Here is a 115343-nt window from a genome sequence, read left to right as displayed (position 1 = left end):
AAAGGGCAAAGCGGCAAGAACGTGAATCAGTTTCATAGAATCCTCCTTCTATTTAGGATTGAGGTGTACAAGCCTAAGCGTACTGAAAATGATGTCGCAGATATCGCAGCACATGTCATTTTTTGGAGTGAAAGGCTGTGGTTCGAATTATAAATAAATTTATTTTGTTTGTATAGTGTGAATTGTCTGAAATTAATGCTCTGAATCGCCCGAAGAGGGAACGGGCAGTATGATTCAAAAGGCTCAGAGTCTGTCTGGGGCAAATAGATAGTATGTTAATAATTCGCTGACCTGCTCACGGATTCGCGGATTAAAATAGCGATGGTTTTCTTCATAACCGTCGATGACAAATGTATAGAGTGTAAAGGCCTCATCGCGTTCCGTCTCGCGGATTGCAATTTTTCTTTTCCTCAGTTCTTTTCTGACCTCCATCAAATCCTTTTGTGCTATTTTTAATGATTCGCTGATAAGCTGTTTATAAGGATGCTTCAATTTTAATGTGCTTTCTTCAATTCCGGCGAGATCACGGTTAAAAATCGTAATGGCCATGGGCAAAAAGAGAGCCCGTTCAATTAAATCGTATATTTCCTCCTGCAGATTTGGCATATTGACTCCTTCTTTCTAAGGGAACGTTTGTTCTATTTGTATTCTATATCGGCTGGTGAAATGTTTCAAGACAGAAAAAATCACCAAAACTTTTTAGTTTTCTGCTGATAATGTGTAGAATAAGGATAGACAAACCCGGTAAGGAGTATAAATGTTGGAGCATTTTTTATCCTATTTGACACAAGAACATTTAACTGAATTATTTCAAAGCTATAGGGCTTTCGGTCCGCTCATTGCTGTGCTGCTGCCTTTAATTGAAGCATTTCTCCCGTTTTTGCCGCTGATCGTGTTTGTGGTGGCGAATACGAACTCGTTTGGCTTGTGGGAAGGATTCATCCTATCCTGGGCGGGATCAACTGCTGGTTCCATTCTCGTCTTTTTGATTGTCCGTCAATACGGACAGAGAAAATTGCTTGGATTTATCCGCAGTCATCCGTCTGTCAGAAAGCTGATGTTATGGGTGGAAAGACACGGCTTCGGTCCCATGTTTCTTCTGCTTTGTTTTCCATTTACACCGTCAGCCGCGGTGAATGTTGTTGCCGGTTTGTCAAGGATCGGAACGCGGCCGTTTATTTTGGCGGCAGCCTCGGGGAAGCTTGTCATGATTTTTATGATCAGCTTCATCGGATATGATCTGCACGCGCTGATTACACAGCCGATTCGAACGGTCATCGCCGTATTGGTGATCACTGTCTTATGGTATGTCGGCAAAAAGGTGGAGCGGTATCTGCATGTAAGAGCCAGTCAGCGTGAGCATGATGGAGGGAGACAGTAACATGAAAAAACGGTTTTGGTTTCTTGCCGGTGTAGTGTCCGTTGTTCTCGCCATTCAGGTTAAAAATGCTGTCTTTATTGATTACAAGGTAGAAGGCGTCAGTATGAACCCGACCTTCCAGGAAGGAAACGAATTGTTGGTCAATAAATTTTCGCATCGATTTAAAACCATCCATCGCTTTGACATCGTCCTTTTTAAAGGCCCTGATCATAAAGTGCTGATTAAACGGGTAATCGGCTTGCCCGGTGAAACGATCAAATATAAAGATGATCAGCTGTATGTGAACGGAAAGCAGGTTGCTGAGCCATTTTTGAAGCATTTGAAATCTGTTTCTGCCGGCAGCCATGTAACGGGTGATTTTTCTTTGAAAGATGTGACGGGAACAAGCAAGGTGCCGAAAGGAAAATATTTTGTCGTTGGAGATAATCGCATATACAGCTTCGACAGCCGGCATTTTGGTCCGATAAGAGAAAAAAATATTGTCGGTGTGATTTCTGATGCCGAATAAAAAGACGCTAATTGAAGAGGCGTCTTTTTGTATGCCGTTTGGAAAAATGTGTTGAAGAAAAATTTGTAAGGAGATATAATCAAAATTGTTACCTATGTAACAAAATTTATATATTTTTTGATTAGAGGGCCGTTTTTATTGGTTTTTGTTCGTTTTTCATGAAACAAAAGGAGTGGTGAATGATGATGAAATATGAAGCAGTGATTATAGGAGGAGGGCCGGTCGGATTTATGCTGGCTTCTGAGCTTGCGATGGCCGGAGTGGGAACATGTGTGATTGAACGGCTTGAAAAACCTGTTCCGCATTCCAAGGCATTGACGCTGCATCCCCGAACGCTGGAGCTCCTTGAGATGAGAGGGATTTTAGAGCGGTTCGTATCCAAGGGAAGCAAGATACCTTCCGGACATTTTTCAATGCTGGATACCCGTCTGGATTTTTCAGGCTTGGATACGAGCTGTCCTTACACGCTTTTGCTCCCGCAGTCAAAAACAGAAAAGCTTCTTGAAGATCATGCACGAAGCCTGGGAACAGAGGTGTTTCGGGGTGCCGAGGCGCTGGCGGTTACGCAAAACGGGGAAGCGGTCCAAACGATTTTTAAGGATCGGGACGGCAGTGTACGGACGATCACAAGCAAGTTTGCCGTTGGGGCAGATGGCGCCGGAAGTACCGTCCGGAAACAGGCAAAAATTGAGTTTCCGGGAACAGACAGCACTGTCACCGCTGCGCTTGGGGATGTGGTGCTCCTTTCTCCGCCGCCGTCAGGCGTGCTGTCCCTTTGCACAAAAGAGGGCGGTGTTATGATTGTTCCGTTATCTCCAGACCGATACCGTGTCGTTGTGATCAGCCCTTATCGCACGCAAACGCCGAAAGATGTGCCTGTGACTGAGGAAGAGCTGAAAGCTGACCTCCTGCGAATTTGCGGAACTGACTTTGGTTTAAGCAACCCTTCGTGGATGTCGCGGTTCGGGAACGCCGCGCGCCAAGCGAAACGGTATCGGGACGGCAGAATCTTTCTTGCGGGTGATGCCGCGCATATTCATTTTCCGGCGGGCGGGCAAGGACTGAATGTCGGTCTTCAGGATGCAATGAACCTTGGGTGGAAACTGGCGGCGGCCATCAAAGGCTCTGCGCCTTCATGGCTTTTGGACAGCTACCATGACGAGCGGCATCCGGCAGCGGAAGGGCTCCTCAGAAACACGGAGGCACAGACAAAGCTGATCGATTTCACTCAAGCAGGCCTCCATTTGCGAAGCATGATGTCGGAGCTGCTGGCCTTCCCTGATGTGAATCGATATGTAGCAGGGCAAATTTCTGCACTCGATGTCAGATATGAAGCTGATCGTACCATGCCGCCGAATCGTTTGAACGGGGCACGGCTCCCTGACATGAAGCTGATTCTTTCCGACGGCAGTTCGGAATGGCTGTACAGCTTTTTCCAAAACGGGTCATTCGTTTTGCTGTCATTGAGGCAGGAAGCTGATGAGCATATCGAAGTGAAAGGCTTACGTACGGTAACCGCCTCGCTTGCAGAACCGAATGAAAAGTTGCGGGATGTGCATACCATATTGGTTCGTCCCGATGGACATGTAGCCTGGGCGGTGGATGCATCAGCGCCCGATTGTGCCGAGGTGATTCAAAAAGGGATCAGCCGCTGGTTTTCCGTCACCAGCCGAATATAATTCAATTCGATTGTTTCATCTGTAACAAAACGGTATGATAGAAGAAACAATCGAATGAAAAAGGATGGAAAACCCGATGAACACAGATCATACGAAACGCAATCTTTTTGAATTGTATGCGGAGCTCATTCATCAGCAGGAGAAATGGGAGGGGCTTATTAAAGCCTTTTTATCTGACGAATTGGGGAAGCTGGATGTAGAGCACGGGAGTAAATCTCAATTGACGATGACAGAAATTCATGTTCTATCCTGTGTCGGGGACAATGAACCAATTAATGTCACGTCGATAGCAGAAAAAATGAATACGACAAAAGCGACTGTATCACGCATCAGCACAAAATTGCTCGGCGCAGGATTCCTTCACAGAACACAGCTCAGCGATAATAAAAAGGAGGTCTACTTCCGATTGACGCCTGCTGGAAAAAAGCTGCACAGTTTGCACAAATATTATCATCAGAAGGCTGAACAGCGTTTTCTGTCATTTTTTGACCGCTATACCGAGGAAGAGATTCTTTTTGCGGAACGGCTGTTTCGGGATCTGGTGACAAAATGGTATCCGTCGTCAGAAGAAATTGAAGGGGGGCTTCCTAGCATTTTTAAATAAAAAACACGCACTGCGGTGCGTGTTTTTCGCTTTGTTTCTATCTTTTTCAAGGCTGTAACGTAAATCAGATTTCCTCTTGAAGAATGAAATTCAAGATGTTCAGGAATTTGCACTGCTTATACGATATGTCTATTAGTATCTTTATTTTATACGTTTTCTACTGTGTTTTTGATGCTTTGTTTTCAAGTGAAATAGGGTCTTCTGTTTTAGTTCTCCTAATCTTTACAGAAATACCTACTAGAATGACCGCCATAGTTGTAAATATTCCCATGGTTAATAAGATCGTATCCTGGTTTAAACTCCATCCAATTAAGAAAGAGATGATCGCTCCTCCGAAACTTGCCGAGGCAATAAATAAACTTGTAACTTCGTCAACGTACTTCTGAATAATGATTGATGCTAGTGTTAAAGCAATGGGAAATATCCCCGCTATACTTAGGCCAATCAAAAATGTACCACTCAATTGAAGTATTGGGTTACTTATATAAGAGAAGGCAATCAACAAAACAATTAAACAACTACAGCTAAAAAGAAGGTATTTGGAAAAATCAAGCCTTCTACTTACGAAACCAATCAATATTCTTCCTATGATGATCCCTACCCAGAAAAAGGAGACACTTATAAGACTAATTTGTTCATTGTCTTGGTTTATCATGATTGAAGGTAAAAAGTTGGCAAAATTTGTTTCGATTCCAGCATATAGGAAAGCAAAAAATACAAAAAAGCCTAATTGCTTTGATTTTTTTCTATCTCCTATAAAGTATTGAAATGCTCCTCCATCTGAAAAGGTCACTTGTTGGTTGGCATTCTTAGCGTACTTTCGGTTCTTGGACAAGAAAATTAACCACCCTACAAATAGGACGAATAAAAAGGTGAATATACAGTAATACGGTAAAAACCAGTTATTGATATCTATGAAGGAATTAATTAATAATGGGAAAGATAAAGCGCCTAATCCAAAGAGAACTTCCAGCTTACTCATTTTTTCTGCATTACTTTCGAAATTAGCAATAACAAACGAACCAACTGTCGTTTCTAATGTGCCTGCCCCATATCCTAAGAGAAAAGCCATTACAATAATATAATACCAATCCTTGGTTAGAAAAAAGATACTTAACGCTACAAGCATTATTGTCAAAGCTAAAGTAAGTGTCCTAAAATGACTGTATTTCTTAATCATTAACGGTGCGATTAATACTCCGCTCAGAAATCCGGTAAACTGAAAGAAGATTATGACCGAAATATCATCTGTTGTCTTGTTAAAAGCCTCTAATAGAAATGGTGTCAAACTCCCTGTTGATATATGGATAATACCTACTGTAAAAAAGAAAGCATATCCAAATAAATATGTCCCTCTTAACATTCATTACACCCCTATATGAAAAAGCAGGAAAGTAAATTCCTGCTTTTTTAGTAACTTCTCTCTTTGAAATACTAGTTGACTGCTGAAACAGACCTTGGTTGAGAGTTGCTGTCTTTCTCAAAGAACATTTCTAACACTTCCTGAGATCTAAAACCATCACTAAAAGAAGGGATCTCAACCCAATCATTCTGAGTTGATGCAATCCAATTGATTAACTCGCTTCTAAAAGAATCAGCCCATCCATAAAACTCGTTTGGCGGATCGTTTAATAGGCTTTGCGGTACTGGGCAGTCTACCACGTTCAAGCCATCTATGAGCTTGTAAACGTGAGGATTACCTGTGTGGTATTTAAACTCTTTTTTGTGTCCAACTACCTCAATGCTAAAACCACAGTCTTCAGGTACAGAACATTTTGATGTGATGATATTTACAAATACCTTGTTCTTCAGCTGGCCATAAATTTCTGCATAGTCATCTACAAGTACCTGTTTATCCTCTTTTGTTTTTACATTTGTGTTCATCTTTGCCCTTACTGATTCTGTGATGAAATCACTCTCGAACAAATACCATACCATGTCAATAAGGTGAATACCCAGATCCCCCAATGACCCGCTGGTTTTCTTACTATTAGCGTCATCTCTCCAAGTAAACTTCTTACGTCTAAGTGCACTATTTTTCTTGAAGTGTACTTTTATGGACAGTATGTTACCTAGTTCATTATTGATAATTAAGCTTTTTAAGATATTTACGTAAGATAAATATCTATAATTAAATCCCATACTGGCTCTTACGCTCAACCTTTCAGCGGTATCTTTCATTATGCTTGCTTCTTCAAGAGAAATAGCCATAGGCTTTTCACACAATACATGCTTATGTTTTCCTAATGCTTGCAAAGCATATTCTTTATGGCAAAAGTTTGGTGATGCTACAATTAAACCTTCTGAGGCATCAATTAGTTCATCTGCGTTTTCAAATGACTTCCCGCCGAAAGTTTTCACAAAGCTTTCCGCATTTTGTTGATTTATGTCATATACCCCTACTAACTCTGCATTTTTTATTGTAGATAAAGCAGTTGCATGCGCTCTTGCAATACCACCTGCACCTATGATTCCTATCTTCTTCATTTTTATTTCCTCCTCATGATCCAATTAATTTTTTTAAGGTATTAGTAATTCCTTTTGAGTACTCACTATCAGTTATAAGGTTGTGCAAGTTTTTGGCTTCCTGTGTTGCATTTTTTAGCAGATATCCATTCCCTACTGTCTGTAACATACGAACATCATTTCCACTATCCCCAAATGCGATAGCTCTTTCGGTATTTAGGTTGTATTTCTCTAACATAAACGTTACAATTTCATTCTTTCCTGTCCCTGTGGGGATAAAATCTACATCATAGCTGTCTTCTGGATCGCCTGCTAAGGGATTACACCGATTTATATTTACTGAAACGCCATATTCCTCGCAGATTTTTTCAATTGCTAATAGGTTTTTCTTGTCGTTTATTTCATCTTGTTCCTGATAGTAGAAGTTATGCTTATACCGTGACTTTCCTAATTGAGTTTGAGGATTCAAAAGAATGTTATGATTTTCATGTAGCTGTTTCACAAGTTTTTCAACCTTTTCTTTACTAAACCCTTCATTAATGCGACTGTTCCACTTGTTATCTTGCTGACCGAAGTTATGCTCTGAAAAGTACGTAATTTCAGTTCCAAGATCACTAGCTATAAAATGCGGAAAATATCTAAATTTTCCTCTTCCCATTTTATCGAGAATAGATTCTATACTGCTCCCAGTAACCCATCCGATTATTAGCTTCCCATCTTTACTTTTTTGTTCTAGATAGTCTTCGAGTTCATAGATGTCTTGTTGCTTTTGTTCGTCGATTGTATGCGGAAAATACGTTTCATCAAAATCACAAAAAACAATATACTGAGGATGTTCAACCGTGGATAACGTTTTATACTCCGATTTCTTGCTTAATAACATGAAACAGTCCCTCCATTACTCTGTCTTGTTCTTCTAAAGTAAATGACGGATATAAAGGCAAATGCAGTACCTGACTATGAGCCTTTTCCGTATGAACCAATTGGAGTCCTGCATACTTGTCCTGTACTAAAGGAGTTTTTTGCATATGAGACAGTATTGGATAATATACATCTGTTTGAACACCAAAATCTTCATTTAATTTAGTCATGATATCTGCCCGATCTTCTGTTCTTACCTTAATAGGAAACAGATGCCATACATGATCTTCACTTAATTCTGGTAATTCAATATAGCCTTTATTCTGCAACTCTGCTAATTGGGTAATGTATCTATCCGCCAAGAACAATCTTTTGAAGTTGTTTAATGAAAGGTACTTCATTCTCTCTAAACCAATTGCTGCCTGTAAATTGTCCATTTTTGAATTAAATCCAAAATTGATGACTTTCTTATTTTTTACATTTACTTCAAAACCGTGATAACTAAATTGAATGCATTTTTTAGCGAGTTCTTCATTATCAGTTGCTATTGCCCCAGCCTTGCCACATACACCAAAATTCTTATAGGGATTAAAACTTAATGTAGTGATGTCTGCATACTTTCCTAAGTCTGTCAGTCCAATTCCTTGGCAGGCATCTTCAATTACTTTCAATTTATAACGATTTGCGATTTGACGAATATGCTGCATGTCTGAATGTTTTCCGTATAAATGCACAGGTAGAATAAACTTTGTATAAGGAGTTATTGCTTCTTCAATTTTGTCAGGATCGATGCAGAATGTTTGTGGGTTAATATCTACATAGATAGGAACGCCTCCCAAAGCTAACACAGCATTTTCAGTAGCTGAAAAGCTATTAGCCGGCATGATAACTTCATCCCCTGGGTTTAATCCTAAAGCCAATAAACCTATCATAATAGCATCGGTTCCACTGCTGGTTGCAATTACATACCTTTTATGTAAATATGTAGATAAAACTTTTTCGAATTGCTCTAAATAGGAACCACTCGTAAATTTTCCAGTTGGCAAAACTTCAGTTAATGTATTTAAGATATCTTCCACTTCATCATTGGTTATTAATCTGTCTACAGGCAAAAAAGGGACTTTACTGATTTCACGATTTTTTTGATAGTTGAAAAGATCATGTTCAATATCTATCTTTTCTTTTAATACTTGTTTCCACCGCTCGTTTACAATACTGTCTTCAATAACAAGTTCTTTTCCTTGTACGTCACCTTTTAAGTGTTTTAATAGTGACATGTTTTCTTTGCTTTTACCTGAAATCTTAACCTGTTTTTGCATGAACAGTACCTCCAATGATTTTATAATCTAAAAATTTATTACAAATTTATCCTAGTTTCTGAAATCGGTAACATGTCAACAACTTTTTTAAGGAAGGGAAAATATGCCTACAATTGATGAAATAGCAAAATTATGCAATGTGTCTAAAACCACAGTGTCAAGAGTATTGAATAATCATCCTTATGTGTCGAAAGAAAAAAGAGATATGATCTTAAAGGCTATTAACGAACTTGACTACACTCCCAATTATTTAGCTCGGAATTTTAGGAGAAATAAGACACAAACGATAGCTTTATCGGTTCCGAGTATCGACCATCCATTTTTTGCTCAATTAATAAAAGGGGTCTCTCATGAAGCACTGTTTAAGAATTACAAGGTAATTGTATTTCAGACCTTTTATGACAAACAGACGGAGCTAGAATTACTAGAGTTATTGAAGCATAAAGAAGTGGATGGCATTATTCTTGGGACTTTAGAAAATGAATGGGATCAGATATCCCCTTTCTTAAAGTATGGTCCTATCTTATTATGTAATGAATATCATCACTCAGCGGACATCACGATAATTGGGTATGATGAATTTGAAGCCGCATACATGGGGGTAGTACATTTAATTGAAAGAGGGCATGATAAAATTGGGTTTTGTTTTGATACTCCATATAGCGAAGCTCAATGTCAGAGGAAAGAGGGTTACTTGAAAGCTTTACAAGATTACAATTTACATCATAGAAGCGAATGGATATTCGGCGAAATGTTTAATATCGAGGATGGCTTTCGTGTTTTTCATAAGATAAAGGATCTAAAGGACAGACCCTCAGCAATATTTACAGGAAATGATCAAGTCGCCGCAGGGATTATTAAACAGGCGATGAAAAATGGCTTTAAAGTTCCAGAAGACTTAGCTGTAATTGGTTTTGACAACCAATTGATCTGCCAAGTCGTTACTCCGACCATAACAACAATTGATATCCCCGTAATAGAATTAGGCCAACAGGCTGTGTTGAAAATCATCGAGTCCATTTCGGGTAATGCCACTTTAAACAGAAGAATTATTAAACTGCCAACAAAGCTTATTATAAGAGAATCAACGTAACGATAGATTTCCCTTTATCATTTTATATCTTTATATAAGAAAAAGAGGTTATTCATTTTAACCTCTTTTTCAATCGTAAGTCGTCAATTATTTCTTTCATTTCACCCTCTGGCAGCACTCACTTCAAACCTGATCCATTAACAACGAAATATCCGCTTATATTTCCCCATCTCGATGGTTTGCGAATTAAAAGTTCTTGAACCTTTTTTTCAACTAGGCACTACTGCCGCTGATTGAGCTCTTTTTGTCTTTTTTTTCACCATGAAGATGGTGAAGCAGACGATAAAACGGCGGCAGCAGGGCAATAACCAGAATGACGCGAATGACCTGAACCGCAACGACAAAGGTGGAATCAGCGTGTAAGGTAACTGACGTCGTCGCCATCTCTGCAATCCCGCCGGGCGCAAATGCCAGAACAGAAGTGATGAGCGAAATTCCTGTCAGCTCGGAAACGATCACGGCGCTCAAAAACATTGCTGCGATTAAACCGACGGACGAGACAAACCCGACGATGATAATACGGGTGACGCCGGCAAACATGCTTTTGTACATCTTAGAGCCGATCGTTGCCCCGAGAAATACTTGTGATACATGGTTAGCTTGTGACGGCCACCATGCCGTCATGTCGTGCCCTGTCACCGCAGCTCCGCCAACATGTACAATTGCTACACCGAGCATGCTGCCGAGCAGCCATGGAGCTGGAAATTTTAAAAATTTCGCAGCTTTGCAAGCTCCCCAGGCAGCGAGAATAAGAATGACGGTCCACAAAACGGGAGCGAGCCTAAAATCTGTCGTTGCAGAAGAAATCGTCTCTGCTGCGGCACTTGCGGTACGATCTTGTTTTGTATAGATCAGAATGACTAAAAACGGAATGGAAAGCACCACGAGCAGCACACGCATCATTTGAACGAGGCTGACTATAGCGGTATTGGCGCCTACTTCCTGTGCGATGCTCGGCATGGCTGAAAGCCCGCCGGGAGCGGTGCCGACAAAGCTAGTCATCATATCCGTTTTGCTGAAACGCCAAAGCACATATCCTGACAGCATGGCCAGCAGGATAGACAATATCAGCATAACGCCGACTGAAAACCAATGGTCTTTGAGAACAGAGAGAACGGATAAATTCAGCTTTTGGCCCAATTCGATGCCGAGGATCATCTGCCCGAGGGCGAGCCATCGTCGGTTAATTCCTTTTTGGTCTGGTGCCATCATCAGCCATGCCGGCCGTATCATGGCGAGGCAGCAGGCGACAATCAGTGTTCCGATCATCCATCCAATTGATATTCCGGTTAATGAAAGAATAAACCCCCCGGCTGCACTGATTGCGATAAACCATAGATCTTTGAGGAGATTTTCGTCTTTCTTCAATGTAAAACCCTTCTTCCTTTTTCACGTAACACTCCAATTGTTCACGTAGTGAATGTATTTATTACTATAGTATATTTTTGTTGATAAAGAAATTATGAATTATTTTCTATAAGCGATTCACTTTTCTTATGACCTTGTGTTCGAGCTTTTCTATTGTGTAAGTCAGAGATAAACCCGCTGTCAGCAGACACACGGCAAGAGCGTAAAAAATCACTTCTCCGCCAAATGATGTCAGGATCAGCCCGCCTGCCAGCGGTCCGATTGAGCGGGATATATCCCAATGCAGACCATAGACAGCATAAAACCGGCCCAGCAAATGAGGCGGCGCCAATTTTGATATGAAGGTCTGGATGTGGGTTAGCCCGATGCTTTCGCCAACCGTCATCACCGCTGCCGTCACTAAAAGCATTGTCAGGGAGGTTGAGCATGCAAAACCGGCAGCCGCAAGGGTGTAGCAAATATAAGTAATGAAGAGGATCGTTTTCATTGAAAGCTTTTCGGTCCCTTTGACAAGAGGTACTTGGAGAACACAGCTGAATAAAGCTTTTGCTGCTGAATAGATGGTCAGCATGGACAGATAATCAGAAAACATGTTTTTGCTGAACAGTCTGTATGTTGTTTCTGTTTGTGCATATAACATGCTGATGGGGAGAGAGAGCAGCAAAAGAAGCAGGACAGGCCTGTATATTGTAAAGCTCGCGGACATTTTCGGGGTAACAGCTGGGTGTAGCGGCTTTGTCTCAGGCAGTTTCAGTGCAGCGATCAGAAAGTAGATAAACAATGCTGCAGCATCTAATGCGAATATCCACACGGGGTTATGATTGTACAGCAGCATCCCCACTAGCGGTCCTGCCGTCAGACCCGTCGAATAGATCGCATTGATGACCGCAAACACTTCCGAACGTCTGCTTTCCGGCGTGCTTTCAGCGATTTGGGCGCGGGAAGCGGGAATGTACAACGATCTTCCGATGCCATTCATGACATAGAGAATAGCGAAAACATACGCATGCTCAGCAAATACAAACCCTGTCATTGCCGCTGATTGAAGAAGCAATGCGGTCAAAATCGCTGTGCGCCGCCCAAGCCGGTCCGTCACCCGTCCTGCAGCGAGCGTCAGGAAAATATCAGCAAATGGCTGAAGGCTGATGATCAGCATTGGCATCATGATACTGCCGTTTAATTGTTCATGCAGATACAGCACCATAAAAGGTCCCATCATTGCACCTGTCAGGCTTGTCAGCAATTCGCCGAAAAAGCGGAGCCGAACGGGAGCGGTATATCTCGATTTTATAGAGTGAAAACTGGTCAACATGTGATCGCCGCCTTTCGCTGTTTGATATAGTAGTAGTGTATAGAAGGGGCGGCGGCCCAAAAAGTGAAGAAAAGAAGAGATAAAAGTTCCCCTTTTGTCGGGAGGTGCGGGGATTGAAGCTGATAGAGCACTACGTGGCGCTTGTAAAAACAGGCTGCGCCGAGTATGGGCAAATGAACGAAATGACGCTCACTGAGATTGCCGACTGTTTATTTTGTACAGAAAGAAATGCAAAGCTCATTTTACATAAGCTGGAGAACAGCAATTGGATTATCCGGGAAAGCGGGGCGGGGCGCGGCCGCAAATCTAAAATCGCGTTTCTTCGGAGGCCTGAGGAACTGCTTCTTCAAACTGCAAAGGAATATACCATGTCAGGAAAGCTTAAAAAGGCAAAGGAGCTGCTTCAGCAGTATCAGTCCGCGTTTCCAGGGCTTCAAAACGAATATAACATGTGGCTATCAGAGGTATTCGGATTTGTGACGGAGACAGGCGAGAATGGGGCGAAGGATGTCCTGCGGCTGTTCATCACGCCTGAATCTGTCAGCAGTTTGGATCCATGCCAAATATTTTTGCGGTCTGAGGGCCATTTCGTCAAACAGATATTTGATACACTCTTCACGTTTGATTCGGATATGCAGGAGCCGAAGCCTCATTTGGTTCATGGATGGGAAGAGGTCGGAAAAAAACAATGGAGATTTTTTCTTCGAAAAGGTGTGTTATTTCATAATGGACAGCCGCTGACATCGCGGGACGTTGCGTTTACATTTCAGCGCTTTTTGGAACTGGCTGACAACCCGTATAAATGGCTTCTGCACGGAGTGAAACAAGTCTTAGAAAAGGGCCCTTATTGTGTGGAGCTCATACTCGATAAGCCGAATGCGCTTTTGCCGTATGCTCTTTGTGATGAACGGCTGTCCATACTGCCGGCAGAACAGGGCGGCGGGAAAAATGGACAGGGCCTTTTCAGATGAATCAGCAACATAGCGGGATGCTTGTGCTTGAAGCCAATGAGCGCTACTTCAAGGGACGCCCCTATTTGGATCGCGTTGAGTTTGTGTTTTCTGAGCAAGCCGGAGAGATGAACGGTTTTACCATTCAAGAAAAACAAACATGTCCTGAGCAGCAAACTGTCTTTGATGAGCGGCATGTTCAGTATTTGTCGCTTAATCTGAAAAAGAAGGGGCCTCTTCAGCACCGAAGCTTTAGAAAAGCGCTCCGGCTGCTGATTTCCTCTGAACGGCTCGTTCGTGAAGCGGGAGGGCACCGAAGAATTCCGGTTACGTCCTTTTTGCATCCGAGTCCTTTTGAGTGGGAGGGCGTTTCGCCATCTGAATTGTTGAAAAAAAGCGGATACGAGGGCGAAACAATCGTGCTTTATACCTTTTCGGAAACGGATCATCGTGAGGACGCCGAATGGATTCAAAATATTTGCGCCCAGCACGGTATCAGGCTTACACTTCAATTCTGTGATGCTGCTGATCTGCGACGGCCGGAAATCGTGCAGATGGCGGATATCATTCATGACAGTGCGACGTTTTATCAAGACAGCGAGTTTGGTTTTCTGCATTTGCTGCTGTCGGAGAACAGTTTCTTGTATCAGCATCTATCTGAAAAGCTGACACAGATTTGCTCAGGAATGACAGAGCGGATGTTTTCCATGCCTGACCGCTGTTCGAGAATCAACATCCTGCGTGACATTGACCGGCAGATGATACAGGAGCTGAACGCGATCCCGCTGTATCAAAATGTGCTCCAGGTGACATCAAGTAAAAATGTAAAAGGCCTGGTGCTTGATGAAGAGGGATGGATTGATTTGTACTCCGTATGGCTGTCCAAATAAAAAGAGGGTTCTTTTTTGAACCCTCTTTTTTACGCTGCCATGCTGCGGCATTGTTCAGCACAGGTGAAGCAGGCTTTCGCACATGCTTGGCAATGATCATGATCGTGCTTTCCGCATTCAGTGCCGCATGCTTCACAAATATCGGCGCAAAGTGCACAAATTTCTTTCATAAACGGGCTGTCCGTTTGCATGGCTTTGACCGCCAGCGCGCAAATATCCGCGCATTCCCTGTCAAGCCGGATGCATCCGCTGAGATGATGCTGCACGCTTTCTTCCAAGCATTTAGTGAAACAATGATTGCAAGCCTTCATGCAATCGATGCAAGCCTCAATACAAGCCTCAGAATATTGCTCCATGGTTGATTCCCCCTGTATGACAGTATATGGTTTTATGTTTCACGGCTGCATTTGAAAAAAACAGGGGAGTGTGTTTTTAGCTAAGGGGATATGTACATATACCCTGAATGGGTATATCTAACGTTCCATCAGATAGTATAGGAACCAGACAGCGTGATTTTGTTCATCACGTGCTGCGCGCGTAAAGACGCCTTTCGCTTTTAAGTTTGACGTTTCCTCGGCCGCACGCAAGTAAAAGTCGACGGTTTCTTGTTCATCTTTAAAAGCGGCGTCCAGTCCTCTTGTGAAATTGTCCGGGCATTCTTCCGTTTGTTTCGGCATGATGTGTTTGCCGGTAATTGAACCATACAGTGTGGAAAATTCACGGAGGTGGCGAATCTCGTCACGCCTGATTTCTTCAATCTGTTTTCTGACCTCATCGCTGTGGGCGAGTTCGGCAAGCTTGCGGTAGCATTGAATAGCACTGAATTCTCCGTTGATGGCCTTCTGCAAATTCCGAATCAAAACAGGATCTTCCCGGTATGGCACCGGATAGGGATAGTAGCTGTAATGCAAGGGGATTCAACTCCATTCTTAGGAATTGGGCTTCTGTAAAAGTATATGTTGGGCAGGGAGAGATGTGCGGAGATAATCAGCTTTTTATATGTGAAAAGGCCGTTTTTACCAATAGATCAGATTGGTCATTTTCGTCAACATTCGATAAAATATAGAGAGATAAAAAGAGAGGGGTCTTCTAATTTGGGAGCAGAGTTTTTAGTAGGCAGGTCCGGGAGTGGAAAAACGAAGCTGATCATCAACAGCATTCAGGATGAATTGCGCCGGGCTCCATTCGGGAAGCCGATCATTTTTCTAGTCCCGGATCAAATGACGTTTTTAATGGAATACGAGCTTGCTAAAACGCCAGATATGGGCGGGATGATACGCGCTCAAGTGTTCAGTTTTTCACGATTGGCCTGGCGCGTCCTCCAGCATACGGGAGGAATGAGCAGGCCGTTTCTGACGAGCACCGGCGTACAAATGCTCCTGCGGAAGCTCATTGAGGAGCATAAACAGGAGTTCAAAGTCTATCAAAAAGCGAGTGACAAAAGCGGGTTTACCGCACAGGTTGAGCGGATGCTGACAGAGTTTAAGCGCTATTGTCTGGAACCGGAGGATATCCGCCGGATGGCGGAAAGCGGAACGGCTTCCGAGTATCGCGGAGAACGTGTTTTATCTGAAAAGCTCCATGACTTATCAATTCTGTATCAGCAAATGGAAAAAAGCCTCGCAGATCAATATCTTCACTCTGAGGATTATTTGACATTGCTGGCAGAGCATATCCCGCTTGCGGAAGATATAAAAGGCGCCCATATCTATGTGGATGGCTTTTATCAGTTTACCCCGCAGGAATTCAGGGTGTTGGAGCAGCTTATGGTTCATGCGGAGCATATCACGTTTTCGCTCACAGCGGACAAGCCGTCATATGAGCGGGAGCCGCATGAACTGGAATTGTTCAGAATGACGGGGAAAACCTATTACCGCCTGCATCAGAAGGCGAAGGAACTGAATTTGGACATTACGTATAAAGAGCTGAGCGGGACTGAGCGGCATACAAAGACGCCGGAATTGGCGCATCTAGAGGCACAGTATGAAGCGCGTCCGGCCATTCCATACGCAGAAAAACAAGAAGCCCTTACTGTGATGCAGGCCGCAAACAGACGAGCTGAGCTGGAAGGCATTGCTCGGGAAATTCACGCCCTAGTCAGAGAGAAGGGATATCGCTATAAGGATGTAGCAATTCTTGCGCGCCAGCCGGAAGACTACAAGGATATGGTGAAGGAAGTTTTCGCAGATTACGAGATTCCTTATTTCATTGACGGAAAAGCATCTATGCTGAACCATCCGTTAATTGAATTTATCCGGTCGAGCCTTGATGTTCTGAAAGGGAATTGGCGTTATGAAGCGGTGTTTCGCTGCGTGAAAACCGAACTGCTATTCCCGCTCAATGAACCGAAGGCCAAAGTGAGAGAACAGGTCGATCAGCTCGAAAATTACTGTATCGCCTATGGTATTAAAGGCGACCGCTGGACAAAGGGCGATCGGTTCCAATACAGGCGTTTTGTGTCATTGGATGATGATTTTGCGCAGACTGATCAGGAAATCGAAATGGAAAACATGTTGAATGACACCCGCGATTGGATTGTTCCGCCGCTTTTTCAGCTTCAAAAACGCATGAAAAAAGCGAAGACGGTTCAAGAGAAGGCGGAGGCGCTCTATCGTTATTTAGAAGAGACGGATGTGCCGCTGAAGCTGGATCAGGAAAGGCAGCGTGCTGAGGATGACGGCAGAATTATTGAAGCGCAGCAACATCAGCAGGCGTGGGACGCAGTCATTCAGCTGCTTGAGGAGTTTGTTGAAATGATGGGAGATGATGAGATTTCTCTTGATTTGTTTCAGCAAATGATAGAAGCCGGCGCGGAGTCGCTTACATTTTCTCTAATTCCGCCTGCGCTTGACCAGGTGTTTGTCGGCAATATGGATTTGTCCAGAATGTATGGCACCTCCTGCACCTTTGTGCTCGGGGCAAACGACGGCGTTCTGCCGGCACGCCCTGATGAAAACGGGGTCCTGTCGGATGACGACCGGGAATGGCTGAAAACGATTGGGGTTGAGCTATCCTCAGGCGGACGAGAGCGTTTGCTTGATGAGCACTTCCTCATCTACATGGCGTTTTCAAGTCCGTCTGACCGGCTTTACGTATCGTATCCGATTGCTGATGCAGAAGGAAAAACGCTTTTGCCGTCGATGATCGTTAAGCGGCTGGAAGAACTGTTTCCGCATCATAAGGAGCGCCTGTTAACAAATGAACCTGAACAGGTCAGCGATGAGGAACAGCTGATGTATGTCGTGAATAAAAGCGTGGCACAGTCCTTTACCGCGAGCCAGCTCAGGTTATGGACACGGGAATACGACATCAGCGACGTCTGGTGGAGCACGTACAATGTGCTGATGAGTGAGCCGGACAGGCTGCAGTCGAAAAAGCTGTTCTCAAGCCTGTTTTTCCGGAATGAAGTGAAGCAGCTTGAACGCAGCGTGTCGAGACAGCTCTATGGTGAACGCATTCAGGGCAGTGTATCGAGAATGGAAACCTTTAACGCATGCCCGTTTTCCCATTTTGCGTCACACGGGCTGCATTTGAAGGAACGGCAATTCTTCAAGCTTGAAGCACCGGATATCGGCCAGCTGTTTCATTCCAGCTTAAAGCTGATTTCTGATAGGCTGCGTGAGCAAAAGCTGGATTGGCGCGATTTAACGAAGGAGCAGTGCGAGCTGTTTTCCTATGATGCGGTAGAGCGGCTGGCACCGAAACTGCAAAAGGAAATTCTGCTCAGCTCAAACCGGCATTATTATGTGAAGGAAAAACTGCAAAAAATTGTGACACGTGTGTCCGGCATTTTAAGCGAGCATGCGAAAGCGAGCGGATTCGTACCGATCGGGCTTGAACTGGGCTTTGGAGGAAAAGGGCCGCTTCCGCCGCTGACCTTTCAACTGAAAAACGGCTGTACGATGGAACTCGTCGGGCGAATTGACCGTGTTGATAAGGCTGAAAGCTCAAAAGGCCTGCTCCTCAGGATTGTCGATTATAAATCAAGCGACAAAGGCCTTGACTTAGCGGAAGTATATTACGGATTGGCACTGCAAATGCTGACGTACCTTGATTTATCGATTACACATTCAGCTGACTGGCTCGGGATGAGGGCGACGCCTGCCGGAGTGCTGTATTTCCATATTCATGACCCGATGATTCAATCTAATCTCCCGCTTGGGCTTGACGAGATTGAACAGGAGATCTTTAAGAAATTTAAAATGAAGGGCTTGCTCCTCGGTGATCAGGAAGTGGTTCGCCTCATGGATACAACCCTTCAAGAGGGACGTTCAAATATCATAAACGCCGGCTTGAAAAAAGACGGCTCTCTCAGATCAGACTCAGCAGCAGTCGGTGAAAAGGAATTTGATCTTTTGACAAAGCATGTGCGCCGCACCTTCCAAGAAGCGGGCGAACAAATCACCGACGGGCGCGTATCCATTGAGCCGTACAAAATGAAGAACAAGACGCCGTGCACATACTGTGCGTTCAAATCAGTATGCCAATTTGATGAATCACTGGAAGAAAACGAGTATCGCCCATTAAAGGCTGAAAAGGACAAGACAATACTTGAGTGGATAAAAAAGGAGGCGGATGGCAATGAACATTCCTAAACCGGCAGACAGCACATGGACAGATGACCAATGGAATGCCATTGTTTCAACCGGCCAGGATATTCTTGTGGCAGCGGCTGCGGGCTCTGGTAAAACCGCTGTGCTCGTTGAACGAATGATTCGGAAAATCACCGCGGAGGAAAACCCAATAGATGTAGACCGTCTTCTCGTTGTGACATTTACAAACGCCTCAGCGGCAGAGATGAAGCACCGAATCGCAGAAGCCTTGGAAAAAGAGCTTGTACAGCGCCCCGGCTCGCTGCATATTAGACGCCAGCTGTCTCTTTTAAACCGGGCCAGCATTTCGACGCTCCATTCCTTTTGCCTGCAAGTGCTGAAGAAATATTACTACTTGATCGATCTTGATCCGGGCTTTCGGATAGCTGATCAGACGGAAGGCGAGCTGATCGGGGATGAAGTGCTTGACGAGCTGTTTGAAGACGAATACGCAAAGGGCGAAAAGGCGTTTTTTGAGCTTGTTGACCGCTATACGACAGACCGGCATGATCTGGATCTGCAATTTCTCGTTAAACAGGTGTACGAGTATTCCCGATCCCATCCCAACCCGGAGGCGTGGCTGGAAAGCTTTGTTCATTTGTATGATGTATCAGAAAAGAGCGCCATCGAGGAGCTGCCGTTTTATCAATATGTCAAAGAAGATATTGCAATGGTGCTTAACGGGGCGAAGGAAAAGCTCTTGCGCGCGCTTGAGCTGACGAAAGCGCCGGGCGGCCCGGCGCCGCGTGCTGACAATTTTCTTGATGATCTTGCTCAGATTGATGAACTGATTCAGCATCAGGACGATTTCAGTGAACTATATAAGCGGGTGCCCGCCGTCTCTTTTAAGCGTGCCAAAGCAGTAAAAGGGGATGAGTTCGATCCAGCGCTCCTTGATGAGGCGACAGATTTGAGGAACGGCGCAAAAAAACTGCTTGAAAAGCTCAAAACCGACTACTTCACGCGAAGTCCTGAACAGCACTTGAAAAGCCTAGCCGAGATGAAGCCTGTCATTGAAACGCTCGTACAGCTTGTCATCAGCTATGGAAAACGATTCGAAGCTGCGAAACAGGAAAAATCAATCATCGATTTTTCGGATTTGGAGCATTACTGTTTAGCGATTTTGACAGCTGAGAATGACAAAGGTGAACGTGAGCCGAGCGAGGCTGCAAGGTTTTATCAGGAACAGTTTCATGAGGTGCTCGTTGACGAATATCAGGATACCAACCTCGTGCAGGAATCGATTCTGCAGCTCGTCACAAGCGGTCCGGAGGAGACTGGTAACCTGTTTATGGTAGGAGATGTCAAACAGTCGATTTATCGATTCAGGCTTGCGGAGCCGCTTCTTTTCCTCTCTAAATACAAACGGTTTACAGAGAGCGGAGAAGGCACGGGGCGGAAAATCGATTTAAATAAAAATTTCCGAAGCCGGGCTGATATTTTAGACAGCACAAACTTTTTATTTAAACAGCTGATGGGCGGCAAAATCGGTGAGGTCGATTATGACGAGCAGGCTGAGCTGAAGCTTGGTGCAGCGTATCCGGACAATGACGAGACGGAAACAGAGCTGCTGCTGATCGACAACGCAGAAGATACGGATGCAAGCGAGGAAGCAGAAGAGCTTGAAACGGTGCAGTTTGAGGCAAAAGCCATCGCTAAGGAAATTCGTAAGCTGATTTCATCGCCGTTTAAGGTGTATGACGGAAAAAAGAAAACACATCGCAATATTCAATACCGAGATATCGTGATTTTGCTCCGTTCGATGCCGTGGGCTCCGCAAATCATGGAGGAGCTGAGAGCACAGGGCATACCGGTTTACGCCAATTTAACGTCAGGCTATTTCGAAGCGGTCGAAGTCGCCGTCGCGCTTTCTGTGCTGAAGGTGATTGATAATCCGTATCAGGATATACCGCTTGCCTCTGTGCTGCGCTCACCGATTGTCGGAGCAGATGAAAACGAGCTGTCTTTGATCCGGCTTGAAAATAAAAAAGCGCCGTACTATGAGGCGATGAAAGACTACCTGGCTGCTGGTGACCGGAGCGATGAGCTTTATCAAAAGTTAAATACGTTTTACGGACATCTGCAAAAATGGCGCGCGTTTTCGAAAAACCACTCAGTATCTGAGCTGATTTGGGAAGTGTACCGCGACACCAAATATATGGATTATGTCGGCGGCATGCCGGGCGGAAAACAGCGCCAGGCCAATTTGCGTGTTCTTTATGACAGGGCGCGTCAATATGAATCAACGGCATTTCGCGGCTTGTTCCGTTTCCTGCGGTTTATCGAACGCATGCAGGAGCGGGGCGATGATCTTGGTACGGCGAGAGCGCTCAGCGAGCAGGAGGATGTTGTCCGCTTAATGACGATCCACAGCAGCAAAGGGCTCGAATTTCCAGTCGTGTTTGTAGCAGGTCTCGGCCGGAATTTCAACATGATGGATTTGAACAAATCGTACCTGCTGGATAAGGAGCTCGGATTTGGCACGAAGTATATTCATCCGCAATTACGCATCAGCTATCCGACACTTCCGCTCATTGCGATGAAGAAAAAAATGCGCAGGGAGCTGCTGTCAGAGGAATTGCGTGTGCTCTATGTTGCATTAACGAGAGCGAAGGAAAAGCTGTTTCTGATTGGCTCATGTAAGGATCATCAGAAACAGCTTGCAAAATGGCAGGCATCCGCGTCCCAAACTGATTGGCTTCTGCCGGAATTTGACCGCTATCAGGCGAGAACGTATCTAGATTTCATTGGGCCGGCTCTTGCCAGGCACAGAGACTTGGGGATTTGGCTGGTGTGCCAGCACACGCTGACATCTCAGGTCACCCGGCTCGTTTTGCCGTTCAAATGATCCATTCCTATGATTTGCTTGATGATGATCTGGAAGAAAGAATGGAAGAAAAAAGCGAGCGCCTAGAAGCGATCCGCCGAGGTGAACCAGTTCCCGGCTCGTTTGCGTTTGATGAAAAAGCCCGCGAGCAGCTGAGCTGGACCTACCCGCATCAAGAAGTGACGCAAATTCGGACAAAGCAATCAGTTTCTGAGATCAAGAGAAAAAGAGAGTACGAGGATGAATACAGCGGCAGGGCCCCTGTAAAACCGGCTGATGGAAGCATTCTGTACAGACGTCCCGCTTTTATGATGAAAAAAGGCCTGACAGCGGCAGAGAAAGGGACTGCCATGCATACGGTTATGCAGCATATCCCGCTGTCACATGTGCCGTCGATAGAAGAAGCTGAGCAGACGGTTCACAGGCTTTATGAAAAAGAGCTTCTCACTGAAGAACAAAAAGACGCTATTGATATAGAAGAAATCGTGCAATTTTTCCATACAGAAATCGGCGGACAGCTGATCGGTGCTAAGTGGAAGGACCGGGAAATACCATTCAGCTTAGCGCTTCCGGCCAAGGAGATCTATCCTGATGCACACGAGGCAGATGAGCCGCTTTTAGTGCAGGGTATTATTGACTGTCTCTATGAAACTGAGGACGGATTATATCTATTGGATTATAAGTCGGACCGGATTGAGGGCAAATTCCAGCATGGATTTGAAGGAGCGGCCCCGATCTTGAAGAAACGATATGAAACGCAAATTCAGCTGTACACGAAGGCAGTGGAGCAAATTGCAAAAACAAAGGTAAAGGGATGTGCGCTTTATTTCTTTGACGGAGGGCACATTCTGACATTATAGCGAGATCCATAAGCTCCGGAATTTCAGGCGGAGCGGGTCTCGTTTTCTATATAAAAGAGAGGTGAAAGCATTTGCGGATTTTACATACGGCTGACTGGCATCTTGGAAAAACGCTTGAAGGAAGAAGCAGGCTGAGTGAACAGGCCGATGTGCTGGATGAACTGAATACGATTGTAAAGGATGAGCAGATCGATGCCATTGTAATGGCGGGGGATGCATTTGACACCGTAAACCCGCCAGCTTTAGCCGAGCAGCTGTTTTATGAAAGCCTGTCTGCGCTTAGCGACAGAGGAAAGCGCCCGATCGTCGTCATTGCCGGAAATCACGATAATCCTGACCGTTTGTCCGCCGCTTCACCGCTGACACATGAAAACGGCATTCATTTAATCGGTTATCCGACAACAGAGCCGATTCATATTGAAGTGCCTTCAGCAGGAGAGCTTTTGGCGGTTGGAGCGCTGGCGTACCCATCTGAAGCGCGGTTAAATGAAGTGCTATCCGATACGTTTGATGAAAAGCTGCTCCGTGATCACTATGATGTGAAAATCAGGCAGGCGTTTGAGCATATGACAAGCCGGTTCCGGACCGATGCAGTGAAGATTGCCGCCAGCCATATTTATGTGGCAGGCGGAAACCAAACCGATTCAGAGCGGCCGATTGAAGTCGGCGGTGCATACACGGTGGCTGCTGAAAGCCTGCCGGCAGATGCCGCTTACGTTGCGCTCGGCCATTTGCATCGCCCGCAAACGATCAAGCGGGCGCGGACGCTTGCGCGTTATTCAGGATCTCCGCTCGCCTACAGCTTTTCTGAAGCGGGCTACGCTAAATCAGTGACGATTGTGGACGCAAAGCCTGGGGAAGAGGCCACTTGGCAAGAGGTGTTATTATCAAGCGGCAAGCCACTTGTGAAGTGGAAAGCGGCAAATGGATTAAGTGAGGTGTACAGCTGGCTGGATGAAGGCAGAGATCAGAATGCTTGGATTGACTTGGAAATCCGTGTCGCGGACCAGCTGTCACTTGAAGAGATTCACAGGCTGCGGAAGGCGCACCCGGGCTTTATCCATATCAGGCCGGTTTTTGAAGAACAGAACAAAGACCGGGAACGGATCGAGGTTAAACATGTCTCAATCGAGGACCGCTTTAAGAAATTTTATGAAAAACAAACTGGCGGTGCGGTGCCGGATGAAGAAATGGTGAAGCTGTTTTTAGAGCTTGCATCAGGCGTTGAAGAGGAGGATGCGAAATGAAGCCGATCGCCTTAAGCATTAAGGGGCTCCACAGCTTTAGAGAGGAGCAGACGATAGATTTTGAAGGCCTTTCCGGTGCCGGTGTTTTCGGCATTTTCGGCCCGACAGGAAGCGGTAAATCCTCTATACTCGACGCAATGACGCTTGCTTTATACGGAAAGGTGGAACGGGCGGCGAATAATACGCACGGAATCTTAAATCACGCCGAAGATACGCTGTCTGTGTCCTTTACCTTTGCGCTTCAGACGAATCACCAAATCTCATACAAAGTCGAGCGTGTGTTTAAGAGAACGGATGAAATGAAGGTAAAAACGGCACTTTGCCGCTTCATCGAAATCAAGGACGAGCATACGGTGCTGGCTGATAAAGCCAGCGAAGTGAATAAAAGAGTGGAGGAGCTCTTAGGGCTGACGATCGACGATTTTACGAGAGCGGTGGTGCTGCCCCAAGGGAAATTTGCTGAATTTCTGTCTTTAAAAGGGGCAGAGCGCAGGCATATGCTTCAGCGTTTATTTAATTTGGAGCAATATGGAGACAGGCTTGTGAAAAAGCTGAGACGGCAGGCGCAGGAAGCCAATGCGAGAAAAAATGAAATGCTTGCTGAACAGTCCGGTCTCGGTGAGGCGAGCTCAGAGGCAGTGGAGCAGGCTGAAAAGGTTCTCGAACAAGCTGAAGCCCGGCTGGAAGCGATGAGGAAGAACCGTGATCAGGCGAAGGAGCGGTTTACAGAGCATCAGGAGATATGGAATGTCCAAAAGGAAAAATCCACTTATGAAGAAGAGGAAAAACGTCTCGCAGAAGAACAGCCGCATATAGACAGCATGCAAAAACGCCTGCTGGAAGCAGAAACAGCAGCAGCCCTTAAACCCTATGCGGACCGGTACGCAGAAGCGATCCAGCATGAGGAGCAAGCTGAAAAGGAACAAACGCTAGCCCAAAAGGATTTAGCAGACCGGACAGCTTTCTTTCAGCAAAAACATGAAGAGTATGAAGCGTGGCGCCAGCATAAAAGCGAGAAAGAGCCTGAGCTTTTAACAGAGCAGGAACAGCTTTCACGCTTGCAGGAAATCGAAATCAAACTGAGTGAGGCCAAGCAAGAGGAAGAGCGCAAAAAGGCTGACCTCCGGCAGAAAGAAGCGGCTCTTCAATCTGTCATGAATGAATTAGAGGCCGTAACAGACCGCCTGACACGAGGGCAAAACAGACAGACAGAATTGAAACAGCAGCTCAAATCCCTGCAGGTGACATCCGATGAGCGAAAAAGCTGCCAGCAGGCCGCAGAAATGGCATTGCGCATCAGACAAACCGAGGAGCAAATCAAAAAAGAGAAAAAACGAAGTGAAGAATTGAACCTCGTGCTGCAGAAGATGAATGAAGAGAAGAATACACTCGTTCAAAAGACGGAAGCGGAAGAAAACAACATCATTCAGGCATATGAGGCTGTACAAACTGTGTACCATTTGGTGTGCGAAACGGAACGCTCATTAACACATATGACGGAAGAGGCTAGAAAGAGTCAACACACGCTTCACTTACAGCGTGAAAAAGCAAGGGTGGCACTGCTGACAAAAGAGTTAGCCCAAAAGCTGACTGCCGGTAAGCCTTGCCCGGTATGCGGTTCAACCGATCATGATCCATCTGCCTCAGTACATGAAACATATGAAGCCGACAGCCATCTTGAAGAGGACATTAAACGGACAGATGTATTATTGACGGAAGCTGCAGCTCTCAGCCAGGAGATTCTTTCAGCCAAAATTACGCTTGAAGAACAGTCCGCGCGCTTTATTGAACAGTGTCCGTTTTTGCAGACAATTCAAGCACAGAACCTTGAAGCGGCAGCTTCCTTCGAACATCAGCCGGTGTATGAAGCATTTGAAACTGCCAAATTTGAATGGAAACGAATCAAGCAGGACATTCTTTCTGTTAAGACACGAATGGCACAAATGATTGGCGCCTATCAGGAGTCTTTAAAAAAGGCCGAGCAGCTTAATGAAAAAATCGGTTTTGAAAAAAGAGAAGCTGACCGTATTGAAAGCATCATCAGCGAGCTTCAATCCTCAATGGACAGCAGTCTGAATATGTTTAAAGAAGCATTTCAGAATCAATCTGTGGACGAAGCAGAAAAATGGCAGCAAGCCATTGAAGAAAAGGACCGGGCTGCAGAAGAATGTGAAAAACGAATTGAGAAGAGTATCGCGTTTCTTGCTGAGCATGAAGCACAAAAGGAAAAACTGCGGGAATCTGGACACCGGCTTGAACGGGAAAAGCTGGAGCTTCATTATGCGGCTGAACGCATCAAGAGCGTGATAGCTGATTATGAGCACGAACTCGGAGATTATGCAAAAGGAGATTCGATTCAAATCAAACTCCGCTCTGTCCAGCAGGATCTAAAGCTGTTAAAGGAAAAAGAACAATCTTTATATGAAGAACTGCAAAGCGCCCAAATGAAGCTCAACCAAGCGAAAAGCCGCGCTTCGGCAAGCGAGCTCACTCTTCAAGAGGCGAAGGGCAGATTGGAAAAAGCAAAAGCTGCTTGGCTTGAGCATACAAAAAACACCTCCATTACCCGGACTGAGGAGGTTGAACAAAGTCTCATCCCAGCTGATGAACTTGAAAAGATGAAAACCGGCATAGACCAGTTTATGGATAAACTGAAGCAAAATGCTGCAAACTTAAAACGAGTAGCAGAGATACTTGCCGGCAGAGCATTATCAGAGAGCGAATGGAACGAAACCGTTGCAGCATTACAAAAAGCTGAGGACGCATTTGGCGCTGCTATAGAGGAAAAAGGCGCGGCAGCAAAAGCACTGGCTGTCATTCGCGACCATCATAAACGGTTTAATGAAATTGAAGCTGAACTGAAAAAATGGCAGACGCATATCGACAGGCTGGACAAGCTGCAAGCTGTGTTTAAAGGCAATACCTTCGTTGAATTTTTAGCTGAGGAGCAGCTTGAAAGCGTTGCGAGGGACGCCTCAGCAAGACTCAGTATGCTGACAAGACAGCGCTATGCCATCGAAGTAGATTCAGAAGGCGGCTTCGTGATGCGGGATGACGCGAATGGAGGCGTAAGACGCCCGGTTTCCAGTTTGTCTGGAGGAGAGACCTTCCTCACCTCGCTTTCACTTGCTCTTGCGCTGTCTGCTCAGATTCAGCTTCGCGGGGAATACCCGCTGCAGTTCTTTTTCTTAGATGAAGGCTTCGGCACACTGGATCAAGATCTGCTTGATACGGTTGTAACGGCCTTGGAAAAACTTCAGTCAGACAATCTGGCTGTCGGTGTCATCAGCCATGTGCAGGAACTGCGTGCACGGCTTCCGAAAAAGCTGATCGTCCATCCGGCTGAACCGAGCGGCCGCGGTACGCGGGTATCACTTGAGTTGATGTAAGGGAGGAGCGGATATGGCAAAGCAGACTGCCGGAATATGTGAGCTGTGCGGCCGGAGCGATGTCCAGCTGACAGAGCATCATCTCACACCGAAAGAGGAAGGCGGAACGTTTTTGCCGACAGCGATGCTCTGTATTCCTTGTCATAAACAGATTCATGCCTTATATACCAATCAAGAGCTCGCCGTACGTTTAAACGGAATGGCTGAACTCAGAAGCGATCCAGAGCTTGCCCGGTTTGTCAAATGGATCAGAAAACAGCCGCCTGAGAAGCTGATCAAAACAAAGAAATCAAATGAACGAAAAAAGAAAAAATGACTAAAAAGCAGCCCTCTCTTTGCAGAGCGGCTGCTTTTATCCGTTTCCAACCATATCCTGATCGTTGACATCGGGGTCTATATAATTTGTCGCGTTGACTGCATTATTTAATAGAAGGAAATCTCCCGTGTTTCCTGCTCCCGAACCGAGCGCAGATTTTGAAGAGCTTTTCGGAGAAAGGTAAAAGGAATCACCAAAGTTTACGACTCCGCCCGATATGGAATTGATAGCTATAGGCCCGACAATTGCTGGCATAAACGACACCCTTTATCGAAGTCTCTGTTTATTATATGTTCTTGGCGGGCGATTGTGAGCGCGGAGACTGAATCTGTCTGATATGTTTGAGTCTCGCATCACCGCGAATAAGCGAAGCTGATCCGGCATGTAAAACAGAAGAGGCTGAGACCCCTTGAATTTTGATGCTGCGAACATAAATAGCCGGCACCTCGTGGCAAAACGCGCTTTGTACACCTGTTTCGGGGAGCGGCTTCACAGCCTGCTGCTGAAAGATCTGATACTCCTTTTTGTTAAATGAGCCTTCATTATGGTAAAACGTGGACAGAGAACGCTGCACAGCAAATACTTTTACACTCATATCGATTTCATTTGTGTCGCCAACTTGAAACACACTTGCGATCCCGAGGGAATTAAACTTAACTAGTCTGATGCGCGATATGCGTTTAAGCATTATTCTGGCGCAAGCGGAGCAAACGGCCCAATAATAAGAGATTCAGGCGGTGTATCAAAAATAGAAGACAGGTAAATGGATTCAGTGTCTCCGATGTGGAAAACGGAGGAACTGGACACACCGTTCATCCGGATGTCCCCGACTTCTAAGCTGCGGTTGATGACTGTAAAGATCATGCTTGCTCATCTCCTTTCATTTCTGATGGAATATGCTCCAGAAAGTGTTCTACAGCGCGGATGACATCACGCTTCACATGCTCAGCGATATGTTCTGCATATTGTGCAGGCGGTGTATGTTCTTCTTTTTTGATATGGGACATATAATAATGGATTCGGCTGTCCATTTGTTTTCTGATGTCTTCAATAACATGATGTCTGTTTGTATCGTCAAGTCTGCTGTCATATTGGTTTTCAAGCTGTTCCAAAATATCTGGGATTTCCTCGGTTAAGTACATGTCGACATTCTGGCGGATCTGCTGCATGAGCTGAGCGCTCTCTTCCTGCTGCATCATCCCGATTTGCGGTGTCGACTGGCTGACGTCAAAGTTTTGGACGCTGTTCGGGTCAGTCGGATTTAAACCGATGTTCAAAGTCCCGTCGAGCCTTTCGATTTTCAGCTGATCAAATTTATACTCCACACGCTCAATGGTAGTGGCCGGCCGCTGTTTCATCGTATTCATTTCAGTTTGAATCTCTTTCAGCTGACGTTCGAGCTGCTGAATGTGAATCGCCTGCTGCTGAACGAAGGAATTCAAGTTTTGCAGGTAAGAGGAAACAGATTGATCATACATGTTCTTCACCTCTTTCATATGATTAACGGCCAGGAGGCTGGAGCGGGACCAATGAACCTGTGTCGGGCTCCTGCAGCTGGAGCGGTTGCCCTGAGCCAGAAACTTCTGGTGCCGGTTCTACATAGCTTCCTGTATTATACAAATTTGACAGTGACTTGATTGATCCGGCGCTCCCGATTTGCAGAATGGAGGAGTTGCTGATTGATTCCAGCCGGAGATAGTTGATTTGAATGGTTTGATTAATATAGAAGTTCATGAGCCTCACTCCTTTTACGCATTGGCCACGATCGGCTGATCAACCGCATCATTGTCATACACATTCGTCGCGTTTTGATAATTCATCACCTTGAGGCTGTCGCCGGTATTAAAGCTGCCAGCACCGGCAAACGTTCTGACCTGAGCCTGAGGAGAAATCGTAATGCAGTCCCCGATGTGAACGACTCCGCTCGTACCAATCGCATTAATTTTAAACGCTCCGACAATGGCCGGCATACGAGCACATCCTTTGTTGAAAAATTAAAAAAAGACAGGTAAAGTGAAATGACAATTCTGATTTCAATTGGGCTATTCACGATAGCTTATGACAAACGCACATATGTGTGAGAGAAATTTAAAGGGGACATATCGGCTCTTTATGAAAGCGCTTTATTTTTTCGGGCCGTTATGTTTAAACATGGCAAAAGAGGATGTTGGGTATAAATTGAGCGGAAATGCGGCGAAGGATGCCGCTATCCGCCTATGGTGATTTTTGTTTATTTCTTTGGTGTTTTTGCGTGTAGAATGCTTTTTGGAGTATGTCGTGCTGCGGTATTCGATTTTTGGGCGGGCACATTCTCGCCCTGAGGTATATCCCAGAAGTGCTGAGCAAAAAGCGGAGTTACATGTGGTGTATTCTAATTGTTATAGAAAATGATTTACATACGGGAGTTTTCAAGATATCTCCCAAAAATCATTTCTTCTTTAATCCGGGTATTCAGCAGGATATCCAGCTCTTGGCTGCATTGAATCGTTTCTTTTGAATTCATGCCATATTTTTGTGCGGTTTCAATTAGTGTGATCCTCATTTCTTCAATTTTACTGTTCATTACGCTATCTCCAATTCTAGATTTTATTTTGATATAAATACAGGATATCGTTAGTATAACCTATTTTGGCTCAAAAGGTTGCCTTTCGTCAATTTGACTAAAAAAGCGACAATTTTTGCTGCGGCCTTTTTTAATGGAGAAAGGACTAAAGTCTTGCTAAGTGTGCTTGCAAAAAGTCCTGCCGTTCCTCAATTTCTCTAAGTATGTTGGTCTGCTCCTTTTCGATTTGAAAGGGGCTTTTTTTGATAAAAGGATCATCAGCAGCACTTTGACAAATGTCAAGGTGCCATTCGTTGATGAGAGGAGATAATCGTTCAATAGTAAACGACCGCTTCAGCACGTTTTTCATTAAGGTGTGATATTGCGACCTGAAGGCGGGAATGGATAGAAGCCTTGACGAAAGCGTCTTTCCTTTTGTCAGAAGCGGGTCTTCTTCATACCATTCTTGTACGGCAAGCGATCTTGTCTCCATCGGGGAAACGTAAAGCCGACCGGATTCGTTTAAACAAAATGTGTAGTAAAAGCCTTGATTGGTGCAGGCGTTGCCGATCAGCCACAAAAAAAACAGCTTGACATCCAGATACAATTTAATCCTTTCAGCCAATTCGTCATCTCCGGCTGTGCGGATCAGTATGAAAAATTCATGTAAGAATGCCGAGAAATCATTGTTAAAAAGGGACAATGGAACCCTTGGATCGGCCGTCTTCACTCCGTAACTCCTTTTACCGGCTGGCTGATGGTTCTTGATGTTCAAATAAATGCCTTCAGGCTGGCCATTGATGGTCAGAAAGCTGTACGAGGCAACGGGAGCAGGTACGCCGATCTGGTCAAAAAAACAATAGGCGAGTCTGCGCCGCATCAGGGACGGATCATCCTGTTCTGCATTCAAAAAAAGTGTCCTTTCACCAAGCAGAGACTTTTCCCAGCTGATTTCATAGGATGCCTTTTCCGCTCTGTCACGCTGTGTGAGAAGAATGGGAGAAACAGATCGATCTGTTACGAAAAGCCCCTTGGCTGTACCTTTCCTTTTCAGCTGCTCCCGATGAAAAAATAAATGCACGCGCTCCATATTCTTTCCTCCTTCTCAAAACGACATTTGTATGATATGTAGAGCAAGCCCGTCCTGAAACGAAATGAAAACGGAATTGAGAAAAAGGGATTTCAGCATTCGACAGAGAATACATGAAGGAGCATTCTGATTTAAAAGATGATGGAGGAATAACATGAAATTTGCGACAGGGGAACTTTACAACCGAATGTTTGTCGGCCTGATCATTGATGATGAGAAAATTATGGATTTGCAAAAGGCTGAAAAAAAACTGTTTGAACTTGAGACGATTCCGGGATCGCTGATTGAATGTATCGCAGAAGGGGATAAATTCGTTGCGCATGCAAGGCAGCTGGCCGAGTGGGCAAAGAAACCGAATGATGAGCTGGGATCATTTATGTATTCATTATCTGAGGTGAAGCTCCATGCACCCATTCCGAAGCCATCAAAAAATATCATCTGCATCGGCAAAAACTACCGGGATCACGCGATTGAAATGGGAAGCGAGGCTGATATTCCGGAGCATCCGATGGTATTTACAAAATCGCCGGTAACGGTTACGGGGCATGGTGATATCGTAAAGAGCCATGAAGAGGTTACCTCTCAGCTTGATTATGAGGGAGAACTTGCTGTCGTGATCGGAAAAAGCGGGACCCGCATTTCAAAAGAAGATGCATATGACCATGTTTTCGGATATACGATTGTGAATGATATCACGGCGCGTGATCTGCAAAAAAGGCATAAGCAGTTTTTTATCGGAAAAAGCTTGGATACGACATGTCCGATGGGGCCCGTGCTTGTACATAAATCAACGATTCAGGAGCCAGAGCGCCTCAAGGTTGAAACAAGAGTCAACGGCGAGCTGCGCCAATCCGGTTCGGCAAGCGATATGATCTTTTCCATTCCGGAATTAATTGAAACCCTCTCAAAGGGGATGACGCTTGAAGCGGGCGACATTATTGCCACCGGTACGCCGTCTGGTGTCGGCAAGGGGTTTACGCCTCCAAAATTCTTGCGGTCAGGTGATAAAATTGATATTACAATTGATCCGATCGGAACGCTGTCAAACCAAATTGGCTGAATAAAACTGGAGGGCGGACCCGGACCCGCCCGTTTTTTCTGATAATCATCTTTGTGACAGAGGACAAGTTCATGGTACTATAAGTGGGGTAATTTATCTGATAGGGGGAACATATATGACACACCTACATATTACGACATGGGTGGTAGCGCTGATTCTGCTTTTCGTCAGCTACTCGCTGTATTCGTCAGGAAGTGCAAAGGGCGCAAAAATCACTCATATGATTCTGCGGTTATTCTATATCCTTATTATTTTGACAGGAGCTGAGCTGTTTGTCCGTTTCGCCAACTGGAACGGAGAATACGCCGGCAAAATGATTCTGGGCATTATCACCATCGGCCTGATGGAAATGCTCCTCATCCGCAAGAAAAAAGAAAAATCAACAGGAGGCCTGTGGGTCGGCTTCGTCATTGTCCTTTTGCTGACAGTGCTGCTCGGTCTGCATTTGCCAATTGGTTTTCAATTGTTTTAATAGAAAAACCTATGAACCCGGCTCTTTGATAGAGTTGGGTTTTTTTATATTTATCCCCTCATATTCCAAATCATTTAAAATAACCTTAAAATTCCCTGTAAGCGGTATCTCGTCCTATGAAATTATGATACCTTCAAGGAGATTCATTATTTTGCAGGAGGGATAACATGAAACGCAGAAAATTCAGCTCGGTTGTGGCGGCAGTGCTTATTTTTGCACTGATTTTCAGCCTTTTTTCTCCGGGAACCAAAGCTGCTGCGGCCGGCGCGATCGATCAGGCGGCTGCTCTGGAAAACGGCAAAGAACAGACAGGCGCCATGAAGGAGCCGGAACAGGTGAAATGGTACAAAGTGACCCCGGGAGCAACGGATATTCAGAAACACTCACATATGGCACTGACCGTAAAGAGTGATTCAGTACTGAATGTATCTGTATATCCAAGTAAGGAAAAAGCGCTTAAAGATGAAATGTTTGAGATGTACCGTTCTTTCACAGCGGAGGATGGAAAAAGCGAAGTCATTTTTCCATACGCGTGGAGCGGCCCTTACTATGTAAAAGTTGAATACCTCGGAGAAGAAGAACCAGAGGACGGCGGAACGGCAGAAGCAGCTGCAGAAGCCAAGTATACGATCGGGTATAAAGGCACCAAAAAACAGCCGTCAGATTTAGAAGAGGAAGAAGCTTGTCCGGTTGAAATGAGTGTCGATCAGAAGAAATCAGGAAAAGGCATCCTGGATAAGTTGAGAGCGATTCGTGATGAGCAGCTGAGCCAAACAGCAGAAGGCAAAGAACTGACAAGCCTTTATTACAAAGCAGCACCGTTTATCGTTGCAAAACTCGCACTCAATAAAACAGCAAGAAATGAAATCTATCAGGATCTTGTGACATTAAAGCCGTTATTTGACGATGTGTCAGAAAACGGAGCATCATCTTCGTATAAGGTCACTGAAAAGGAACAAAAAGCAATCAACCGGCTATATGATAAAGCTTTACAATCAGTCCCGTCATTCCTTAAAGAGGAGATAAAGAAACAAGCGGACCGACTAAATATGAAGCAGCTGCAAGGCAAAACAGCCGGAGCCATTTTAACAGAAAACAATATTGCAGCAAAAAGTGAAGTTCAGACAACAAAGGTTATTTTCAAGGTGAAGGACAATAAAAGCCTCTCATCCGTACATAATGAAATGAAGGGCTTTTCTGCAAGCGCGCAATCGAAAAAAGACATATCTAATGTGAAAAAGGCAAAGAAACTGTTTGACAATCTGTATTCATTTGAACTTCCGAAAGACGAGAAACAGAACGGCGCATATACGGCAAGCGCCAAAAGGGTCAAAAGCGCTGCTGCGACACTATCCAAGATGTCCAATGTAGAGTTTGCGGAACCCGTCCAGGAATACAAAAGCCTGGCAAACGATATTCAGTACCCTTATCAATGGCCGCTTAAAAACAACGGTGAAAACGGCGGTGTCAAAAATGCGGATGTGAAATATGAGCCTGCCAACACATTGCTGTCCAAACGCAAGCTTAACGATACACTCATTGCAGTAGTAGACACAGGCGTAGACAGTACGCTTGCCGATTTAAAAGGAAAAGTAAGAACAGATCTCGGACACAATTTTGTCGGACGAAATAACAATGCAATGGATGATCAGGGGCATGGGACGCATGTCGCAGGCATTATTGCGGCCCAAAGCGATAACGGCTATTCAATGACTGGATTGAATGCCAAAGCAAAAATCATCCCTGTAAAAGTGCTTGATTCCGCAGGTTCCGGAGATACTGAACAAATTGCTCTCGGCATCAAATATGCTGCTGACAAAGGAGCAAAGGTGATTAATTTAAGTTTAGGCGGAGGCTACAGCCGCGTGCTTGAATTTGCTTTGAAGTACGCGGCTGACAAAAATGTCTTGATTGCCGCAGCCAGCGGGAATGATGGAGAAAATGCCTTATCTTATCCTGCATCTTCTAAATATGTGATGTCAGTCGGCGCAACGAACCGCATGGATATGACCGCTGATTTCTCTAACTATGGAAAAGGTCTGGACATCTCTGCTCCAGGGTCTGATATCCCGAGCTTAGTGCCGAACGGAAATGTCACGTACATGAGCGGAACGTCTATGGCGACGCCGTATGCTGCCGCTGCTGCAGGATTGCTGTTTGCTCAAAATCCTAAGCTGAAAAGAACAGAAGTTGAGGATATGTTGAAAAAGACGGCAGATGATATTTCCTTTGAAAGTGTCGATGGCGGAGAAGAAGAGTTGTATGACGATTATGGCGATCCGATTGAAATTCCGAAGACACCTGGTGTAGACTGGCATTCAGGCTACGGGCGGCTGAATGTCATGAAGGCTGTCAGCGCAGCTGATTTACAGCTTAAGGTCAACAAGCTGGAAAGCACTCAAACAGCTGTCAGAGGGAACGCGAAGGAAGGCACACTTATCGAGGTGATGAACGGCAAAAAGAAACTCGGCAGCGCCAAAGCCGGAAAAGACAATGCGTTCAAGGTTAATATTGCGACTCAAAAACAGGATCAAGTACTGTATGTGAAAGCAACAAAAGGCGATGCGAAAACATCGTATAAAGTTGTTGTCGTCAAAGGAAAACCTTCCGGCACACCGAAAGTAAACGCGGTGAAAACGAAGGATACGGCAGTAAAAGGGAAGGCAAACAGCAAAGCGATGATCAGAGTGAAAAACAAATCAAAGAAGGTCATTGCTTCTGCCAAAGCTGACGCAAAAGGAACGTTTTCGGTGAAAATCAAAAAACAAAAAGCCGGAACGGTGCTGTACGTCACGGCTGTGGATACAGATAAAAAAGAAAGCAAGGAAGCAAAAGTTGTTGTTGAAAAGTAACCAAAAAGCGGTGCTCGATGCACCGCTTTTTTATTTGCGCCCCCGTTGGACTGCTGAATACATAATGGATCGCTTTCCGTTTGAAGCCGTCCATTCAAAACGGTCTCCTGTCCCTTCGCTGCTGTAGTGATGCTGCATCGCGCATTGTGCGGTGTCATTTGAAAAGTGATAAAAGGACACACCCTGCCCCGCCGAAGTATTCGAAAAGACTCCTTTATTATAAGAAAAGACGCAATCGAATACCGATAAGCCAAAGCTGTGCAAGTGCTGCAGAAATGCGAGAAAGGTTTCGTCGTCAAGCGAATCCAAAAGCGCCATGAGCGGCCGCTTGACTGATTTCTCATAGCGGATGCGTTCTCCGCCGGAAAGGGAGATGTTTTCTGCACCGCATGCCAAAACCAACTTGTCCTGAAAGCCGGCTTGCTCCCACTTTCCTTTATGATGGATCCAGATTGGGCTGTGTTGGAGACTGTCCGCCAGCAGTATATCGCCTTCACCGTTTTCGATTAAGCAGATGCCGTCTTCAATGAGGATGGTGCCGTATTCCCACTTTCGTTCCTCTGTATATAACAATTGTTTCCGTTTCATCCATGCTGTCTCCTTTTTCTTCATTCCTCTCTTTTCTTTCCAATTCAAGCCTGTCCCATACAACTCTTTTATGGACAAATCAACTATCTGCCTATAGATGCATAAACTTACTAAGGTGCTGAAAGAAACGAAATTGTTACGAAAGAAACGGGATTGGAGCTGATGTCACATGTGTGGAATTACGGGTTGGGTCGATTTTAAAAAGCAGCTCGTCCAGGAAAAACAAACGATGGACAGAATGACAGACACTCTTTCCAAACGAGGGCCTGATGATTCAAACGTTTGGGGGGAGCACCATGTTTTGTTCGGACATAAAAGACTTGCGGTTGTTGATATTGAAGGCGGACGCCAGCCGATGGCGTGTACCTATAAAGGCGATACGTACACCATTATTTACAATGGCGAGCTTTATAACACGGAAGATTTGCGCAAAGAATTGCGGGCGCGGGGCCATCAATTCGAGCGTACGTCAGATACCGAGGTGCTTCTGCACAGCTACATCGAATGGCAGGAAGACTGTGTCGACCATCTCAATGGCATATTCGCTTTCGCTGTGTGGGATGAAAAGCGAAATTTGTTGTTTGCCGCGAGAGACCGTCTCGGCGTAAAGCCGTTTTTTTACACGAAGGAAGGCTCTTCATTTCTCTTCGGTTCGGAAATCAAAGCAATCCTCGCGCACCCTGATATAAAAGCGAGAGTGGACAGAACGGGACTTTCTGAAATTTTCGGTCTTGGACCGTCCAGAACCCCGGGCACTGGCATATTTAAAGGCATAAAAGAAATCCGCCCGGCTCACGCGCTGACATTTTCCAAAGACGGACTTAATATTTGGCGTTATTGGAATGTTGAAAGCGAAAAACATACGGACAGTTTTGATGACACGGTTGCCAATGTCAGATCGTTATTTCAGGACGCGGTGACGCGGCAGCTTGTGTCGGATGTGCCTGTTTGCACATTCCTATCAGGCGGTCTGGACTCAAGCGCGATTACAGCGATTGCGGCGGGCCATTTTGAAAAGGAAGGAAAAGCACCGCTTCATACTTATTCGATTGATTACGAAGAGAACGATAAATATTTTCAAGCAAGCGCTTTTCAGCCGAATGATGACGGACCATGGATTGAAAAAATGACAGAGGCTTTCGGCACAACGCACCACAAATGCGTCATCAGCCAAAAAGACCTCGTTGATCATTTGGAGGAAGCTGTACTGGTCAAAGACTTGCCGGGAATGGCAGATGTCGACTCATCCCTGCTGTGGTTTTGCCGGGAAATCAAAAAGGACTTTGTCGTCAGCCTATCGGGAGAATGCGCGGATGAGATTTTCGGCGGGTACCCGTGGTTCCATACGGCAGATGTTGAGTCTGGCTTTCCATGGATGAGATCAACGGAGGAGCGGATCAAGCTGCTTTCTGACTCATGGCAGAAAAAATTGAATCTGAAAGAATACGTAAATGCCAAATATGAAGAAACCTTGGCAGAAACGCCATTATTAGATGGTGAAACGGGTGTGGATAAAGCAAGAAGACAGCTGTTCTATTTAAATATGCTTTGGTTTATGACGAACCTTTTGGATCGGAAGGATCGCATGAGCATGGGGGCGAGCCTGGAAGTGCGGGTGCCGTTCGCCGATCACCGGCTTGTGGAATATGTTTGGAATATTCCGTGGGAAATGAAAATGCATGATAATCGGGAAAAAGGCATTTTACGCAAAGCGCTTGAAGGTATTTTGCCTGATGACATTCTGTATCGCAAAAAAAGCCCGTATCCGAAAACACACCATCCGGAATATACAAAAGGCGTCAGCGAATGGCTGAAAACGATCAGAAGCCAAAAGGACTCCGTGCTCCATACCTTACTGGACAGAAAACAATTAGATCAGCTTTTAGAAACGGAAGGCTCCTCCTTCAAGGTGCCGTGGTTCGGGCAGCTCATGAAGGGGCCCCAGCTGATCGCCCATCTTGCTCAAATTCATACATGGTTTGAAGCGTATCGCATTGATATTGACGAGAGGTAGGTTCAATACAAATGTGATTAAAAGCCAGAGATGTATAGATTTAAATAAGAAGGATAGATGAGCAGGGAAATATATGCTCTATCTATCCTTTTTTGTACAACAGCACTATCGAATTGCCCCCGCATTCCTGCAATAAGAATGAATAGGTTTTAATGTTCTGCCGATAAAACTAGCTGATACCGGGCTTAACTTTAATTCCCTAGCCCATACAGAAAGTTGACCAATATGGTGAATTTCGTGAGCGATGATATGGTGTAATATTTCATCTCGCGTATATAAAACACCTGTCTTCCAAGGAACGCTTACAAGTTCATCTTTTATTTGATCTGAATGTGTTTGTAAAACATCAATTATTTCAGTTCGGAATGTATTTGAGAGAGATTTCACTTTATTGAGTGTTTGATAATCAGCGAACTGAACAGCGATATCTTCTTTTCCTTGGATAGCACGAATCCAACTATATTCCACATCAATAATATGAAAAAGGGTATATAAAATATTCTCTACTCCGCCAAGACGGTTTTTAAGTAATTCTTCAGTGGTTAGTTGATGACACCAAGTAAACCATTGATCTCTAACCTGCCAGTTATATTCAAAAAATTTCATCACTGAACTCACTCCAATACTATCATGTATCATAACAATTAGCCCTTTTTTCCGTGATTCCTCTATTATTGAAGTGATGATTGAGAAATGTTTACATTCTACCTGTTGTATGGCATTAAAAATAATAATGCATATCTCGTCGATGATGCTGTGCGTCTTGTTACTTTTACAAAGTAAGAATCGGCATTTTCTTCATATACAATTAGGAAAAAACATACTAGACTTGAAGAAGCAGTGATACATAGGAGTGAGAAAATGAAAGAGATAAAAGAAGCTTACCAGCAATGCGGACAGATTGTTGGCGAATACGCGCCAGCCTGTTTCAAAGCATTATCATATCTCCCGCTAAAGCAAAGACAAGCCTCTTGGGCAGTATTGTCGTTTTGCCACACGGCGGCCAGTGCAGACGAAAAGGTATTGCCCGCATTTGAAGCTAAAGCTGATCATGTTTACCAAAGGACAAATAACGGTAATCAACATCTATGGAAGGCTTTTGATCATGCGTATCGGACCTTTACATTGGAAAGCGAACCTTTTCGGGAGTTTATTGCCGCACAAAAAGAAGACGCCAAGCCGTATGATGACCTTGATGAACTGCTCATGTACGCATATCGGACGGGCGGTGCTGCCGGATTGATGCTGCTGCCGATACTGACACGCCGAAAACAAGATCAGCTCAAACAAGCAGCCGTCTCTCTCGGCTTGGCCATACAGCTGGTTCGCTTCTTAAGTGATCTTGGCACAGATCAGCAAAAAAACCGCATTCCCCGTCAGGTAATGCAGCAATTCGGCTATACAGAGGCTGATCTCCAAAAAGGCACCGTGAATAAGGCGTTCACAATGACGTGGGAGTATATCGCTTTTGAAGCAGAAGCCTACCTTGAAGAGTGTCAGGATGCCTTGCCGCTATTTCCGCAGTATTCTCAAAAAACGGTGAAAGCCGCTCTTCATTTGCACCGGGCTGTTATAGAAAAAATCCGGGCGAAGCAGCACGATGTATTTCAACATCACTTCGCTCTCACAGAGACCGAAGTGAAGCAGATTCTCTCTGATATCTAAAAAAACACCCGGCCTTGATTGAGCCGGGTGTTATGCCATACCTTTTTGAATCCAAATACGTGAGCGCCATCTTCTGTACATTAAGATTCCCCGGACCCATTCATCCGCGATAAAAGAAATCCAAATGCCGGCAAGACCGAAACCGAGGTGGATGCCGAAAAGATAAGCAAGCGGGAGGCCGATGCCCCACATTGAAATCATTGCCATGTAAACCGGGAATTTCGCATCCCCCGCGGCCCGCAGAGAGTTAATGATAATGACATTAAACGAGCGGCCTGGTTCAAGGATAATGGTCATGGCAATCAATAGGCTTGCAGTTGCTATAATGTCAGGGCTTTGTGTGAAGAGTCCGATCAGGTCTTTTGAAAAGATCGTCATCAAAACAGAGGTAGCCGCAGCAATTCCGAGTGCCCAATATAAGCTCTTCATGCAGCGCTCATAAGCGGCATCAAATTGTTTGCCGCCGATATAACGGCCGATTAAGATTTGTGTACCCTGGCTGATCGCAGTGCCGAACAGCAAAATAAACATCGTAATATTTTGCGTATACACTTTTGTTGTCAACGCCTGCGCGCCCATGATGGCGATAAAATACGTGACAATCATTTGCGAAAGGTTGTATGAAAGCTGCTCTCCCGCAGAAGGAATGCCGATTTTCAGCAGCTTGCGCAAATGCTCTTTATGCATATGAAAGACTTTTTTCAGCGACATCTTCAGCTGGATGCGTTTGTTGACAATCACAATCATCGCGATTAATCCGATGACGCGGGCGATAGATGTGGACATGGCCACACCGGCAACGCCGAGAACAGGAAAGCCGAACAAACCGAAAATCACAACAAAGTTTCCGGCAATGTTTAAAATGTTCATGCCGATAGTGACAAACATTGTATCTTTTGTGTAGCCGTAGCTTTTTAAGATCGCGCTGAATGTCATGATTAAAGCCTGAATAAAGGACAGACCTCCGACAACTTGTAAAAAGACTTTCGCATCAGGCATCAGTGCGTTTGATAATCCCATCATATGAAGCAGAGGGACAGCCGCGAAAAAGACGACGGCGCTGATGGCCAGGCTGATGAAGAAGTTGGCGCCGATTGACACATAAGCGACTTCCATGGCTTCTTTCTTTTGCCGTGAGCCTAGAAATTGCGAAATGATAACGGTCGTTCCTGTTGCGATAAAGCTGAACATCACGATAATTAAATTTAAAATCTGGTTGCTGACGCCGACTGCTGCCACGCTGTTATCCGAGTATTGGCTGAGCATCAGTGTATCGGCATTACCCATAAACATATATAATGAGACCTCAATGAAGATCGGCCAAGTAAGCGAAAATAATGAGAACGTTTTGTCAGCGGGTTTTTTCAAAGCAGTTGATTTGAAGACAGCTTGTTTCATAGTGTCTAACCCCTTTCGTAAATAAAATCAACGTTTTAAAGTGTACCTCCATTTCCTTATAATAAAAAGGGATAGAAACGATACTTCTTGTAAAAATCCGACTTAAAAAGGAGGATGATTCAAATGCCTCGCATCCTGTTTACAGTCCCGCCTTTTCCGGTATTTATCGCAGCCGGGGAAGGGGTTTTTAAAAAAGGAGAAACCCATGTGAAACGTGTATTCTCCGTGTTTGATCTGATATATGTCAAACAGGGAACGTTATATATAACGGAAAATGAAACATCGTTTTCTGTTGAAGGCGGCGAGTACATCTTGCTTTCTCCCGGTCTTGAACACTACGGGACGAAGGGCAGTGATGAAGCAACCTCCTACTATTGGCTTCACTTCGATGAACATCGTTATGAATTTACGACAAAGGGAGGCAGCAACTGGTCTGAGCTTCAGCAGGAAAAAGGGAGCTTCGAAGAGCCGGCCCGCTACGGATTGGCCTTGCCGAGAAAAGGCAAGGTGCAGCGCCCGCAGTTTATGGCGCAGCAGTTTGAAAAGCTGATCGATTACTCCGCGGAAAACTCTGATTTGCCGCTCAGAAAGCAAATTTTATTTGAGGAGCTGATGCTGCATCTTCAAAAAGAAGCGTTCCAAATACCGTCTGCGAAAGAGCGGGTAGCCTGGGAGGCGGCCCGGTACTTACAGGAGCACTATAAGGAAAAGACGACAATCAAGGATCTGTCGCTCGCCCTTCACTATCATCAGGATTATGTGAGCCGCTGCATGCAGCAGGTGCTCGGCGTAACTCCGGCACAATACACGAACCGGGTGAGAATGACGGAAGCGAAGCGTCTTTTATCCTCTACAAATGATAAAATGGGCGTTATTGCGGAAACGGTCGGAATGGAAGATCCGACATACTTTTCAAAACTCTTTAAGCAGATAGAAGGCATTTCACCAATTGAATACCGGAAAATTGTCAGCCGGAAAGTTCAATAACCAGACGAGGGATGAACATGAAAACAACAATTTACGATGTGGCAAAGGCGGCGGGTGTCTCTATCACAACTGTGTCGCGTGTGATTAACAATACGGGGAGAATCAGCGATAAAACACGGCAGAAGGTCATGAATGTCATGAATGAAATGGCATACACGCCCAATGTCCACGCCGCGGCGTTAACGGGAAAACGAACGAATATGATTGCTCTCGTGGCGCCTGATATTTCAAATCCGTTTTACGGCGAACTGGCCAAAAGCATTGAGGAAATAGCGGATGAGCTCGGTTTTCAAATGTTGATTTGCAGCACCGATTACGATCCGAAAAAAGAAACAAAGTATTTTTCTGTGCTGAAACAGAAAAAGGTGGATGGCATTATTTTTGCAACAGGGATTGAAAGCCATGACAGTATGTCTGCTTTGGAGGAAATCGCCAGTGAACAAATTCCGATTGCCATGATTTCTCAGGATAAGCCGCTTCTTCCGATGGATATTGTTGTGATAGATGACGTTCGTGGCGGATATGAGGCTGCCAAGCATCTTCTGTCACTCGGCCACACGAACATCGCCTGCATTATCGGAGACGGGTCAACGACAGGCGAAAAAAATAGAATCAAAGGCTTCCGTCAGGCGATGGAGGAAGCGGGCGTGCCCATTGATGAATCACTTATCATCCAGACGCGGTTTTCCTTGGAAAGCGGCAAGGAAGAAGCGGGAAAATTGCTCGACAGAAACGCTCCGACTGCTATTTTTGCCTTCAACGACGTATTGGCTTGTGCCGCCATACAAGCTGCGAGAATAAGAAGCATAAAAGTGCCGGATGATCTTTCTATCATTGGTTTTGATAATACGATACTCGCAGAAATGGCGGCTCCGCCCCTGACAACCGTAGCCCAGCCGATAAAAGAGATGGGGCGGAGCGTCATCGAACTGCTGGCAGAAGCAATAGAGGGAAAACGAAAGGCGAAACAAAAAATAGTGCTCCCACCTGAGCTTGTAGTCAGACATTCTACATCACCGCTCAACACATGAGCCCGCTAATGAGCGGGTTTTTTCATTAGGACAGTTGAAGCCAAAAAAACATATTGCGTGTAAACCAAAGGCAGTGTAAAATGAAACCATCTTTTGAGAAAGCGCTTGCGCAAAATGGCAGAGCGGATAGAACCGCTGTTTTTTTAGCTGTTAAGAGAAAGCGCTTTCCCAAAGCGAGCCCGAAATGAGATAAAGGAGAGGATGGGACGTGGAACATCAAGTAAGGTGCGCAGTATTGGGATTAGGAAGGCTCGGTTATTATCATGCGAAAAATCTCGTCACCAGTGTGCCGGGGGCAAAGCTGGTTTGTGTCGGTGATCCGTTAAAAGGGAGAGCGGAGCAGGTTGCCAGAGAACTCGGTATCGAAAAATGGTCAGAGGACCCGTATGAAGTGTTAGAAGATACCGGCATTGACGCTGTCATTATCGTAACGCCGACAAGCACACATGGTGATATGATCATCAAAGCTGCCGAGAACGGCAAACAGATCTTTGTTGAAAAACCGCTGACATTAAGCCTTGAGGAATCTAGAGCAGTTTCTGAAAAAGTGCAGGAGACAGGTGTCATCTGCCAAGTCGGCTTTATGAGACGGTTCGATCCAGCATACGCAGATGCCAAACGGCGGATCGACGCTGGAGAAATCGGCAAACCTATCTATTATAAAGGCTTTACGCGCGACCAAGGCGCGCCTCCTGCAGAATTTATCAAACACAGCGGTGGAATTTTTATCGACTGTTCCATCCATGACTATGATATTGCCCGTTATTTGCTAGGGGCGGAAATCACTTCTGTTTCAGGACACGGCAGGATTCTGAACAATCCGTTTATGGAGCAGTACGGTGATGTGGATCAGGCGCTGACGTATATTGAATTTGACTCCGGCGCAGCGGGGGACGTCGAGGCAAGCAGAACCTCTCCATATGGACATGACATTCGGGCGGAGGTGATCGGGACAGAGGGCAGTATTTTCATAGGAACATTGAGACATCAACATGTGACCATCCTATCGGCTAAAGGGAGCAGTTTTGATATCATTCCAGACTTTCAAACTCGTTTTCATGAAGCCTACTGCTTGGAGCTTCAGCATTTTGCCGAGTGTGTCCGGGATCGAAAAACACCGATTGTGACAGATATCGATGCGACGATCAATTTAGAAGTGGGCATCGCGGCGACCAATTCCTATAAGAGCGGCAGGCCCGTACAGCTTGATGTGAAGCGCGCTTATACAGGTATGTAAAAGCTAATGTGTTGCATTTGAGGCTTTCCGCAAAAAAAAGCAAGGACATTTTAGCCCTTGCTTTCTCTTTTCTCATATAAATAGTACATATAATCAGTAGGTACGCCTGAATGGCCCAGCTGTCTCAGCATGGCGGTTACGTTTCCTCTGTGGTAAGTGCCGTGATTGACGACATGCAGGATGGTGTCTGCATAGGTTGATTCCAGTGTACCTAGTTTCGGATGCTGCATTGTGAAGGTCTGTTCTAAGTCCGTCTGGCGGCTGAAGAAATCATGATACTGTGACTCCAGCTCGGCAGCGTGCTGTTTAATCGCTGCCATATTACCTTGCGCGGACTGTAATTTGCCTGCGCTGTCTATAATCTCTTGGTAGGCCACTCCCGAAAGAACATTCAGCCAAATGTAGTCAGCCCTGCACATATGAAGCAGCACGTCGCTGACAGAAGGAAATACGCTCTTTACTTCTTGATAGGCAGTTTCCTCCGGCAGGTTTTCGATATGGGTAAATATTTTCTTGTTTGCCCAAGAATGATAGTCATAAAACTGTTTTGCATCAGTCATCAGCATGCCCCCTTTTCTAAGAAATTCGTTTTTTTCATCTGTTTCTCCTTCAATTGCAAAAGAGTGACACCCCAAAATATCCTGCCGCTGCCCACATGACCGCTGCAGAGCATTTGTTTACGATCAGCATAAGGCTGCCGCTCGTATCTATCGTCTGAAACAACCGGCCCGCTATTGCAAGGCTGATAAACCAAATCCAAGACACAGCGATGCAGGCGGCCATAAAGAGCCATTTCTCAAGCCCCGAATATTGAAGAGAGCTCGTGCCGATGACGCCGATCGTGTCCAGAATGGCATGCGGGTTTAAAAGAGAAACAGCGGCCGCTAACGCAGCTTGCTTTTTTGGTGTGAACGTATGTTTCTCATTTTGGCTTGTGTTCGGACGGCTGTTCCAAGTCACCCAGCCCATATAGAGCAAAAATAAAAATCCGCCGGCCATCATGACTGTCTCAAACACAGGCAGCTCCTGCACAATGACAGATACGCCCGCAACGGCTAATACGATTAACAGGGTATCGCAGACTGAAGCGCTGATGACAGCTGGGAGAGCCCGCCAAATATGCTTTTGCCACGCGCCTTGCTGAAAAATAAACACATTCTGCACTCCCAGCGGCAAAATTAAGCCAAACGCGAGCACAATTCCGTGAATGATTGCATTCATGCTGAAAAAGCTCCCTTCACATTTTTTTCAATCATAAGAGAGATTGTCACTAAAGTCTCCAGCCATTTGGTTGGGTTAGGAACCAGCCAAATGTATAATGTGTAAAAAAGGGGGGCATGACCTTGTCGCAATGGCAGCCAAGCCGAAAGTCGGATGTTCCGCTGCATCGGCAGATCGAACAATATATGAAAGACAAGATTCTTCACGGAGAGTGGGCTGTAGGGACGAAAATCCCCTCACAGAGAACGCTGGCCGGCATGTTTCAAGTCAACCGCAGCACAGTCACAGCAGCCATAGATGAACTCACGTCTCAAGGCTTGTTAGAGGGAAGAAGAGGCGGCGGTACGAAGGTTGTAAACAGTACTTGGAGCGTGCTGGCGGCTGAGCCTCCGCTTGATTGGAGCGATTACGTCCGTTCGGGCATTCATCGCGCCAATTCTTCCATCATCCAAGCTATTAATCAGAACGAACCAAGAGCGGATATCATCAGATTAGGAACTGGAGAACTTTCACCGGATCTTGTGCCTGCTGACACAATTGGACGGATGTTTCAGCAAATCAATCCGGGCTTCCTGTCTTTAGGATATGAGCAGCCGAAAGGAAACCGTCAGCTGCGGGAGGCAGTGGCCGACCATTTAAAAGGAAAGAAGATCCATGTGTCACCGTCTGCAATTTTAATTGTGTCCGGTGCACTTCAGGCACTTCAGCTCATCTCAATTGGACTTTTAAAACGAGATTCTGTCATTTTGACGGAGAAGCCGTCCTACCTTCAATCCTTGCATGTATTTCAATCAGCTGGGATGCGGCTTCGCGGCTTGCCGATGGATGATGAAGGGGTCAAAGCGGGGCTTGTTTCTTCTAATCGAAAACAATATGGAGGACAGCTGCTTTACACGATTCCGTCGTTTCATAATCCGACAGGCACAGTCATGTCAGAGCAGCGAAGGAAAGAGATCATCAGCCTGTCAAAAAAAGAGCAGCTGCCCATCATTGAGGATGATGCGTACGGTGATTTATGGTTTGAAGAAAAACCTCCGCAGCCGTTGAAAGCAATGGATCATGAGGGCAATATTCTGTATCTGGGCACGTTTTCAAAAACGGTTAGCCCCGGTCTGCGAATCGGCTGGCTTGCCGGTCCGGAGCCGGTTATTGAAAGGTTGGCGGACATTAAAATGCAGACAGACTACGGATCAAGCGGCCTGTCCCAGTGGGCGGCTGCCGAGTGGCTGTCACAGGGGTATTATGAAGAGCATCTGACTTGGGTACGCAGGAAGCTTAAAGAAAGGAGAGACGCCGCCGTTCATTTTCTCGAGCGGTATGCCGGGGACATTGCCACGTGGCGGATTCCCGCAGGCGGCTTTTATATTTGGGTGACATTTCACAAAAACCTGCCTGTCAGCCGTTTCTTTTATGGATTGCTGAAACGGCAGGTGCTTGTGAATCCCGGCTGCATTTATGACGGTGAAGACCGAAACAGCATCAGGCTGTCATATTCCTATGCATCTCTTGGAGATTTGGAAACTGGCATTAAAGCGGCAGCTGAAACAGCCCGCCGCCTGATGATGTCCTAGGCTTTGGTTATACGATGACAGCTCCCAGTGCCCTGGCGAAGGCAATCGCATGCTCAGGTGCGATTTTGCAGCCTTTCAATTTGTCGAGGGAGACATGAAGCTGTTCAAAACGGCACGTGCTGATGTCCATGTTTTGAAGGGACGTGCCGGTAAAGCTGGCGCCTTCTAATTCGCATCCGTCAAAGTGTGTCTGCTGGAGCACCGTATTGCTGCATTCACTTTGCATAAGAGCACAGTGATCAAATCGAACTTGTTTCATATTTGAGTACGAAAATGAGCTGAAATGTCCGTGGCATTCCTCGAATGAAACATTTCGCAGCGTTGCTTCCGCCACATTCATTCCAACCATTTTTGACTGCTTAACTGAAGTTCTGTGAATGACAGCCCCGCTGAAATCGGCGTTTGATAAATCACATTTTTCAAAGATCACATCGGTCAGTTCAATATGCCGAAAAGACACATCGATAAAGACGACATTTCTGAATGCCGTTTTTTCCACACAGAGTCTTTCGATATCTTCGCCGCAGATTGTACAATCTTCAAACAAATGCATGCTGATTACATCATCCTGCGTCACGGCATCATGAAAATCTGCGGTTTGCAGGTTTTCCGGTATGTTCGGTTTTTGAATTGCGATTTTATTCATATGATGACATCCTTTGCTGCCCGAAAAACAGAGGCTTCCGGGTTCAATTTAATAGATCGTTAAGGAAATTGATACATATAGTAAATCGTGAAGAGCCTTTTCTTGGTACAGCAGCCAGCTTGTTTTGTAAGCATAAATGGAAAGCTTCCTATACGTCAAGGCGTTTACAGGCCGGGAAAGCCAAAGGGAACAGGAGGAATGCGGAATGGGGCATTACATCAAAACCGAGGAGCATGTGACACTGTTTGTAGAGGATATCGGACATGGAAGGCCGGTCATCTTTTTGCACGGGTGGCCGTTGAATCATAAGATGTTTGAATATCAAATGAATGAGCTTCCGAAAAGGGGATTTCGTTTTATCGGCGTTGATTTACGGGGATATGGGCAATCTGACCGCCCTTGGGAAGGCTACGATTATGACACGATGGCCGATGATGTGAAAGCAGTCATTTATACGCTGCAGCTTGAGAATGCGATTCTTGCCGGTTTTTCAATGGGCGGCGCCATTGCAATCCGTTATATGGCAAGGCATGAAGGAGCCGATGTTGATAAGCTGATTTTACTGTCTGCGGCGGCCCCCGCGTTTACAAAACGCCCGGGTTATCCGTACGGGATGAGGAAGCAGGATATTGACGATATGATTGAATTGTTCAAAGCTGATCGGCCCAAAACACTGGCTGATTTAGGGAAACAGTTTTTTGAGAAAAAAGTGTCTCCAGAGCTTAGGCAGTGGTTTCTCAATCTGATGCTGGAGGCTTCCTCCTACGGGACGATCCACTCGGGCATCGCATTAAGAGACGAAGATCTCAGAAAGGAACTTGCTGCAATCAAGGTGCCGACGCTGATCCTGCACGGGAGAAAGGATAGAATTGCGCCGTTTGATTTTGCGAAAGAATTGAAGCGCGGCATCAAACAGTCGGAATTGGTTCCGTTTGCAAACAGCGGGCACGGAGCATTTTATGAGGAAAAAGAGAAGATCAACAGTTTGATTGCGCAGTTCTCCAACTCATAAGAAAAAACCCGACATTGATCGGGTTTTTTATATAATTCCTCTGTTTTGCAGTGCGTTAATGATGAGATCAGCTCCATCGGAAATAGAGGTCTGGTCAGACTCAATGATGAAATCGGGTGAAAGCGGCGCTTCATACGGAGAATCGATCCCGGTGAAATGTTTGATCTCTCCGTTTCGCGCTTTTTTATAAAGCCCTTTTGGATCGCGCTGTTCACAAACATGCAGCGGGCACTTCACATAAATTTCGAAGAACTCACCTTTAGGAAAGAGCGCTCTAACCATGTCCCGATCCTCTCTGAATGGAGAAATAAAAGCCGTTAAAATCATTTGCCCGCTGTCGACAAACAGCTTCGCCACTTCTCCGATCCGGCGGATGTTTTCAATCCTGTCACCAGTCTGAAATCCAAGATCTTTGTTTAAGCCGTGGCGGATATTATCACCGTCAAGCACGTAGCTCTGAATGCCCTTGCGGTAAAGCTTTTCATCGACAGCATTGGCCAGCACCGATTTTCCGGAGCCGGACAAACCTGTAAACCAAAGGACGCAGCTTTTGTGTCCGTTTAAGGACTGTCTGTCAGACTTTGAGATGGCAGCGGGATGCCAAATGATGTTCGGATTGTGTGTCATTGCAATTCCCCGCTGTTTTGCTTGATGGCAACAGGCTGTTGGTGAAGTCCCTTGATCAGCACGGCTGCGACCTCAGGCCGGCTGAATTCTTTAGGCGGCTTTTTGCCTTGGCGGAGAAGCTCTCTCACTTTTGTGCCTGATAAGTGGATGTGGTCTCTCGGGCTGTGCGGACATGTTTTGGAGGTGCCCATGTTTCCGCATTTTCGGCAATAAAAGCTGTGCTCAAAAAACAGCGGCTTGATGCCCAGCTCTTCCTCTGTGAATGATTGAAAAATATTTTGGGCGTCGTATGTTCCATAGTAGCTGCCGACACCCGCGTGATCACGGCCTACAATAAAATGGGTACAGCCGTAATTTTTTCGGACGAGCGCATGGAAAATCGCTTCCCGCGGACCTGCATAACGCATGGCGGCAGGGAAAACCGATAACATGACACGATCCTTTGGATAATAGTGATTAAGCAAAGCCTGGTAGCTCTCCATTCTGATATCGCTGGGGATATCGTCTGACTTTGTTTCTCCGACAAGTGGGTGAAGCAGCAGACCGTCGACCGTTTCTAACGCTGTTTTTTGAATGTATTCATGCGCTCTGTGAACAGGGTTCCTGGTTTGAAAGCCGACAATCGTCTTCCAGCCGAGTTTTTGAAAGGCCGCTCTTGTTTCAGCGGGCGTTGCATAAAACTGTTCGAAAGATTTGTCAGGCAGGCTGCTGACCGTGATAGGCCCTCCGATATAGTAATCCGGGCGCGCCAGCAATTTTTTTACGCCTGGGTGGGCAGGATCGTTTGTTTTAAAAACAGACAGTGCTTCTTGTGTTTTATCAGGCTGGTATATATCGGTGACTGTGATCATGCCGTAGGTAACACCGTCTTTCACAAGCTTGACGTGATCTCCGGCAGACAGCTGTCTTGCTGTTTTTTCTCCGACAGGCAGCGTAATCGGCAGGCTCCACGGCAAGCCGTTTGCCAGCCTCATCTCTTTCACAACGGAATGATAATCTTTTTCTCCCAAAAAACCTGTTAACGGGCTGTAGCCGCCGATCGCAATAAGCTCCAGATCACTCAGTGCAAGCTGATCCAGCTCTGCTTGGCACGCGCACCCTTCAAAATGGCATGCGGGATCACAGCGGTTGATTAATACCCCTCCGTGGGGTTCGTTTCCATTCAACGTGTTCAACCTCCATTTATACGTTTCCTTGTTTTCTTTTCTGCACTTAATGAAAGTTTGACATCAGCGCCTTAACATCATTTCGATTCTCACATCAAGAACCTGCCATCCGCTATTCTTGATGCAGGCCGCATTCTGTTTTCTCCCGTCCGGCCCATCTTCCAGCCCTCTCATCGTTCGGGTCCGGGGAAGGCAGTGTACACATTTCACAGCCTATGCTCGGATAATGTTGATCGTGCAGTTTGTTATAAGGCAAATTGTGCAGGCGGATGTACGTCCAAACGTCATCCCATGTCCAGTGGATAAGCGGGCAAATTTTGATGAGCTCAAACTTCTGGTCCAGGTTTACGTATTGAATATGCTTTCTCGTTGGTGACTGATCCCGGCGCAGTCCTGAAATCCAAGCTGTCATGCCGGACAGGTGCTTTTTGAGCGGTTCGATTTTCCGCAATTGGCAGCAGAGGTTCGGGTTATGCTTCCACAGCTCTCCGCCGTACTTCGTCCCCTGTTCTGTTAAGCTCAGCTCGGGTTCGAGCATCTGGATTGCAAATCCCGGATATCGTTCTTTGACGGTCTCGATCAGCTCATATGTTTCCTGAAAATGAAGCCCGGTATCCAAAAAGATGATGTGTGCGTTTTTGTTGATTTTTGATATTAAGTCGAGAAGCACCATTCCTTCTGCGCCAAAGCTGCAGGCGTACACAATCTTTTCTCCGTACGTTCGGTAAGCCCATTTCAACACATCGAGCTCATCGATCAATTGATCCGTTATCTGTTTGGACAGCATGTCGTTCCAAGTGTCATATGTGATGGTTTCGTTCAATGTTTTCCCCCCGTTTGCATCTGCTTTTTTTATCTATTGATCGAGTTATAGGCAGACTATTCATTTTTTGCATAAAGGTTCAGGTTTTAGGTGCCGCGCCCGCCTAAAATGAGGTGCGGAACCATTAAGAGCCCGGCTGAATATGCTTTTTAGCAAAATGGTTTTATGCCCAAGGAGAGGTAGTATGCCGATTGCCATTTATCAGGGGCATCATCATTCGCTTGCCCCGGCGGACATTAACATCGTCATTGATGTCATCAGAGCCTTTACGGTCGCCCATTATGCGTTTATCGGCGGGGCGAAAGAGATTTTGTTGGTCCGGACAGCTGATGAAGCCTTTGCGCTGAAAGACACCTATCCGGATTATGTTTTGACGGGAGAGGAAAAGGGGGTCGGTATCAGCGGATTTGATTTAGATAATTCTCCAAAACGTATGGCTGGGCAGAATATGACGGATAAAAGCCTGATCCAGAAAACAACAAACGGCGTCACAGCAGCATTGGGGGCGCTGAACGCAAAGCATCTGTTCGTAACTGGATTTTCCAATGCCAAAACAACGGCACAGCATGTGAAAAAGCTCGTCGCAAACGATTGTGTCATAAACATAGTGGCTTCCCATCCATCCGGTGATGACGATATGGCATGTGCGGAGTATATCAAAGGCATCATTGAAGGGACAAATGTGGTAACGGCTGCGGAGGCGATTGAAAGAATAAAAGGCTCTTCTGTTGCGGAGAAGTTTTTTGACTGCCGCCAGCCATTGTTTGATTCGGAAGACATCGTTTACTGTACAAAAGAACTGACGGGCGATTTCGTGATGAAAGTGAAACAAGATGGAGAAGTTCCAACGATAGAGAGGGTCATAATATGAATGATTTTTCACTAGAATTGCCAGTGAGAACAAACAAGCCGAGAGAAACCGGGCAGTCCATTTTAATTGATAACGGCTATCCCTTGCAATTTTTCAAAGATGCGATAGCCGGAGCGTCCGACTATATTGATTTTGTGAAATTCGGCTGGGGCACATCATTACTTACGAAAGATCTTGAAGAAAAAATCAGCACACTGAAAGAACATGACATTACATTTTTCTTTGGCGGCACACTGTTTGAAAAGTACGTAAGCCAGAAAAAAGTGAATGAATTTCATCGGTACTGCACCTATTTCGGCTGTGAATATATTGAGATTTCAAACGGTACGCTCCCGATGACAAATAAAGAGAAAGCGGCTTACATTGCCGATTTTTCTGATGAATTTCTTGTGCTCAGTGAGGTGGGCAGCAAGGATGCGGAATTAGCAAGCCGGCAAAGCTCTGAGGAATGGCTTGAATATATCGTTGAGGATATGGAAGCGGGCGCGGAAAAAGTGATTACAGAAGCCAGAGAAAGCGGAACGGGAGGGATCTGTTCCAGCAGCGGCGATGTCAGGTTTCAAATTGTTGACGACATCATTTCCTCGGATATTGATATCAACAGGCTGATTTTTGAAGCGCCTAACAAAACGCTTCAGCAAGGGTTTATTCAAAAAATCGGGCCGAATGTGAATCTTGCCAATATTCCATTTCATGATGCCATCGCGTTGGAAACGCTGCGTTTAGGGCTAAGATCCGATACCTTTTTTCTGTAAAATAGCGGCTGCGGGGCTCTCGTCGTGAAGAGAGCCTCTGCCTATTATTTTTTATGGCGGTACATAGGCGTGAGATAGGGAAGTGAGGTCAGGCGGATGTTGTAGATGAAGTCGATGACTCTTGTCGATATCACCTGGCATATGAGGGCTTGAATGACGATGCCCCAGTCAATAATAGACGCGGTGACCATAAAAATGATGCAATTCATGATGAGCAGGATCGTTCCAGGATTCCCGCCGCGGTAGATAGAAATCATCAGAGCAAGGGCTCCGAATCCTCCGTTCGAAATTTTATATTTGTATAAAAGTCCGATTCCGAGTCCCAATAACACTGCGCCGCTTGCCAGATCAAGCCACAGGTTAGATGTGATATCAGGAAAAACTGCATCAAAGATCAATACCGAGACAGAGGTGACGGTGATAGAAGCGAGGGTGCCGGTGAATGTTCTCATCTCCAGCCATTTTAAAGCGGTAAAAAGCATTGATACATTCACAGCCCACACTGAAAATCCGTGGGGGATTTGAAACAGATAATGCAATAGCACCGCAATACCTGCTGCACCGCCTGTCGGAATATCATGCGGAAATAAAAACAAGGACATGCCGAGTCCTTGTAGTACGCCGCCTACGACAATCATAAACGTAAGTTTTGCTTTCATCAGCAGTTCAGCCATTAAGTCATTTGCTCCTTTATGAAAAGACTTGTCCGCTGTTTTCATTTTATGAGGCTGTCCATTATTTATGTCTCAAAATAAAGAAATGGCCCAGCTTAATAGGCTGAGCCATCCCACTTGTAGCGATTGACGATCTCCATATTGATCTCTGTGCCAATGCCTTTTCCTTTCGGGATGTGGACCATTCCTTTTGAAGGCTGCAGGCTGACGAGATCTGTAAAAGGATTCTCCATGACGTCCCACTCGATCGGTTCAATGTGATCGTTCTTCATTTTAGACCATGGGGGCAGACAGGCTTGTGCAAATAAAGCATAGAGCCGTGAGAGCGATCCGTCATATGCATGGGCGGATGCTCTGACGCCGAAATAACGCGCGAGCTGGAGGCAGTCCCGAAACTCATCAATTCCGTTGACATGCATGACATCGGGCTGAATGATATCCAAACAGCGCTGTGAAAGGAGAGGCACATATTGCGCCGGGCCTTTCATGTTTTCTCCGCCGGCAACAGGAACAGACAAACGGCTTCGAAGCATAGCGTAATCCTGCGGCTGATCAAAGGGCAAAGGCTCCTCAAGCCAGCCAATGTTCGTCCATTCGGAGAAATAGCGCTCCCATTTAAAAGCCGCAGCGGCATCGTAGCTTTGGTTTGCGTCCAGAATCATCGTAATGGAGCTGCCTGCTGTATGCTGCAGCGCATTGATGTGCCGGACATCCTCCTTGAATGAAGTCCCGCCAATTTTGACTTTGATTTGCTCAAAACCTTTTTTCAACTGGGCTTCAACATTGGAGACTGAGCGGCTGATCCATTGCGGGGAGTCTGAGTACGATTGAAAAGACGCGTACACAGGAATCTCCTCTCTGTATCGCCCGCCCCATAATTCGCAAACCGAACAATCCGCAGCTTTGGCTGCAATCTCTGTCAGCGCCATGCTTACAGCGGAGGCCGCCCGCTGGTGCCATTTTTGAATCGTGCGCACTAATGACAGGCGGCTGCCAGCCTGTTTTCCTAATAGAAATGGGATGATCCGCTTCGTAAAACCGACATGGAGAGCAGGGAGCCAATCAACGCATTCTCCCCAGCCGTCTATCCCGCTTTCGGTGATAATCCTGATGAGATAACAAGTCCGATATCGTTTAAACCCATTGGCATCTCCGTATGGCTTTTCTAATCGATGAAATAGCGGAAAGGTTTCAATCCGTACAATTTTCACACTGGGTGCTACCTTTCCTCAGCGGGCTGGAGCCGATTGCCAGCCATTTTAGGGTCTTCTTTTTCTTTTGTTTCTTCATTGTTTTGCTTCACATGGATGAGCATCATCACAAGAATCCCGACAACGAGAGTCAATCCCGCGATGCTTAAAAACATGCCGGGTCTGGACCATTGCATCAGGCGGCCGAAAATCGGAGGACCGATCGCTACCCCTAAGAAACGTACAGAGCCGTACAGCGAGGTGACAAATCCCCGTCTTTCTTTGCCGACAGCCCCGGTAATGAAACTGTTCACACAAGGAAGGACAAGACCTGAGCCTATACTGCTCAGTACAAGAACACTGATAAAAAGGACAAGATTTTCAATGAATGACAGTGCCGCGTAGGATACGGTCATGAACGCCAATCCAAGTACGATCAGCTTTTTCATTAACGATTGCTTTTGCCCGATTTTGCTTCCTGTTGTATAGGACGTCACACACATAACCAAAAGCGGGATCGCTAAAATTAAGCCTTTTTTCACGCCGTCGGTGTCGTATGTTTTTTCAAGAACATCTGAGAGATAAAACAGGATGCCGAATAAAGTAAACAAACAGGTCGCACCGGCTAAATAAGCGGTAAACAGCCATCTGCCTTCATGTTTAAAGACACTTAACAGCCCTTTTGCATATTGTCCGATTGGTGGCGGTTCTTTTTCCTTTTTCTTTTCTTTAATAAAAATCCAAGTCAGTACGATCGAAATGATACAAAACACAGGAAAGGCAAAAAACGCGCCATACCAGACAAGCAGGGCGATCAGCGAGCCAATGATCGGCGATAGCACTTTCCCCATGCCGTTTGAAGCTTCAACAAGGCCGAGCACCTTGCTCTCCTGGGCGCCTTTAAACAGATCTCCCGTCAGTGCCATGGCAATTGGGCCGGTTCCGGCTGCCCCGATTCCCTGTAACGCTCGTCCTGCCATGACCCAAGGATAGGCATTGTCAAAAAAACCTGCCGCAAACCCGGCTAACAAACCGCCGGCACCATACAAAATTAAGCAGGGAATAATGATGACTTTCCTTGAGAATCGGTCTGCGAGATAACCGACAATCGGAATCGCAAATGCTGCAATCAAGGAAAATACTGTGATCACGAGACTGACTTGAAATTGTGATAAATGAAGTTCAGATTTCATTTTTGGCAAAATCGGAATAAGCATCGAGTTTCCTAGGGTTAATATTAAAGGGATTGAACCGATTGCCACAATCGTCATTCCGTTATTTTGTTTTGATGATTCCATCTCAGAGCACACTCCTTTTCTTCTGCTTAGAATGTCCCTGATGGCTTCGTTTATTCAGCGATCAGACAGCAAAAAACCGAACAGAAGATACCTGTTCGGGAAAAAAGAGGGTTAACCGAGAGCCTGTGAAATCAAAGCATATAAGTGTCCATTTTGAATAGGCGCTTTTTTCTGATAGAACAAAATCGGAGGTTCATCATCTTTATGAAATCCCATTTCTATCAGGCTGTCATGCAGAGACGTGTGTTCACTCGGTATATCGATTCGCATCGGCCCTTGTTTGCCGGCCGCCAGCCTTGTAATTATCTGTGCTGCAACATCTGATGATGGAGCGATGATAGGGCCGAATTTCAAATTGGCCGGTGTCTGTACAGAAAGTCCGTAGCCAATGAGCTGTCCGTCCTGATTTCTGGCGATGATACATTCGCATGAAGCAGAAATAAGCTGCTGCAAAAGGTTTGATCGATCTCCGCCAAAGGCAGCCAGATCCGCCGCGGTTAAGTCGTGAAAGTCTTGTTCTCTAAAGGATGTCAGTTCAGCATCAAGCTTTTTTGTATAAGGTTGAAAACTGTGACAGCTGTACTTTCGCACTGAACCTGCCGTATGAAAACCTGCTTTTTCATAAAGCGGCAAACCTTCTTTTGTGGCGCAAAGCCTGATGGCGGTGTTTTCATCCGTTTGGGTAATACAGGCGTTTACCATACGCCGGCCAAGACCGAGCCGTTGATATTCTTTGTCAACGATCACGAGGCCGATAGAAGCAAGCCGGCCAAACAAAAACAAGCCGATGCAGGAAATAATATCACCGCTGACATTTTGATAGCCGAAAAAGCGTCCTTGCTGGACAAGCAGTGCCAGCTCTTGTTCGCCGTAATCCGGCCACCCGGCTTGCCTGCAAAGCCGCAATAGACTAGGGATATGTTCTTCATGAAGCTTAATCAGCTCATCGATTACCCTCATACAGATCACCTGCTTGTTTCGAGTTTTTTATACATGATGATATGTGTGCCTATGCCGGGAATCTCAAACGGTTCGCCGAGTTCTTCCCAGCCAAGCTTTGAATAGTAGCCTTTCACATGGCTTCTGGCATTGCACCAGACTGCCTGAACGCCGTTCTTTGCCAGTTTCTCTTCCGCGTGTTTGATCAGCGTGCTCCCGCCTTTTTGATCACGATATCCTTCAAGCGTTGCCATGCCTCTCAGCCGATATGCTGGGGATTCTGTTATTAATGGCTGATTTTGCGGGGAAAAAGAAGCGATGCTGATCAGCTTTCCTTCAAAAAACGCGCCGAGATGAAAGGAGCCTTTTGCATGATCCTCTTCATATTTGCATTGTTCAATGGATTGATGGGGACGCAGAATGCGGTGCCGAATTTCATATGTATCTTCCGCGGAAATGGTTTTGACTTCGAGCATAATGTTCCTCCTCATGACTGTTTTTCTATATCGTAACACGAATCCCGTTGAAAAAGACCGCCCGATTGGATCAGACAGTCTTTTAAGGGATTAATGCAAAAAGATATTTTGGCGCTGCTCATCTTTTTGCTGAATATATGAAGTGAGCTCAGCGGTTAAGTCAGATCTGAGGAAAGGCGTTATCAAGTAGATGCCGTTAAACAGCTCGCATGCCGTATCCAGCAGGGAGCGTGCAATTGCAAGGCCTTCCGCCTTTTGCTTTTCTTTATCTTCACCGGCATGGGCCATTTTTTCGCGAATCGTATCAGACAGCTTAATGCCGGGAATTTCATTATGGATGAATTCGGCATTCCGGCTGCTTGTCAGCGGCATGATGCCGATATAGATCGGCGTCTTCAGATGTTTTGTTTCGTTATGGATATCGACAAGCTGCTGCTCGGAATAGACAGGCTGAGAAACAAAATAATCTGCGCCGCAATCTATTTTTTTCTCAAGCCGTTTTACCGCTTTATCCAGATGGCGGACGTTAGGATTAAATGCGGCGGCAACTGAGAAATTCGTTTTCTTGCCGAGCGGTTTTCCAGACAGAGACAGACCTTCATTGAATTGTTTGATCAGCCTGATTAAATCAAAAGATGTTAAATCATATACAGACGTCGCACCAGGAAAATCCCCGATTTTAGAAGGGTCACCTGTAATAGCAAGCACGTCATTCAGCCCTAGCGTATCAAGGCCCATTAAATGTGACTGTAAGCCGATAATGTTACGGTCACGGCACGTAATATGGACAAGGGAACGCATATCGAGCTGCTGCTTGACAAGGGCACCGCAGGCAACATTGCTGATCCGCGGGGTCGCCAAAGAATTGTCGGCGAGTGTCAGGGCATCGATTCCCGCTTCTTTTAATTCAGCAGCAGCGGACAGAAATTTGTCAAAGCTCAGTTTTTTCGGCGGGTCCAGTTCTACGATAATAGAGCGTTTTTTCGCTGCGATCTCATCCAGGCCGGGCTCGGTTCGCTCGTGATGAACAGAAATGAATTCTTTGGCCCGGGTTTTGACTTCTTTTTCCGTAATCGGAGCCAGTCCGCCAACTGCTTCCGCCATCGCCCTGATGTGATTCGGCGTTGTGCCGCAGCAGCCGCCGATAATCCGCGCACCTTGCTTACGGAATTCTGACGCGCTGTTTTGAAAATACGTGCCGTCTGTTTCATAGACGAGCCGTCCCTCTTCAAGCGAAGGAAGACTGCTGTTCGGATAAACGGATAAGAATACGTCATCAAAAATTGGCACTTCGCTAAGCGCTTCAATCATGTGATAAGGCCCGAGCCGGCAGTTAATGCCGACGATATCAGCCCCGAGATCCGCAATCGATCGCAATGCTTCAGAAAGAGGTGTTCCGTCCTGCAATACGCCTTGCTCGTGCATGGAGACATTGAGCATTATCGGAAGATCAGTCTCTTTGCGCGCGATTTTCAGCACTTCACGGGCTTCTTCCAAATCATAATATGTTTCTAACAGCAAGCCATCCGGCTCTTCATGCAGCAGCAGATACAGCTGCTCGCGGAAGCTGCGCTTAATTTCGTCAAGACTGTACGCGTTTTTATTAAATGTGCGTATGCCGCCCATCGTTCCAAGCACGTATGCATCGCCTGCTGAAGCCCGCGCGATCTTTACGGCCTCCTGATTCATTTTTTTGATGTCATCCTCAAGCCCGTGTCTGGATAATTTAATATAGTTGGCCCCGTACGTATTCGTTTGAATAATGTTGGCTCCCGCTTCAACGTACGCTTTATGTATGCGCTGAATTTCCTCCGGCTTTGAAATATTGAGCTCCTCAAAACACCTGTCAATGCCATAGGAGTAGAGGAGCGTCCCCATGGCGCCGTCACCGATTAACACCTGTCTTTGCAAATCTTCTAAAAGTCCCATTGTCTGCCTCCTTTATTCACATCAGCAAGGAAAAAAGAGAAATAAAAAAAGTCCTCTTAAGAAGAAGACTTTGTCAGTGATTTTGTCTCTTCTTATCTTCCAAGCTGTTCGAGCTTGCTGGATTTAGCACCTTGGTCATGGCTGATCGCCATTACACCGGTTGCTGAAGCTTCGTCGGGCCAGTCCCTCTGCTTCTCTTGATAAGAACGGATATGAAATTTTCGTGTCAGGAAGTGCCAAAAGATATCTGGCGTTTTTCCCTTTCTCCAAATTTACCGAAAATAAAGACAATAATCAATAGGAATCAGAAAATTTATCTGAAATTTATAAATTGAACGTCAATTGGCAGATCTGCTCCCCGTACAGCTGAGATAATCTGCTGCAGGTCATCTTTGTTTTTTCCGGTGACACGCACTTGATCATCCTGCACCTGAGACTTTACTTTCAGTCCGGAGTTTTTGATGATCGTATTGATTTTTTTTGCGTTGTCCTTGTCAATGCCTTGAACAAGCTTTGCACGCTGGCGCACCGTTCCGCCTGACGCGTTTTCAACCTTGCCGTAATCAATGTTTTTTGTCGGTACGTTTCGTTTAATCAATTTGCTGACCAGCACATCTTTCAGCTGGCTTAATTTGAATTCGTCATCGGAAACGAGGACCAGCTCCTCTTTATCTAAAGAAATGTCGCTTTTGCTGCCTTTAAAGTCATATCGGGTACTGATTTCCTTCAGTGCGATTTGGATTGCGTTTTGCACTTCAGGCAATTCCACCTTGGATACAATATCAAATGAACTTTCTTTTGCCATATGAAAACCTCCATAACATTTAACTTATGTGTTGATTATAGTAGAATAAAGAGAAACTTCCAACAGAACAAAGAATCAATTTGTGATGATTGGAAAAAATGTTAACAAAATCCGCAGAGAATAAGCGGAACAGGAAGGACGATAGCATGAGACCAGGGCAGCAATTAACCTTGAGTATAGATCACCAAACCGACTTCGGTTACTTTTTAACCGATGGGGAAGATACGATTCTCTTACATAACAGTGAAATGACTGAGGATATCGAGGACAGAGACGAAGTAGAAGTCTTTATATACGTAGACCAGCAGGAAAGGCTTGCGGCCACGATGAAAATTCCGATCATCAGCGCGGATGAATATGGCTGGGTTGAAGTGGTGGATAAAGTGGAAGATATGGGCGTTTTCGTTGATGTCGGTTTATCGAAGGACGCACTAGTCGCAACTGAGCATTTGCCGCCGTACGAAGATGTCTGGCCGCAAAAAGGGGACAAACTTTACTGTATGCTGAAGGTGACGAACCGGGGGCGCATGTTTGCGAAACCAGCGCCGGAAGATATCATCAGCGAACTGTTTACCGACGCTTCAGAAGATCTGATGAATAAAGAGCTGACAGGTACGGTGTACAGGCTGATCGCATCGGGTTCATTCGTGATCACGGATGACGGTATCCGCTGTTTTATTCACCCGTCAGAAAGAAAAGAGGAGCCAAGACTGGGTTCAAGAGTCACAGGCCGGGTGATTCAAGTGAAAGAAGACGGTTCAGTCAACTTGTCGCTGCTTCCGAGAAAACAGGATGCAATGTCAGTTGATGCTGAGTGCATTCTAACGTATATGAGAATGAGAAACGGTGCCATGCCGTACAGTGACAAAAGCCAGCCTGACGATATCAGAGAACGTTTTAATATGAGCAAAGCCGCCTTTAAACGCGCGCTGGGCCATTTGATGAAAAACGGAAAAGTGTATCAGGAAAATGGATGGACATACGAGAAAAAATAGCATGAAAACGGCTCGCCTGCAGCAGACTGCGGAGCGAGCCGTTTTTTTATGTCTAGTTTAATTCATCAACCAGCGTTCTGATTGCCATTTCGCGATCCACATTGTCTGAAATCGCAATCGGCGTAATATCAATGGCGAGAATGATCAGAATCAGGGCACCTGCTGCAGCAACATAAGAAACATAATAGAAATAGTTAGCGGTATCAACAGTGTTGACAAGCTCGGCCTGAACTCTGGATGTATCATCCTTAGAAGCGGCGATTTCCTTTGCAGCTTCTACTTTTTCTTCAACGATTTGACCTGCTTTTTTCAGCAGTTCATCCACTTTCAATGCATCTTTGCTGTAAACAGCTTTCTTCAGGTTATCAAAAAAGTCAGCATCCTCTTTTTTAATATCAGCGACAACCTGATTGGCAAAAGCCTTTGCCTGTTTTGTGTTGAGTTTGTCTGTCATCGCTTTATTAAAGACCTCTGGAAGCTGTTTGCCAACTTCCCCTTGGGCAAACACAAAGCCTTTAAAAATTTCCTCACCTGAATACTCAAGCTGCTTTGCCTGTGCCACACTTTCTTGCTGCTTCACCAAAAACACAGTCGTCACCAATACAACCGACAAAAATACTAGAAACGCCTTCTTCAAACTGAAACCTCTCCCTTCTTGTGTTTTTTATTCCACAACAGTCTGCGAATATATGTAAATTGAATCGTGGAATCGATAGGAGTGAGATACAATATCAAAATGCCGGCCATGATAATCGAAAAACTGATGAGGCCCAGCATGACTGCAAAAATCTCATGCATAAAAACAGCGATGATCAAAATCAATCTCCAATGCTTCTTCGGCGCAAACAGTGCCGCGAAGATGACAATTTGAACCAGCAGCGTCCCCCATGTCGGAATCACCACGAACGGACTTGTTACAATTGGCTTCGTTAACGCCTGAAAAAAGCCGTTGAAGCCAATGGTTTTTTCCTGGGCGAAATAATAGACGGCCGTTCCGTCCACCCATTCCTGCTGAGATAGCTTAGCGACGGTAGAGTGAAAATAAAGCACCGCCACTTGGATTCTGATCACAAAATAAGAAATAAAAGCTGTTATTTTTCCAAGTGTTCTTTTGCCCTCTATAGGTCTCGTACTCCAATGCCATTTTCTCGGATCGGTCAGCGTGATGGGAAGCAATAAAAAGGTCATGACTGCTGCTGCCTGCTCGCCTCCGTCGATGACGATCAGCGATGACTGCAGGCTGTAACTGACATACCAATGCAGAACCCCGGTGATTCTGGGGCGCCAGCCAATGACAACAAGCACCAGAATGGCAATGCAGACCCATCTGAAAAGATTTAACATCATATAGTTATTTTCGCCGAGACAAAAGAGACTGAGATTCATTTTACAAGCTGGATAGCTGCTGATCCCGCTGGCTGGCTTCATAATGAGGCTCGGGTGATTGATGAGCAGCGTCAGCAGGCTGGATAGCGCAATGATGCTTCGCGCGAGGCCATATACATTTGTCCACGGGTTTCTTTCGTCCCATCTGGTGATGGTCTGTTTTATGTTTTCGAGCATGAGATCACAACCTTGACTATGCTTTTTACCTGATAAGACGAAGGGGTATATTTAGAATAGCTCCAAGGAACAATATCCTCTTTCGTCAAATAGTAGCTGCCACAAAGCAGCGGGCGGGGAGCGGGTGTTTTTAATTGCACGGTTTTGGCTTTGCTTTTGCATGCGCCGAGGTCCTTTTCTTTACATGCTGTCCACTGTTCCTTGCCGACTTGGCTGTAGATCACGCCCATTTCAACGCCTTGTGACCGCCCATACCGATACAGGCCGAATAGGTTGTCAGCCCTCATATTGGGCCATCTGACCTTGGCGCTGGCATTTTCAGCCTCATATAAGCCGATTGCAGTATCACGCGGATTTTTGCTAAAAAAGCCCCAGCCCTGAGGGAGGATGCTGGACATGAGAAATTTGGAGTCCTTTGTCAGCGGAATCGGGGTTGTCCCTAAGCTGCCAATAATAGAAAACAGAAATAGCGAACCCCAAAGGATTGAAAAAATGACAAAAAATGATATCGATTTCTGCATTCGACTGCTCCTTTTAACCTGAAGAATCGTTTTTACACTTTTCATAATATAAAAACATTTATGTAATAAAAAGGTTAAAAAGTATGAGAAATTCCATTTTTGTTAAAAGGAAAAACAGGACATTTTACACTGCTATATGTGATTGATATATAGTGTTTTTTTCGATATATTTAAACCATGAAAACGAATCAAGTTAATGACCGCTGGATTGTTCAATTTCGAAAAGGGATTTTCGAGCTGGCCATCCTATCCCTACTGCATTCTAAACCGATGTACGGTTATGAGCTGACGTCATCCTTAAAAACCACCTCGGCTCTGGCTATTTCAGAGGGAGCGATTTATCCGATTCTGAAACGTATGACCGAGAAGGGATGGATCGAATTTTTTTGGGAAGATTCACTGGACGGCCCGAAAAGAAAGTATTACAAAATGACACAAAAAGGAGAAGAAATGTTAAAAGAACGGCTGGAGAAATACCTGGAAACCCATCAAGCCTTACTGTCTTTATCGGGGGATTTGCTATGAATGGACAGCTTATCATTGACCGATACATGGAGGAACTAAATGCAGAGCTGGAGAATATGCCTGATGTAGAGAGAGAAAACGCTATCGACGAATTAAAGGGGCATATCACCGCTTTCGTTCAAGACAGAATCAAAGCCGGCCTTAGTGAAGAGGAACTGCAGGAAGCTGTTGAATCTGAATTTTCTCATCCGAAGGAGCTTGCCGAATTGATGATGGGTGATGGGGGAGAGACGAAAAGGAGGAGGTCTTTATTGGGCAAAAGCTGGCTTTCGGTCCTTCTCATTGTCACGATTATCGCCCTGCCGCTGCTGCCGTCCGACTTCAGACATCTGCCGCTGGCTGTTTATTTAATGGTGCTCGCCGGATATGTATGGAAGCGGAAAAAATTGATGATGTTTGCAGGTGTCAGAAAAAACAAAATGCGCTCTCAAAAGGAGATTGTTACGATTTCGCGAGTCGGTGCGGTTTATCTGCTGTTTTTAGCAGTGGTGCTTCTTTTGAGCCCGTTCCTCAATGCGCTTGTCGTCCTGCTGCTGATTGCAGTAAGCTGCGCCGCTTTTTTTCTTTTTCTTAACATCAAGTAATCTTGTAGGAGGCTGTAAGATGGAAATCAGCATCAATTATCTATTAATTGTCATCGCGCTTTTATTCTTTGTGGTTGCCTATTTTGTCGGAATCAAAAAACAAACCTGGATGCTGGCTGGGTTTAACGAGGCGCGTATACGGGATAAAGACCGGCTGGCCAGAATAGCAGGCTACTTTTTCTTGAATTCCGGTTTGTTCATTTTGCTGAATAGTTTTATCTCATTTCAAGGTCAGGAGCAGCTCATACCTCCGCTTATACTGGCATATGGAGCAGGGGTTATTATTTATGTCAATAAAAAATTAGTAGAGTAGAAAAAGAAGGGCAGAGCGAAATATCTCTGCCCTTCTTTTTTGGGAAAATAAGAACGAAGCACCACATACAAGTTTTTGTATTTTTGATAGGATGAAGAAAAATGGTAGATTCCAAAATAGGAAGGATGTGGTGTTTTGCGCAACCTGACCAAGACATCTCTATTACTGGCCGGCTTATGCACGGCGGCCCAAATGGTTTTTGTAACACATGCCTCAGCTGATCAAAGCATCAAATACGACCATACGTATCAAACCCCTTCATACATCATCGAAAAGTCACCGCAGAAGCCGGTACAAAACACAACCCAGAAAGAATCGCTATTTTCCTATCTTGACAAGCATCAAACGCAGTTTAAGCTCAAAGGGAATGCGAACAGCCATTTTCGTGTTTCGAAAACCATAAAGGATCCAAAGACAAAACAAACGTTTTTTAAATTAACGGAGGTTTACAAAGGAATTCCGATTTACGGCTTTGAACAAGCGGTCGCGATGAAGGAAAACAAACAAGTGAAAAGTTTCTTTGGAAAGGTGCATCCGCAAATCAAGGACGTCTCCATCACACCGTCTATTTCTGAGAAAAAAGCAATACATGCAGCAAGGCGTGAGCTCGAGGCTTCCATTGGAAAAATCGAATATCTTGATGGGGAACCAAAAGGCGAATTATATATCTATCCACACGACGGTGAATATGATCTCGCCTACCTTGTGAGACTCTCGACATCTGAACCTGAGCCTGGCTATTGGCATTATTTCATCGATGCCAAAAACGGAAAGGTCATTGAGTCCTTTAATGCCATTCATGAAGCGGCAGGTACAGGAATCGGCGTATCAGGTGATGAAAAAAGCTTTGACGTCAGAGAACAAAATGGGCGCTTTTATTTGGCTGACGAAACAAGGGGAAAAGGGATCAATACATTTGACGCGAAGAACCTGAACGAAACCTTGTTTACGCTTTTGTCTCAACTGATCGGGTATACGGGCAAAGAAATAGTCAGCAGCACGTCCGTATTTAATGAACCTGCGGCTGTAGACGCACACGCAAATGCGCAAGCCGTTTACGATTATTACAGCAAGACATTTGGCCGTGATTCTTTTGATCAAAACGGAGCAAGGATTACGTCTACCGTGCATGTCGGCAAACAATGGAACAATGCTGCGTGGAACGGTGTCCAGATGGTATACGGGGATGGAGACGGTTCGAAATTTAAGCCGCTGTCTGGATCGCTCGACATTGTCGCGCATGAAATCACACACGCAGTCACACAGTATTCCGCCGGTCTTTTATATCAAGGAGAACCCGGTGCATTAAATGAGTCCATTTCTGACATTATGGGCGCGATGGCTGACCGTGATGATTGGGAGATCGGCGAAGATGTCTATACTCCTGGTATTGCAGGAGATTCATTGCGGTCATTGGAGGACCCATCTAAGCAGGGAAATCCAGATCATTACTCGAACCGCTACACAGGAACAGAGGATTATGGCGGAGTCCATATCAATTCGTCCATTCACAATAAAGCAGCTTATCTTCTTGCAGAAGGAGGCGTGCACCACGGTGTACAGGTTGAAGGGATTGGGCGTGAAGCAAGTGAACAAATTTACTATCGGGCTTTAACATATTATGTAACGGCATCTACAGATTTCAGCATGATGAAGCAAGCGGCGATTGAAGCTGCCAATGATTTATACGGTGAAGGCTCAAAGCAATCAGTTTCAGTCGAAAAGGCGTATGAGGCTGTCGGCATTCTATGAGCAAACAAAAACAGTCAGGACACAGAGTCTGACTGTTTTTGTTTGCTCATTTTCTTAAAAAGAATATCGCCAATGTACCTGGGCCGGCATGCGAGCCGATTGCTGAACTGATTGGATGCATAATGATTTCTTTCGGCTTGAACGCTTCCTCAATCAGGTGTTTCATGTCCGTGGCTTTTTCTTTGTTCGCGGCGTAGCTAATCCCGACGGTTTGATTGCTCCAATCATCCCCGCGCTCTTTCATAAGCTCGATGATCCGTTTGAAAAGTTTCTTCTGTCCGCGGATTTTTTCCAGAGGCACAAGCTTGCCGTCCTCCATCTGAAGCAGCGGTTTAATATTCAACAGGCCGCCGACAAAAGCGGACGTTTTGGATATCCGGCCGCCCCTCGCGAGATATGTTAAATCATCAACGGTAAAAATGTGTTCAAGCTGGCTGCAAAAGTTCTTTACAGACGTTTCAATTTCTTGTATTGTATTCCCGTTGATACAGAGATCGGCAGCATGCCGGACAGCCAGACCGTATCCTAATGAAGCGCATTTGGAATCAATGACCCGCAAATCGAAATCGGGGAATTCCTCCTTCACTTCATTGGCGATCATTACAGCTGTCTGATACGTGCCGGAGAGACCTGAGGAAAAGGCAATGTAAAGAGCGGGATCACCTGTTTCGGCATATTGCAAAAACACATTTTTAATTGTTTGCGGTGAGGCTTGGGATGTCTTAGGCGTTTCTCCATTTTGCATCGCTTCAAATATTTGATCCGCATGAATTGTGACTGCATCTTCGAATTCTTTATCGCCGAGAGAAACCCTGAGCGGAATAAAGCCAATGCCTTTTTCTTCAAAATAAGAACGAGGCAAATCAGTGGCGCTGTCAGCGATGAGATGAACTGTCATATTGCTTCCCTTCTTTCCGTTATCGCTCGTTATCATGAGAGTTAAGCCAACTATATCATATTAATTTGCCAAAATCGTGTTCAAATATTTGTTTTAAGGGAAAACATAATAAAGAAGAAAGAGCGGAGGAACATGCCATGGTACTAGATCAAACAAAAAAATTACTCATCGTCATCATCGGCGCTTTACTCAATGCTGCCGGGCTGAACTTATTTTTGATACCTGCAGATGTATATGCCAGCGGATTTACAGGTGTTGCCCAGCTTTTATCAAGCGTCGTTGATCAATATGCCCCCTTTTACATATCGACGGGAACGCTCTTGTTCCTCTTAAACATTCCAGTCGGTATTTTAGGATGGCTGAAGGTCGGCAAATCGTTTACAGTGTACAGCATTTTAAGTGTCGCACTCACTACTCTGTTTATGGGGATCCTGCCGGAAACAAGCCTGTCACATGACATTTTGCTGAACGCGGTGTTCGGCGGCGTCATTTCCGCAGTCGGTATCGGCTTAACATTAAAATACGGAGCTTCGACAGGCGGGCTTGATATCGTCGCCATGGTGCTTGCAAAGTGGAAGGATAAACCCGTCGGCACGTATTTCTTCATTCTGAACGGGATTATCATCTTGACGGCAGGATTATTGCAAGGTTGGGAGAAAGCATTATATACCCTGGTTACACTATATGTGACAACGAGGGTGATCGACGCCATTCACACTCGCCACATGAAGCTTACGGCAATGATTGTGACGAAAAAAGCGGACGAAATCAAGGAAGCCATTTACGGAAAAATGGTGCGCGGCATCACAACTGTTCCGGCAAAAGGAGCTTTTACGAACGAACAGAAAGAAATGATGATTATCGTCATCACGAGGTATGAACTGTACGATTTAGAAAAGATCGTCAAAGAAGTTGATCCGAAAGCATTTACGAACATTGTTCAAACGACAGGGATTTTTGGTTTCTTTAGAAAAGACTGACGAAAGCAGGTGGAAGTCGTGAAACGGCTGCTTGTGATGCTCCTCCCCGTGCTGCTTTTGATAGGCTGCGGGAAAGATGAGCAGACAGAACCCGATAAGGAGGTATCAGGCGGAATGGAGAATCAAGAGGTTGTTTTATCTATTGACGCAATTCAGGAGCCTGAACAAATCAAGTTTAACATGTCGCTGAAGAACCAAAGCGAACGTGCTATTGAGTTTCAATTCAGCACAGGGCAAAAATTTGAACTTGTCGTGTATGATTCTGAGCACAAAGAAAGATACCGTTATTCGAAAGACAAAATGTTTACGCAGGCTTTTCAAAACCTGACGCTTGAATCCGGAGAAACATATGATTTCTCTGATGTGTGGAAGGAAGTCCCTGAGCCCGGAACCTATGAGGTAAAGGTGACATTTAAGGGCAGGGCGGAAAATCTTAAGCAGGTTCAGGCTGTTCAGCAGTTTGAAGTCAAATAAGAGGCTATGGCGAGTCGCCATAGCCTTTTTTTATTGCAGTTTGTCCAGCTGATTCTGAAATTGATGCAGCTGGCGACGTTCCGCATCTGTCGAATTGGCATACGCAGAAGATACAGCATTTTTGGCTCTCAGAATCGCTTGCTCCTGATCGCCTTCCTCAAAGCCGTTTGTCACCATGACCGCCTGTTGAACAAATGATTTTGCCTGCTGAAACAGTTCATTTCTCATTTAATATTCAACCTGGCTTTCGGCCGAGTCTCGTGCCGCGGCATGCTGGTGAGCTTCTTCTAAAGTAGACCGATATGGAAATCTTGCGGCGTGTAGCCCGATGGAGTCTTTACCCTGCTGAATAAACCTTCTGGATTTGCTTCGTTTACCCATTTTGAGACTGCCCCCTTCCATACTTTGACGAGATGAGTCGTCTTCAATAGTATGGTGGGGTAAAGTAAGGTTTATGAGTGGGAAAAATTAATACGGGCCTTCTTTAAAGTGAGAAATATTCTTTCAAAAACCTTGCCACGCCGTCCTCTTCATTTGTAGCCGTTGTTCGGTTGGCAATCTGTTTGACCGCGTCAATTCCATTTCCCATTGCAACGCCGCAGCCTGCAAATTCAAGCATTTCCAAATCGTTATCCTCATCCCCGAAAGCAATGATCCGCTCCCTCGGCACGCCGTAATAATCGCTGATTTTCTGCAGGCCGACCGCTTTATTCATGCCGCTTTTGATAATTTCAATGACATGCCACGGAGCGGCCCATCTTCTATGGTCGATTACCTCGGCATGCACATCCGATAAATATGAGCGTATTGCCGGCACATCCTCTTCTTTTGCATGTATGAGTACAGACGTCACATCTTCACCGAGATTTTCCCGCAAGTCTCCGACTGTTACATTTGTTGTGTTCATGTTAAAGGCATCTATCAGGTGCTCATCATGGTAATGAAAGTATACGTCGTCAATCACTTCAGCAAGCACGTTATGTACGTTGTAGCTCTCGCTGATATCCACGAGCTGTTTGACAACATCAAGCGGCAGTGACGTATGATACCGTCCCCAGCTGTCGTCTTGCGGATGATGGACAAATGCTCCGTTAAAATTGACAATTGGCGTTGTCAGCTCCATCTGCTGGTAGTACATGGAACTTGAACGATACGGACGGCCTGTTGAGATGCAGACATAATGCCCGTCATCTTTTAGGCGCTGTATCGTATGAAGGGTGTTTTCAGATATGGTTTTATCATCCTTTAATAATGTTCCATCTAAATCTAATGCGATTAAATAGGGTTTTGTCTCCATGAAAAGCTCCTTTAACCTTAGATTTTGCTTGTTTTGCCTTACTTACAGTGTAGCTTTTTACCATCTTTATTGTCTACATGTTACACTTATGATTATGGTTATCCTAAGGAGGGGCACATTGTGATACAAATTGAGAATCAAACCGTTTCCGGTATTCCGTTTTTACATATTGTAAAGGAAGAGAACAGGCACCGCGCTGTTCCTCTCGTGATCTTTATACATGGTTTTACAAGCGCGAAGGAACACAACCTTCATATTGCTTATCTGCTTGCGGAGAAGGGTTTTAGAGCCGTTCTGCCGGAGGCTTTGCACCATGGGGAACGGGGAGAAGAAATGGCTGTTGAAGAGCTGGCGGGGCATTTTTGGGATATCGTCCTCAACGAGATTGAAGAGATCGGCGTACTTAAAAACCATTTTGAAAAAGAGGGCCTGATAGACGGCGGCCGCATCGGTCTCGCAGGCACGTCAATGGGCGGCATCACAACGCTTGGCGCTTTGACTGCATATGATTGGATAAAAGCCGGCGTCAGCCTGATGGGAAGCCCGAATTACGTGGAGCTGTTTCAGCAGCAGATTGACCATATTCAATCTCAGGGCATTGAAATCGATGTGCCGGAAGAGAAGGTACAGCAGCTGATGAAACGTCTCGAGTTGCGGGATCTCAGCCTTCAGCCGGAGAAACTGCAACAGCGCCCGCTTTTATTTTGGCACGGCGCAAAAGATAAAGTTGTGCCTTACGCGCCGACCCGGAAATTTTATGACACGATTAAATCCCATTACAGCGAGCAGCCGGAACGCCTGCAATTTATCGGAGATGAAAACGCTGACCATAAAGTCCCGCGGGCAGCTGTGTTAAAAACGATTGAATGGTTTGAAACGTACTTATAAAGCACTAAGTTATTAACAAGAGCTGAATTTACGTTATACTGTAGAAAAAAGGAGTGAGGGAACGTGGAAGAAGCATTAAAAGAAAACATCATGGGCGCCCTGGAACAGGTTGTCGATCCTGAGCTTGGCGTTGATATCGTGAACCTCGGCTTGGTATATGACGTTGATATGGATGAAGATGGCTTGACGCACATCACCATGACGCTAACATCAATGGGATGCCCTTTAGCGCCGATTATCGTGGATGAGGTGAAAAAAGCATTAGCGGACCTTCCTGAAGTGAAAGACACAGAGGTTCACATTGTATGGAATCCGCCTTGGACTAGGGATAAAATGTCCAGATACGCAAAAATTGCGCTTGGCATTCAATAAAACAAAAAAGGACAGCCTGACATGTGAGGCTGTCCTTTTTTACAGCTGAAAGGAGTGAAAGGAAATGATGTACCTGCTGGCAGTTTTATGCCCGCCGCTTGCTGTTTTGTTTTCGGGAAAACCGTTTCAGGCCTTGCTGAATCTCATATTGACCTGTATCTTTTGGCTGCCGGGCGCGATTCACGCCTGCTTTATCGTCGCCGACCGCCGTGCCGAAAAACGGGCAAGAAGATAATTTGGAAAAATGAGGACGCAGTCATGGTATAATGGTCATAAAAACAGCAGGGAGAGCACTATGAAAAAGAAATTGCTTGCATTCGCGCTTTGTACTGGCGCGTATGCGGCCCTGTTTGCGTACTCTGTGAACTCAGAGCAAAAAACAGCCACAAGCGAGATGACGGATGTCAGCCGCCTGATGCCTGTAAAAATAAAGCAGACAGTGAAAGGGCAGGAAGAGGAAATGCTCATTGACACAGTCAAAGAGGCAAATCGAAAAAACATAAAAATTTCAATCGCCGGGGCCCAGCACTCCATGGGCGGCCATACATATTATGAGGACGGCATCGTTCTCGACATGACGGGCTACAACAAAATCCTGTCACTCGATCAAGAGAAGAAAACCATCAGGGTGCAAAGCGGTGCAACGTGGAATGATATCCAGAAATACGTGAATCCATACGGACTCGCGGTAAAAGTCATGCAGTCACAAAACATTTTTACAATCGGCGGATCTCTCAGCGCAAATGCACACGGACGTGATATTCGCTACGGCTCGCTAATTGATACAGTCAAATCATTCCGGCTTTTAAAAGCTGACGGGATGATTATCACTGTCACTCCAAAAGATGATTTGTTTACGGCGGTCATCGGAGGGTACGGCCTTTTTGGCGTGATTCTTGATGTAACGCTTGAGCTGACAGATGATGAGCTGTATGTCATGAAGACAGAAAAAATGAATTACAGCACATACTCAGACTATTTTTCAAAGCATGTAAAAGGAAATCCAGATGTCCGAATGCATCTGGCGCGAATTTCAACAGCGAAAAAAGGATTTCTGAAAGACATGTATGTCACGAATTACGTATTGGCTAATCATCAGGATCAGCTGTCCTCATACAGCGAACTTAAAGAAGACGAGTATACGGGAGCCACAAAGTTTGCACTCGGCTTGTCAAGACGGTATGAATGGGGGAGGAATTGGCTGTGGGACACACAGCAATCCTATTTCCTGAGCCAGAACGGCACAGAGATTTCACGCAATAACGTCATGCGGTCCGAATCAAAGTTTCTTGAGTATGAAAACAATGACAACACAGATGTTTTGCAAGAATACTTTGTGCCCGTGAAGGAGTATGGGTCCTATATTGATGACCTGAGACAAACGCTGTCGGACGAAGATCTGAACCTGCTGAACATTACGATCCGCTACGTGCAGAAAAATGAAAAGGCCGACCTTTCCTATGCGAAGGACGATATGTTTTCGCTCGTACTATTAATAAACGAGGGCTTTTCAAAAGAAGACCAGGCAGATACCGCCCGAATCATCAGGCGCATGACAGACGTTGCCATCAAGCACGGCGGCAGCTATTATCTGCCTTATATGACCTACCAGACAAAAGCGCAAATGAGACAGGCATATCCGAAAAGTGAAGCGTTTTTTCAGAAAAAACGAACCTATGACCCGGATGAGCGCTTTATGAATTACTTTTATCAGAGGTATAAATAATGGGGAAAAACAAATTAAAATGGCTGACATTATCACAAAGCAGCGTGTTTTTCGCAAGCAGCTTAATCTTTCCGTTTTATATTCTGTTTGTGAAAAATATCGGCTCAAGCTACACACAGTTCGGTTTTTCCTACGGATTGTTCGGGTTGAGCGGAGCGCTTATTTACCCGCTCCTCGGACGGCTGTCTGAAAGGTTTGACAGCCGTTATTTTCTGCTTCTGAACTCGTGGGGGATGGCTGTTCTGCTTTTATATGTCCCGCATATCGGAAGCGTCGTTCAAGTGTATATCGTCCAAGTGCTGTTAGGGCTCTTTGGAGCGATGCAAAAGCATGGAGAAAAAGTGCTGATCGCTAATTTTACAGACAGTGGAGAGCGTGGAAAGAAGATCGGGAATTACCATTTTTGGACAGCTGTCTTTTCAGCAGCAGCCATTATGCTCGGGGGCTTTCTCGCTGACTTTTTCACAGTGCAAATGATTTTTTATGCAAGCTCTATTCTATATTTTTTGAGTGGATTGATGATGATGAAAACAGGCTGACGCGGTCAGCCTGTTTTTTTATGCGGCTGAAATGCGGCACCGCATCAACGTTTTTGTGCTGGAGTCGTGCTGATTTTTTTTGAGCGGAATTCCCATTGAACAGAAAATTTATAAATGAATAAAAATATTAAATATACGATTGAATTAATTTTTATTCATGTTATAATGTTAAATAATTTCACAAAGACCAAGAGGGTGAACTTGTTTTGAAAATAGGAATTGTAGGTGCTACAGGATATGGAGGCACCGAACTTGTCAGGATTCTTTCGCATCATCCTCATGCAGAGGAATGCATACTTTATTCATCCAGCGGAGAAGGGAATGTCTATAGCGAGGGTTATCCTCATCTTACCGGCTTAGCGGATCAGCAGCTGAAGCCGATTGATATGAATACGATCAAACACGAAATAGATATCATGTTTCTCGCTGCGCCGCCCGGAGTATCAAGTGAATTGACTCCAAAGCTGGCAGACGCGGGAATTCCGGTTATTGATCTGTCAGGTGATCTGAGGATAAAAGAACCGGCTGAATATGAAAAATGGTATAAACGGACAGCGGCACCGAAGGCGGTGATTCAAGAGGCGGTATACGGTCTGGCAGAACTGAATCAACTGCAAATTCAACAGGCGAAACTCATTGCCAATCCAGGCTGTTTTCCAACAGCTGTTTTGCTTGGCCTCGCGCCATTGGCTCAAAAGAAACTGCTCGATGAATCTTTCGTTATCGTTGACGCGAAGACCGGTGTTTCCGGAGCGGGAAGAAAAGCATCCATGGGAACTCATTTTTCTGAGCTGAACGACAATTTTAAAATTTATAAAGTCAATGAACATCAGCACACGCCGGAAATTGAGCAGGCGCTGAATGAATGGCAGCCAGGTCTCGGGCCCATTACATTTTCGGCTCACTTGGTTCCGATGACAAGGGGCATCATGGCGACGATGTATACCAGATTAACCTGTGACCTAACCGCAGATGACCTGCATGATTTATATTCGGAATTTTACCAAGATTCATATTTTGTGAGAGTGAGGCCAAAAGGTCAGTACCCGCAAACGAAAGAAGTGTACGGCAGCAATTTCTGTGATATCGCCGTGACCCTCGATGAGAGAACGAACAGAGTCACGATCGTCTCGGTAATCGATAATTTAATGAAGGGTGCCGCCGGTCAGGCAGTGCAAAACTTTAATTTGATGAATGGCTGGAATGAAGAAACTGGACTCACCATCACGCCAATTTATCCATAGAACGGGAGAGAATCGAACCATGATTCAGTTAAGTGAAGATCAAATTGTAAAAGTAACAGGTGATGTATCCTCGCCAAAAGGGTTTCAGGCAAAGGGTGTGCATTGCGGACTGCGCTACTCGAAAAAAGACCTCGGCGTCATTATCAGCGAGACACCGGCCGTGAGTGCAGCAGTTTATACCCAAAGCCACTTTCAGGCTGCTCCGATCAAAGTGACACAAGACAGCTTAAAGCACGGACCGACACTGAAAGCCGTCATCGTCAACAGCGCCATTGCCAACGCCTGCACGGGAGAACAGGGCTTAAAGGACGCATACACAATGCGGGAGAGCTTTGCTTCACAGCTTGGCATTGAGCCGGAGCTTGTCGCTGTTTCATCAACGGGTGTCATCGGCGAGCATTTAGACATGGAAAAAATCCACGCGGGGATCGAACTGCTGAAAGAAACACCTGCGGGATCAGGCGATTTTGAGGAAGCGATTTTAACAACTGATACGGTGATCAAGCAGACGTGCTATGAACTGGCAATCGGCGGCAAAACAGTCACGATCGGCGGAGCGGCCAAAGGCTCTGGGATGATACACCCGAACATGGCCACGATGCTGGGATTTGTGACAACTGACGCGGCAATCGAAGAAAAAGCGCTGCAAAAGGCGCTTCGGGAAATCACTGACGTTTCATTTAACCAAATCACAGTTGACGGAGAAACATCCACGAACGACATGGTATTAGTTATGGCGAATGGCTGCGCCGAAAACGAGTGCCTGACAGAAGACCATCCAGACTGGCCGGTCTTTAAAAAAGCGCTCTTGCTCACTTGTGAGGATCTAGCTAAAGAGATTGCCAGAGACGGAGAAGGCGCGACAAAACTAATTGAAGCCCAAGTACAGGGAGCGAAAAACAATCTTGATGCAAACGTCATTGCCAAAAAGATTGTCGGCTCAAATCTTGTAAAAACGGCAGTATACGGAACAGATGCCAACTGGGGGCGGATCATCGGAGCCATCGGACACTCCGCAGCACAGGTGACGGCAGAAGAAGTAGAGGTTTATCTTGGCGGCCAATGCCTGTTTAAGAATAACGAACCTCAGCCATTCTCTGAATCTATCGCCAAGGAATACCTTGAAGGAGATGAAATCACCATTGTCATCAAGATGGCTGAAGGGGACGGAAACGGGAGAGCGTGGGGCTGTGACCTGACCTATGACTATATCAAAATTAACGCGAGCTATCGCACGTAATAAAGGGGAGCGAAATGAAGAAAACAATCGTTTTTAAATGCGGGGGAAGCGTCATCCGTGAGCTGTCGGAGGAATTTTATCAAAATCTGAAAGAGCTGAGGGCGTCAGGCTGGAAGCTGGCAATCGTACATGGCGGGGGACCGGAAATCACAAATATGCTGAAACGGTTAAATATCAAGACAGAGTTTTCGGGCGGACAGAGGAAAACAACGAAGCCGGTGCTGGAAGTGGCGGAAATGGTTTTATCCGGTTCTGTCAATAAATTTTTCGTTGCTGAGCTTGCCAAACACGGACTGCGAGCCGCGGGCATTTCTGGTAAGGATGGCGGTCTTTTGGAGGCTGATTATCTAGATCCGGAAACATACGGAGAAGTGGGAGAAATCAAAAAAGTCGATGCGTCCATGGTGAACGCGCTGATGGAAAATGGCATCATCCCCGTTATTGCGCCGCTGTCTATGACAAGCGACTGCAAAACGCTGAATGTAAATGCTGATCTGGCTGCTTCAGCAGTCGCCGGAGCGCTTGAAGCCGATAAGCTGATGTTCGTCACGGATGTCGATGGAATCATGAAGGAAAAGCAGCGTCTGGACGTCCTGACCCCTAAGGAGATTCAGATGCTGATCAAGCAGGAAGTGATCACAGGAGGGATGATCCCGAAGGTCAATTCAGCCTTGTCAGCTTTATCAGATCAGGTGTCTGAAGTCATGATCGTAAACGGTAAAGGATCATTCTTCGCAGAACAAACCTTTCAAGGGACAAAAATTGTCAAAGCAAAGGAGGCTGTTTCATGAGCAGCTTGTTTCAAACCTACGGCCGTTGGGATATTGACATCAAAAAAGCAAAGGGAACGTACGTTGAGGATCAAAACGGCAAAACGTACCTTGATTTCATTCAGGGGATTGCGGTATCAAATCTAGGACACTGCCATGAAGCGGTGACAGAGGCAGTCAAAAAACAGCTTGACAGCGTATGGCACGTATCCAACCTGTTTCAAAACAGTCTCCAAGAGCAAGCGGCGCAGAAGCTGGCAGCGCATAGTGCGGGAGATCTTGTCTTTTTCTGCAACAGCGGCGCGGAGGCGAATGAAGGTGCGATAAAGCTTGCCCGAAAAGCAACTGGAAAAACAAAAATCATCACTTTTCTTCAGTCGTTCCATGGCCGCACGTATGCAGGGATGGCTGCGACCGGACAGGATAAAATCAAAACAGGCTTCGGCCCGATGCTTGGAGGCTTTCACTACCTGCCATACAATGATCCTTCTGCTTTTAAAGCTCTTGGGGAGGAAGGCGATATTGCCGCGGTGATGCTTGAAACAGTGCAGGGAGAAGGAGGAGTCAATCCGGCGAGTGCTGAATTTTTATCAGCCGTACAGTCGTTTTGCAAGGAAAAGCAAGCCCTTCTCATTATTGATGAAATCCAGACCGGCATCGGACGGACGGGAAAAGGCTTCGCATATGAGCACTTCGGACTCTCACCGGATATCATCACAGTCGCCAAAGGATTGGGAAACGGCTTTCCGGTCGGCGCTGTCATCGGAAAGAAACAGCTTGGAGAAGCGTTTACCCCTGGTTCTCACGGAACGACTTTCGGAGGAAACATGCTGGCGATGGCTGCTGTGAATGCCACATTGCAAATTGTATTCCAGCCTGACTTTTTGCAAGAGGCTGCTGACAAAGGGGCGTTTTTAAAAGAACAGCTTGAGGCAGAGCTAAAGAGCCCTTTTGTTAAACAAATCCGAGGTAAAGGATTAATGCTTGGAATTGAGTGTGATGGCCCGGTTGCTGACATTATTGCTGAATTGCAGACATTAGGCTTGCTTGTATTGCCGGCCGGCCCGAACGTGATTCGGCTGCTGCCGCCGCTCACCGTGACTAAGGATGAAATAGCAGAAGCCGTCAGCAAGCTGAAACAGGCAATCGCTCATCATTCCGCTGTAAACCAGTGATTTTTTTTCGATATAAAGGCATAAAAATTCATTTTTATAATTAATTATTCATCAAGAGGTGGGCTGTTAGATGGAAGGTTATTTAGTGTTAGAAGATGGGACATCGTTCAGCGGCGAGCTGGACGGTCATGAAAACTGTACGGGAGAAGCTGTTTTTTTCACAGGAATGACAGGCTACCAGGAAGTGCTGACAGATCCATCATATAAGGGACAGATTATTGTATTTACCTACCCGCTGATTGGCAACTACGGCATAAATGAAAAGGATTTTGAAAGCAAGAAACCGCAAGTAAAAGCAGCGGTTGTCTATGAGGCGTGTGATCACTTTTCTCATTATGAAGCGGTATACAGCCTCAAGGAGTATTTACAGAAATGGAACATTCCGCTGTTAACCCATGTTGATACGAGGGCTGTCGTGAAGAAAATCCGGGCAAACGGGACGATGGGTGCAACAGTCACAGCCTCTAAAGAAGGAGCTGAGATGGCCCTTCAGCCAGAGAATGTGGCAGAGCAGGCTTCAGCCCAGGAAATCAGCACATTCGGCGACGGGAATAAACATATCGCTCTCATTGATTTTGGCTATAAAAAGTCAATCGCATCATCACTTGTCAAAAGAGGCTGCAAGGTTACTGTGGTGCCATACCAGCAAATGGAGGCCGTATACAACATCAAACCCGATGGCATTGTGCTATCGAACGGACCTGGAGATCCGAAAGCAATCCAGCCATATTTAGGAAAGATCAAAAGCATCATCAGCCGCTTTCCGACTCTCGGCATTTGTCTCGGACATCAGCTGATCGCGCTCGCGTTCGGAGGGAATACTTTTAAGCTGCCATTCGGACACAGGGGAGCTAATCATCCGGTCATCGACCGTGAGACGAAACGGGTCTTTATGACAAGCCAAAACCACAGCTATGTGGTTGATGAACAGTCGATTAATGAAGAAGAGCTCACGATCAGGTTTCATCATGTCAATGATACGTCAGTTGAAGGGCTTGCCCATAAAAAACTGCCTGTCATGAGTGTTCAATTCCACCCGGAAGCCCATCCCGGACCTGCGGAAAGCGAATGGATTTTTGATGATTATTTAAAGAATGTGATACCAGCAAGGAGAGAAATCGCGCATGCCTAAAGACACCAGTATTTCAAGCATATTAGTAATCGGCTCAGGCCCGATCATCATCGGGCAAGCGGCAGAATTTGATTATTCAGGCACTCAAGGGTGCATCGCGCTGAAGGAGGAGGGCTACCGGGTGATTCTCGTCAACAGCAATCCGGCGACAATTATGACTGATGAAGCCTTCGCTGATGAAATTTATTTTGAGCCTCTGACAGCAGAAAGCCTGACAGCCATCATTAAGAAAGAACGGCCTGATGGGCTTCTTGCCAATTTAGGCGGTCAGACCGCGTTGAATTTAGCGGTGGAGCTTGAAGAAACGGGTGTTTTAAAAGAGCACGGCGTCAAACTTCTCGGCACATCCGTTGAAACGATACAAAAAGGAGAAGACCGGGAAAAATTCCGTTCGTTAATGAATGAATTAAAACAGCCCGTGCCGGAGAGTGAAATTGTTGATAACGAGGCCGATGCCCTCCATTTTGCGGAATCCATCGGTTTTCCTGTTATTATCAGACCGGCTTACACATTAGGCGGAAAGGGCGGAGGAATCGCCCCTGATAAAGAAGCCTTTACAGCTATGATTAAGCAGGCGCTATTAGCAAGCCCGATCAATCAATGCCTTGTCGAAAAAAGCATTGCAGGCTTTAAAGAAATTGAATATGAAGTCATGCGTGACAGCAATAACACATGCATTACCGTCTGCAATATGGAAAATATCGATCCGGTCGGCGTGCATACAGGTGACTCTATTGTTGTGGCGCCGTCACAAACATTGACAGACGAAGACTATCAAATGCTGCGGACAGCAAGTCTGACGATCATCTCAGCACTTGATGTCGTAGGCGGCTGCAACATTCAATTCGCGCTTGATCCATTCAGCAAGCAATATTACGTCATTGAAGTGAATCCGCGTGTAAGCCGGTCATCGGCTCTCGCATCTAAAGCGACCGGTTATCCGATTGCGAAGATGGCCGCGAAACTGGCAGTCGGATACACCCTTGACGAGCTGAAAAATCCGCTCACAGGCTCGACTTACGCAAGCTTTGAACCGGCACTGGATTATGTGATCGTCAAATTTCCGCGCTGGCCGTTTGATAAATTCAAAAACGCAGACCGCAAGCTTGGCACAAAAATGAAAGCCACCGGTGAAGTGATGGCGATTGAACGGAATTTAGAAGCGGCGATACAAAAGGCAGCCGCGTCGCTTGAATTAAAAAATATCGGGACACACCTTCCAGAGCTCAGCGGGTTGTCAATTGATACGCTATGGGATTTGGCAATCACTCCGGATGACCGCAGATTTTTCGTTGTCATGGAGCTGTTGAGCCGCAGCGTCTCGATTGATGACATCCATGAAAAAACAAAAATTGATCCGTTTTTCCTTCATACCTTTGACAACATCATCAAATTGGAAAACCGCCTGATGGAAGCAGGGAGCGATCTCTCTTTTGAATTATTGAAGAAAGCAAAGGAAAAGGGATTCTCAGACGCAACGATTGCCTCGCTGATCAGCAAAACAGAAGAAGAGGTGCGCGCGCTTCGCAAGGAGATGGGCATTACGCCTTCCTTTAAAATCGTAGATACATGCGCGGCAGAGTTTGATGCGAAAACAAACTATTTTTACTCCACATATTTCGGAGAGACCGATGGAGACATCAGCCGCAAAGAGAAAAAACGCGCGCTCATTATCGGATCAGGCCCGATTCGGATCGGCCAAGGCGTTGAATTTGATTACAGTGCTGTTCACGGTGTGCTGACACTGCAAGAGCTTGGGTTCGAAACCATCATGATTAACAATAACCCGGAAACTGTCAGCACCGATTATGAAATTGCGGACCGCCTGTATTTTGAACCGATGACAACGGAGCATATTGTAAACGTGGCGGAGAAGGAAAATATTGATTTTGCAATTGTGCAATTTGGCGGTCAAACTGCAATCAATGCTGCTGAAGCGCTCGAAAAAGCCGGCATTACTCTTCTTGGCACATCATTTCAAACGCTCGACGTGTTAGAGGATCGGGATCAATTTTATCAGCTTCTTGACGAGCTGGGATTGAAGCACGCAAAAGGAGAAATTGCTTATACAAAAGAAGAAGCCGCTTCAAAAGCGAGTGAGATCGGCTATCCGGTGTTAATCCGCCCATCTTACGTTATCGGCGGAATGGGCATGATCATTGTTGACTCGCAAGCCCAGCTTTCTCAGCTGCTGAATGATGAGGACAGCATGCCATACCCGATTTTAATTGATCAGTATGTGTCTGGAAAGGAAGTCGAAATTGATTTGATTTCCGACGGCGAGGAAGTCTTTATCCCGACATATACCGAGCATATTGAACGGGCAGGTGTCCATTCAGGGGACAGTTTTGCCATTCTTCCCGGACCGTCCATCACGAGCGGGCTGCAGCAGGGCATGAAAGATGCGGCACAAAAAATTGCCCGAAAACTTTCATTTAAAGGCATCATGAACATTCAATTTGTGATCGACAATGGAAACATACTCGTTCTTGAAGTGAATCCGAGAGCGAGCCGCACGGTTCCTGTCGTCAGCAAAGTAATGGGCGTTCCGATGATTCCGCTCGCCACACGTCTGCTGGCGGGAGCGTCCTTAAAAGATCTAAATCCGGCAGTTCAAAATCATCATGGAGTTGCCGTGAAGTTCCCTGTTTTTTCTTCTCATGCGATCCAGGATGTGGATGTCAAGCTTGGACCGGAAATGAAATCAACGGGAGAAGGCATGTGTGTCGCATATGATTCTAACAGCGCCTTGAAAAAAATCTATACAAGAGTCTGGAGTCAAAAAGGAAGCATTTATTTGCAAAACGTTCCGGAAGATGTGAAGGAGTTAGCAGAAAACGCAGGTTTTACAATACATGAAGGAACATTTGCCTCATGGATGGAACAGGAAGGAAACTCGCTCCACATTAATCTGAGCGGTTCTGAAGAAGCACGCAAAGAACGTTTGGAAGCCATGACGCACGGCATCCCCGTCTTTACAGAAGAAGAAACTGTGCGGGCGTTTTTACAAAGCGGTTCAGGCCATCCGCAGCCTGTATCTCTCAAAGACCTCTATAAAAAGGAAGTGGCATCATGCACACAGTGACGCAAACCAGTTTATACGGAAAAGATTTATTAACGTTAAAGGACCTTAGTGAAGAAGATATAAACGCCTTGCTCGCAGAAGCCGGTGAGCTGAAACAAAACAAAATTCAGCCTATATTCCATGGCAAAACCTTGGCGATGATTTTTGAAAAATCATCAACGCGGACCCGTGTTTCATTTGAAGCGGGCATGGCGCAGCTGGGCGGGAGCGCCCTCTTTCTAAGCCAGAAAGATCTGCAGCTGGGGCGCGGTGAGACTGTCGCTGATACGGCAAAAGTGCTGTCAGGCTATGTGGATGCCATCATGATCCGGACCTTTGAACATGAAAAGGTGGAGGAACTTGCCAAAGAAGCTGACATTCCGGTGATCAATGGACTTACCGATAAATACCACCCATGCCAGGCGCTGGCGGATCTCTTGACGATTAAGGAGATAAAAGGGAAGCTTAAAGGCGTAAAAGTCGCGTACATCGGTGACGGAAATAACGTGGCGCACTCCTTGATGATCGGCTGCGCGAAAATGGGCTGTGATATCTCGATCGCTTCACCAAAGGGATATGAAGTGTTAGATGAAGCAGCTGAAGCGGCAAAGACATATGCACTTCAATCCGGCTCTTCTGTCACGCTGACAGATGATCCGATTGAAGCTGTAAAAGACGCGGACGTGATTTATTCTGATGTGTTTACAAGCATGGGGCAGGAAGCGGAAGAGCAAGAACGTCTTGCTGTCTTTGCGCCTTATCAGGTGAATGCGGCGCTGGTCAGCCATGCCAAGCCTGACTATACATTTTTACATTGTCTCCCTGCGCATCGCGAGGAAGAAGTGACTGCGGAGATTATTGACGGGCCGAACTCTGCAGTGTTCCAGCAGGCGGAAAACCGTCTTCATGTGCAAAAAGCACTGCTGAAGGCCATTTTATATAAAGGGGAATCATCAAAAAACTGCTGAGCCAAACTCAGCAGTTTTTTTGATGGCAACATATTCACAGCCGCTTAGGCGCATACTACAGCAAAAAGGAAAAGGAGGAAAAACAGTGGGACAGCAGCACCAATTCCGGCCCGGACAGAAAGCGCCTAATAACGGTGTCTACGTAGAAATCGGCGAGACAGGGAGCATGGTTAAAAACCCTCAAAAGGTCCATCTGTCAGCAGGGGAAATGTTCCCCGAAACATCAAACCACAACCGGCTGTGGACCTACAAAAGAAAGCCGTGACCACTAAAAAACCCAAAACAATAAATGTTTTGGGTTTTTGGCTTTTTAATGCTGGCTTGCATTTTTGTTCATAGGCATGATTTCTGCTAAAACCATGATTAAGACATACAGTACAACAGCAATGACAGATGATGTTTTGAAATTATACGTAACGCTGTTCATGCTTGCAACCAAGTAGCATGCCATATGTGATAAAAGGAACGTCCAAATAAAGGCAATAATATATCGCACGTTTCCACCTCGTCCTTCTCATTCTATTCTAAAAGTTATCATACCATACAAAAAGCGAAGGGGGAATCCAATTTTAGCAGAAAGTGAGGTGACAAAAGAGTCTGATTCGTCACACTTTAATGGTAAAATATAAAACGTCAATCAGTATAATAGCCAAAAATGTAAAAGGCTAGGACTTTACCTTATTCGTTTCTTTTCTATTTACATAAGATAGCGTGAGATGAAGTGTGAAAGGAGGCGGGCAAGCGATGGGAATAACGGAAAGATACTTTCAACTGGGAACGGAGCATAATGTCATTCATCTGCCCTATCGCCCGAACGGCTTCGGCATCTTTATCTTGGGGGACAGAACCCACTTTGTCGGACATGATTCAAGCTTTTGGCAGCAGCATTATGGCAGAAATCAGCTTCTGAGCATGTTGATGAATGAAGGATACACTCTTTTTAACAGCAATCTGTTCGGAAGGCATTGGGGGGCGGAAAAAGCAGTCACCTATGCCAAACAGCTGATACATTCTGTGCTGAAGCAGGAAATCCTCAATCCGAAGATTCATATTTTAGCAGAAGGCATGGGTGCTCTCGTGGCCGATGAACTGCTTCGTTTTTCCCCGGATCATATCCGCTCAGCCGCAATGTTGAATCCTTGTCTCGATCTTCAGGCACATTATGAATCGGAAAAAGAAAATAAATTTTTCTATAAGCAATTTTTGAAAGAAGTATCGAAAAGCTACGGAATTTCTGAAAAAGAAGCGGAAGCGATTCGTTATAAAACAATTCAAAGCTACCCGAGCGGCGTACCGGTTCATATATGGCAGCGTATGACCGGAGCTCCATATCCCTACAGCGTACATGCGGAAGTTTTCAAGGAAAAACAGCAAAAGCAAGGCTCACCGGTCGACATGACATTTCATTTATTTGAGCATCCAAGCAGAATTTATGCATCAATTTGCAAATTCTTTCATAGTCATGAAAAAGAATTATAGAGAATATAATGACAACAGCCTTCTCTTTTGCGGAGGCTGTTTTGTTTTGGGAAATGAAAAACCGGAAGGGCGGCAGATGCAATGGAATCAACGCTGATTGTAGGTGCGGACGAATTTTTCGGCCTTTCATTATGTGAGCGAATGATGGATGAAGGCATACATGTTGACGTTGTTCTGGCGGAAACAGAAGATAAAATGAGACAAATGTACTTAGAAGAAAGACTCATGTGGCTTGGGAGAAATGAACTCTTTCGCCAGCTTGAACACATTGGAGACCAAAATTATGATACAATTTGTATCCAGTTCGGAAGTTTTTTGCCTTTAGACCAATATGATTCTCCTTATATTTTAGTATATGAAGAAGACCGAAAAGAATGGGATAAACGTGAAAAAACAGGCTCGGAAAAAACCGTGATCCTGCCGAAAATGTACGGGCCATGGAAAGAAGAAACAGAGGAAGACGGCTATTACACAAACGACGTGGCTGACGAGTTGCTGAGATTCCTGTTAGAACCAAGCCGTCATAGCAAAGATCAGCTTTTTGAATTGCAAGTCACAGAGAAAACCTCAAAAGAAGAAGCAAAAACAAAAATTATCGAGTGGAAAAGACAATTTTCATCAATTTTCGACAAATATTAAGAAAAACCTTCCATGTTTCGAGTTTTCTAGATACAATAAACGTATAAAAATAATACATGTTATAGCTTGTCAAAAGGAGTTGAACATGACTTGATCACAAGGCTTGTCATGATCTTTTCTGTCCTCCTTTTATTGAGTGGATGTGGACAAACTCCGTTCAAAGGAAAAATTGAGAAGGTCGGCATGCTCTTTCCTGATACGATTAATGACCTCGTATGGGGCACAAAAGGGTATAAAGGATTACTGAATATACAATCCAAATACAATGTGGACGTCTATTATAAAGAAGGCGTTAAAACAGAAGAAGATATCATAAATGCGATTGAGGATTTTCATAAGAGGGGCGTCAATCTGCTCTACGGCCATGGGAGTGAATATGCTGAGGTGTTTAACTTGGTCGGCGAAGATTATCCAGATATGGAATTCGTCATTTCCAATGCGAAAGCGAAAGCTGATAATGTAACAAGTGTCCATTTTAGCGGGGAAGCAATGGGCTTTTTTGGAGGAATGACTGCTGCCCATATGTCGAAAACGAATCAGGTCGGTGTAATTGCTTCCTTTACGTGGCAGCCTGAGGTTGACGGTTTTATCAAAGGGGCCAAGTATGAAAATCCGGATATAGAGGTAAATACGAAATATACGGATCATTGGGATGATGATACAACAGCAGTAAAGCTTTATCAGAAAATGAAGAACGAAGGCGCGGATGTTGTGTATCCCGCCGGAGACGGGTATAATGTTCCTGTTATTCAGCAAATCAAAAAAGACGGTCTTTATGCCATAGGCTACGTCACAGATCAATCGGATCTGGGCGAGAATACCGTATTAACCAGCACGGTGCAAAATGTGGACAAGGCCTATGAAATCATTGCTGAACAATTTAATAAAGGCACCCTTGAGGGCGGCGATCATTACTACGACCTGAACACGGGAGTCGTTGAGATGGGAACATTCAGCCCGCTCGTCGATCAAGACTTTCAGCAAAGAATCGCCAAGCTGATCAAAACATACAACAAAACAGGCGAGCTGCCAAAAAACGAGTAATGGAGTGACGTCACATGCAGCACGAAAAATCACTTGAATTCTTGCAAATTGCCATGAAATATCTCCCTGAAGCGAAAGAACAGCTTGAGAAATCAGGCATTGAGCTCTCAATGGAGGCCATCCAGCCGTTTATGAATCTATTTACAACGGTAATGGCGGAAGCTTATGAGCTTGGCAAGTCTGACGCTAAATCTGAAACAGAATAAGAAGAAGCCACTTTTTTGAAAGTGGCTTTTCACATGATTTTCTTTTTAATAGCGGAGAGCATGGGCGCAAGCTCCTTTAAAGCGGGCTTGATTTGATCAAGAGAGTTCATAATTGAACCGATTTGGTCCATAATATGCATGTAATTAATCGTCTCTTCGTCGTTTGTCTGAGAAACCTGAGAAACTTCCTCTTGCTGTTCCTCCTCCTTCTCTTCTGTTGGTTTTGCTGCATCGCCGAACATCATTCTTGAAAACACATCCAACTGCATACGCCTCCTTTCCATATACCATACTCTATGAGTAAGATGAACTGATAGTTTAGACGAATATATTGCCATGTGAAAAAAAATAGGATAGAATTAGTACCTGATACTAATAATTGATCACAACCTGATTGATCTTCTAAATTTAAGATATAAAGGAGTCTTCCCTAATGAAAGCTGGAATACTTGGTGTTGGACGTTACATTCCTGAGAAGGTTTTAACAAATCATGATCTTGAAAAAATGGTTGAAACTTCTGACGAGTGGATTCGTACAAGAACAGGAATAGAAGAAAGAAGAATCGCAGCAGATGATGTGTTTTCATCACATATGGCTGTTGCAGCAGCGAAAAATGCGCTGGAACAAGCTGAAGTGGCTGCTGAGGATCTGGATATGATCTTGGTTGCAACTGTTACACCTGATCAGTCATTCCCTACGGTCTCTTGTATGATTCAAGAACAACTCGGCGCGAAGAAAGCGTGTGCTATGGATATCAGCGCGGCTTGTGCGGGCTTCATGTACGGGGTTGTAACCGGTAAACAATTTATTGAATCCGGAACCTACAAGCATGTTCTAGTTGTTGGTGTAGAGAAGCTCTCAAGCATTACCGACTGGGAAGACCGCAATACAGCCGTTCTGTTTGGAGACGGAGCAGGCGCTGCGGTAGTCGGGCCAGTCAGTGATGACAGAGGAATCCTTTCATTTGAACTAGGAGCCGACGGCACAGGCGGTCAGCACTTGTATCTGAATGAAAAACGACATACAATCATGAATGGACGAGAAGTTTTCAAATTTGCAGTCCGCCAAATGGGAGAATCATGCGTAAATGTCATTGAAAAAGCCGGACTTTCAAAAGAGGATGTCGACTTTTTGATTCCGCATCAGGCGAACATCCGTATCATGGAAGCTGCTCGCGAGCGTTTAGAGCTTCCTGTCGAAAAGATGTCTAAAACTGTTCATAAATATGGAAATACTTCTGCCGCATCCATTCCGATCTCTCTTGTAGAAGAATTGGAAGCCGGTAAAATCAAAGACGGCGATGTGGTCGTTATGGTAGGGTTCGGCGGAGGACTAACATGGGGCGCCATTGCAATCCGCTGGGGCCGATAAAAAAAGGTGAGGTGCACACAAGATGACTAAAAAAAGAGTAGTTGTTACAGGACTTGGAGCATTATCTCCACTTGGCAACGACGTCGATACAAGTTGGAATAACGCAATCAACGGTGTGTCCGGAATCGGTCCGATCACTCGTGTTGACGCTGAAGAATATCCGGCAAAAGTTGCCGCTGAATTAAAAGATTTTAATGTTGAAGATTATATGGATAAAAAAGAAGCCAGAAAAATGGACCGCTTTACACAATATGCGGTTGTGGCTGCGAAAATGGCGGTTGAAGATGCAGATCTTAACATTACCGATGAGATCGCGCCGAGAGTCGGTGTTTGGGTAGGCTCCGGTATCGGAGGACTTGAAACACTAGAGTCTCAATTTGAAATCTTCTTAACAAAAGGCCCAAGACGGGTAAGCCCGTTTTTCGTGCCAATGATGATTCCTGACATGGCGACAGGCCAGATTTCTATTGCATTAGGAGCAAAAGGGGTGAACTCTTGTACGGTTACAGCATGTGCTACAGGAACGAACTCCATCGGTGACGCGTTTAAGGTTATTCAGCGCGGTGATGCAGACGTGATGGTCACAGGCGGAACAGAAGCGCCGCTGACAAGAATGTCATTCGCCGGCTTTAGTGCCAACAAAGCGCTGTCTACTAATCCAGATCCGAAAACAGCGAGCCGCCCGTTTGATAAAAACCGTGATGGCTTTGTCATGGGGGAAGGTGCAGGGATTATCGTTCTTGAAGAACTTGAGCATGCCCTGGCCCGCGGCGCTAAAATTTACGGAGAAATTGTCGGCTACGGCTCAACCGGAGACGCTTATCATATCACAGCGCCGGCCCAAGACGGTGAAGGCGGAGCGAGAGCGATGCAAGAAGCCATTAAAGATGCAGGCATTGCACCTGAAGAAATTGATTACATCAATGCTCACGGGACAAGCACGTATTACAACGACAAATACGAAACAATGGCGATTAAGACCGTTTTTGGCGAGCATGCGCATAAACTTGCGGTAAGCTCTACAAAATCGATGACAGGCCACCTCTTAGGAGCAGCCGGCGGTATTGAAGCCATTTTCTCTATCCTGGCCATTAAAGAAGGCGTGATTCCGCCGACAATCAATATTCAAACACCTGACGAAGAATGTGATTTGGATTATGTGCCTGATGAAGCCCGCAGACAGGAACTTAATTATGTTCTCAGCAACTCATTAGGATTCGGCGGACACAACGCAACATTAATCTTTAAAAAATATCAATCATAATCAAGCCAAACCGGCTGCCCTTAAAGGGTAGCCGGTTTTTTTTGTGTGCATAGGATTAAAAGAGGAGGCGATCACATGAGTGTAGAACAAACATATAGCTGGCTCAGGAAGGCCGGTTCAATAGATGATTTGGCGCATTACATTATCCCGCTTTTTTCAGGTGCGGAGAAAAAGAACTGGAAGGGCATTCTGGGGCATCTTCAGCATCATGGGATGTTTAAAAACATAAAAGAGGGTATTCAGACGGTTTCCAAGCTGAAGGAAAAAGGTTTTTACGGACATATCCAAAAGGAAGAACAGTACCTCAAAAACAAATGGCAAGGTCCTGATGTACCAATTGTTACGCTGCCGGTTGATGAACGAAACAGGAGAATCCGTTTAGAATTCGGATCAAAATCAGGACTCGCCTTTCAAGACAAAATGTTCCTTTTTCTTTCGTCAGATTTAGATTTTGGGTCGGTATCTGCCCTTATGACGCATGAGTATCATCACGTTTGCCGGTTAGGTCATCTGACAAAAGAGGAAAAGGATGTCACATTACTTGATACAATCATCATGGAAGGGCTGGCGGAATATGCTGTTTATGAGAGGTTCGGCCGAAGTCAAACGGCTGAATGGACGACTTGGTATACACCGGAACAGCTTCAGGCTTTATATGAAAAAAAGATTGCGCCCCATCGGGATATCAAACGGGATAATCGATTATTTCCCCAGCTGTTATTCGGCAAAGGATATCAGCCAAAAATGCTTGGATACGCAGTTGGATTCAATATTGTAAAAAAATATTTAACCGCCAGCAAGGCAAGCACCGCAGACGGGCTGTCCATTCCTGCTGAGACCTTTTTGGATGCAATGCTTTAAAAGGATAAAATAATGGAATTTCATTAATAATATTACATTTATCCTAAAAAATTCTTGATTTTGCAAAATGATTGTAATAATATACAACTATAAAATTTTTCGATAATTCAATATTATTTATTATTTCTGAATAAAGGGATTGCTTTCTCTTGAAAACGTTTGACAACAAGAGGGGGGAAAGGGGAGCTAGCATGAGCACACTTTTAGAAGTGAATAATTTAAAGACTTATTTTTTCAGGAAAAAGGAGCCGATCCCTGCGGTTGACGGAGTCGATTTTCACATCAGCAAAGGCGAAACCGTCGCGCTTGTAGGTGAATCGGGCTCCGGAAAAAGCATTACTTCTTTATCAATTATGGGCCTCGTCCAAAGCTCAGGCGGAAAAATCATGGACGGCTCTATTAAACTCGAAGACAAAGACCTCACCTCATTCACTGAAAACGATTATTGCAAAATCCGCGGTAACGAAGTATCCATGATCTTTCAGGAACCAATGACCTCCCTTAATCCGGTGTTAACAATCGGAGAACAAATTACCGAAGTGCTGATTTACCATAAAAACATGAAGAAAAAAGAAGCCCGTCAACGAGCTGTTGAACTCTTGCAGATGGTCGGTTTCTCCCGGGCGGAGCAAATTATGAAGGAGTACCCGCATCGGCTGTCCGGCGGTATGAGACAGAGGGTGATGATTGCCATCGCACTGAGCTGTAATCCTAAACTGCTCATTGCTGATGAACCAACGACAGCGCTGGACGTGACAATACAAGCCCAGGTGCTGGAGCTCATGAAAGATCTCTGTCAGAAGTTCAATACATCGATTCTTCTCATCACACACGACTTAGGTGTCGTGTCTGAAGCTGCCGATAGAGTGATTGTCATGTACTGCGGACAAGTCGTAGAAAACGCCACTGTTGATGACTTATTTTTAGAACCGCTTCATCCGTATACAGAAGGCCTGCTTACGTCAATTCCTGTTATAGATGGAGAGATTGATAAATTAAATGCGATTAAAGGCAGTGTGCCTACACCGGATAATCTGCCGCCGGGGTGCCGTTTTGCCCCAAGGTGCCCGAAAGCTATGGATAAGTGCTGGACAAATCAGCCTTCGCTTTTGACACACAAAAGCGGAAGAACGGTGAGATGCTTTTTATATGAGGAAGAGGGTGCCGAACAATCATGACAGCAGCTAATCAAGAAACAATCTTAGAGCTTCGTGACGTAAAAAAATACTTTCCGATCCGGTCAGGCCTTTTTCAAAGAAAAGTCGGTGATGTAAAAGCGGTGGATGGTGTTTCATTTTCGTTAAAAAAAGGAGAAACACTCGGAATCGTTGGAGAGTCGGGCTGCGGAAAATCGACTGCCGGCAGAACGATGATCAGACTGTACAAACCGACAGAGGGCCAAATTCTTTTTAAAGGGCAGGATATTTCCAATCTGTCAGAGGAGAAGCTGCGGAAGAGTGTCCGCAAAAATATTCAAATGGTTTTCCAAGATCCATTTGCTTCGTTAAACCCGAGAAAGACCCTGCGTTCCATCATAAAGGAGCCGTTTAATACGCACAACATGTATACCATGCGTGAACGAAACGAAAAAGTTGAAGAGCTGCTTGCAAGAGTAGGGCTTCACCCGTCGTTTGCCGGCCGTTATCCCCATGAGTTTTCAGGCGGCCAGCGTCAGCGGATCGGCATTGCCAGAGCACTCACTTTGAATCCAGAGCTGATCATTGCAGATGAGCCGGTTTCCGCACTTGATGTATCCATTCAGGCCCAAGTGATTAACTTGATGGAGGAATTACAGGAAGAATTTAATCTTACGTATCTATTTATCTCTCATGATCTGAGTGTCGTCCGCCATATCAGCGACAGAGTCGGAGTAATGTATCTTGGCAAAATGATGGAACTGACCGGCAAGCATGAGCTTTATGACAACCCGCTTCACCCATATACCCAAGCGCTTTTATCCTCCGTTCCGGTTACAAGAAAAAGAGGTTCTGTCAAACGTGAACGCATTGTCCTGAAGGGAGAACTGCCTAGTCCGGCCAACCCGCCAAAAGGCTGCGTATTCCACACAAGATGTCCTGTTGCAAAACCGATATGCAAGGAACAAATACCAGAATTTAAAGAAGCTGCTCCCAGCCACTTTGTGGCTTGTCACCTTTATAGCTAATGTTGCCCGCACAGCTTTGAGAGGGGGTATGCACACTACATAAACAACAGCCTAGAAGAACGAACATTTCAAGAGGGGGAATATCTAATGAAAAGACGGAAAACCGCACTGATGATGCTAAGTGTATTGATGGTTCTGGCCATCTTTTTATCAGCCTGCTCGGGATCAAAATCAAGCAACAGCAGCGCGAAAAAATCAGCAGGCAAACCGCAGCAAGGCGGGGATTTGGTTGTTGGTTCAATCGGAGAACCCACACTTTTTAACTCTCTGTATTCTACCGATGACGCAAGTACGGATATTGAAAATATGCTGTACAGCTTTTTAACGAAAACGGATGAAAAACTAAATGTGAAATTGTCACTCGCTGAAAGCATTAAAGAATTAGACGGCGGCCTTGCATATGATGTGAAAATTAAAAAAGGCGTTAAGTTTCATGACGGAAAAGAACTGACTGCAGACGACGTCGTATTTACGTACAGTGTCCCTTTAAGCAAAGATTACAAGGGAGAACGCGGTTCAACATATGAAATGCTGAAATCCGTAGAAAAAAAAGGCGATTACGAAGTCTTGTTTAAGCTGAAATATAAAGACGGTAATTTCTACAACAATGCGTTAGACAGCACAGCTATTCTGCCGAAACATATTCTCGGTAATGTTCCGATTGCTGATTTAGAAGAAAATGAGTTTAACAGAAAGAAACCAATCGGTTCAGGACCATTTAAGTTTAAGGAATGGAAGCAGGGCCAATATATTAAGCTCGAAGCGAATGATGATTACTTTGAAGGAAGACCGTATTTAGATACTGTGACGTATAAAGTCATTCCTGACGCAAATGCTGCCGTTGCTCAGCTGCAGGCAGGCGATATTAATTTCTTTAATGTGCCCGCCACTGACTACAAAACGGCTGAAAAATTCAACAACCTAAAAATCGTTACTGATTTGGCATTAAGTTATGTGTACATCGGGTGGAATGAAAAAAATGAATTATTCAAGGATAAAAAGGTTCGTCAAGCGCTAACAACCGCTCTTGACCGCGAGTCAATCGTCAGCCAAGTATTAGATGGAGACGGCGAGGTAGCTTACATTCCGGAAAGCCCTTTATCTTGGAACTATCCTAAAGATATAGATGTTCCGAAATTTGAGTACAACGAGAAAAAAGCGAAACAGATGCTTGCAGAAGCCGGCTGGAAAGATACGAACGGTGACGGCATTCTGGATAAAGACGGAAAGAAATTCTCGTTTACCCTTAAAACGAACCAAGGAAACAAAGTCCGTGAAGACATCGCTGTCGTCGTTCAGGAACAGCTGAAAAAAATCGGCATTGAAGTGAAAACCCAGATCGTTGAATGGAGCGCTCTCGTTGAACAAATGAATCCTCCGAATTGGGATTTTGATGCAATGGTCATGGGATGGAGTTTATCCACATTCCCGGATCAATATGATATTTTCCATTCAAGCCAGATTAAAAAGGGTTTGAACTACGTTTGGTATAAAAATGCAGAAGCGGATAAACTCATGAAAGATGCAAAATCAATCAGTGACAGAAAGCAGTATTCAAAAGAATATGAGCAAATCTATCAAAAAATTGCGGAAGATCAGCCGTATACGTTCTTGTATTATCCTAACAACCATATGGCAATGCCGGAAAATCTTGAAGGATACAAATATCATCCGAAACGTGATTTGTATAATATTGAAAAATGGTGGCTTGCAAAATAAATTTCCCTTAAAGGGGAGGGAGAGCGTTTTCTCCCTCTTCTGTTTTTAATAAGGAAAGTAAAGGGGGACAAGTATATGGCTGCATATATTATCAGAAGAACCTTAATGTCTATCCCGATTTTATTGGGAATTACGATTTTATCATTTGTTATCATGAAAGCCGCGCCCGGAGATCCGATGACATTAATGATGGACCCGAAAATCAGCCAGGCTGACAGAGAGCAGTTTATTGAAAAATACGGTCTGAATGATCCTCAGTACGTTCAATATTTAAAGTGGCTAGGCAACATGGTGCAGGGTGATTTCGGAACGTCTATTGTCAGAAAAGGAACGCCTGTTTCAGAATTGATTATGGCAAGACTACCCAATACGCTCCTGCTGATGCTGGTTTCAACGATTTTGGCTCTTATGATTTCTATTCCGTTCGGTGTCCTGTCGGCAAAGCGGCCGTATTCAAAAATCGACTATGGCATTACATTTACCTCGTTTATAGGCCTGGCTATTCCAAACTTTTGGTTTGGATTAATTTTGATTATGGTGTTATCGGTAAATCTCGGCTGGTTTCCAACTGGGGGTGTCGAGACACTGAATACCGAATTCAATATATTTGACCGGATTCATCATTTAATTCTGCCTGCATTCGTTCTAGCTACAGCTGACATGGCCGGACTGACGAGATACACGAGATCCAATATGCTTGATGTATTAAATCAAGATTATATTCGCACAGCGAGAGCAAAAGGATTTAAAGAGAACAGAGTGCTATTTAAACATGGATTGAGGAATGCATTATTACCCGTCATTACAATTTTCGGTTTGATGATTCCTTCATTTATCGGCGGATCTGTCGTTGTCGAACAAATTTTCACTTGGCCGGGATTAGGAAAGCTGTTTGTCGATTCAGCATTCCAGCGCGATTATCCGGTTATCATGGCAATGACTGTGATCTCGGCGGTTCTTGTCGTTGTCGGAAACCTCATTGCAGACATCCTTTACGCGATTGTTGATCCGCGGATCGAATATTAAAAGGAGGGAAACAGAGATGTCAGAGCTGCAAACAACTCCCTCGCCGGAGATCAGGCTGAAAGAAAATATTTCGAAAAAGCCAGAAACAATGACAAAGATTTTCTGGGAAAAATTCTCGAAAAACAAACTGGCCATTTTAGGTGCCGTTATTCTTTTTATCATTATTATGTCGGCTGTTTTCGCCCCTTTAATTGCACCTTATCCCCAAGAGCAGCAAAGCCTGCTTGATAAATATAAGGCGCCGGGCCTTGAACATCTGATGGGAACGGATAAATTTGGACGTGATATTTTCAGCCGGATCCTATATGGAGCGCGTGTCTCTTTATTGGTTGGATTTGCGTCCGTAGTCGGTTCAATTTTGATCGGAACGGTTTTAGGAGCATTAGCCGGATATTTCAGAGGAATAGTGGATGCTGTCATTATGCGTGTAGTTGACATTGTGTTATCCATTCCTGATATTTTCTTGTTGATCACGCTGGTCACCATCTTCAAGCCGGGTGTGGACAAACTGATTTTAATTTTCTGTCTCACAGGATGGACCACAACAGCACGATTAGTAAGGGGAGAATTCTTGTCGCTCCGTTCAAGGGAATATGTTCTTGCTGCTAAAACAATTGGAACAAAAACGCACAAAATTATTTTTTCTCATATCCTGCCCAATGCGTTAGGGCCGATTATCGTGTCAGCTACGCTGAAAGTAGGGTCTGTTATTCTAGCTGAATCGGCGCTAAGCTACTTGGGCTTTGGAATCCAGCCGCCAATCGCTAGCTGGGGGAACATGCTTCAAGACGCACAGAATTTCACAGTAATGATTCAAGCATGGTGGTACCCGTTATTTCCCGGGCTATTTATTTTAATGACCGTTTTATGCTTCAACTTTGTCGGTGATGGCCTGCGGGATGCGCTTGACCCGAAAAATATTAAATAAAAATGAATATAATATCTGTAATAAAATATCACCAAATCAGAAAAAAAGCAGGTCTCCTTTTGTCAGAAAATATACAAAGAGATCTGCTTTTTGTGATTCTTACATAAATCCAGTGATTCCAGATTTCCTCAATCTCTTTGGAATAATTTCTCTATCCCTTGCCTATACTGTGGACAACAGTTTTTATAAAAGTGAGGGGTTAGAGATGTTATTTCTTCATGATGTGTGGGTCAATTGGTTTGAAGGGGAAGAAAATGGCTACAATGTATGCCACTTTCACGAATGGCGCAAGGAAGATACGGTTGAGCTTTTGGATCAGGTGCCGCTGTTAAGGGTGCCGTCAGTACTGTTTCATTACATAGAAAACGATTTGTCAGAGCTTCCGAAAGGTTTGCTTGAAGACGTACATCAGAAATCGTACATTCGGAAAAATCATGAGCGGACAAAGCTTGAGTATTGTTTTGTCGTAACAGACGGAATCGGCATTTTAGCTGTCGACACGATCGGCTACACGATCCCTGTCAGAAAAAGCCGTCTGATCCCAAGACAGGAGCAGCTCGTTTATGAAATGGTAAAAGATGTAGAGCCTGAAACATATGAATTTGAGCCAAAGAAGCTGGAATCCTCTAAGGAATATCACATCTTATCATTAGCACCAGAACATGTCAGAGGACTGACTAGAAAAGAACGGCAAATTAAGCAGCTGATGTTTATGGCGCTTGACCAATTAAAAGGGCTGAAAAACCGGGCTGAAATCGGCTACTGGTACACAGAGTGGAATCCGCATATGTATGAACAAATCAAAAGGATGAGCTTTGAAGAGATTTGGGACATGCTGTATAACGAAACAATTGAAGGCTGGTCGGACAAACACCTAGCTTTTTGCGAAAACCTAATAAAAGGACAGCCTTTTTTCGAAAAGCTTTGGGAAATGGAAAACGAATCAAAGGTCAACTGAAAAAAACCGCTCTTTGCAAAGAGCGGTTTTTTGATCAGCGTCTTTTTCTTCCAAGACCCATGGCATTCTCCATTTTTTTCAGCATTTTGTTTGCTGTCCGGTTCGCCCGTTCCGCGCCTTCATCAAGAATCCGGTCTAATTCTTCAGATTCTATCAGCTCATAATAGCGGTCCTGGATCGGTTTTAATGCGTTCACCACGACTTCTGCCAAATCACCTTTAAACTCGCCGTAGCCTTTTCCTTCGTACTTTGCTTCAAGCTCTTCAATTGTCGTATTGCCGAGGATTGAATAAATTGTAAGAAGGTTGGAAACGCCCGGTTTGTTTTCTTTGTCAAATTTCACAATGCCTTCAGAATCTGTCACAGCGCTTTTGATTTTCTTTTCAAGAAGCTTCGGTTCATCCAGCAGGGTAATATAAGCTTTCTGATTTGGATCAGATTTGCTCATTTTCTTCAGCGGATCATTCAGAGACATGATGCGTGCACCGACTTTTGGAATTTTCACTTCCGGAATCGTAAAGATGTCGTTGTATTTTTTGTTGAAGCGTTCTGCAAGATTCCGCGTCAGTTCAAGGTGCTGCTTTTGATCCTCGCCGACAGGTACAAGATCCGTTCCGTACAGCAGAATATCAGCGGCCATCAGCGGCGGATACGTTAACAGGCCGGAGACGACAGCTTCATTGCCTTTGGATTTGTCCTTAAATTGAGTCATCCGCTCAAGCTCGCCGATATAGGCGACACACTGCATCATCCATCCGGCCTGCGCATGCGCGGGGACCTCTGACTGAATAAACAATGTTGCTTTTTCTGGATCAAGTCCGACAGCTAAGTAAAGCGCCGCGAGATTGCGGATATTCTTTCTAAGCTCAAGCCGGTCTTGAGGAACAGTTATCGCATGCTGGTCCACGATGCAAAAATAGCTGTTATAATCATGCTGCAGTTCGACAAACTGCTTCATTGCACCGATATAGTTGCCGAGCGTCACTGAGCCGCTTGGCTGAATGCCTGAAAAAATCGTTTGTTTCATGAAAACATCAACCTCATTTCTTAAAACATAATAAAAAAGGCTCATTCTTCCCCTGTAAAAAAGGGACGAATGAACCGTGGTACCACCCTGATTATTCCATTAAAATGAAATCACTCTGACGTTTGTAACGGAGACTGCTCCGGCTGAGCCTACTTTTTTCCAGTTCGGTCAGCTGCTCCAAAGTCCATTCCACATTGCCCGTTATCTGCTCCCAGCACCGCAGACTCTCTTCAAACAGGTGAAACGTGTACTACTCTTTTTCATAGCAAGCTTTTCTTTTGATTGCTTCATTATAAATCAATTATAACCAATTGTCATCATGAAAAAACATTCTTTTTTCCAGTAAAATTGTAATAATATAAATAACACGAGTGCTGTAAAATCCTTAAATGATAACTGCTATCAGCGTAAAAACAGGCAGATATTATATGTAAAAAGCAATATGGGCAGAAAACACATGAAAAAGTTTTTAATCAATTTATGCTTTAAATGGTAGAAGGATATTATGTTCATGGAAGAAAAACTAACGAAGTTTAAATATTTTAAATTGATAAAATAATATTGCAATAAATTATTTGTTTCATTATAATGAACTTGTTCACTCTATTGTTACAGCTTTTTTACAAAAATAATCAGAAAAGACGGAACAGAATAAAAGTTGTGGAAACTCAGGTTCATTTGTCTGATATTTCTGAGGATTTAGCCGTAAGGAGCTGAAAAATTATTATTAGGGGGTTTGCGAATATGAAAAAACGTTGGTCGATTGTCACGTTGATGCTCATTTTCACTCTCGTGCTGAGCGCGTGCGGCTTTGGCGGCAGCGGATCAAACGGTGAAGGGAAAAAGGACAGTAAAGGAAAGACGACACTTAACATTAATATTAAAACTGAGCCGTTCTCCTTACATCCGGGATTGGCAAATGATTCAGTATCAGGCGGTGTTATCCGTCAGACTTTTGAAGGATTGACACGTATCAATGCAGATGGTGAGCCTGAAGAAGGCATGGCTTCTAAGATTGAAACGAGCAAGGACGGAAAGACATATACATTTACCATTCGTGATGGTGTGAAATGGTCTAATGGAGACCCTGTAACTGCACAAGATTTTGAATATGCTTGGAAATGGGCGCTTGACCCTAATAACGAATCACAATACGCTTACCAGCTCTACTACATAAAAGGTGCTGAAGCGGCGAATACCGGAAAAGGCAGCCTAGACGATGTGGCAGTAAAAGCTGTGAATGACAAAACGCTGAAGGTTGAATTAAATAACCCGACTCCATATTTCACTGAATTAACTGCGTTCTATACGTATATGCCGATCAATAAGAAAATTGCAGAGAAAAATAAAAAGTGGAATACAAATGCCGGAGATGATTATGTATCAAACGGGCCGTTCAAAATGACGGCATGGAAACACAGCGGCTCTATTACTCTCGAAAAAAATGACCAGTATTGGGATAAAGACAAAGTCAAACTGAAGAAAATCGATATGGTTATGATCAACAATAACAATACGGAACTAAAAAAATTCCAAGCTGGCGAACTTGATTGGGCCGGTATGCCGCTCGGACAGCTTCCGACAGAATCCCTGCCGACCTTGAAAAAAGACGGTTCTTTACATGTTGAGCCGATTGCAGGTGTGTATTGGTACAAATTCAACACTGAAGCTAAGCCATTAGACAACGTAAATATCCGTAAAGCTTTAACATATTCGCTTGACCGTCAGTCGATTGTTAAAAACGTTACGCAAGGAGAGCAAATCCCGGCAATGGCTGCAGTGCCGCCTACAATGAAGGGATTTGAGGATAACAAAGAAGGATACTTCAAAGACAATGATGTCAAAACAGCAAAAGAATACCTTGATAAAGGCCTAAAAGAAATGGGCTTAAGCAAGGCATCTGATTTGCCAAAAATCAAATTGTCTTACAACACTGATGACGCACACGCGAAAATCGCTCAAGCAGTACAAGAAATGTGGAAGAAAAATTTAGGCGTTGATGTTGAGCTTGATAACTCAGAGTGGAATGTCTATATTGATAAGCTCCACAGCCAAGATTATCAAATCGGCCGTATGGGCTGGCTCGGCGACTTCAATGATCCTATCAACTTCCTTGAATTGTTCCGCGACAAAAACGGAGGAAATAACGATACAGGCTGGGAAAATCCAGAATTCAAAAAGCTTCTGAATCAGTCACAAACTGAAACAGATAAAACAAAACGTGCAGAGCTGCTGAAAAAAGCAGAAGGTATTTTCATTGATGAAATGCCGGTTGCCCCAATCTATTTCTATACTGATACTTGGGTACAGGATGAAAACCTAAAAGGTGTTATCATGCCAGGTACTGGTGAGGTTTATTTCAGAAACGCATATTTTAAATAAGGCTACGTCTGAAAATAAAAGACCTCAAGGTATATGGGGAGAAAAGCCCCATATACCTTTCTTACTGATGGAGTATAAAAATGTAAAAACCATGGAGGTGTTCCCCCTTGCTAAAATATATCGGAAGACGCTTAGTCTATATGATTATCACACTATTTGTGATTGTAACTGTGACATTCTTCTTAATGCAAGCAGCACCGGGCGGGCCATTTTCAGGTGAGAAAAAGCTTCCGCCTGAAATTGAAGCAAATTTAAATGCGCATTATGGCTTGGACAAGCCGCTGTTTGTACAATATGTCAGTTATTTGAAATCAGTTGCAATGTGGGATTTCGGACCGTCATTTAAATATAAAGGTCAGAGTGTTAACGACCTGATCAGTTCAGGTTTCCCCGTTTCATTTACTCTTGGAGCAGAAGCTATTCTCCTCGCTTTAGCGTTAGGTGTATTGTTTGGGGTCATTGCAGCCCTTTACCATAATAAGTGGCAGGATTATACCGTCGCGATTTTAACGATATTTGGTATTTCGGTTCCGAGCTTTATCATGGCGGCTGTTCTGCAATATGTGTTCTCCATGAAGCTTGGGCTGTTTCCGGTCGCGGGGTGGGATTCCTGGGCATACACCTTTTTGCCTTCAATCGCACTTGCTTCCATGCCGATGGCGTTTATTGCCAGACTTTCCCGTTCAAGCATGATCGAAGTGTTAAACAGTGATTATATCCGCACAGCGAAAGCGAAAGGGCTGTCCCGCCCAGCGGTTACAGTGCGGCACGCCATTCGAAACGCGCTTTTGCCGGTTGTTACATATATGGGTCCGATGGCCGCACAGGTCTTAACGGGGAGCTTCATTATTGAAACCATTTTTGGGATCCCGGGGCTTGGTGCACACTTCGTCAACAGTATTACAAACCGTGATTATACGGTCATTATGGGTGTAACGGTGTTCTTCAGTGTCATCCTGCTATTGTGTGTATTAATCGTAGATGTGTTATACGGCATTATTGATCCAAGAATCAAGCTTTCCAAAGCAAAGAAAGGAGCCTAGGCCATGCAGAACATTCCAAAAAACATGTTTGAACCAGCCGCAGCGAATGCCGGCGATGCAGAAAAAATAAGTAAAAAGAGCCTTTCCCTCTGGAAAGATGCGATGCTTCGCTTCCGCAGCAATAAGCTTGCAATGGTCGGGCTTATCATTATCGTGCTCATTATCCTTATGGCAATTTTTGCGCCGATGTTCTCAAGGTATGATTATTCAACTACTAATCTTTTAAATGCGGATAAGCCCCCTTCAAAAGATCACTGGTTCGGCACAGATGATCTTGGACGGGACATTTTCGTCCGTACATGGGTAGGGGCGCGAATCTCAATCTTTATCGGTGTCGCAGCCGCTGTTCTCGATTTGCTGATCGGCGTCATTTGGGGGAGCATTTCAGGCTTCCGCGGAGGAAGAACAGATGAAATCATGATGCGCATCGCTGACATCCTTTGGGCAGTTCCTTCATTATTAATGGTTATCTTACTGATGGTTGTTCTTCCGAAAGGGCTATTTACGATTATTATTGCCATGACGATTACGGGCTGGATTAATATGGCCAGAATCGTGCGCGGACAAGTGCTGCAGCTGAAGAATCAGGAGTATGTGCTTGCTTCACAGACACTGGGTGCAAAAACATCCCGTCTTCTATTTAAACATATCGTGCCAAACGCAATGGGTTCTATTTTGGTCACGATGACACTGACAGTTCCTACTGCGATTTTTACAGAAGCCTTTTTAAGCTATTTGGGACTTGGTGTTCCGGCTCCGCTGGCAAGCTGGGGAACGATGGCTTCTGACGGATTGCCTGCATTGACCTATTATCCGTGGCGTTTATTCTTCCCTGCCGGATTTATCTGCATTACAATGTTTGGTTTTAACGTTGTCGGCGACGGATTAAGAGACGCATTGGATCCTAAGTTACGTAAATAAGGGAGTGATACGGGTGACACGCCTATTAGAAGTAAAAGATTTAGCAATTTCATTTAAAACATATGGCGGAGAGGTCCAGGCGATCCGCGGAGTGAATTTCCATCTGGATAAAGGGGAGACGCTGGCCATTGTTGGAGAATCAGGTTCCGGAAAAAGTGTAACCTCTCAAGCGATTATGAAGCTGATTCCAATGCCTCCGGGTTATTTCAAACGCGGTGAGATCCTGTTTGAAGGAAAGGATCTGGTGCCGCTGTCCGAAAAAGAAATGCAAAATGTCCGGGGAAAAGAGATCGGCATGATATTCCAAGATCCGATGACCTCTTTAAATCCAACGATGAAGGTCGGTAAACAAATTACGGAAGTGCTTTTTAAACACGAAAAGATCTCGAAGGAAGCGGCTAAAAAACGCGCGGTTGAACTGCTGGAATTAGTCGGTATCCCAATGCCGGAAAAGCGGGTGAACCAATTTCCGCATGAATTTTCAGGCGGGATGAGACAGAGGGTTGTCATTGCCATGGCGCTTGCAGCGAATCCGAAACTTCTGATCGCCGATGAGCCGACAACTGCTCTTGATGTAACGATTCAAGCGCAAATTTTGGAATTAATGAAGGATTTGCAAAAGAAAATTGACACGTCCATCATCTTTATCACACACGATCTTGGTGTTGTGGCTAACGTTGCTGACCGGGTCGCTGTCATGTACGCGGGACAGATTGTAGAAACTGGTACGGTAGACGAAATCTTCTACGACCCGAGACATCCGTACACTTGGGGGCTTCTTGCATCCATGCCGACACTGGAAAGTTCAGGAGAGGAAGAGCTGACTGCAATTCCGGGCACGCCGCCTGATTTGACAAACCCGCCAAAAGGAGATGCTTTTGCCCTGCGGAGCTCTTACGCGATGAAAATCGATTTTGAACAGGAGCCGCCAATGTTTAAGGTATCCGATACTCATTATGTAAAATCGTGGCTGCTTCATCCTGACGCGCCAAAGGTAGAGCCGCCTGAAGCGGTAAAAGCGAAAATGCGTAAACTGGCAAACACGTTTGAAAAACCTGTCTTAGTGAGAGAAGGTGAATGAATTGACTGAAAAACTATTAGAAATCAAACATTTAAAACAGCACTTTGTCACGCCGAGGGGAACGGTTAAGGCTGTAGATGATTTATCATTTGATATCTATAAAGGTGAAACATTAGGGCTGGTTGGTGAATCTGGCTGCGGTAAATCGACAACAGGCCGAAGCATTATCAGGCTGTACGAAGCAACCGATGGTGAGGTGCTGTTCAACGGCGAAAATGTGCACGGGAGAAAATCGCGGAAAAAGCTGCTGGAATTCAACCGCAAAATGCAGATGATTTTCCAAGACCCCTATGCATCCCTGAATCCGAGAATGACAGTTGCTGATATTATTGCTGAAGGCCTTGATATTCATAAGCTGGCAAAAACGAAAAAAGAGCGGATGCAGCGAGTTCATGAACTATTGGAAACAGTGGGATTGAACAAGGAACACGCGAACCGCTATCCTCATGAATTTTCCGGCGGCCAGCGCCAAAGAATCGGGATTGCCAGAGCGCTTGCTGTTGATCCGGAATTCATTATCGCGGATGAGCCGATTTCCGCTTTGGATGTATCCATTCAAGCGCAGGTCGTGAATTTAATGAAAGAACTGCAAAAAGAAAAAGGGCTCACATACCTGTTTATTGCCCACGATTTATCGATGGTCAAATACATCAGTGACCGCATTGGCGTCATGTATTTCGGGAAACTGGTTGAGCTTGCGCCGGCAGATGAGCTTTATGAAAATCCGCTTCACCCATATACAAAATCATTGCTTTCTGCGATTCCGCTTCCTGATCCGGACTATGAGAGAAATCGCGTTCGCCAGAAATATGATCCGTCTGTCCATCAATTAAAGGATGGGGAAACGATGGAATTCCGTGAAGTCAAACCGGGACATTTTGTGATGTGCACGGAAGCCGAATTTAAAGCTTTTTCATGATTCATCAATCCTTCAAGAGATTTCTCTTGAAGGATTTTTTTGCGTCTTCATAGAAAGTGAGAATGATAACATTTACAATTAGAGGAAAAAGCGGAGGCGAAATACGATTCAATTTCTGCATAACAAAAATGTTTTTGCGCTATTGCTGTCTCAATCTTTTCAATCTTTAGCAGGAGTCCTCGTCACAATCGTTTTAATGGTCCGGATCTATCAAATGACTGACTCCGTTTTTTTGGCGGGCCTTATTTTATCGTTCATGTCGTTTGCGAGTATAGCAGCAAGCTTTTGCGTCTCTCCGGTGCTTCGCATTCTCGGTTTTAAAAAGGTGCTTGCGGGAGCGAATCTGCTGAGAGCGGTCTTTATTATACTGATGGCATACAGCGTCACTCATCACGGACAGGCATTCTTTTGGATTACGCTGCTGTTTGTGTTTTGTTTTTCCTTCGCGGGCGCTTTTTTTCAGCCGGCAAGATTTGCGCTGCTGCCGATTATTGTTCCAAAGAAGCAATATGTAAAAGCGAATGGTGTGATCTCCCTCTCGAATCAATTGTTCTTAACAGCAGGCTGGGGCCTTGGAGGCCTTCTGACGTACGCCGTCCCTTTTGAACTCGTTGTCGGCGCTGCCATTTGCCTGTTTGTTCTATCGGGAGCTTCCATCAGTGTGCTGCATGTAAATGAAGAAGAGGCTGCAGGAACTGCTGAAACAGCATCTGTCAGAAGTATATGGAAGGATTTAATGATCATCCCTATTGTAAGAGACATTACTGTAATGGACATGTTAGAAGCTTTGGCGGGTTCCGTATGGTCATCTGCTATTCTCCTCGCATTTACTGCGGCTGTTTTGCATGAAACAGAGGTGTGGTGGGGGATGTTTAACGCTTCCTATTTTATAGGCGCAATTGTCGGCAGTGTGATTGCTATTCGTTTTTCTTCTTTTTTTGAGCGGAATATGGGCTATGCCATTATGTTCAGCTCGCTTGTAATGTCGGCGCTGACCCTTTTGTTTTCATTTTCTCCAGTCCCATTTTTATGCGCTCTGGCTTGTGCTGCAATGGGGCCTTTTTATCAGGTGCGTGATATTTGCCAGGAAACCATGCTGCAGGAAGTTATTCCCGAGCAGAAACGAATCGGAATCATGGCTGCAAAAAATGCGATTTTGACTCCTTGGTCAGGCGTCACCTACTCCATTATGGGGCTAGTGGCTGATGCTGCTGGTGCGAAAATAGCTTTTATCGCGGCTGCTGCATTATATATCATGACATTTCTGATTGCACTGGCGCAGCCCCGCCTGGTTCATTACAGGCGAGAAAATCGAGTTCAATGAGATACACTTCAAAATGAACGGAGCAGCTGGCTCCGTTTTTGCTGAAAAAAAAATGAAACCATGGCGGAAGTTCGCACGTCTTTATAGATGTAAGGCTGTTTAAACAAGAAGAAATGGGGTATATCTAAAAGTATGAAGACAACGAACTCATAAGGAGCAAATCAATGAACTGGTATGAAAAGCTTAGCGAGTACTTTCCAATTGAAGAAATGAAATCAAAAGCGCATATGGAAGCTCTTCTGAAAGAGCGAAGCGATATTTATCATAAAGATGAAGGCAAACATCATATTTTAATGTTTGCGGAATTCGATTCTTTTATCTTCGTTGATTATCTGTATGTGTCTAAGGATGCAAGAGGGCAGGGGCTTGGCGGCAAATTGATCGCGAAGCTGAAAAAGAAAAATAAGCCCATATTGCTCGAGGTGGAACCTGTGGATGAAGATGATACTGATACAGAAAAACGCCTGAGGTTTTATCAAAGAGAGCATTTCAAGCATGCTCAGTCAATTGGGTACCGGCGCCGGTCATTGGCTACGAATGAAGTAAACAAGATGGAGATTCTGTACTGGTCACCAAAAACAGAATCAGAAGAAGAAATTCTTGAAGCCATGAAACAAACATATGAAAACATTCATACTTATAAAGACGAGAAATGGTACGGGGAATCGTACGAAAAAACGGATGAAGTCCTGAAACTCATTGATGAAGAAAAACAAAAAAATATTTTCGATCAGTTAAGCTAATTGAGAATTAGAACATATCATAAACATTAAAAATTTGCTGGATTGACACATTTTTTCTTAGGATACTGTTCACACTTACTTTTTTATAGTATAATACCTGTAAAGATTCCTTTTTTAGAGTAATTTCAATTTAAGAATAAAATAGATGTTCATCCTACTAATTAGAGGAGTGAAGATGAATGGTTACACTATACACATCACCAAGCTGTACTTCATGCAGAAAGGCGAGAGCGTGGCTCGAGGAGCACGATATTCCATTTGTAGAAAGAAACATTTTCTCTGAACCTTTATCAATTGATGAAATAAAACAAATTCTTCGAATGACTGAGGACGGAACAGATGAAATCATCTCAACCCGTTCAAAAGTATTCCAAAAACTCAATGTGAACGTTGAATCTATGCCGCTGCAAGATTTGTACCGCTTGATCAACGAGCATCCAGGGTTGCTTCGCCGTCCGATCATCATTGACGAAAAACGTTTGCAGGTCGGATATAACGAAGACGAAATCAGACGTTTCCTGCCAAGAAAAGTTCGCTCTTTCCAATTAAGAGAAGCACAGCGTTTGGCAAACTAATAGATCGTATCATCAAAAGAAGGCTGAGTCATCAGCCTTCTTTTATTTTTCAACCTGCTGGTAATAAATGCTCGCAAGGATGACAAACGCAACCGTCAAAATGGGGAGGAGCGTTTCAACTGTGCCGTGCTGCGCCATAAAAAGAGACAGCTTTTTGTCTCTGACAATCATTTCTCCGCCAGTATAAGCAAGCAGCCCGCTTCCCGCGTAAATCAGAAGCGGTATTTTCTCTAGTGCAATATGGATGAGTTTGCTGCCCCAAATAATAACCGGAACCGATACACACAAACCTATAACAACGAGAGAAAACTCACCGTGTGATGCTCCCGCAACTGCGATGACGTTGTCCAGCGACATAAAGAGATCTGCAAGCACAATCGTTCGTATCGCTCTCCACAGGGAGGTGCTGCTTTTAATGTGCTTCGTGTCTTTTTTTTCAATCAGCAGCTGATATCCTAAATACAGCAGGAAAATTCCGCCGGCGCACTGCAAGAACGGAATGTTCAAAAGATATACAGCTGCACTTGTTAATCCGATTCTCATGGCAACGGCAATAAATGTTCCGAGAATAATGGCTTGCTGTCTTTGCTTGTCCGGCAAATGTCTGCTGGCCATGGCAATAACAACCGCGTTATCTCCGCCGAGGATCAGGTCAATCCCAACAATGACAAGCAGAGAAATCAGATAGTCATGCTCCATGAAGCGGCACCTCGCTTTCAGTCCTTCGCTTGTACTACTACTATATGAGACAGGTTGTATTTTATGATATCAGCCGCTGAACTGCCGTTTTTTAGGCAAAGGTGCATTTTTATTTCTTTTGTGACTGTTTTATCATAAAATAGAAATACAAAGGAATTCACACTGGCCTTGGTTAAGGTTAAGATGTGGACGGAATGGGTAAAGTGTAGTAAAGTACAATTAATCGGGAGCTTAGATGTCCCTTCAACATCTTATATAGAAGGGAAGGTTGGCAAATGGAAATTGAAAGAATTAACGAGCATACAGTAAAATTTTATATGTCTTACGGAGATATTGAAGATCGCGGTTTTGACAGAGAAGAAATTTGGTATAACCGTGAGCGCAGTGAAGAACTTTTCTGGGAAGTCATGGATGAAGTTCATGAAGAAGAGGAATTCGCTGTGGAAGGCCCACTTTGGATTCAAGTTCAGGCACTGGACAAAGGATTAGAAATCATCGTCACAAAAGCCCAGCTTTCCAAAGACGGACAAAAGCTCGAACTGCCGATTCCTGAGGATAAAAAGCAAGAACCAGCATCTGAGGATCTTGACGCCTTGCTGGATGATTTCCAGAAAGAAGAGCAAGCCGTCAATCAGGAAGAGAAGGAGCAAAAGCTTCAATTTGTCTTGCGATTTGGCGATTTTGAGGATGTTATTTCTCTATCTAATTTGAACGTTAACGGAAGCAAAACGACTTTATATTCGTTTGAGAACCGATATTATTTATATGTAGATTTTTGCAATATGACTGATGAAGAGGTTGAAAATCAGCTAAGCATCCTGCTGGAGTACGCAACTGAATCCTCAATCAGCATACACCGTCTTGAAGAGTACGGCAAGCTGATTATTTCAGAGCATGCTCTAGAAACGATAAAAAAACACTTTGCATCATAGCAAACCGATTTCCTTCCGGAAATCGGTTTTTTTTATGCACGAAAATGCCATTTTAGAGATGTGAAAAATCAAAAACATATAGACAAGCAGAAAATACAGCGAACAGGAGTTGATCATCTTTTCCAGAAAGTATACTTCATCTGGAAAGGAGAGATGACAATTGTTTAGTGCTGTGACTGAAGACGGCCAACTGTTTCACCTTCTAGGCGCTCAGCAAAACCAGAAATTAAAGCGGAGACGGTTCTTCTGTCCGGTATGCGGGGGAGAGCTAGCTGTGAAGCTCGGACTTCAAAAAGCGCCGCATTTTGCCCATAAACAGAACAAGTCCTGCTCCATAGACATCGAACCGGAAAGCGCCTACCACTTAGAAGGAAAAAGACAGCTGTATGTATGGCTGAAAACACAACGGGCTTCACCAATATTGGAGCCGTATATAAGGACAATCAACCAAAGACCGGACGTCATGGCAAGGATCAAGGAGCATATGCTTGCTGTTGAATATCAATGCGCCACTATCGCTCCAGATGTCTTTCAAAAGCGGACAGAGGGCTTCAAACAAGAAGGAATCATCCCGCAGTGGATTATGGGATACAGCCGCTTAAAACGGACTGCTTCGTCCTTTTATCAGCTTTCAGCTTTTCATTGGCAGTTTATCAATGCAAGTCCATACAGAGAGCTGATATGTTATTGTCCTGAAAGGCGTTCTTTTCTCCGGCTCAGCCACATCATTCCATTCTACACAAACCATTCTTATTCCTCAGTCCAAACGATCCCTATCCATCGGGCAGGTGCAGGCGATCTTTTTTTCACTGAACCGAAACCCTCAATTCAATATTCAGGCTGGACGAAAGCGATTCACCGTTTTCGCCATAAACCCCATCGGTTTAACTCAAAGGAAACAAATCGCCTTAGGCTGCTGTTTTATGAGAAACGGCAGACGCCTTTTTCTTTTCTGCCGACTGAAGTGTTTGTTCCTGTTAGAAAAGGGGCAGTTTTTAAGAGTCCGGTTTTTGTGTGGCAGGGGTTTCTTTATTTGTTTATGACGGATCTTGGAGGTAAACGTGCGCCAATTCGTTTTTCAGCCGTTTTGCAGCAGTGCAAACTGCACATTCATAATAAGAACATTGCACTCAGGTTTGAATGCAGCGAAGAGTGTCTTTCAGAAGCGGTTAAACAGTATATTGATTTTTTGTGCAAGAAGGGATTTTTAAGGGAGACTCAGAAAGAAGTATATGTGCTGAATCAGCCTGCAGGCGGCATACACTCCATGCAGGATCTCATAGAAAGAGACCGCAGCTGTTTTATAGAATGAGTTTGTCTTATTTGGCTCACCCTAAGACAAAGGTGGTGGGCAGGCTGTGAAAGGCACAAAAGGAAAGGTTTTTCGTGTTTTTACTGCTTTTTTGGCATTCGTTCTCTTCACTACTGCATATGATTTGACAAAAGGCAGTGAAAAACCGGAAGATATTCACAACACAAGTTTATTGAGAAACAGCTGTTTTTTCAATTGGCTTGAATCAAAGAAGACGAGGGGGATCACCATGGCTGAGGAAAAAAAAGCAAACCAACTGCCTGACAGAAGTGAGGTAAAGGCAGAAGACACATGGAGACTTGAGGATATTTTTCCTAGTGATGAGGCCTGGAATAAAGAATTTCAAGCTGTAAAAGAATTAATTCCGAATTTATCTAAGTATAAAGGAAAGCTGGCAGATTCAGCTGATCATTTATACGAGGCTCTTACGTATCAAGATAAAGTGATGGAGCGGCTGGGTAGGCTGTACACATATGCGCATATGCGCTCTGACCAGGATACTGGGAACTCCTTTTACCAGGGGCTGAATGACAAGGCGGGAAACCTGTATACACAGGCCGCAAGCGCGACAGCTTATCTGGTTCCGGAGATTTTATCCATAGAAGAAGACAAACTGCAGCAGTTCATTCTTGAAAAAGAAGAATTAAAGCTGTACTCTCATGCGATTGAGGAGATTACAAAGGAACGTCCGCATGTGCTGAGCGAGAAGGAAGAGGCACTGCTTGCTGAAGCCTCCGAGGTACTGGGGTCATCTTCAAATACATTCAGCGTGTTAAATAACGCAGATATAACGTTTCCGTCCATTAAAGACGAAGATGGGAATGAAAAACAGATCACTCACGGCAACTTTATTAATTTCTTGGAAAGTGAAAACCGTGAAGTCCGCAAAAATGCGTTTGACGCAGTGTATAAAACGTACGGACAATATAAAAACACAATGGCCACGACGCTAAGCGGCACTGTGAAAAAGGACAACTTCTACGCGAGAGTGAAAAAGTACAAGTCCGCGCGTGAGGCTGCGCTTTCTAACAACAGTATTCCTGAGGAAGTATACGATAACCTTGTTAAGACGATTAATAAGCATTTGCCGCTCCTGCACCGCTATATTGCGCTAAGAAAGAAAGTGCTTGAGCTTGATGAAGTGCATATCTATGACCTGTATACACCGCTTGTGAAAGATGCGGGGATGAAGGTGACATACGAGGAAGCCAAAGATTACATGCTGAAAGGCCTCGCACCATTAGGGGAAGAATATGCCTCTATCCTAAAAGAAGGCCTGGAAAACCGCTGGGTGGACGTTTACGAAAATAAAGGCAAACGCAATGGGGCTTATTCATCAGGAGCTTACGGCACGAATCCGTATATTTTGATGAACTGGCATAATAACGTCAATAATCTCTTTACGCTCGTGCACGAGTTTGGACATTCCGTACACAGCTACTATACGAGAAAGCACCAGCCTTATCCATACGGCAATTACAGTATCTTTGTCGCGGAAGTTGCCTCTACGACAAATGAAGCGCTCCTTGGCGAATATTTGCTGAACAATTTAGAGGATGAAAAACAGCGCTTATATATTCTCAACCATATGCTTGAGGGCTTCAGGGGAACGGTCTTCAGACAAACGATGTTCGCTGAATTTGAACATCTGATTCATACAAAGGCGCAAGAAGGCGAGCCGCTTACACCTGAGCTTCTGACAAATGTCTATTACGACCTGAATAAAAAGTATTTTGGAGACGGCATGGTGATTGATAAGGAAATCGGCCTTGAATGGTCGCGTATTCCGCACTTCTATTACAATTACTATGTGTATCAGTATGCGACAGGTTACAGCGCTGCCCAAGCATTAAGCAGCCAGATTTTGAAGGAAGGAAAGCCGGCGGTTGACCGTTATATTGACTTCCTGAAAGCGGGAAGCTCACAATACCCGATTGATGTCCTGAAAAAAGCGGGTGTTGATATGACGTCTCCAGAGCCAATCGAAGCCGCGTGCAAAATGTTTGAAGAAAAACTTGATGAAATGGAAGAGCTGCTGATGAAAGTAAAGCAGTCTTAAAAAAGTAAGCCTGTGCGGAAATGACGCACAGGCTTTTTTAAAACCCTTTAAAGGTTTTCCGGTGATTCAAGCGGTAGAGGGTAAACAAAATAGACAGAAACAGCAGAGGAGAGGTAATATAAAGCGGCAGCATATGCATCATGCCTAAGATATTCAAGCAGAAAAAAACAGCAATGCACACAATTGAGATCAAAGTAGACATCATGGCGGTCCTCCTCGTCCTTTTTCCTTATAAGGATATGAGTGAATGCACTTCGTTATGTTTTGTGACAAAAATATGAACATTAAGCATAGAGGTTGTCAAAAGTCGACATCTTTTGTTATCATAAGGATGTGAAATTGATCACAAACAAACATTACCCCTTTGTTTGACCGTGAAAAATTTCTCCCATCCCCTTTGTTGTCGTTAAGACATATGAAACCGCGCTTATCCCGGCGCGGTTTCTTTAGTGTTAAAAATAGAACGTACGTTTTGTTCAGGGCGTAAAAAAACAGCCTCAAGCATATGCACGCCTGCGGCTATTTTTCACATGATTGATATTCATCAGAATAAGTGCTGAGAGACTTCCAAAACATTCCGTGTTTGGCTTCCACTTTGGCAACCTTTTTAGCAAACGCCAGTTTTTTCATTTCTTTTTCTACCTCTTCAAGGCTCAGATCATATACAAGCGCAATTTCTTTAGAGGCAACGAAGCGGAAATATTCAATAAAACATTCTAAAGGCGGTGTTTCCGACGGCTTCGGCTCGTCGCCAAGCATCTCAAATAAAATTTCTTCATATACATCATATGAGTAGCTGCCAGGAACTTTAAGCCCTTCATCCTCATGCTGCGTATTAAAAAACGTCAGTGTCGGATTAACAGAAACATCCATCTCAGCAGCAATTTTCATGTCACATTGAAGCGCCTTGACCGCGCTTTGAGAATGCAGATCTTTTTTGAATTCTTCAAGATCGAGACTTGTATTTTCAGCAATCTCCAAAAGCACGTTTTCATCCGTAATATTTTTCTTTGAAACAAATAGGCTCTCCTGCATATTTCTGAGAAATTGCATGCCGGCTTTTCGTCCTTGCAATTCGGCTGCTTTAAAAGCGAGAGCAGCCATATAAGGCGATGAAAGCGGCTGATCCTGTTCGAACCAGACATTGCCGTCACATGACATGCCAGAGCGGCTCGCGATCTTTTCCCATGCTTCTGCGAGAAGATGCTTTTTTCGCTTTTTATTTAAAGCGGTAAGGCTTGCGGAAGCGATAATGCGTAAGGTGAAAAAACGTCCGTATCTGATTTTCAGCTTTTTGATGACGGGCTCTAAGGACCAGCATTCAGGACATAAAGGGTCTACAAACATATAAATTTCAAGCGGTTTTTTTGGATGACCGTGGCAATGGGCGAAGTATAGCTCATGCTGATAGTTTGTCAAGATGATCGATCCTCCGCTTCCGTTTGATTCACCATATGCCTTGCTGTCAACTCCAGCCGGCCAAACAAAAACTCACGAATTTCGCCCTCCAGCCCTACATGGTCCATTGCGTCCTTCATACAGCTGAGCCACGCATCAGCTCTCTCGTTTGTAATTGGAAAGGGAAGATGCCTTGCTCTGAGCATAGGATGGCCGTGCTCCTCGGTATAAAGCGGAGGCCCGCCTAAATACTGAGTTAAGAATTGCTTCTGTTTCCTGGCGGTTTCTGTCAAATCGCTAGGAAAAATCGGCTTCAGCAAAGGATGAGACGCGACACGCTCATAAAAAGTATCAACAAGTTGCGATAGAAGTTCCTCTCCAATCGCTTCATAAGGTGCGTTAAACGATTGTCCCATGTTGACTACTCCTTTAAATATGGCTAATAGGAATCATAAATCCTATTGCAAAAAGTAATTTTCTGTATTTCATTGTTTCATCTAGATTTATTTTAGCAACAAGGCATCATTTCTACAAACAAACTGCCTTTTATGCGTTTGATGACTCATTTCGGCTGACAGCCGGGGTTTGTATTTCATATCATATCACATAAAAATCAGGAATGCGTAAGATTTCACTCCGCAAAAAAACCAGAGGGAAAGAGCACCTCTGGTTACGCGTAATAAGCTGAAGTTATTTTTTTTACATAGTTTTTCGTTTCTTGGAAAGGAGGAATGCCTCCGTATCGGTCAACATTCCCCGGTCCGGCGTTGTAAGCCGCTAATGCCATAGACACATTGCCGCCGTATTTATCCAGCATTTGTTTTAAATATTTCGTTCCGCCCTCCACATTTTGCTGCGGATCAAGCGGATTGGAAACGCCAAGTGAGCTTGCTGTTGACGGCATCAGCTGCATGAGGCCCATCGCACCTGCTCCGCTGACCGCTTTTGCATTAAAGCCTGATTCCTGTTTGATGACGGCACGGATCAGTTTTTCATCAACGCCATATTTATCAGCGGCTTTTTTAATCGCACTGTCAATAGAGAAGTCTCCCGAACTGATCTGATTTGCTTCATGTTTGTTTGAAGCTGAATCTGCAGCAGCTGTTTCAGTGCTTTCTGCCGCTTTTGTGACTGAACCTGAATTGCTGCTCGTATATGAGTTAAGCCCATACGCTGAAAGCAGTGACGGCGCTGTTGTATTCGCGCTGTTCAGCATGCTGAGCGGGCTTGGCGATGAAGAAAGTGCTGATTGCTGAGATGTCAGACCGTTTGTATATTGGCTGAGCAAAGAGCTAAAACTTGAAAGCGGGCTTTCCGTATTCTGAGTGTCCGAGCTGCTGCGTGCATTAGATATGGACTGTAGTGCCTGAAGCTGAAGTAAAGCTGCCCAATTCGTTACATTCACGATGTCATTCCACCTTATATAGACTTTCGTTTTTCTTCATAAAAACGCAGAATTTTATTTTTGGTTTCGCGCTGAGGAATGCTGAATTGCTGAAGCAGCTTCTCGAAAGCTTTTCTGCCCTCATGCCAATCCGCCGCCTCAAATTCAATTTCATAGTCCTCTTTATTTAAATATCGGCTGTGGTCTAAAACTATTAAGCCTTTTTCTGTTTCTTTTTCCGCACGGTTTGTTGCTAAAGATCC

General features: G+C 44.9%; 116 protein-coding genes, 3 pseudogenes, 1 riboswitch and 1 other annotated feature (2 of these 121 cut by a window edge). Of the genes and pseudogenes, 68 read left to right on the top strand and 51 right to left on the bottom strand.

Annotated features, from left to right (window positions below):
• A protein-coding gene (locus BGM23_RS16420) for a DUF3311 domain-containing protein (RefSeq protein ID WP_003224377.1) crosses the window boundary here: on the bottom strand, positions 1-36 show its beginning. The gene continues 165 nt to the left of window position 1, outside the view; only the first 36 of its 201 coding nucleotides appear in the window; it begins with the start codon at positions 34-36; its stop codon lies beyond the left edge, outside the window.
• 207 nt (positions 37-243) lie between these two features.
• Positions 244-606: a YhjD family protein gene (locus BGM23_RS16415; RefSeq protein ID WP_003233132.1), complete on the bottom strand. Its 363-nt coding sequence runs from the start codon at positions 604-606 to the stop codon at positions 244-246.
• Between the two features lie 151 nt (positions 607-757).
• Here BGM23_RS16415 and BGM23_RS16410 point away from each other — a divergent pair, with 151 nt between their 5' ends.
• The 4 genes from BGM23_RS16410 (at position 758) to BGM23_RS16395 (ending at position 4172) form a co-directional block, all read left to right on the top strand.
• A complete protein-coding gene (locus BGM23_RS16410; RefSeq protein ID WP_010886465.1) occupies positions 758-1381 on the top strand; it encodes a TVP38/TMEM64 family protein in 624 nt (207 codons plus the stop codon).
• 1 nt (position 1382) lies between these two features.
• Positions 1383-1889, top strand: coding sequence for a signal peptidase I (gene lepB / locus BGM23_RS16405; RefSeq protein ID WP_003233128.1), 507 nt, complete (start codon positions 1383-1385; stop codon positions 1887-1889).
• A gap of 179 nt (positions 1890-2068) precedes the next feature.
• Complete coding sequence (locus tag BGM23_RS16400) at positions 2069-3568, top strand: monooxygenase (protein ID WP_003233126.1); 1500 nt, start codon at positions 2069-2071, stop codon at positions 3566-3568.
• 76 nt (positions 3569-3644) lie between these two features.
• Positions 3645-4172 carry a MarR family transcriptional regulator gene (locus BGM23_RS16395; RefSeq protein WP_015715632.1) on the top strand — a complete coding sequence of 176 codons (528 nt, stop codon included), beginning with the start codon at positions 3645-3647 and terminating at the stop codon, positions 4170-4172.
• Between the two features lie 157 nt (positions 4173-4329).
• Here BGM23_RS16395 and glcP read toward each other — a convergent pair whose 3' ends face one another.
• The 4 genes from glcP to ntdA form a co-directional block, all read right to left on the bottom strand.
• A complete protein-coding gene (gene glcP / locus BGM23_RS16390; RefSeq protein ID WP_003233122.1) occupies positions 4330-5535 on the bottom strand; it encodes a glucose/mannose transporter GlcP in 1206 nt (401 codons plus the stop codon).
• Positions 5536-5606: 71 nt separating this feature from the next.
• Positions 5607-6659, bottom strand: coding sequence for a glucose-6-phosphate 3-dehydrogenase NdtC (gene ntdC, locus BGM23_RS16385; protein WP_003233120.1), 1053 nt, complete (start codon positions 6657-6659; stop codon positions 5607-5609).
• A gap of 13 nt (positions 6660-6672) precedes the next feature.
• Positions 6673-7521 carry a kanosamine-6-phosphate phosphatase gene (gene ntdB / locus BGM23_RS16380; RefSeq protein WP_003233118.1) on the bottom strand — a complete coding sequence of 283 codons (849 nt, stop codon included), beginning with the start codon at positions 7519-7521 and terminating at the stop codon, positions 6673-6675.
• Entirely contained in the window at positions 7493-8818 is a 1326-nt protein-coding gene (gene ntdA, locus BGM23_RS16375) for a 3-dehydro-glucose-6-phosphate--glutamate transaminase (protein ID WP_003233116.1), read from the bottom strand. Before ntdA ends, ntdB begins: the two co-directional genes overlap by 29 nt.
• Before the next feature lie 103 nt (positions 8819-8921).
• Between ntdA and ntdR the strand changes: the two genes are divergently transcribed.
• A complete protein-coding gene (gene ntdR, locus BGM23_RS16370) occupies positions 8922-9911 on the top strand; it encodes an NTD biosynthesis operon transcriptional regulator NtdR (RefSeq protein WP_003233114.1) in 990 nt (329 codons plus the stop codon).
• Between the two features lie 213 nt (positions 9912-10124).
• Here the strand turns inward: ntdR and BGM23_RS16365 are convergent, their stop codons facing one another.
• Together BGM23_RS16365 and BGM23_RS16360 are read right to left on the bottom strand one after the other, a co-directional pair.
• Positions 10125-11279, bottom strand: a complete 1155-nt coding sequence (locus BGM23_RS16365) for an AbrB family transcriptional regulator (RefSeq protein ID WP_003233112.1) — start codon at positions 11277-11279, stop codon at positions 10125-10127.
• A 106-nt stretch (positions 11280-11385) separates the two neighbouring features.
• Positions 11386-12591: an MDR family MFS transporter gene (locus tag BGM23_RS16360; protein ID WP_003233111.1), complete on the bottom strand. Its 1206-nt coding sequence runs from the start codon at positions 12589-12591 to the stop codon at positions 11386-11388.
• A gap of 113 nt (positions 12592-12704) precedes the next feature.
• On the opposite strand from BGM23_RS16360, the pseudogene BGM23_RS16355 reads away from it, so the two are divergent.
• Positions 12705-14431, top strand: a pseudogene (locus BGM23_RS16355) (ABC transporter substrate-binding protein).
• Positions 14432-14460: 29 nt separating this feature from the next.
• Here BGM23_RS16355 and BGM23_RS16350 read toward each other — a convergent pair.
• Together BGM23_RS16350 and BGM23_RS16345 are read right to left on the bottom strand one after the other, a co-directional pair.
• Positions 14461-14787 carry a four-helix bundle copper-binding protein gene (locus BGM23_RS16350; RefSeq protein ID WP_009966950.1) on the bottom strand — a complete coding sequence of 109 codons (327 nt, stop codon included), beginning with the start codon at positions 14785-14787 and terminating at the stop codon, positions 14461-14463.
• A 117-nt stretch (positions 14788-14904) separates the two neighbouring features.
• Entirely contained in the window at positions 14905-15342 is a 438-nt protein-coding gene (locus tag BGM23_RS16345; RefSeq protein ID WP_003245806.1) for a ferritin family protein, read from the bottom strand.
• Between the two features lie 183 nt (positions 15343-15525).
• Here BGM23_RS16345 and addB point away from each other — a divergent pair, with 183 nt between their 5' ends.
• From addB to hlpB, 5 genes and pseudogenes are all read left to right on the top strand, one after another.
• Positions 15526-19026, top strand: a complete 3501-nt coding sequence (gene addB, locus BGM23_RS16340) for a helicase-exonuclease AddAB subunit AddB (RefSeq protein ID WP_003233101.1) — start codon at positions 15526-15528, stop codon at positions 19024-19026.
• Positions 19013-22710: pseudogene (gene addA / locus BGM23_RS16335) on the top strand (helicase-exonuclease AddAB subunit AddA). Before addB ends, addA begins: the two are co-directional and overlap by 14 nt.
• A 71-nt stretch (positions 22711-22781) precedes the next feature.
• Entirely contained in the window at positions 22782-23957 is a 1176-nt protein-coding gene (sbcD, locus tag BGM23_RS16330; RefSeq protein ID WP_003233099.1) for an exonuclease subunit SbcD, read from the top strand.
• Positions 23954-27346, top strand: a complete 3393-nt coding sequence (gene sbcC / locus BGM23_RS16325) for an exonuclease subunit SbcC (protein ID WP_003233098.1) — start codon at positions 23954-23956, stop codon at positions 27344-27346. The genes sbcD and sbcC overlap by 4 nt, the downstream gene beginning before the upstream one ends.
• A gap of 13 nt (positions 27347-27359) precedes the next feature.
• Complete coding sequence (gene hlpB / locus BGM23_RS16320; protein ID WP_003233097.1) at positions 27360-27662, top strand: HNH nuclease-like protein HlpB; 303 nt, start codon at positions 27360-27362, stop codon at positions 27660-27662.
• Between the two features lie 36 nt (positions 27663-27698).
• Here the strand turns inward: hlpB and BGM23_RS16315 are convergent, their stop codons facing one another.
• From BGM23_RS16315 to BGM23_RS16275, 8 genes are all read right to left on the bottom strand, one after another.
• Positions 27699-27917 (bottom strand): spore germination protein, encoded by a 219-nt coding sequence (locus BGM23_RS16315; RefSeq protein WP_003233096.1) that lies wholly within the window; start codon positions 27915-27917, stop codon positions 27699-27701.
• A gap of 31 nt (positions 27918-27948) precedes the next feature.
• Positions 27949-28350: a spore germination protein GerPE gene (locus BGM23_RS16310; RefSeq protein WP_010886467.1), complete on the bottom strand. Its 402-nt coding sequence runs from the start codon at positions 28348-28350 to the stop codon at positions 27949-27951.
• Positions 28350-28526, bottom strand: a complete 177-nt coding sequence (gene gerPD, locus BGM23_RS16305) for a spore germination protein GerPD (protein WP_003233093.1) — start codon at positions 28524-28526, stop codon at positions 28350-28352. The genes BGM23_RS16310 and gerPD overlap by 1 nt, the downstream gene beginning before the upstream one ends.
• A complete protein-coding gene (locus BGM23_RS16300) occupies positions 28523-29140 on the bottom strand; it encodes a spore germination protein GerPC (protein ID WP_015252404.1) in 618 nt (205 codons plus the stop codon). The genes gerPD and BGM23_RS16300 overlap by 4 nt, the downstream gene beginning before the upstream one ends.
• Positions 29141-29162: 22 nt before the next feature.
• Entirely contained in the window at positions 29163-29396 is a 234-nt protein-coding gene (gerPB, locus tag BGM23_RS16295) for a spore germination protein GerPB (protein ID WP_003233090.1), read from the bottom strand.
• A 14-nt stretch (positions 29397-29410) separates the two neighbouring features.
• Positions 29411-29632: a spore germination protein gene (locus BGM23_RS16290; protein WP_003233088.1), complete on the bottom strand. Its 222-nt coding sequence runs from the start codon at positions 29630-29632 to the stop codon at positions 29411-29413.
• A gap of 422 nt (positions 29633-30054) precedes the next feature.
• Positions 30055-30225: an aspartyl-phosphate phosphatase YisI gene (gene yisI, locus BGM23_RS16280; protein WP_003233086.1), complete on the bottom strand. Its 171-nt coding sequence runs from the start codon at positions 30223-30225 to the stop codon at positions 30055-30057.
• Between the two features lie 145 nt (positions 30226-30370).
• Positions 30371-31294, bottom strand: coding sequence for a CotH kinase family protein (locus tag BGM23_RS16275; RefSeq protein ID WP_029726290.1), 924 nt, complete (start codon positions 31292-31294; stop codon positions 30371-30373).
• Positions 31295-31448: 154 nt separating this feature from the next.
• On the opposite strand from BGM23_RS16275, the gene BGM23_RS16270 reads away from it, so the two are divergent.
• The 3 genes from BGM23_RS16270 to wprA all read left to right on the top strand — a co-directional run bounded on the left by BGM23_RS16270 (position 31449) and on the right by wprA (position 35678).
• Positions 31449-32354, top strand: coding sequence for a fumarylacetoacetate hydrolase family protein (locus BGM23_RS16270; protein WP_003233084.1), 906 nt, complete (start codon positions 31449-31451; stop codon positions 32352-32354).
• A gap of 115 nt (positions 32355-32469) precedes the next feature.
• Complete coding sequence (locus BGM23_RS16265; protein WP_003244937.1) at positions 32470-32826, top strand: YisL family protein; 357 nt, start codon at positions 32470-32472, stop codon at positions 32824-32826.
• Between the two features lie 167 nt (positions 32827-32993).
• On the top strand, positions 32994-35678 hold the full coding sequence (wprA, locus tag BGM23_RS16260) for a cell wall-associated protease WprA (RefSeq protein WP_029726289.1): 2685 nt from the start codon (positions 32994-32996) through the stop codon (positions 35676-35678).
• A 30-nt stretch (positions 35679-35708) separates the two neighbouring features.
• Here the strand turns inward: wprA and BGM23_RS16255 are convergent, their stop codons facing one another.
• Complete coding sequence (locus BGM23_RS16255) at positions 35709-36290, bottom strand: DUF2777 domain-containing protein (protein ID WP_072692655.1); 582 nt, start codon at positions 36288-36290, stop codon at positions 35709-35711.
• A 145-nt stretch (positions 36291-36435) separates the two neighbouring features.
• Between BGM23_RS16255 and asnB the strand changes: the two genes are divergently transcribed.
• Positions 36436-38280 (top strand): asparagine synthase (glutamine-hydrolyzing), encoded by a 1845-nt coding sequence (gene asnB, locus BGM23_RS16250; RefSeq protein WP_003233080.1) that lies wholly within the window; start codon positions 36436-36438, stop codon positions 38278-38280.
• A gap of 105 nt (positions 38281-38385) precedes the next feature.
• Here the strand turns inward: asnB and BGM23_RS16245 are convergent, their stop codons facing one another.
• Positions 38386-38889, bottom strand: a complete 504-nt coding sequence (locus tag BGM23_RS16245; protein ID WP_072692640.1) for a DinB family protein — start codon at positions 38887-38889, stop codon at positions 38386-38388.
• A 231-nt stretch (positions 38890-39120) separates the two neighbouring features.
• Between BGM23_RS16245 and farP the strand changes: the two genes are divergently transcribed.
• Entirely contained in the window at positions 39121-39945 is an 825-nt protein-coding gene (gene farP, locus BGM23_RS16240) for a farnesyl diphosphate phosphatase (RefSeq protein ID WP_072692639.1), read from the top strand.
• A 30-nt stretch (positions 39946-39975) separates the two neighbouring features.
• Here the strand turns inward: farP and BGM23_RS16235 are convergent, their stop codons facing one another.
• Complete coding sequence (locus BGM23_RS16235) at positions 39976-41343, bottom strand: MATE family efflux transporter (RefSeq protein ID WP_014476390.1); 1368 nt, start codon at positions 41341-41343, stop codon at positions 39976-39978.
• 123 nt (positions 41344-41466) lie between these two features.
• Between BGM23_RS16235 and BGM23_RS16230 the strand changes: the two genes are divergently transcribed.
• The 3 genes from BGM23_RS16230 to iolX all read left to right on the top strand — a co-directional run bounded on the left by BGM23_RS16230 (position 41467) and on the right by iolX (position 44598).
• Positions 41467-42330, top strand: coding sequence for an AraC family transcriptional regulator (locus BGM23_RS16230; protein ID WP_015715646.1), 864 nt, complete (start codon positions 41467-41469; stop codon positions 42328-42330).
• Positions 42331-42347: 17 nt separating this feature from the next.
• Positions 42348-43361, top strand: a complete 1014-nt coding sequence (gene degA / locus BGM23_RS16225; RefSeq protein WP_046664071.1) for a transcriptional regulator DegA — start codon at positions 42348-42350, stop codon at positions 43359-43361.
• A 208-nt stretch (positions 43362-43569) separates the two neighbouring features.
• Entirely contained in the window at positions 43570-44598 is a 1029-nt protein-coding gene (iolX, locus tag BGM23_RS16220; protein WP_015715649.1) for a scyllo-inositol 2-dehydrogenase, read from the top strand.
• 50 nt (positions 44599-44648) lie between these two features.
• On the opposite strand, the gene BGM23_RS16215 is transcribed toward iolX, so the two are convergent.
• Complete coding sequence (locus BGM23_RS16215; protein WP_029726286.1) at positions 44649-45158, bottom strand: DinB family protein; 510 nt, start codon at positions 45156-45158, stop codon at positions 44649-44651.
• A 49-nt stretch (positions 45159-45207) separates the two neighbouring features.
• A pseudogene (locus tag BGM23_RS16210) lies at positions 45208-45869 on the bottom strand (LysE family transporter).
• Positions 45870-45935: 66 nt separating this feature from the next.
• On the opposite strand from BGM23_RS16210, the gene BGM23_RS16205 reads away from it, so the two are divergent.
• Complete coding sequence (locus BGM23_RS16205) at positions 45936-47390, top strand: aminotransferase-like domain-containing protein (RefSeq protein ID WP_082359949.1); 1455 nt, start codon at positions 45936-45938, stop codon at positions 47388-47390.
• A gap of 7 nt (positions 47391-47397) precedes the next feature.
• Here BGM23_RS16205 and BGM23_RS16200 read toward each other — a convergent pair whose 3' ends face one another.
• Positions 47398-48036, bottom strand: a complete 639-nt coding sequence (locus tag BGM23_RS16200; protein ID WP_029726283.1) for a pentapeptide repeat-containing protein — start codon at positions 48034-48036, stop codon at positions 47398-47400.
• 205 nt (positions 48037-48241) lie between these two features.
• Here BGM23_RS16200 and BGM23_RS16195 point away from each other — a divergent pair, with 205 nt between their 5' ends.
• The gene (locus tag BGM23_RS16195) at positions 48242-49048 is read left to right on the top strand and encodes an alpha/beta fold hydrolase (RefSeq protein ID WP_029726282.1); all 807 of its coding nucleotides are present in this window, start codon (positions 48242-48244) and stop codon (positions 49046-49048) included.
• Between the two features lie 27 nt (positions 49049-49075).
• Here BGM23_RS16195 and cysC read toward each other — a convergent pair whose 3' ends face one another.
• The 3 genes from cysC to BGM23_RS16180 all read right to left on the bottom strand — a co-directional run bounded on the left by cysC (position 49076) and on the right by BGM23_RS16180 (position 51664).
• A complete protein-coding gene (gene cysC, locus BGM23_RS16190) occupies positions 49076-49675 on the bottom strand; it encodes an adenylyl-sulfate kinase (RefSeq protein ID WP_003245829.1) in 600 nt (199 codons plus the stop codon).
• Entirely contained in the window at positions 49672-50841 is a 1170-nt protein-coding gene (gene sat, locus BGM23_RS16185; RefSeq protein WP_003233054.1) for a sulfate adenylyltransferase, read from the bottom strand. Before sat ends, cysC begins: the two co-directional genes overlap by 4 nt.
• 112 nt (positions 50842-50953) lie before the next feature.
• Positions 50954-51664, bottom strand: a complete 711-nt coding sequence (locus BGM23_RS16180; RefSeq protein WP_003244757.1) for a phosphoadenylyl-sulfate reductase — start codon at positions 51662-51664, stop codon at positions 50954-50956.
• A gap of 184 nt (positions 51665-51848) precedes the next feature.
• Between BGM23_RS16180 and BGM23_RS16175 the strand changes: the two genes are divergently transcribed.
• Positions 51849-52535, top strand: a complete 687-nt coding sequence (locus tag BGM23_RS16175) for a 2-phosphosulfolactate phosphatase (protein ID WP_003233050.1) — start codon at positions 51849-51851, stop codon at positions 52533-52535.
• Entirely contained in the window at positions 52532-53290 is a 759-nt protein-coding gene (locus BGM23_RS16170) for a phosphosulfolactate synthase (protein ID WP_003233048.1), read from the top strand. Before BGM23_RS16175 ends, BGM23_RS16170 begins: the two co-directional genes overlap by 4 nt.
• Before the next feature lie 44 nt (positions 53291-53334).
• Here the strand turns inward: BGM23_RS16170 and BGM23_RS16165 are convergent, their stop codons facing one another.
• The 7 genes from BGM23_RS16165 to BGM23_RS16135 form a co-directional block, all read right to left on the bottom strand.
• Positions 53335-53964, bottom strand: coding sequence for a YitT family protein (locus BGM23_RS16165; protein ID WP_009966972.1), 630 nt, complete (start codon positions 53962-53964; stop codon positions 53335-53337).
• A 95-nt stretch (positions 53965-54059) separates the two neighbouring features.
• Positions 54060-55175 (bottom strand): mandelate racemase/muconate lactonizing enzyme family protein, encoded by a 1116-nt coding sequence (locus tag BGM23_RS16160; RefSeq protein WP_003245056.1) that lies wholly within the window; start codon positions 55173-55175, stop codon positions 54060-54062.
• An 8-nt stretch (positions 55176-55183) separates the two neighbouring features.
• A complete protein-coding gene (locus tag BGM23_RS16155) occupies positions 55184-56452 on the bottom strand; it encodes an MFS transporter (RefSeq protein ID WP_003245414.1) in 1269 nt (422 codons plus the stop codon).
• Between the two features lie 111 nt (positions 56453-56563).
• Positions 56564-57412, bottom strand: a complete 849-nt coding sequence (locus BGM23_RS16150; protein ID WP_029726280.1) for a GNAT family N-acetyltransferase — start codon at positions 57410-57412, stop codon at positions 56564-56566.
• A 5-nt stretch (positions 57413-57417) separates the two neighbouring features.
• A complete protein-coding gene (locus BGM23_RS16145) occupies positions 57418-57867 on the bottom strand; it encodes a GNAT family N-acetyltransferase (RefSeq protein ID WP_029726279.1) in 450 nt (149 codons plus the stop codon).
• A 90-nt stretch (positions 57868-57957) separates the two neighbouring features.
• Complete coding sequence (locus BGM23_RS16140; RefSeq protein WP_029726278.1) at positions 57958-59796, bottom strand: bifunctional homocysteine S-methyltransferase/methylenetetrahydrofolate reductase; 1839 nt, start codon at positions 59794-59796, stop codon at positions 57958-57960.
• An 89-nt stretch (positions 59797-59885) separates the two neighbouring features.
• A riboswitch (SAM riboswitch) is annotated at positions 59886-60003 on the bottom strand.
• A gap of 106 nt (positions 60004-60109) precedes the next feature.
• Positions 60110-60601 (bottom strand): YajQ family cyclic di-GMP-binding protein, encoded by a 492-nt coding sequence (locus tag BGM23_RS16135; protein WP_003233034.1) that lies wholly within the window; start codon positions 60599-60601, stop codon positions 60110-60112.
• 98 nt (positions 60602-60699) lie between these two features.
• On the opposite strand from BGM23_RS16135, the gene BGM23_RS16130 reads away from it, so the two are divergent.
• Positions 60700-61596 (top strand): CvfB family protein, encoded by an 897-nt coding sequence (locus BGM23_RS16130; protein ID WP_010886474.1) that lies wholly within the window; start codon positions 60700-60702, stop codon positions 61594-61596.
• 52 nt (positions 61597-61648) lie between these two features.
• Here BGM23_RS16130 and BGM23_RS16125 read toward each other — a convergent pair whose 3' ends face one another.
• From BGM23_RS16125 to BGM23_RS16115, 3 genes are read right to left on the bottom strand one after another with little or no spacing between them, the layout of a single operon-like run.
• A complete protein-coding gene (locus BGM23_RS16125) occupies positions 61649-62233 on the bottom strand; it encodes a sporulation delaying protein family toxin (protein ID WP_003244950.1) in 585 nt (194 codons plus the stop codon).
• Positions 62230-63159 carry a sporulation-delaying protein SdpB family protein gene (locus BGM23_RS16120; protein ID WP_003233028.1) on the bottom strand — a complete coding sequence of 310 codons (930 nt, stop codon included), beginning with the start codon at positions 63157-63159 and terminating at the stop codon, positions 62230-62232. The genes BGM23_RS16125 and BGM23_RS16120 overlap by 4 nt, the downstream gene beginning before the upstream one ends.
• Entirely contained in the window at positions 63144-63680 is a 537-nt protein-coding gene (locus tag BGM23_RS16115) for an SdpA family antimicrobial peptide system protein (protein WP_003245405.1), read from the bottom strand. The genes BGM23_RS16120 and BGM23_RS16115 overlap by 16 nt, the downstream gene beginning before the upstream one ends.
• A gap of 177 nt (positions 63681-63857) precedes the next feature.
• Between BGM23_RS16115 and BGM23_RS16110 the strand changes: the two genes are divergently transcribed.
• The 4 genes from BGM23_RS16110 (at position 63858) to nprB (ending at position 66854) form a co-directional block, all read left to right on the top strand.
• Entirely contained in the window at positions 63858-64205 is a 348-nt protein-coding gene (locus BGM23_RS16110) for a PadR family transcriptional regulator (protein WP_003233025.1), read from the top strand.
• On the top strand, positions 64202-64789 hold the full coding sequence (locus tag BGM23_RS16105) for an HAAS signaling domain-containing protein (RefSeq protein WP_003233023.1): 588 nt from the start codon (positions 64202-64204) through the stop codon (positions 64787-64789). Before BGM23_RS16110 ends, BGM23_RS16105 begins: the two co-directional genes overlap by 4 nt.
• A 19-nt stretch (positions 64790-64808) precedes the next feature.
• Entirely contained in the window at positions 64809-65102 is a 294-nt protein-coding gene (locus BGM23_RS16100) for a DUF3784 domain-containing protein (protein ID WP_003233021.1), read from the top strand.
• 135 nt (positions 65103-65237) lie between these two features.
• Positions 65238-66854, top strand: a complete 1617-nt coding sequence (gene nprB / locus BGM23_RS16095; RefSeq protein WP_046664072.1) for a neutral protease NprB — start codon at positions 65238-65240, stop codon at positions 66852-66854.
• Between the two features lie 46 nt (positions 66855-66900).
• On the opposite strand, the gene BGM23_RS16090 is transcribed toward nprB, so the two are convergent.
• Positions 66901-67752 carry a DegV family protein gene (locus tag BGM23_RS16090; protein ID WP_003245785.1) on the bottom strand — a complete coding sequence of 284 codons (852 nt, stop codon included), beginning with the start codon at positions 67750-67752 and terminating at the stop codon, positions 66901-66903.
• A 137-nt stretch (positions 67753-67889) separates the two neighbouring features.
• Between BGM23_RS16090 and BGM23_RS16085 the strand changes: the two genes are divergently transcribed.
• Both BGM23_RS16085 and BGM23_RS16080 read left to right on the top strand, forming a co-directional pair.
• A complete protein-coding gene (locus BGM23_RS16085) occupies positions 67890-68732 on the top strand; it encodes a YitT family protein (protein WP_003245017.1) in 843 nt (280 codons plus the stop codon).
• Between the two features lie 18 nt (positions 68733-68750).
• Positions 68751-69206, top strand: a complete 456-nt coding sequence (locus BGM23_RS16080; protein ID WP_014479419.1) for a BsuPI-related putative proteinase inhibitor — start codon at positions 68751-68753, stop codon at positions 69204-69206.
• Positions 69207-69236: 30 nt separating this feature from the next.
• Here the strand turns inward: BGM23_RS16080 and BGM23_RS16075 are convergent, their stop codons facing one another.
• The 3 genes from BGM23_RS16075 to yitU form a co-directional block, all read right to left on the bottom strand.
• On the bottom strand, positions 69237-69434 hold the full coding sequence (locus BGM23_RS16075; protein WP_003233010.1) for a DUF3813 domain-containing protein: 198 nt from the start codon (positions 69432-69434) through the stop codon (positions 69237-69239).
• Positions 69435-69587 carry a hypothetical protein gene (locus tag BGM23_RS22030; RefSeq protein ID WP_017695668.1) on the bottom strand — a complete coding sequence of 51 codons (153 nt, stop codon included), beginning with the start codon at positions 69585-69587 and terminating at the stop codon, positions 69435-69437.
• Between the two features lie 103 nt (positions 69588-69690).
• On the bottom strand, positions 69691-70503 hold the full coding sequence (yitU, locus tag BGM23_RS16065) for a 5-amino-6-(5-phospho-D-ribitylamino)uracil phosphatase YitU (protein ID WP_003233007.1): 813 nt from the start codon (positions 70501-70503) through the stop codon (positions 69691-69693).
• A 120-nt stretch (positions 70504-70623) separates the two neighbouring features.
• Between yitU and BGM23_RS16060 the strand changes: the two genes are divergently transcribed.
• From BGM23_RS16060 to BGM23_RS16000, 13 genes are all read left to right on the top strand, one after another.
• On the top strand, positions 70624-71391 hold the full coding sequence (locus tag BGM23_RS16060; RefSeq protein WP_003233006.1) for a prolyl oligopeptidase family serine peptidase: 768 nt from the start codon (positions 70624-70626) through the stop codon (positions 71389-71391).
• A gap of 63 nt (positions 71392-71454) precedes the next feature.
• On the top strand, positions 71455-71763 hold the full coding sequence (locus BGM23_RS16055) for a metal-sulfur cluster assembly factor (RefSeq protein ID WP_003232998.1): 309 nt from the start codon (positions 71455-71457) through the stop codon (positions 71761-71763).
• Positions 71764-71827: 64 nt separating this feature from the next.
• Entirely contained in the window at positions 71828-71998 is a 171-nt protein-coding gene (locus BGM23_RS16050) for a YqaE/Pmp3 family membrane protein (RefSeq protein ID WP_003232996.1), read from the top strand.
• 60 nt (positions 71999-72058) lie between these two features.
• On the top strand, positions 72059-73489 hold the full coding sequence (locus BGM23_RS16045; protein ID WP_003232994.1) for an FAD-binding oxidoreductase: 1431 nt from the start codon (positions 72059-72061) through the stop codon (positions 73487-73489).
• Positions 73489-74028 (top strand): MFS transporter, encoded by a 540-nt coding sequence (locus BGM23_RS16040; protein WP_003232993.1) that lies wholly within the window; start codon positions 73489-73491, stop codon positions 74026-74028. The genes BGM23_RS16045 and BGM23_RS16040 overlap by 1 nt, the downstream gene beginning before the upstream one ends.
• A 206-nt stretch (positions 74029-74234) precedes the next feature.
• On the top strand, positions 74235-75272 hold the full coding sequence (gene argC / locus BGM23_RS16035) for an N-acetyl-gamma-glutamyl-phosphate reductase (RefSeq protein ID WP_003232991.1): 1038 nt from the start codon (positions 74235-74237) through the stop codon (positions 75270-75272).
• A gap of 19 nt (positions 75273-75291) precedes the next feature.
• Positions 75292-76512, top strand: a complete 1221-nt coding sequence (argJ, locus tag BGM23_RS16030; RefSeq protein WP_003232989.1) for a bifunctional ornithine acetyltransferase/N-acetylglutamate synthase — start codon at positions 75292-75294, stop codon at positions 76510-76512.
• 14 nt (positions 76513-76526) lie between these two features.
• On the top strand, positions 76527-77303 hold the full coding sequence (gene argB, locus BGM23_RS16025; protein ID WP_003232987.1) for an acetylglutamate kinase: 777 nt from the start codon (positions 76527-76529) through the stop codon (positions 77301-77303).
• Positions 77300-78457: an acetylornithine transaminase gene (locus tag BGM23_RS16020; protein WP_003232985.1), complete on the top strand. Its 1158-nt coding sequence runs from the start codon at positions 77300-77302 to the stop codon at positions 78455-78457. Before argB ends, BGM23_RS16020 begins: the two co-directional genes overlap by 4 nt.
• A gap of 70 nt (positions 78458-78527) precedes the next feature.
• Complete coding sequence (locus tag BGM23_RS16015) at positions 78528-79589, top strand: carbamoyl phosphate synthase small subunit (RefSeq protein WP_029726276.1); 1062 nt, start codon at positions 78528-78530, stop codon at positions 79587-79589.
• Positions 79582-82674, top strand: coding sequence for a carbamoyl-phosphate synthase (glutamine-hydrolyzing) large subunit (locus BGM23_RS16010; RefSeq protein WP_046664073.1), 3093 nt, complete (start codon positions 79582-79584; stop codon positions 82672-82674). The genes BGM23_RS16015 and BGM23_RS16010 overlap by 8 nt, the downstream gene beginning before the upstream one ends.
• Positions 82662-83621, top strand: a complete 960-nt coding sequence (argF, locus tag BGM23_RS16005) for an ornithine carbamoyltransferase (protein ID WP_003232980.1) — start codon at positions 82662-82664, stop codon at positions 83619-83621. The genes BGM23_RS16010 and argF overlap by 13 nt, the downstream gene beginning before the upstream one ends.
• Before the next feature lie 85 nt (positions 83622-83706).
• Entirely contained in the window at positions 83707-83886 is a 180-nt protein-coding gene (locus tag BGM23_RS16000; protein WP_003245356.1) for a YjzC family protein, read from the top strand.
• A gap of 45 nt (positions 83887-83931) precedes the next feature.
• Here BGM23_RS16000 and BGM23_RS15995 read toward each other — a convergent pair whose 3' ends face one another.
• On the bottom strand, positions 83932-84117 hold the full coding sequence (locus BGM23_RS15995; protein ID WP_003245236.1) for a YjzD family protein: 186 nt from the start codon (positions 84115-84117) through the stop codon (positions 83932-83934).
• Positions 84118-84365: 248 nt separating this feature from the next.
• Between BGM23_RS15995 and BGM23_RS15990 the strand changes: the two genes are divergently transcribed.
• The 4 genes from BGM23_RS15990 (at position 84366) to comZ (ending at position 86989) form a co-directional block, all read left to right on the top strand.
• Complete coding sequence (locus tag BGM23_RS15990; RefSeq protein WP_003245223.1) at positions 84366-85100, top strand: hypothetical protein; 735 nt, start codon at positions 84366-84368, stop codon at positions 85098-85100.
• Between the two features lie 81 nt (positions 85101-85181).
• On the top strand, positions 85182-85739 hold the full coding sequence (locus tag BGM23_RS15985; protein WP_003232974.1) for a hypothetical protein: 558 nt from the start codon (positions 85182-85184) through the stop codon (positions 85737-85739).
• 90 nt (positions 85740-85829) lie between these two features.
• A complete protein-coding gene (gene med / locus BGM23_RS15980) occupies positions 85830-86783 on the top strand; it encodes a transcriptional regulator Med (RefSeq protein ID WP_003245494.1) in 954 nt (317 codons plus the stop codon).
• Positions 86784-86797: 14 nt separating this feature from the next.
• Positions 86798-86989 carry a ComG operon transcriptional repressor ComZ gene (gene comZ / locus BGM23_RS15975; RefSeq protein ID WP_003224559.1) on the top strand — a complete coding sequence of 64 codons (192 nt, stop codon included), beginning with the start codon at positions 86798-86800 and terminating at the stop codon, positions 86987-86989.
• A gap of 29 nt (positions 86990-87018) precedes the next feature.
• On the opposite strand, the gene yjzB is transcribed toward comZ, so the two are convergent.
• Positions 87019-87258: a spore coat protein YjzB gene (yjzB, locus tag BGM23_RS15970; RefSeq protein ID WP_003232972.1), complete on the bottom strand. Its 240-nt coding sequence runs from the start codon at positions 87256-87258 to the stop codon at positions 87019-87021.
• A gap of 164 nt (positions 87259-87422) precedes the next feature.
• Here yjzB and fabH point away from each other — a divergent pair, with 164 nt between their 5' ends.
• The 9 genes from fabH to BGM23_RS15925 all read left to right on the top strand — a co-directional run bounded on the left by fabH (position 87423) and on the right by BGM23_RS15925 (position 97281).
• Entirely contained in the window at positions 87423-88361 is a 939-nt protein-coding gene (gene fabH, locus BGM23_RS15965; protein ID WP_003232971.1) for a beta-ketoacyl-ACP synthase III, read from the top strand.
• A 22-nt stretch (positions 88362-88383) separates the two neighbouring features.
• Positions 88384-89625, top strand: a complete 1242-nt coding sequence (gene fabF, locus BGM23_RS15960; RefSeq protein WP_003244890.1) for a beta-ketoacyl-ACP synthase II — start codon at positions 88384-88386, stop codon at positions 89623-89625.
• 75 nt (positions 89626-89700) lie between these two features.
• The gene (locus BGM23_RS15955) at positions 89701-90486 is read left to right on the top strand and encodes a DUF2268 domain-containing putative Zn-dependent protease (RefSeq protein ID WP_003232967.1); all 786 of its coding nucleotides are present in this window, start codon (positions 89701-89703) and stop codon (positions 90484-90486) included.
• A 191-nt stretch (positions 90487-90677) separates the two neighbouring features.
• Positions 90678-91664 (top strand): oligopeptide ABC transporter ATP-binding protein AppD, encoded by a 987-nt coding sequence (gene appD / locus BGM23_RS15950; protein ID WP_003232965.1) that lies wholly within the window; start codon positions 90678-90680, stop codon positions 91662-91664.
• Complete coding sequence (gene appF / locus BGM23_RS15945; RefSeq protein WP_003232964.1) at positions 91661-92650, top strand: oligopeptide ABC transporter ATP-binding protein AppF; 990 nt, start codon at positions 91661-91663, stop codon at positions 92648-92650. The genes appD and appF overlap by 4 nt, the downstream gene beginning before the upstream one ends.
• 87 nt (positions 92651-92737) lie before the next feature.
• On the top strand, positions 92738-94369 hold the full coding sequence (locus tag BGM23_RS15940) for a peptide-binding protein (protein ID WP_003245082.1): 1632 nt from the start codon (positions 92738-92740) through the stop codon (positions 94367-94369).
• A 75-nt stretch (positions 94370-94444) separates the two neighbouring features.
• Entirely contained in the window at positions 94445-95395 is a 951-nt protein-coding gene (gene appB / locus BGM23_RS15935; RefSeq protein ID WP_003245828.1) for an oligopeptide ABC transporter permease AppB, read from the top strand.
• Positions 95396-95411: 16 nt separating this feature from the next.
• The gene (gene appC, locus BGM23_RS15930) at positions 95412-96323 is read left to right on the top strand and encodes an oligopeptide ABC transporter permease AppC (protein WP_003232961.1); all 912 of its coding nucleotides are present in this window, start codon (positions 95412-95414) and stop codon (positions 96321-96323) included.
• Positions 96324-96528: 205 nt separating this feature from the next.
• A complete protein-coding gene (locus BGM23_RS15925) occupies positions 96529-97281 on the top strand; it encodes a YjbA family protein (protein ID WP_003239298.1) in 753 nt (250 codons plus the stop codon).
• 34 nt (positions 97282-97315) lie between these two features.
• Here the strand turns inward: BGM23_RS15925 and trpS are convergent, their stop codons facing one another.
• On the bottom strand, positions 97316-98308 hold the full coding sequence (gene trpS / locus BGM23_RS15920; protein WP_015483084.1) for a tryptophan--tRNA ligase: 993 nt from the start codon (positions 98306-98308) through the stop codon (positions 97316-97318).
• Between the two features lie 58 nt (positions 98309-98366).
• Positions 98367-98581: a binding site (T-box leader), on the bottom strand.
• A gap of 471 nt (positions 98582-99052) precedes the next feature.
• On the opposite strand from trpS, the gene oppA reads away from it, so the two are divergent.
• The 8 genes from oppA to spx all read left to right on the top strand — a co-directional run bounded on the left by oppA (position 99053) and on the right by spx (position 107296).
• Positions 99053-100690 (top strand): oligopeptide ABC transporter substrate-binding protein OppA, encoded by a 1638-nt coding sequence (gene oppA / locus BGM23_RS15915; protein WP_015252360.1) that lies wholly within the window; start codon positions 99053-99055, stop codon positions 100688-100690.
• A 107-nt stretch (positions 100691-100797) separates the two neighbouring features.
• A complete protein-coding gene (gene oppB, locus BGM23_RS15910) occupies positions 100798-101733 on the top strand; it encodes an oligopeptide ABC transporter permease OppB (protein WP_003245554.1) in 936 nt (311 codons plus the stop codon).
• 3 nt (positions 101734-101736) lie between these two features.
• Complete coding sequence (oppC, locus tag BGM23_RS15905; protein WP_003232954.1) at positions 101737-102654, top strand: oligopeptide ABC transporter permease OppC; 918 nt, start codon at positions 101737-101739, stop codon at positions 102652-102654.
• Positions 102655-102658: 4 nt separating this feature from the next.
• On the top strand, positions 102659-103735 hold the full coding sequence (oppD, locus tag BGM23_RS15900; RefSeq protein ID WP_014906294.1) for an oligopeptide ABC transporter ATP-binding protein OppD: 1077 nt from the start codon (positions 102659-102661) through the stop codon (positions 103733-103735).
• 1 nt (position 103736) lies between these two features.
• Complete coding sequence (oppF, locus tag BGM23_RS15895) at positions 103737-104654, top strand: oligopeptide ABC transporter ATP-binding protein OppF (RefSeq protein ID WP_003245567.1); 918 nt, start codon at positions 103737-103739, stop codon at positions 104652-104654.
• 106 nt (positions 104655-104760) lie between these two features.
• The gene (locus BGM23_RS15890) at positions 104761-105978 is read left to right on the top strand and encodes an MFS transporter (protein ID WP_010886478.1); all 1218 of its coding nucleotides are present in this window, start codon (positions 104761-104763) and stop codon (positions 105976-105978) included.
• A 164-nt stretch (positions 105979-106142) separates the two neighbouring features.
• Positions 106143-106721 carry a GNAT family N-acetyltransferase gene (locus BGM23_RS15885; RefSeq protein WP_003224597.1) on the top strand — a complete coding sequence of 193 codons (579 nt, stop codon included), beginning with the start codon at positions 106143-106145 and terminating at the stop codon, positions 106719-106721.
• Positions 106722-106900: 179 nt separating this feature from the next.
• On the top strand, positions 106901-107296 hold the full coding sequence (spx, locus tag BGM23_RS15880; RefSeq protein WP_014476435.1) for a transcriptional regulator Spx: 396 nt from the start codon (positions 106901-106903) through the stop codon (positions 107294-107296).
• 42 nt (positions 107297-107338) lie between these two features.
• Here the strand turns inward: spx and BGM23_RS15875 are convergent, their stop codons facing one another.
• Positions 107339-107995, bottom strand: a complete 657-nt coding sequence (locus BGM23_RS15875) for a TerC family protein (protein WP_003232944.1) — start codon at positions 107993-107995, stop codon at positions 107339-107341.
• A gap of 168 nt (positions 107996-108163) precedes the next feature.
• On the opposite strand from BGM23_RS15875, the gene BGM23_RS21940 reads away from it, so the two are divergent.
• Positions 108164-108304: a hypothetical protein gene (locus BGM23_RS21940; RefSeq protein ID WP_119122854.1), complete on the top strand. Its 141-nt coding sequence runs from the start codon at positions 108164-108166 to the stop codon at positions 108302-108304.
• Positions 108271-108927, top strand: a complete 657-nt coding sequence (mecA, locus tag BGM23_RS15870) for an adaptor protein MecA (protein WP_015383354.1) — start codon at positions 108271-108273, stop codon at positions 108925-108927. Before BGM23_RS21940 ends, mecA begins: the two co-directional genes overlap by 34 nt.
• Here the strand turns inward: mecA and BGM23_RS21935 are convergent.
• On the bottom strand, positions 108922-109044 hold the full coding sequence (locus tag BGM23_RS21935; RefSeq protein ID WP_003245684.1) for a hypothetical protein: 123 nt from the start codon (positions 109042-109044) through the stop codon (positions 108922-108924). The genes mecA and BGM23_RS21935 overlap by 6 nt on opposite strands.
• Before the next feature lie 73 nt (positions 109045-109117).
• Between BGM23_RS21935 and coiA the strand changes: the two genes are divergently transcribed.
• Together coiA and pepF are read left to right on the top strand one after the other, a co-directional pair.
• Positions 109118-110239 (top strand): competence protein CoiA, encoded by a 1122-nt coding sequence (gene coiA, locus BGM23_RS15865; RefSeq protein ID WP_003232938.1) that lies wholly within the window; start codon positions 109118-109120, stop codon positions 110237-110239.
• A gap of 229 nt (positions 110240-110468) precedes the next feature.
• A complete protein-coding gene (pepF, locus tag BGM23_RS15860; protein ID WP_003245178.1) occupies positions 110469-112298 on the top strand; it encodes an oligoendopeptidase F in 1830 nt (609 codons plus the stop codon).
• 37 nt (positions 112299-112335) lie between these two features.
• Here the strand turns inward: pepF and BGM23_RS15855 are convergent, their stop codons facing one another.
• The 5 genes from BGM23_RS15855 to BGM23_RS15830 all read right to left on the bottom strand — a co-directional run.
• Entirely contained in the window at positions 112336-112503 is a 168-nt protein-coding gene (locus tag BGM23_RS15855; protein WP_003244944.1) for a hypothetical protein, read from the bottom strand.
• Positions 112504-112817: 314 nt separating this feature from the next.
• Positions 112818-113717 (bottom strand): protease adaptor protein SpxH, encoded by a 900-nt coding sequence (spxH, locus tag BGM23_RS15845; protein WP_003245184.1) that lies wholly within the window; start codon positions 113715-113717, stop codon positions 112818-112820.
• The gene (locus tag BGM23_RS15840; RefSeq protein ID WP_003232928.1) at positions 113714-114112 is read right to left on the bottom strand and encodes a globin domain-containing protein; all 399 of its coding nucleotides are present in this window, start codon (positions 114110-114112) and stop codon (positions 113714-113716) included. Before BGM23_RS15840 ends, spxH begins: the two co-directional genes overlap by 4 nt.
• Positions 114113-114366: 254 nt before the next feature.
• A complete protein-coding gene (cwlQ, locus tag BGM23_RS15835; RefSeq protein ID WP_029726274.1) occupies positions 114367-115101 on the bottom strand; it encodes a bifunctional muramidase/murein lytic transglycosylase in 735 nt (244 codons plus the stop codon).
• A 14-nt stretch (positions 115102-115115) separates the two neighbouring features.
• A protein-coding gene (locus tag BGM23_RS15830) for a CYTH domain-containing protein (RefSeq protein ID WP_046664076.1) crosses the window boundary here: on the bottom strand, positions 115116-115343 show its end. It continues 345 nt past the right edge of the window; the window shows 228 of its 573 coding nt (coding positions 346-573); its start codon lies off the right edge, out of view; it ends in the stop codon at positions 115116-115118.

The organism is Bacillus sp. FJAT-14266 (genome assembly GCF_001719225.1).
Taxonomy (GTDB): domain Bacteria; phylum Bacillota; class Bacilli; order Bacillales; family Bacillaceae; genus Bacillus; species Bacillus subtilis.
Note: the sequence above shows the minus strand (reverse complement) of the source record. Positions and strands in the feature narration are given on the sequence as shown.

What these genes read in the sequence shown, in the direction of transcription:
- BGM23_RS16415 (WP_003233132.1), bottom strand. Translation starts at nt 606, where the DNA reads ATGCCAAATCTGCAGGAGGAAATATACGATTTAATTGAACGGGCTCTC.
- BGM23_RS16410 (WP_010886465.1), top strand. Translation starts at nt 758, where the DNA reads ATGTTGGAGCATTTTTTATCCTATTTGACACAAGAACATTTAACTGAA.
- lepB (WP_003233128.1), top strand. Translation starts at nt 1,383, where the DNA reads ATGAAAAAACGGTTTTGGTTTCTTGCCGGTGTAGTGTCCGTTGTTCTC.
- BGM23_RS16400 (WP_003233126.1), top strand. Translation starts at nt 2,069, where the DNA reads ATGATGATGAAATATGAAGCAGTGATTATAGGAGGAGGGCCGGTCGGA.
- BGM23_RS16395 (WP_015715632.1), top strand. Translation starts at nt 3,645, where the DNA reads ATGAACACAGATCATACGAAACGCAATCTTTTTGAATTGTATGCGGAG.
- glcP (WP_003233122.1), bottom strand. Translation starts at nt 5,535, where the DNA reads ATGTTAAGAGGGACATATTTATTTGGATATGCTTTCTTTTTTACAGTA.
- ntdC (WP_003233120.1), bottom strand. Translation starts at nt 6,659, where the DNA reads ATGAAGAAGATAGGAATCATAGGTGCAGGTGGTATTGCAAGAGCGCAT.
- ntdB (WP_003233118.1), bottom strand. Translation starts at nt 7,521, where the DNA reads ATGTTATTAAGCAAGAAATCGGAGTATAAAACGTTATCCACGGTTGAA.
- ntdA (WP_003233116.1), bottom strand. Translation starts at nt 8,818, where the DNA reads ATGCAAAAACAGGTTAAGATTTCAGGTAAAAGCAAAGAAAACATGTCA.
- ntdR (WP_003233114.1), top strand. Translation starts at nt 8,922, where the DNA reads ATGCCTACAATTGATGAAATAGCAAAATTATGCAATGTGTCTAAAACC.
- BGM23_RS16360 (WP_003233111.1), bottom strand. Translation starts at nt 12,591, where the DNA reads ATGTTGACCAGTTTTCACTCTATAAAATCGAGATATACCGCTCCCGTT.
- BGM23_RS16350 (WP_009966950.1), bottom strand. Translation starts at nt 14,787, where the DNA reads ATGGAGCAATATTCTGAGGCTTGTATTGAGGCTTGCATCGATTGCATG.
- sbcC (WP_003233098.1), top strand. Translation starts at nt 23,954, where the DNA reads ATGAAGCCGATCGCCTTAAGCATTAAGGGGCTCCACAGCTTTAGAGAG.
- hlpB (WP_003233097.1), top strand. Translation starts at nt 27,360, where the DNA reads ATGGCAAAGCAGACTGCCGGAATATGTGAGCTGTGCGGCCGGAGCGAT.
- BGM23_RS16315 (WP_003233096.1), bottom strand. Translation starts at nt 27,917, where the DNA reads ATGCCAGCAATTGTCGGGCCTATAGCTATCAATTCCATATCGGGCGGA.
- BGM23_RS16310 (WP_010886467.1), bottom strand. Translation starts at nt 28,350, where the DNA reads ATGCTTAAACGCATATCGCGCATCAGACTAGTTAAGTTTAATTCCCTC.
- gerPD (WP_003233093.1), bottom strand. Translation starts at nt 28,526, where the DNA reads ATGATCTTTACAGTCATCAACCGCAGCTTAGAAGTCGGGGACATCCGG.
- BGM23_RS16300 (WP_015252404.1), bottom strand. Translation starts at nt 29,140, where the DNA reads ATGTATGATCAATCTGTTTCCTCTTACCTGCAAAACTTGAATTCCTTC.
- gerPB (WP_003233090.1), bottom strand. Translation starts at nt 29,396, where the DNA reads ATGAACTTCTATATTAATCAAACCATTCAAATCAACTATCTCCGGCTG.
- BGM23_RS16290 (WP_003233088.1), bottom strand. Translation starts at nt 29,632, where the DNA reads ATGCCGGCCATTGTCGGAGCGTTTAAAATTAATGCGATTGGTACGAGC.
- yisI (WP_003233086.1), bottom strand. Translation starts at nt 30,225, where the DNA reads ATGAACAGTAAAATTGAAGAAATGAGGATCACACTAATTGAAACCGCA.
- BGM23_RS16275 (WP_029726290.1), bottom strand. Translation starts at nt 31,294, where the DNA reads ATGGAGCGCGTGCATTTATTTTTTCATCGGGAGCAGCTGAAAAGGAAA.
- BGM23_RS16270 (WP_003233084.1), top strand. Translation starts at nt 31,449, where the DNA reads ATGAAATTTGCGACAGGGGAACTTTACAACCGAATGTTTGTCGGCCTG.
- BGM23_RS16265 (WP_003244937.1), top strand. Translation starts at nt 32,470, where the DNA reads ATGACACACCTACATATTACGACATGGGTGGTAGCGCTGATTCTGCTT.
- wprA (WP_029726289.1), top strand. Translation starts at nt 32,994, where the DNA reads ATGAAACGCAGAAAATTCAGCTCGGTTGTGGCGGCAGTGCTTATTTTT.
- BGM23_RS16255 (WP_072692655.1), bottom strand. Translation starts at nt 36,290, where the DNA reads ATGAAGAAAAAGGAGACAGCATGGATGAAACGGAAACAATTGTTATAT.
- asnB (WP_003233080.1), top strand. Translation starts at nt 36,436, where the DNA reads ATGTGTGGAATTACGGGTTGGGTCGATTTTAAAAAGCAGCTCGTCCAG.
- BGM23_RS16235 (WP_014476390.1), bottom strand. Translation starts at nt 41,343, where the DNA reads ATGAAACAAGCTGTCTTCAAATCAACTGCTTTGAAAAAACCCGCTGAC.
- BGM23_RS16230 (WP_015715646.1), top strand. Translation starts at nt 41,467, where the DNA reads ATGCCTCGCATCCTGTTTACAGTCCCGCCTTTTCCGGTATTTATCGCA.
- degA (WP_046664071.1), top strand. Translation starts at nt 42,348, where the DNA reads ATGAAAACAACAATTTACGATGTGGCAAAGGCGGCGGGTGTCTCTATC.
- BGM23_RS16215 (WP_029726286.1), bottom strand. Translation starts at nt 45,158, where the DNA reads ATGACTGATGCAAAACAGTTTTATGACTATCATTCTTGGGCAAACAAG.
- BGM23_RS16205 (WP_082359949.1), top strand. Translation starts at nt 45,936, where the DNA reads ATGACCTTGTCGCAATGGCAGCCAAGCCGAAAGTCGGATGTTCCGCTG.
- BGM23_RS16200 (WP_029726283.1), bottom strand. Translation starts at nt 48,036, where the DNA reads ATGAATAAAATCGCAATTCAAAAACCGAACATACCGGAAAACCTGCAA.
- BGM23_RS16195 (WP_029726282.1), top strand. Translation starts at nt 48,242, where the DNA reads ATGGGGCATTACATCAAAACCGAGGAGCATGTGACACTGTTTGTAGAG.
- cysC (WP_003245829.1), bottom strand. Translation starts at nt 49,675, where the DNA reads ATGACACACAATCCGAACATCATTTGGCATCCCGCTGCCATCTCAAAG.
- BGM23_RS16175 (WP_003233050.1), top strand. Translation starts at nt 51,849, where the DNA reads ATGCCGATTGCCATTTATCAGGGGCATCATCATTCGCTTGCCCCGGCG.
- BGM23_RS16170 (WP_003233048.1), top strand. Translation starts at nt 52,532, where the DNA reads ATGAATGATTTTTCACTAGAATTGCCAGTGAGAACAAACAAGCCGAGA.
- BGM23_RS16165 (WP_009966972.1), bottom strand. Translation starts at nt 53,964, where the DNA reads ATGGCTGAACTGCTGATGAAAGCAAAACTTACGTTTATGATTGTCGTA.
- BGM23_RS16155 (WP_003245414.1), bottom strand. Translation starts at nt 56,452, where the DNA reads ATGGAATCATCAAAACAAAATAACGGAATGACGATTGTGGCAATCGGT.
- BGM23_RS16150 (WP_029726280.1), bottom strand. Translation starts at nt 57,412, where the DNA reads ATGAGGGTAATCGATGAGCTGATTAAGCTTCATGAAGAACATATCCCT.
- BGM23_RS16145 (WP_029726279.1), bottom strand. Translation starts at nt 57,867, where the DNA reads ATGCTCGAAGTCAAAACCATTTCCGCGGAAGATACATATGAAATTCGG.
- BGM23_RS16140 (WP_029726278.1), bottom strand. Translation starts at nt 59,796, where the DNA reads ATGGGACTTTTAGAAGATTTGCAAAGACAGGTGTTAATCGGTGACGGC.
- BGM23_RS16135 (WP_003233034.1), bottom strand. Translation starts at nt 60,601, where the DNA reads ATGGCAAAAGAAAGTTCATTTGATATTGTATCCAAGGTGGAATTGCCT.
- BGM23_RS16130 (WP_010886474.1), top strand. Translation starts at nt 60,700, where the DNA reads ATGTTAACAAAATCCGCAGAGAATAAGCGGAACAGGAAGGACGATAGC.
- BGM23_RS16120 (WP_003233028.1), bottom strand. Translation starts at nt 63,159, where the DNA reads ATGCTCGAAAACATAAAACAGACCATCACCAGATGGGACGAAAGAAAC.
- BGM23_RS16115 (WP_003245405.1), bottom strand. Translation starts at nt 63,680, where the DNA reads ATGCAGAAATCGATATCATTTTTTGTCATTTTTTCAATCCTTTGGGGT.
- BGM23_RS16110 (WP_003233025.1), top strand. Translation starts at nt 63,858, where the DNA reads ATGAAAACGAATCAAGTTAATGACCGCTGGATTGTTCAATTTCGAAAA.
- BGM23_RS16105 (WP_003233023.1), top strand. Translation starts at nt 64,202, where the DNA reads ATGAATGGACAGCTTATCATTGACCGATACATGGAGGAACTAAATGCA.
- BGM23_RS16100 (WP_003233021.1), top strand. Translation starts at nt 64,809, where the DNA reads ATGGAAATCAGCATCAATTATCTATTAATTGTCATCGCGCTTTTATTC.
- BGM23_RS16090 (WP_003245785.1), bottom strand. Translation starts at nt 67,752, where the DNA reads ATGACAGTTCATCTCATCGCTGACAGCGCCACTGATTTGCCTCGTTCT.
- BGM23_RS16085 (WP_003245017.1), top strand. Translation starts at nt 67,890, where the DNA reads ATGGTACTAGATCAAACAAAAAAATTACTCATCGTCATCATCGGCGCT.
- BGM23_RS16075 (WP_003233010.1), bottom strand. Translation starts at nt 69,434, where the DNA reads ATGAGAAATGAACTGTTTCAGCAGGCAAAATCATTTGTTCAACAGGCG.
- BGM23_RS22030 (WP_017695668.1), bottom strand. Translation starts at nt 69,587, where the DNA reads ATGGGTAAACGAAGCAAATCCAGAAGGTTTATTCAGCAGGGTAAAGAC.
- yitU (WP_003233007.1), bottom strand. Translation starts at nt 70,503, where the DNA reads ATGGAGACAAAACCCTATTTAATCGCATTAGATTTAGATGGAACATTA.
- BGM23_RS16050 (WP_003232996.1), top strand. Translation starts at nt 71,828, where the DNA reads ATGATGTACCTGCTGGCAGTTTTATGCCCGCCGCTTGCTGTTTTGTTT.
- BGM23_RS16045 (WP_003232994.1), top strand. Translation starts at nt 72,059, where the DNA reads ATGAAAAAGAAATTGCTTGCATTCGCGCTTTGTACTGGCGCGTATGCG.
- BGM23_RS16040 (WP_003232993.1), top strand. Translation starts at nt 73,489, where the DNA reads ATGGGGAAAAACAAATTAAAATGGCTGACATTATCACAAAGCAGCGTG.
- argJ (WP_003232989.1), top strand. Translation starts at nt 75,292, where the DNA reads ATGATTCAGTTAAGTGAAGATCAAATTGTAAAAGTAACAGGTGATGTA.
- argB (WP_003232987.1), top strand. Translation starts at nt 76,527, where the DNA reads ATGAAGAAAACAATCGTTTTTAAATGCGGGGGAAGCGTCATCCGTGAG.
- BGM23_RS16020 (WP_003232985.1), top strand. Translation starts at nt 77,300, where the DNA reads ATGAGCAGCTTGTTTCAAACCTACGGCCGTTGGGATATTGACATCAAA.
- BGM23_RS16015 (WP_029726276.1), top strand. Translation starts at nt 78,528, where the DNA reads ATGGAAGGTTATTTAGTGTTAGAAGATGGGACATCGTTCAGCGGCGAG.
- BGM23_RS16010 (WP_046664073.1), top strand. Translation starts at nt 79,582, where the DNA reads ATGCCTAAAGACACCAGTATTTCAAGCATATTAGTAATCGGCTCAGGC.
- argF (WP_003232980.1), top strand. Translation starts at nt 82,662, where the DNA reads ATGCACACAGTGACGCAAACCAGTTTATACGGAAAAGATTTATTAACG.
- BGM23_RS15990 (WP_003245223.1), top strand. Translation starts at nt 84,366, where the DNA reads ATGGGAATAACGGAAAGATACTTTCAACTGGGAACGGAGCATAATGTC.
- BGM23_RS15985 (WP_003232974.1), top strand. Translation starts at nt 85,182, where the DNA reads ATGGAATCAACGCTGATTGTAGGTGCGGACGAATTTTTCGGCCTTTCA.
- comZ (WP_003224559.1), top strand. Translation starts at nt 86,798, where the DNA reads ATGCAGCACGAAAAATCACTTGAATTCTTGCAAATTGCCATGAAATAT.
- yjzB (WP_003232972.1), bottom strand. Translation starts at nt 87,258, where the DNA reads ATGCAGTTGGATGTGTTTTCAAGAATGATGTTCGGCGATGCAGCAAAA.
- fabH (WP_003232971.1), top strand. Translation starts at nt 87,423, where the DNA reads ATGAAAGCTGGAATACTTGGTGTTGGACGTTACATTCCTGAGAAGGTT.
- fabF (WP_003244890.1), top strand. Translation starts at nt 88,384, where the DNA reads ATGACTAAAAAAAGAGTAGTTGTTACAGGACTTGGAGCATTATCTCCA.
- BGM23_RS15955 (WP_003232967.1), top strand. Translation starts at nt 89,701, where the DNA reads ATGAGTGTAGAACAAACATATAGCTGGCTCAGGAAGGCCGGTTCAATA.
- appD (WP_003232965.1), top strand. Translation starts at nt 90,678, where the DNA reads ATGAGCACACTTTTAGAAGTGAATAATTTAAAGACTTATTTTTTCAGG.
- appF (WP_003232964.1), top strand. Translation starts at nt 91,661, where the DNA reads ATGACAGCAGCTAATCAAGAAACAATCTTAGAGCTTCGTGACGTAAAA.
- BGM23_RS15940 (WP_003245082.1), top strand. Translation starts at nt 92,738, where the DNA reads ATGAAAAGACGGAAAACCGCACTGATGATGCTAAGTGTATTGATGGTT.
- appB (WP_003245828.1), top strand. Translation starts at nt 94,445, where the DNA reads ATGGCTGCATATATTATCAGAAGAACCTTAATGTCTATCCCGATTTTA.
- appC (WP_003232961.1), top strand. Translation starts at nt 95,412, where the DNA reads ATGTCAGAGCTGCAAACAACTCCCTCGCCGGAGATCAGGCTGAAAGAA.
- BGM23_RS15925 (WP_003239298.1), top strand. Translation starts at nt 96,529, where the DNA reads ATGTTATTTCTTCATGATGTGTGGGTCAATTGGTTTGAAGGGGAAGAA.
- trpS (WP_015483084.1), bottom strand. Translation starts at nt 98,308, where the DNA reads ATGAAACAAACGATTTTTTCAGGCATTCAGCCAAGCGGCTCAGTGACG.
- oppA (WP_015252360.1), top strand. Translation starts at nt 99,053, where the DNA reads ATGAAAAAACGTTGGTCGATTGTCACGTTGATGCTCATTTTCACTCTC.
- oppC (WP_003232954.1), top strand. Translation starts at nt 101,737, where the DNA reads ATGCAGAACATTCCAAAAAACATGTTTGAACCAGCCGCAGCGAATGCC.
- BGM23_RS15885 (WP_003224597.1), top strand. Translation starts at nt 106,143, where the DNA reads ATGAACTGGTATGAAAAGCTTAGCGAGTACTTTCCAATTGAAGAAATG.
- spx (WP_014476435.1), top strand. Translation starts at nt 106,901, where the DNA reads ATGGTTACACTATACACATCACCAAGCTGTACTTCATGCAGAAAGGCG.
- BGM23_RS15875 (WP_003232944.1), bottom strand. Translation starts at nt 107,995, where the DNA reads ATGGAGCATGACTATCTGATTTCTCTGCTTGTCATTGTTGGGATTGAC.
- mecA (WP_015383354.1), top strand. Translation starts at nt 108,271, where the DNA reads ATGGAAATTGAAAGAATTAACGAGCATACAGTAAAATTTTATATGTCT.
- BGM23_RS21935 (WP_003245684.1), bottom strand. Translation starts at nt 109,044, where the DNA reads ATGATCAACTCCTGTTCGCTGTATTTTCTGCTTGTCTATATGTTTTTG.
- pepF (WP_003245178.1), top strand. Translation starts at nt 110,469, where the DNA reads ATGGCTGAGGAAAAAAAAGCAAACCAACTGCCTGACAGAAGTGAGGTA.
- BGM23_RS15855 (WP_003244944.1), bottom strand. Translation starts at nt 112,503, where the DNA reads ATGATGTCTACTTTGATCTCAATTGTGTGCATTGCTGTTTTTTTCTGC.
- BGM23_RS15840 (WP_003232928.1), bottom strand. Translation starts at nt 114,112, where the DNA reads ATGGGACAATCGTTTAACGCACCTTATGAAGCGATTGGAGAGGAACTT.